The sequence below is a fragment of the Stenotrophomonas sp. Ps181 genome, assembly GCF_025697425.1.
Classification (GTDB): domain Bacteria; phylum Pseudomonadota; class Gammaproteobacteria; order Xanthomonadales; family Xanthomonadaceae; genus Stenotrophomonas; species Stenotrophomonas sepilia.
In genome coordinates, this window is sequence record NZ_JAHWBI010000006.1 from 1 (window position 1) to 115343 (window position 115343).

Annotated in this window: 89 protein-coding genes and 1 tRNA gene (1 of these 90 running past the window's edge); 56 read left to right on the forward strand and 34 right to left on the reverse strand. The window is 66.7% G+C overall.

The features are described from left to right. Positions 1 to 448: 448 nt before the first annotated feature. From pepQ to rph, 7 genes are all read right to left on the reverse strand, one after another. Complete coding sequence (pepQ, locus tag KXV01_RS14475) at positions 449 to 1780, reverse strand: Xaa-Pro dipeptidase (RefSeq protein ID WP_263467883.1); 1332 nt, start codon at positions 1778 to 1780, stop codon at positions 449 to 451. Positions 1781 to 1855: 75 nt separating this feature from the next. Then, entirely contained in the window at positions 1856 to 2230 is a 375-nt protein-coding gene (locus tag KXV01_RS14480) for a PilZ domain-containing protein (RefSeq protein ID WP_005418979.1), read from the reverse strand. Continuing rightward, on the reverse strand, positions 2227 to 4506 hold the full coding sequence (locus KXV01_RS14485; RefSeq protein ID WP_263467884.1) for a DUF1631 domain-containing protein: 2280 nt from the start codon (positions 4504 to 4506) through the stop codon (positions 2227 to 2229). The genes KXV01_RS14480 and KXV01_RS14485 overlap by 4 nt, the downstream gene beginning before the upstream one ends. A 201-nt stretch (positions 4507 to 4707) precedes the next feature. Continuing rightward, positions 4708 to 5934: a radical SAM family heme chaperone HemW gene (gene hemW / locus KXV01_RS14490; protein ID WP_241896268.1), complete on the reverse strand. Its 1227-nt coding sequence runs from the start codon at positions 5932 to 5934 to the stop codon at positions 4708 to 4710. 56 nt (positions 5935 to 5990) lie between these two features. Further along, positions 5991 to 6587, reverse strand: coding sequence for an RdgB/HAM1 family non-canonical purine NTP pyrophosphatase (gene rdgB / locus KXV01_RS14495; protein WP_005410891.1), 597 nt, complete (start codon positions 6585 to 6587; stop codon positions 5991 to 5993). Continuing rightward, positions 6584 to 6973 (reverse strand): VOC family protein, encoded by a 390-nt coding sequence (locus KXV01_RS14500; RefSeq protein WP_032956062.1) that lies wholly within the window; start codon positions 6971 to 6973, stop codon positions 6584 to 6586. The genes rdgB and KXV01_RS14500 overlap by 4 nt, the downstream gene beginning before the upstream one ends. Beyond that, a complete protein-coding gene (rph, locus tag KXV01_RS14505; protein ID WP_263467885.1) occupies positions 6970 to 7695 on the reverse strand; it encodes a ribonuclease PH in 726 nt (241 codons plus the stop codon). Before rph ends, KXV01_RS14500 begins: the two co-directional genes overlap by 4 nt. 124 nt (positions 7696 to 7819) lie before the next feature. On the opposite strand from rph, the gene KXV01_RS14510 reads away from it, so the two are divergent. Further along, positions 7820 to 8680 carry a YicC/YloC family endoribonuclease gene (locus KXV01_RS14510; RefSeq protein WP_019661992.1) on the forward strand — a complete coding sequence of 287 codons (861 nt, stop codon included), beginning with the start codon at positions 7820 to 7822 and terminating at the stop codon, positions 8678 to 8680. Positions 8681 to 8737: 57 nt separating this feature from the next. Here KXV01_RS14510 and selD read toward each other — a convergent pair whose 3' ends face one another. The 8 genes from selD to fdnG form a co-directional block, all read right to left on the reverse strand. Next, positions 8738 to 9817: a selenide, water dikinase SelD gene (selD, locus tag KXV01_RS14515; protein WP_164284160.1), complete on the reverse strand. Its 1080-nt coding sequence runs from the start codon at positions 9815 to 9817 to the stop codon at positions 8738 to 8740. 26 nt (positions 9818 to 9843) lie between these two features. Beyond that, positions 9844 to 9939, reverse strand: a tRNA-Sec gene (locus tag KXV01_RS14520). A gap of 24 nt (positions 9940 to 9963) precedes the next feature. Then, positions 9964 to 11895, reverse strand: a complete 1932-nt coding sequence (gene selB / locus KXV01_RS14525; protein ID WP_263467886.1) for a selenocysteine-specific translation elongation factor — start codon at positions 11893 to 11895, stop codon at positions 9964 to 9966. Continuing rightward, on the reverse strand, positions 11892 to 13316 hold the full coding sequence (selA, locus tag KXV01_RS14530; protein ID WP_164284148.1) for an L-seryl-tRNA(Sec) selenium transferase: 1425 nt from the start codon (positions 13314 to 13316) through the stop codon (positions 11892 to 11894). The genes selB and selA overlap by 4 nt, the downstream gene beginning before the upstream one ends. A gap of 3 nt (positions 13317 to 13319) precedes the next feature. Further along, the gene (gene fdhE, locus KXV01_RS14535; RefSeq protein ID WP_111191245.1) at positions 13320 to 14303 is read right to left on the reverse strand and encodes a formate dehydrogenase accessory protein FdhE; all 984 of its coding nucleotides are present in this window, start codon (positions 14301 to 14303) and stop codon (positions 13320 to 13322) included. Positions 14304 to 14689: 386 nt separating this feature from the next. Next, complete coding sequence (locus KXV01_RS14540) at positions 14690 to 15337, reverse strand: formate dehydrogenase subunit gamma (RefSeq protein ID WP_164284146.1); 648 nt, start codon at positions 15335 to 15337, stop codon at positions 14690 to 14692. Continuing rightward, positions 15334 to 16251, reverse strand: a complete 918-nt coding sequence (gene fdxH, locus KXV01_RS14545; protein ID WP_049412770.1) for a formate dehydrogenase subunit beta — start codon at positions 16249 to 16251, stop codon at positions 15334 to 15336. Before fdxH ends, KXV01_RS14540 begins: the two co-directional genes overlap by 4 nt. A gap of 10 nt (positions 16252 to 16261) precedes the next feature. Then, positions 16262 to 19330 (reverse strand): formate dehydrogenase-N subunit alpha, encoded by a 3069-nt coding sequence (gene fdnG, locus KXV01_RS14550; RefSeq protein ID WP_143566350.1) that lies wholly within the window; start codon positions 19328 to 19330, stop codon positions 16262 to 16264. A 291-nt stretch (positions 19331 to 19621) separates the two neighbouring features. On the opposite strand from fdnG, the gene gmk reads away from it, so the two are divergent. From gmk to recG, 5 genes are all read left to right on the forward strand, one after another. Then, positions 19622 to 20287, forward strand: a complete 666-nt coding sequence (gmk, locus tag KXV01_RS14555) for a guanylate kinase (RefSeq protein ID WP_049412766.1) — start codon at positions 19622 to 19624, stop codon at positions 20285 to 20287. 110 nt (positions 20288 to 20397) lie between these two features. Further along, a complete protein-coding gene (rpoZ, locus tag KXV01_RS14560; RefSeq protein WP_005410877.1) occupies positions 20398 to 20697 on the forward strand; it encodes a DNA-directed RNA polymerase subunit omega in 300 nt (99 codons plus the stop codon). A 105-nt stretch (positions 20698 to 20802) separates the two neighbouring features. Beyond that, positions 20803 to 22965, forward strand: a complete 2163-nt coding sequence (locus tag KXV01_RS14565) for a bifunctional (p)ppGpp synthetase/guanosine-3',5'-bis(diphosphate) 3'-pyrophosphohydrolase (protein WP_049412764.1) — start codon at positions 20803 to 20805, stop codon at positions 22963 to 22965. Between the two features lie 184 nt (positions 22966 to 23149). Then, the gene (locus tag KXV01_RS14570) at positions 23150 to 23536 is read left to right on the forward strand and encodes a RidA family protein (protein ID WP_005410875.1); all 387 of its coding nucleotides are present in this window, start codon (positions 23150 to 23152) and stop codon (positions 23534 to 23536) included. Between the two features lie 7 nt (positions 23537 to 23543). After that, a complete protein-coding gene (gene recG / locus KXV01_RS14575; RefSeq protein WP_263467887.1) occupies positions 23544 to 25655 on the forward strand; it encodes an ATP-dependent DNA helicase RecG in 2112 nt (703 codons plus the stop codon). A gap of 191 nt (positions 25656 to 25846) precedes the next feature. Here recG and KXV01_RS14580 read toward each other — a convergent pair whose 3' ends face one another. Together KXV01_RS14580 and KXV01_RS14585 are read right to left on the reverse strand one after the other, a co-directional pair. Continuing rightward, the gene (locus KXV01_RS14580; RefSeq protein WP_146257777.1) at positions 25847 to 26026 is read right to left on the reverse strand and encodes a hypothetical protein; all 180 of its coding nucleotides are present in this window, start codon (positions 26024 to 26026) and stop codon (positions 25847 to 25849) included. A 163-nt stretch (positions 26027 to 26189) separates the two neighbouring features. Next, positions 26190 to 29255, reverse strand: a complete 3066-nt coding sequence (locus tag KXV01_RS14585) for an autotransporter outer membrane beta-barrel domain-containing protein (protein ID WP_258393606.1) — start codon at positions 29253 to 29255, stop codon at positions 26190 to 26192. Between the two features lie 775 nt (positions 29256 to 30030). Between KXV01_RS14585 and KXV01_RS14590 the strand changes: the two genes are divergently transcribed. Next, positions 30031 to 33357, forward strand: coding sequence for an autotransporter outer membrane beta-barrel domain-containing protein (locus KXV01_RS14590; protein ID WP_258393605.1), 3327 nt, complete (start codon positions 30031 to 30033; stop codon positions 33355 to 33357). Between the two features lie 334 nt (positions 33358 to 33691). Here KXV01_RS14590 and KXV01_RS14595 read toward each other — a convergent pair whose 3' ends face one another. Then, positions 33692 to 34102, reverse strand: coding sequence for a hypothetical protein (locus tag KXV01_RS14595; RefSeq protein ID WP_111097365.1), 411 nt, complete (start codon positions 34100 to 34102; stop codon positions 33692 to 33694). 636 nt (positions 34103 to 34738) lie between these two features. Between KXV01_RS14595 and KXV01_RS14600 the strand changes: the two genes are divergently transcribed. The 3 genes from KXV01_RS14600 to KXV01_RS14610 all read left to right on the forward strand — a co-directional run bounded on the left by KXV01_RS14600 (position 34739) and on the right by KXV01_RS14610 (position 37582). Continuing rightward, on the forward strand, positions 34739 to 35677 hold the full coding sequence (locus tag KXV01_RS14600) for a nucleoside hydrolase (RefSeq protein ID WP_021203710.1): 939 nt from the start codon (positions 34739 to 34741) through the stop codon (positions 35675 to 35677). Positions 35678 to 35765: 88 nt separating this feature from the next. Then, a complete protein-coding gene (locus KXV01_RS14605; protein ID WP_005410871.1) occupies positions 35766 to 36008 on the forward strand; it encodes a type B 50S ribosomal protein L31 in 243 nt (80 codons plus the stop codon). 296 nt (positions 36009 to 36304) lie between these two features. Beyond that, positions 36305 to 37582 carry a citrate synthase gene (locus KXV01_RS14610; protein ID WP_111097364.1) on the forward strand — a complete coding sequence of 426 codons (1278 nt, stop codon included), beginning with the start codon at positions 36305 to 36307 and terminating at the stop codon, positions 37580 to 37582. A 123-nt stretch (positions 37583 to 37705) separates the two neighbouring features. Here KXV01_RS14610 and KXV01_RS14615 read toward each other — a convergent pair whose 3' ends face one another. Further along, a complete protein-coding gene (locus tag KXV01_RS14615) occupies positions 37706 to 39547 on the reverse strand; it encodes an autotransporter outer membrane beta-barrel domain-containing protein (protein WP_240459008.1) in 1842 nt (613 codons plus the stop codon). A gap of 178 nt (positions 39548 to 39725) precedes the next feature. Between KXV01_RS14615 and KXV01_RS14620 the strand changes: the two genes are divergently transcribed. From KXV01_RS14620 to KXV01_RS14670, 10 genes are all read left to right on the forward strand, one after another. Next, positions 39726 to 40052: a hypothetical protein gene (locus tag KXV01_RS14620; protein ID WP_240459007.1), complete on the forward strand. Its 327-nt coding sequence runs from the start codon at positions 39726 to 39728 to the stop codon at positions 40050 to 40052. 368 nt (positions 40053 to 40420) lie between these two features. Continuing rightward, positions 40421 to 40783, forward strand: a complete 363-nt coding sequence (locus KXV01_RS14625) for a NirD/YgiW/YdeI family stress tolerance protein (protein WP_111097362.1) — start codon at positions 40421 to 40423, stop codon at positions 40781 to 40783. A gap of 389 nt (positions 40784 to 41172) precedes the next feature. Beyond that, positions 41173 to 42279 carry a hypothetical protein gene (locus tag KXV01_RS14630; protein WP_111097361.1) on the forward strand — a complete coding sequence of 369 codons (1107 nt, stop codon included), beginning with the start codon at positions 41173 to 41175 and terminating at the stop codon, positions 42277 to 42279. Positions 42280 to 43023: 744 nt separating this feature from the next. Further along, positions 43024 to 43533 carry a CS1 type fimbrial major subunit gene (locus KXV01_RS14635; protein WP_111097360.1) on the forward strand — a complete coding sequence of 170 codons (510 nt, stop codon included), beginning with the start codon at positions 43024 to 43026 and terminating at the stop codon, positions 43531 to 43533. Positions 43534 to 43594: 61 nt separating this feature from the next. Continuing rightward, a complete protein-coding gene (locus KXV01_RS14640; RefSeq protein WP_111097359.1) occupies positions 43595 to 46315 on the forward strand; it encodes a TcfC E-set like domain-containing protein in 2721 nt (906 codons plus the stop codon). Positions 46316 to 46368: 53 nt separating this feature from the next. Continuing rightward, positions 46369 to 47460 carry a CfaE/CblD family pilus tip adhesin gene (locus KXV01_RS20040; protein WP_317987338.1) on the forward strand — a complete coding sequence of 364 codons (1092 nt, stop codon included), beginning with the start codon at positions 46369 to 46371 and terminating at the stop codon, positions 47458 to 47460. An 18-nt stretch (positions 47461 to 47478) separates the two neighbouring features. Continuing rightward, positions 47479 to 48174, forward strand: coding sequence for a pilus assembly protein (locus tag KXV01_RS14650; protein WP_111097357.1), 696 nt, complete (start codon positions 47479 to 47481; stop codon positions 48172 to 48174). Positions 48175 to 48242: 68 nt separating this feature from the next. Continuing rightward, complete coding sequence (locus KXV01_RS14655) at positions 48243 to 52298, forward strand: ESPR-type extended signal peptide-containing protein (protein WP_263467889.1); 4056 nt, start codon at positions 48243 to 48245, stop codon at positions 52296 to 52298. A gap of 260 nt (positions 52299 to 52558) precedes the next feature. Continuing rightward, on the forward strand, positions 52559 to 53671 hold the full coding sequence (locus tag KXV01_RS14665) for a YadA-like family protein (protein ID WP_263467919.1): 1113 nt from the start codon (positions 52559 to 52561) through the stop codon (positions 53669 to 53671). Positions 53672 to 53740: 69 nt separating this feature from the next. Further along, the gene (locus KXV01_RS14670) at positions 53741 to 54484 is read left to right on the forward strand and encodes a hypothetical protein (RefSeq protein WP_263467920.1); all 744 of its coding nucleotides are present in this window, start codon (positions 53741 to 53743) and stop codon (positions 54482 to 54484) included. Positions 54485 to 54661: 177 nt separating this feature from the next. On the opposite strand, the gene KXV01_RS14675 is transcribed toward KXV01_RS14670, so the two are convergent. Both KXV01_RS14675 and KXV01_RS14680 read right to left on the reverse strand, forming a co-directional pair. Beyond that, on the reverse strand, positions 54662 to 55306 hold the full coding sequence (locus KXV01_RS14675) for a hypothetical protein (RefSeq protein ID WP_006466035.1): 645 nt from the start codon (positions 55304 to 55306) through the stop codon (positions 54662 to 54664). 210 nt (positions 55307 to 55516) lie between these two features. Then, a complete protein-coding gene (locus tag KXV01_RS14680) occupies positions 55517 to 57940 on the reverse strand; it encodes a penicillin-binding protein 1A (protein ID WP_111096788.1) in 2424 nt (807 codons plus the stop codon). Between the two features lie 219 nt (positions 57941 to 58159). On the opposite strand from KXV01_RS14680, the gene KXV01_RS14685 reads away from it, so the two are divergent. From KXV01_RS14685 to tkt, 14 genes are all read left to right on the forward strand, one after another. Beyond that, the gene (locus tag KXV01_RS14685; protein WP_014038321.1) at positions 58160 to 59218 is read left to right on the forward strand and encodes a pilus assembly protein PilM; all 1059 of its coding nucleotides are present in this window, start codon (positions 58160 to 58162) and stop codon (positions 59216 to 59218) included. Then, positions 59218 to 60096 (forward strand): PilN domain-containing protein, encoded by an 879-nt coding sequence (locus tag KXV01_RS14690; RefSeq protein WP_164284596.1) that lies wholly within the window; start codon positions 59218 to 59220, stop codon positions 60094 to 60096. Before KXV01_RS14685 ends, KXV01_RS14690 begins: the two co-directional genes overlap by 1 nt. Further along, positions 60093 to 60749: a type 4a pilus biogenesis protein PilO gene (gene pilO / locus KXV01_RS14695; RefSeq protein WP_049411380.1), complete on the forward strand. Its 657-nt coding sequence runs from the start codon at positions 60093 to 60095 to the stop codon at positions 60747 to 60749. Before KXV01_RS14690 ends, pilO begins: the two co-directional genes overlap by 4 nt. Then, positions 60749 to 61282 carry a pilus assembly protein PilP gene (locus tag KXV01_RS14700; protein ID WP_005418914.1) on the forward strand — a complete coding sequence of 178 codons (534 nt, stop codon included), beginning with the start codon at positions 60749 to 60751 and terminating at the stop codon, positions 61280 to 61282. The genes pilO and KXV01_RS14700 overlap by 1 nt, the downstream gene beginning before the upstream one ends. 21 nt (positions 61283 to 61303) lie before the next feature. Further along, entirely contained in the window at positions 61304 to 63274 is a 1971-nt protein-coding gene (locus KXV01_RS14705; protein WP_049438328.1) for a type IV pilus secretin PilQ family protein, read from the forward strand. Between the two features lie 173 nt (positions 63275 to 63447). Continuing rightward, a complete protein-coding gene (locus tag KXV01_RS14710) occupies positions 63448 to 64473 on the forward strand; it encodes a MoxR family ATPase (RefSeq protein ID WP_100478695.1) in 1026 nt (341 codons plus the stop codon). 8 nt (positions 64474 to 64481) lie between these two features. Continuing rightward, a complete protein-coding gene (locus KXV01_RS14715) occupies positions 64482 to 65411 on the forward strand; it encodes a DUF58 domain-containing protein (protein WP_263467890.1) in 930 nt (309 codons plus the stop codon). Beyond that, positions 65408 to 65857 carry a DUF4381 family protein gene (locus tag KXV01_RS14720; protein WP_049411369.1) on the forward strand — a complete coding sequence of 150 codons (450 nt, stop codon included), beginning with the start codon at positions 65408 to 65410 and terminating at the stop codon, positions 65855 to 65857. Before KXV01_RS14715 ends, KXV01_RS14720 begins: the two co-directional genes overlap by 4 nt. Continuing rightward, positions 65854 to 66858, forward strand: coding sequence for a VWA domain-containing protein (locus tag KXV01_RS14725; RefSeq protein ID WP_049438325.1), 1005 nt, complete (start codon positions 65854 to 65856; stop codon positions 66856 to 66858). Before KXV01_RS14720 ends, KXV01_RS14725 begins: the two co-directional genes overlap by 4 nt. Continuing rightward, a complete protein-coding gene (locus tag KXV01_RS14730) occupies positions 66855 to 68693 on the forward strand; it encodes a VWA domain-containing protein (RefSeq protein ID WP_263467891.1) in 1839 nt (612 codons plus the stop codon). The genes KXV01_RS14725 and KXV01_RS14730 overlap by 4 nt, the downstream gene beginning before the upstream one ends. Beyond that, a complete protein-coding gene (locus tag KXV01_RS14735; RefSeq protein WP_111096785.1) occupies positions 68690 to 70405 on the forward strand; it encodes a BatD family protein in 1716 nt (571 codons plus the stop codon). Before KXV01_RS14730 ends, KXV01_RS14735 begins: the two co-directional genes overlap by 4 nt. A 57-nt stretch (positions 70406 to 70462) precedes the next feature. Then, positions 70463 to 71782: a dicarboxylate/amino acid:cation symporter gene (locus tag KXV01_RS14740; protein WP_005418900.1), complete on the forward strand. Its 1320-nt coding sequence runs from the start codon at positions 70463 to 70465 to the stop codon at positions 71780 to 71782. A 77-nt stretch (positions 71783 to 71859) separates the two neighbouring features. Next, a complete protein-coding gene (locus KXV01_RS14745; protein WP_238378513.1) occupies positions 71860 to 72282 on the forward strand; it encodes a hypothetical protein in 423 nt (140 codons plus the stop codon). A 126-nt stretch (positions 72283 to 72408) separates the two neighbouring features. Beyond that, positions 72409 to 74406, forward strand: a complete 1998-nt coding sequence (tkt, locus tag KXV01_RS14750; protein WP_263467892.1) for a transketolase — start codon at positions 72409 to 72411, stop codon at positions 74404 to 74406. Between the two features lie 115 nt (positions 74407 to 74521). On the opposite strand, the gene KXV01_RS14755 is transcribed toward tkt, so the two are convergent. From KXV01_RS14755 to KXV01_RS14765, 3 genes are all read right to left on the reverse strand, one after another. After that, entirely contained in the window at positions 74522 to 75070 is a 549-nt protein-coding gene (locus tag KXV01_RS14755) for an NADAR family protein (protein ID WP_099494634.1), read from the reverse strand. An 86-nt stretch (positions 75071 to 75156) separates the two neighbouring features. Then, positions 75157 to 77109: an acetyl-CoA hydrolase/transferase C-terminal domain-containing protein gene (locus KXV01_RS14760; protein WP_099486095.1), complete on the reverse strand. Its 1953-nt coding sequence runs from the start codon at positions 77107 to 77109 to the stop codon at positions 75157 to 75159. A 34-nt stretch (positions 77110 to 77143) separates the two neighbouring features. Next, positions 77144 to 77701: a flavin reductase family protein gene (locus KXV01_RS14765; RefSeq protein WP_049410618.1), complete on the reverse strand. Its 558-nt coding sequence runs from the start codon at positions 77699 to 77701 to the stop codon at positions 77144 to 77146. 118 nt (positions 77702 to 77819) lie between these two features. Here KXV01_RS14765 and KXV01_RS14770 point away from each other — a divergent pair, with 118 nt between their 5' ends. From KXV01_RS14770 to KXV01_RS14780, 3 genes are read left to right on the forward strand one after another with little or no spacing between them, the layout of a single operon-like run. After that, entirely contained in the window at positions 77820 to 78185 is a 366-nt protein-coding gene (locus tag KXV01_RS14770; protein ID WP_049410615.1) for a BlaI/MecI/CopY family transcriptional regulator, read from the forward strand. Beyond that, the gene (locus KXV01_RS14775) at positions 78178 to 79419 is read left to right on the forward strand and encodes a TonB family protein (protein WP_263467893.1); all 1242 of its coding nucleotides are present in this window, start codon (positions 78178 to 78180) and stop codon (positions 79417 to 79419) included. The genes KXV01_RS14770 and KXV01_RS14775 overlap by 8 nt, the downstream gene beginning before the upstream one ends. Next, positions 79416 to 79979 (forward strand): hypothetical protein, encoded by a 564-nt coding sequence (locus tag KXV01_RS14780; protein WP_099486091.1) that lies wholly within the window; start codon positions 79416 to 79418, stop codon positions 79977 to 79979. The genes KXV01_RS14775 and KXV01_RS14780 overlap by 4 nt, the downstream gene beginning before the upstream one ends. A 66-nt stretch (positions 79980 to 80045) precedes the next feature. Here the strand turns inward: KXV01_RS14780 and KXV01_RS14785 are convergent, their stop codons facing one another. The 3 genes from KXV01_RS14785 to KXV01_RS14795 all read right to left on the reverse strand — a co-directional run bounded on the left by KXV01_RS14785 (position 80046) and on the right by KXV01_RS14795 (position 82776). Continuing rightward, positions 80046 to 80846, reverse strand: a complete 801-nt coding sequence (locus KXV01_RS14785) for an MBL fold metallo-hydrolase (protein WP_099486089.1) — start codon at positions 80844 to 80846, stop codon at positions 80046 to 80048. Between the two features lie 11 nt (positions 80847 to 80857). Beyond that, positions 80858 to 81676, reverse strand: coding sequence for a S1/P1 nuclease (locus KXV01_RS14790; RefSeq protein ID WP_111096781.1), 819 nt, complete (start codon positions 81674 to 81676; stop codon positions 80858 to 80860). A 470-nt stretch (positions 81677 to 82146) separates the two neighbouring features. Beyond that, positions 82147 to 82776, reverse strand: coding sequence for an OmpW family outer membrane protein (locus KXV01_RS14795; protein ID WP_111096780.1), 630 nt, complete (start codon positions 82774 to 82776; stop codon positions 82147 to 82149). Positions 82777 to 82969: 193 nt separating this feature from the next. Here KXV01_RS14795 and gap point away from each other — a divergent pair, with 193 nt between their 5' ends. The 8 genes from gap (at position 82970) to KXV01_RS14835 (ending at position 94416) form a co-directional block, all read left to right on the forward strand. Continuing rightward, positions 82970 to 83974, forward strand: coding sequence for a type I glyceraldehyde-3-phosphate dehydrogenase (gap, locus tag KXV01_RS14800; RefSeq protein WP_049410592.1), 1005 nt, complete (start codon positions 82970 to 82972; stop codon positions 83972 to 83974). Positions 83975 to 84099: 125 nt separating this feature from the next. Then, a complete protein-coding gene (locus KXV01_RS14805) occupies positions 84100 to 86769 on the forward strand; it encodes a DUF2339 domain-containing protein (protein ID WP_111096779.1) in 2670 nt (889 codons plus the stop codon). Continuing rightward, positions 86766 to 88142 carry a DUF3999 domain-containing protein gene (locus KXV01_RS14810; protein WP_049410587.1) on the forward strand — a complete coding sequence of 459 codons (1377 nt, stop codon included), beginning with the start codon at positions 86766 to 86768 and terminating at the stop codon, positions 88140 to 88142. The genes KXV01_RS14805 and KXV01_RS14810 overlap by 4 nt, the downstream gene beginning before the upstream one ends. 326 nt (positions 88143 to 88468) lie before the next feature. Further along, complete coding sequence (locus KXV01_RS14815) at positions 88469 to 89644, forward strand: phosphoglycerate kinase (RefSeq protein ID WP_049413170.1); 1176 nt, start codon at positions 88469 to 88471, stop codon at positions 89642 to 89644. Next, positions 89641 to 90294 (forward strand): HAD hydrolase-like protein, encoded by a 654-nt coding sequence (locus tag KXV01_RS14820; protein WP_049440206.1) that lies wholly within the window; start codon positions 89641 to 89643, stop codon positions 90292 to 90294. The genes KXV01_RS14815 and KXV01_RS14820 overlap by 4 nt, the downstream gene beginning before the upstream one ends. Before the next feature lie 178 nt (positions 90295 to 90472). Beyond that, complete coding sequence (gene pyk, locus KXV01_RS14825) at positions 90473 to 91939, forward strand: pyruvate kinase (protein WP_005418863.1); 1467 nt, start codon at positions 90473 to 90475, stop codon at positions 91937 to 91939. A gap of 197 nt (positions 91940 to 92136) precedes the next feature. Continuing rightward, a complete protein-coding gene (locus KXV01_RS14830) occupies positions 92137 to 93141 on the forward strand; it encodes a class I fructose-bisphosphate aldolase (protein ID WP_005418861.1) in 1005 nt (334 codons plus the stop codon). 129 nt (positions 93142 to 93270) lie between these two features. Continuing rightward, entirely contained in the window at positions 93271 to 94416 is a 1146-nt protein-coding gene (locus KXV01_RS14835) for a hypothetical protein (protein ID WP_049413166.1), read from the forward strand. Positions 94417 to 94507: 91 nt separating this feature from the next. Here KXV01_RS14835 and KXV01_RS14840 read toward each other — a convergent pair whose 3' ends face one another. Both KXV01_RS14840 and cysK read right to left on the reverse strand, forming a co-directional pair. Further along, positions 94508 to 95107 carry an O-acetyl-ADP-ribose deacetylase gene (locus tag KXV01_RS14840; RefSeq protein WP_049413164.1) on the reverse strand — a complete coding sequence of 200 codons (600 nt, stop codon included), beginning with the start codon at positions 95105 to 95107 and terminating at the stop codon, positions 94508 to 94510. A gap of 210 nt (positions 95108 to 95317) precedes the next feature. Next, entirely contained in the window at positions 95318 to 96277 is a 960-nt protein-coding gene (cysK, locus tag KXV01_RS14845) for a cysteine synthase A (RefSeq protein WP_049413161.1), read from the reverse strand. A gap of 210 nt (positions 96278 to 96487) precedes the next feature. On the opposite strand from cysK, the gene KXV01_RS14850 reads away from it, so the two are divergent. The 10 genes from KXV01_RS14850 (at position 96488) to KXV01_RS14895 (ending at position 110923) form a co-directional block, all read left to right on the forward strand. Beyond that, on the forward strand, positions 96488 to 97471 hold the full coding sequence (locus KXV01_RS14850; RefSeq protein WP_111096993.1) for a LysR family transcriptional regulator: 984 nt from the start codon (positions 96488 to 96490) through the stop codon (positions 97469 to 97471). A 648-nt stretch (positions 97472 to 98119) separates the two neighbouring features. Continuing rightward, a complete protein-coding gene (locus KXV01_RS14855) occupies positions 98120 to 98551 on the forward strand; it encodes a DUF2946 domain-containing protein (protein ID WP_111096919.1) in 432 nt (143 codons plus the stop codon). Positions 98552 to 98623: 72 nt separating this feature from the next. Then, entirely contained in the window at positions 98624 to 100687 is a 2064-nt protein-coding gene (locus KXV01_RS14860; RefSeq protein ID WP_111096918.1) for a TonB-dependent copper receptor, read from the forward strand. 274 nt (positions 100688 to 100961) lie between these two features. Continuing rightward, positions 100962 to 102068, forward strand: coding sequence for an efflux RND transporter periplasmic adaptor subunit (locus KXV01_RS14865; RefSeq protein WP_049412714.1), 1107 nt, complete (start codon positions 100962 to 100964; stop codon positions 102066 to 102068). Next, entirely contained in the window at positions 102065 to 105190 is a 3126-nt protein-coding gene (locus tag KXV01_RS14870; RefSeq protein ID WP_049412712.1) for an efflux RND transporter permease subunit, read from the forward strand. Before KXV01_RS14865 ends, KXV01_RS14870 begins: the two co-directional genes overlap by 4 nt. Further along, entirely contained in the window at positions 105183 to 105785 is a 603-nt protein-coding gene (locus KXV01_RS14875) for a GNAT family N-acetyltransferase (RefSeq protein WP_111096917.1), read from the forward strand. Before KXV01_RS14870 ends, KXV01_RS14875 begins: the two co-directional genes overlap by 8 nt. Positions 105786 to 105965: 180 nt before the next feature. Beyond that, complete coding sequence (locus KXV01_RS14880) at positions 105966 to 107474, forward strand: alanine/glycine:cation symporter family protein (RefSeq protein ID WP_049438457.1); 1509 nt, start codon at positions 105966 to 105968, stop codon at positions 107472 to 107474. Beyond that, complete coding sequence (locus KXV01_RS14885) at positions 107475 to 108308, forward strand: TrmH family RNA methyltransferase (protein WP_164284497.1); 834 nt, start codon at positions 107475 to 107477, stop codon at positions 108306 to 108308. A 166-nt stretch (positions 108309 to 108474) separates the two neighbouring features. Further along, positions 108475 to 109461, forward strand: a complete 987-nt coding sequence (locus tag KXV01_RS14890) for a hypothetical protein (RefSeq protein ID WP_100478673.1) — start codon at positions 108475 to 108477, stop codon at positions 109459 to 109461. Between the two features lie 10 nt (positions 109462 to 109471). After that, positions 109472 to 110923 carry an alanine/glycine:cation symporter family protein gene (locus KXV01_RS14895; protein ID WP_049412703.1) on the forward strand — a complete coding sequence of 484 codons (1452 nt, stop codon included), beginning with the start codon at positions 109472 to 109474 and terminating at the stop codon, positions 110921 to 110923. Positions 110924 to 110984: 61 nt separating this feature from the next. Here KXV01_RS14895 and KXV01_RS14900 read toward each other — a convergent pair whose 3' ends face one another. From KXV01_RS14900 to KXV01_RS14915, 4 genes are all read right to left on the reverse strand, one after another. Further along, complete coding sequence (locus tag KXV01_RS14900) at positions 110985 to 112406, reverse strand: M28 family peptidase (protein WP_019660192.1); 1422 nt, start codon at positions 112404 to 112406, stop codon at positions 110985 to 110987. A 225-nt stretch (positions 112407 to 112631) separates the two neighbouring features. Further along, positions 112632 to 113036 (reverse strand): large-conductance mechanosensitive channel protein MscL, encoded by a 405-nt coding sequence (gene mscL, locus KXV01_RS14905; protein WP_005418809.1) that lies wholly within the window; start codon positions 113034 to 113036, stop codon positions 112632 to 112634. A gap of 54 nt (positions 113037 to 113090) precedes the next feature. Then, a complete protein-coding gene (locus KXV01_RS14910) occupies positions 113091 to 113807 on the reverse strand; it encodes a fumarylacetoacetate hydrolase family protein (protein ID WP_049412698.1) in 717 nt (238 codons plus the stop codon). 75 nt (positions 113808 to 113882) lie between these two features. After that, positions 113883 to 114164, reverse strand: a complete 282-nt coding sequence (locus KXV01_RS14915; protein WP_005410817.1) for a hypothetical protein — start codon at positions 114162 to 114164, stop codon at positions 113883 to 113885. Between the two features lie 178 nt (positions 114165 to 114342). Between KXV01_RS14915 and KXV01_RS14920 the strand changes: the two genes are divergently transcribed. Continuing rightward, entirely contained in the window at positions 114343 to 114678 is a 336-nt protein-coding gene (locus tag KXV01_RS14920; protein ID WP_049412696.1) for a Rieske (2Fe-2S) protein, read from the forward strand. A 201-nt stretch (positions 114679 to 114879) separates the two neighbouring features. Here KXV01_RS14920 and KXV01_RS14925 read toward each other — a convergent pair whose 3' ends face one another. After that, positions 114880 to 115343, reverse strand: the 3' end of a protein-coding gene (locus tag KXV01_RS14925; protein ID WP_111096915.1) for an SLC13 family permease. Its footprint extends 1384 nt past the window's final position; only the last 464 of its 1848 coding nucleotides appear in the window; its start codon lies off the right edge, out of view; its stop codon occupies positions 114880 to 114882.

Sequence of the window (115343 nt, forward strand, 5' to 3'; positions counted from 1 at the left end):
GCCAAGCTACATGGCGATCGTCGAGATCCAGGCTTACACGGCGGCCCACGCCGGCTCTCGACACCTACGCTGCCAGATTCCGATCAGATAAGGCTTGGTCGCCGCATCCATGCGGCTCACACCCCGCAAACCCACAGTGCCCCGCCTTCGACAGGTTCACGCGGCTGTTGGTAACGGCGGTTGTTGGTTCGCGCGGCTGTTGGTAGGTGTCGACCTTGGTCGACACAGAGCGAGCGCAGCAAGCGACCCGCTTTTGCTTTTCTTTTTTCTTTTCCGTGGTTGGACGCGCGCAGGAAACTGTCAAAGGTGGGGCGGGTGGGCCATGCAGGGGCGTTGGCGCCATGGATGGCGCCATCGAGCTTACAGGGACGTACTTGCAGCGTCTCCTGCATGGCCCACCCGCCCCGCCAAGCGCGGCTATTGCTCCAAGCAGCCAACCACGAGGGGCTCAGCCGTTCGCTGCCGCAAACTCCGGCCGCGTCAGGTTGTCCGCCTCGCCCTCGGTGCACAGCACTTCGTCTTCGATGCGGATGCCGCCATACGGACGGAAGAAGTCCACGCGGTCCCAGTTGATCGCATCACCGTGGCCAGCGTCCTTCACTTCATTCAACAGCATGTCGATGAAGTACAGGCCCGGTTCGATGGTCACCACCATGCCCGGCTCCAGCACGCGGGTCAGGCGCAGGTACGGGTGGCCGGCCGGGCGCTCGATGCGGCCGCCTTCGTCGCTGGCCGCGAAACCGGCCACGTCGTGCACCTGCAGGCCGATCAGGTGGCCGATACCATGCGGGAAGAACGCGGCGCTGACGCCGGTCTCCAGCGCGGTCTGCGGCGACACCTTGATCACGCCGAACTCCTTCAGCACGCCCATCAGCGAAAGGTGCGCATCCACGTGCAGCTGCTTGTAGTCAAAGCCCGGGCGCACCGCTGCGCACATCCGCTGCTGGGCAGCGTCGACGGCGGCGATCATCGCCGCAAACTCGTCGTGGCCCTGCGCGGCGTAGGTACGGGTGATGTCGCTGGCGTAGCCGTGGGCACTGGCGCCGGCATCGATCAGGAAGCTGCGCAGCGGCTGCGGTGCCTTGCGGCCCAGCTCGGTGTAATGCAGCACGGCGGCATGTTCATTCAGCGCCACGATGTTGCCGTACGGCAGCTCGTTGGCATCCTGGCCGACCGCCTGGCAGTACGCCATGTGGATGCTGAACTCGTCGGCGCCATTGCGGAATGCGGCCTCGGCAGCGCGGTGGCCGCGCACGCCCAGCACCTGGGCCTGGCGCATCAGGGCGATCTCATACGGTGTCTTGCTGCCGCGGTGCCATTCCAGGTAGTTCACCACCGGGGCCGGGTTGTTCGGCACGTAGCTGCCCAGCGCGCTCTGCGGCTCGCCGAGGATCGCGCAGCGCGATGGATCGGCCGGCAGCAGCGCCAGCGCGTCTTCCGGCTTGCGGATGATGTGGATGTCGAAGTGATCCACCCACCAGCCGCTGGGGGCATCCGGCACCACGTGCCAGTAGTCGAAGGGCTGGTGGAAGATCACCGCCGGGCGCTTGCCGGGGGTGAACACCATCCAGCTGTTGGGCACGCGGGTCAGCGGCAACCAGGCCTTGAACTGCGGATTGACCGCGTACGGGTAGTCGCGATCATCGAACACCTGGTAGTGCAGGGTGCCACTGGGCACCACCAGGTGATCGAAGCCGCCGCGGGCCAGCGCCTGTTCGGCACGTCGGCACAGCACGGCCAGGTGGTCGGAATACAGGGCGCCGGGGTCTTGCTGGATCATTGCGGTGGCTCGACACGGAAAACGGCCCTAGATTCTGCCGCATACCGGGAAAAACCGCTGTGCTGGAACCGGCACTCAGGCCGTCGAAACCGGCCCCTCGTCGCTGTCTTCGCCCACCCACTGGCGCAGCAGCTGCCGATGCTCGCGCGACAGGGTCAGGAAGCGGAAGCCGGTCCAGCTCTGTCCGGGGGCGTGTGCGGGTTCGCTCCACAGCAGGTGCACGCCCACGTCGATGTCCTGGTGGCGGCCGTCGCCCAGCGGCAGGGGGAAGCGCAACTGGTACAGCGCATCCTCGCGCAACGGTGCGCTGGCCAGCATCAGCATGCCGGTTTCGGAGATATTGCCGAGCCGGCCCACCACGCTTTCGCGCATCTGGTCGGTGACCGGTACCAGGTCCGAGACCTGGCGGCGCGGCGCGCGGCGGGTGTCCTGCGGCGGTTGGGTGATCATGCGGAAGTCTCCTGCGTATGGCCGGCCGCCAGTGCACGCAATGCGCCAAGGCTGGCCTCCCAGGCACGGTCAACCAGCCGGGCCTTGTCCTCAGTGACCAGCTGCGCCTGGCCGGCACTGATCTGCCGGGCCAGCGTATCCAGGTCGGTATCGGCGATCTTCTGCCCGCGCGGATTGACCAGCAGGGCGTGGCCGGTCAGCAGGCTGTACCAGGACAGGCGCTGGCGGCGCAGTGTGCCATCGCCGGTATCGATGTCGAACCAGCTGCCGAAGGGCAGGGAGGACAGCTGCTGGTAAGCGGCTTCCTCGGCACTGCTGCGCGGTGTGGCGGGCGTCGTGCCGGCGGCCGTACCGGCGTGCTCGCCCAGGCGCGCGCGTGCCTTCAGGCGGGCACTGAGTTCGGTACGCGAGGTGCTCTCGTCCTCGCCGCCAGGCGTGGCCAGCCTGCGTGCGACGGCGGCGGCTTCCTCGGCGTGGTAGCCGACCTGCAGCAGGGCGGCCTCGACTTCGGCAGCAAGCGTTGCATCGGTGCCGCCGGGCGCATCAACGGGTTGCGCGGTGATGGTGGCAATGCGTTGGGTCTGCTGCAGGCGTTCCTGCCACTGCGGTGAATCGTCGCCGTGGCGCAGGCGGGTCAGGGTGAGGGCATCGGCCCAGGCCTGGCGCAGCAGGGTCTGCACGAAGCGGGGCGGCTCCTGCGCGTCGCAGCACTGGTCGATCTGTGCGCTGGCCTGGCGCCGGGCCAGTTCCAGCCGCTCCTTGCCGCGGGCGGCTTCCACATGGCGGCGCTCGGCCAGCTCGGCGCGATGCGCTGCGGCGCGCTGATGCTGCTGCACGTCCTCGTTCGCGCTGGCGAAGGCCTCCGGCGCCCGCGCATCCTGGCCCAGCAGGCCCTGCACGCTCTGTGCCATGCGCTGCAGCAACTGCGGGTCGACATCATCGTCGCCCAGCCAGTTGGCGCCGACTTCGGCAATCTGGTTGAGCAGTTCGCGCGCGGGGTGCTCGTCGCGCACGAAGAAGCCGGGGTCGGCCATCGCCGCACGTGCCAGTGGTACCTGCAGGCGCGCCAGCAGGGCGGCCGGCACCGGGTCCGGACGCTGCACCTGCTGCACCTGCTGCATCAGCATGCGCAGCAGGTCGAGGCTGTCACGGTCGTGGCTGCCCAGCTGGGCCTGCGTGCCATGCTCACTGCGCAGTTGCGCCACCACTGCCGCCTGCAGGTCGGCTACGCCGGTGGCGGCGCTGGACTGCGCCTGCAGGCGTGCGAGGACCGCATCCACGGCCGCGCTCGGCACAGCATCGCGATCCGCAGGTGCTGCGCTGGCATGGCGTGCCTGCTGCAGCAGCGCATGCAGCGCGCTGCCCGTGGAGGTGGTCAGGCCCGGCAAGGCCGCGCCGGCCGTGCTGTCATCCTGGAAAGCGTCCTGCACCAGGCTCGACCAGGAGCCGGCCGGTGCCGATCCGTTCCAGCCGGTCAGTGGCGCGGCGGCACGCTTTGCCGGCTGCGTGGTGCGACCACCGCCCACCGACTGGGTGATGATCCGCCGGGTGCTCGATGAACGCGCCAGATAGGGGGTGTAGACCAGGCCGGGCAGCACGCCGTGCTGGGCCAACAGGGCATTGGCACGGTCGAGGATGTCGCCCAGGCGTTCCAGCACCTGGCGTTCGAAGCTGCGGTACAGCGCCAGCTGAACGTCGACAGCGAGCGAATCCTGTTCGGCAATCCGGCGCAGCATGGCGCACAGTGCCTGCGGTGCCAGCGGCAGGGTGTCGGCCTCGAAGGCCGGTGCTGCCGCCAGTACGCCCAGGCGCTGGCCCAGCAGGTTCAGCGTGTTGGTCGAACGCAGCGTCTCCCGCCGCACCATCTCGGTCAGCAGCAGGTCGCGGTCCACTTCATGTTCATCGACCAGCGACAGCCCGAGCATTCCGGGAAGCGGCGGCGGCGTGGAACCGGTGCTGAAGTGGGCCGTGGGTTCGCGCAGCCGTATCAGCGCATCGGCCACGGCATCAAGCATGCGGTCAGCGAAATGACCGGAAAAGGCATGCAACTGGCCGCGCTGGGCCATCAACTCCGCCTGCAGCTGCGGATTGCGCGCGCGATCCGCGTCGTGCAGCAGCGTCTGCTCCAACGCTTCGACGGTCAGGATCAGCGGCGCGGCCAGCGTTTGCCGGCACAGGCCGATCAACGCGCCCAGCAGCTCACGCACCCGCGGTGGCAGGTCGCTGGCGGCCAGGCGGGTTTTGTCGGCAGAGGTAATGGAAAAGACAGCTGACATCGGCGAGCGGTACCCGGATTCCCGCGGATCGATCTTGTGAATCTACCGTGTCGGCCGCAGTCGGCGCTACTTTAGGGTGAACGTGTCTCACGTCCGCTGGGGAGGGACGACGGATGAGCGGTGGTGCCGGTCGCTGGCCGGCAGCGCTGTCTCCACCGGAGTACCGGCCAGCGGCCGGCGCTACCCGCTACGGCGGAAGGTTCAGTCCTCCAGGAACAGGCTCACCACGTCGTTGGTGAACCGGCGGCCCAGCTCGGTCGGCTGCACGTGGCCCTCCGCCACGTCCAGCCAGCCGCGCTGCACGGCCTCGGCCAGCGGCGCGTCCAGCACGCTGCGCGGCAGCCCGGTGCGCGACTCGAAATCGCGCAGGCCGAAACCTTCGTGCAGGCGCAGCAGGTTGAGCATGTACTCGAACGGCAGGCGCTCGGCTGCGATCACATCGTCACCACCGAACGAGGCCGGCGTGCCGGCGCTGTCCAGGTAGGCCTGCGGGTGCTTCAGTTTCCAGCGGCGCAGCACGTGTTCTTCGGCGCCCGAGCTGATCTTGCCGTGCGCACCGGCACCGATGCCCAGGTAATCGCCGAAGCGCCAGTAGTTCAGGTTGTGCGCACTCTGCCGGCCGGGGCGCGCGTAGGCGCTGACCTCGTACTGGCCGAAACCGGCCTGCGCCAGCAGCACCTGGCAGTGCTCCTGCATGTCCCAAGCGTTGTCTTCATCGGGAATGCCCTGCGGCGGACGCGCGAAGAACACCGTATTCGGTTCCAGGGTCAGCTGGTAGTGCGAGATATGGGCCGGTTGCAGTGCAAATGCACGTTCCAGATCGGCCTCGGCACCGGCCAGGGTCTGTTCCGGAAGCGCGTACATCAGGTCGATGTTGACGTTGTCGTAGCCCGCGTCCTGCGCCATCTTCACCGCGCGCTCGGCTTCGCCACTGTCGTGGATGCGGCCCAGGCGCTTGAGCATTGCATCGTCGAAACTCTGGATGCCGAAGCTGAGGCGGTTCACGCCGGCTGCGCGGTAGCGGTCGAAGCGGCCATGCTCGGCGGTGCCCGGGTTGGTCTCCAGGGTGATCTCGGCATTGGGTGCGAAGCGCAGGCGCGCGCTGGCCTGCTGCAGGAAACGATCGATCGCTTCCGGCGGGAACAGGCTGGGCGTACCGCCGCCGAAGAACACGCTGTGCACCACCCGGCCCCAGACCAGCGGCAGATCCTGGTCGAGATCGCGCAGCAGCGCATCGATGTAGGCATCGAACGGCAGCTCACCCTTGGCTTGGTGCGAGTTGAAATCGCAGTACGGGCACTTGCGCACGCACCACGGCAGGTGCACGTACAACGACAGCGGTGGTGGCACCAGTCGCGGCGGACTGGCGTGGCCAGCGGAGCAGGCTTCGCCCGGCAGGTGGTTGCAGTGGTCGTGGTCGTGCGGCATGGGCTTCTTCGGTAGTGCCGGCCGCTGGCCGGCTTCCCTGGTTCGATCGGGTGGCGTCAGTACAGCGTCGCCAGCTGCTGCTTGAGCTGCTGCAGGGCAATGGCACGGTGACTGATGGCATTCTTCAGTGCCGGCTCCATTTCCGCAGCGGTCAGGCCGTGGGTGGTATCCAGAAATACCGGGTTGTAGCCAAAACCGTTCGTGCCACGCAGTTCGCGGATGATCTGTCCTTCCCAGCGGCCTTCGCAGATCAGCGGCTGCGGATCGGTGGCGTGGCGCAGCAGCACGATCACCGCGTAGAAGCGGGCGCTGCGCTGGCCGTCGGGAATGTCGGCCATCGCGTCCAGCAGCTTGGCGTTGTTGGCCGCCGCATTGGTCGGGTGGCCGGCATAGCGCGCGCTGTACAGGCCGGGCGCGCCGCCGAGTGCGTCGACGATCAGGCCCGAATCATCGGCCAGTGCCGGCAGGCCGGTCGCTTCGCAGGCCGCGCGTGCCTTCAGCAGCGCATTCTCGACGAAGGTCAGGCCGGTCTCTTCCACGTCGCCCAGGCCCAGTTCGGCGGCCGAGGTGATCTGCAGCGGCAGGTCGGCGAGGATCTCCTGCATCTCCACCAGCTTGCCGGCGTTGTGGCTGGCCAGTACCAGTTTCTTCATTGACGGGGCTCCAGCAGGTCCCAGGTGTTGCCATAAAGATCGCGGAATACCGCGACCGTTGCATAGGGTTCTTCGCGCGGTGCTTCCAGGAACTCGACGCCGGCGGCCAGCATCGCTGCGTGGTCGCGGTGGAAGTCGTCGGTGTTGAGGAAGAAGGCAACGCGGCCACCGGTCTGGTTGCCGATGCGGCTGCGCTGTTCCTCGTCGCTGGCGCGTGCCAGCAGCAGGGCGGCGGCGCTGCCGTCGGTCGGGCCGACCACTACCCAGCGCTTGTGCCCCTGGTCGATGTCTTCGAGCAATGCGAAGCCGAGCTTGCCGGTGTACCAGGCAATGGCTTCGTCATAGTCGGCAACCACCAGGGTGGTCAGGGCGATGCGCCGGTTCATGCCGACAGCGCCGCCTGCTGTGCGGCCAGCAGCTCGGCCACGCCCTTCTCGGCCAGGCCCAGCAGCGCGTCCAGTTCATCGCGACGGAAGGCGTGGCCTTCGGCGGTGCCCTGCAGCTCGATGAAGCCGCCACCGTCGTTCATCACCACGTTCATGTCGGTGTCGCAGTCGCTGTCTTCGGCGTAGTCCAGGTCCAGCACCGGGGTGCCGCGGTACACGCCTACCGACACTGCTGCAACTGCGCCCAGGACCGGGTTGCGCTTGATGTCGCCACGCTTCATCAGCACGTTCACCGCATCGATCAGGGCCACATAGGCGCCGGTGATGGCGGCGGTGCGGGTGCCACCGTCGGCCTGCAGCACGTCGCAGTCCAGGGTGATGGTGCGTTCGCCCAGCGCATTGCGGTCCACGCAGGCACGCAGGCTGCGGCCGATCAGGCGCTGGATCTCCAGCGTGCGACCGCCCTGCTTGCCACGGGCCGCTTCGCGGTCGCTGCGGGTGTGGGTGGCGCGCGGCAGCATGCCGTACTCGGCCGTCACCCAGCCTTCGCCCTTGCCGCGCAGGAACCCCGGCACGCGGTTCTCGACGCTGGCGGTGCACAGCACGCGGGTTTCACCGAAGCACACCAGCACCGAACCTTCGGCGTGGCGGGTGAAGCCGCGTTGGATGACGACCGGGCGGAGCTGGTCGGGCTGGCGGCCGCTGGGGCGGGAATCGGACATGGTGCGGGTTCCGTAATGGCAAGGGAGTACGCCGCCACGCCCGCGGCCTTCACGGGGCGGGCAAGGGGGCTCTGGTGAGGGCGCTAGGGTACCATTCCCCCTTTGCACGCACCGGACACATTCCATGATTCGAAGCATGACCGCCTATGCCGGCGGCGAGCGGGTCACCCCGTGGGGCACGCTGGGCTGCGAGCTGCGCTCGGTCAACCACCGCTTCCTGGAGGTCGGCACCCGCCTGCCCGAGGAACTGCGGGCGCTGGAACCGCAGCTGCGCGAGCGCATCGCCGCGCGCCTGAGCCGTGGCAAGCTGGATCTGGTGATGCGCCTGCGTGCGCCGGAAGCCGCCGCCAACCTGCAGGTGGACGAGGCCCTGCTGGGCCAGTTGGGCCGCCTGGCGCACCGCCTGACCTCCGATTTTCCCAACCTGCAGGTCAGCTTCACCGACCTGCTGCAGCTGCCCGGCGTGACCCGCGGCGAGGCCACCGATGCGGCCGCCCTGCAGGTCGAGGCGCTGGCCCTGCTCGACCAGGTACTGGACGGCTTCGTCGAGGCGCGTGAACGCGAAGGCGGCAAGTTGTCGGCGGCCATCAGTGAGCGCGTGGACGGCATCGAACGCATTGCCACCGAAGTGCGCACCTTGATTCCGGCCATTCGCGACGGCCAGCGCGCCAAGCTGGCCGCCCGCCTGGCTGACCTGCCGCACCCGGTCGACCCTGGTCGTGCCGAACAGGAGCTGGTGCTGTGGCTGCAGAAGCTGGACGTGGATGAGGAGCTGGACCGCCTCGGCAGCCACATCGTCGAGATCCGCCGCGTGCTCAAGCAGCGCGAGCCGGTCGGCCGCCGCCTGGACTTCCTGCTGCAGGAGTTCAACCGCGAAGCCAATACGCTGGGCTCGAAGTCGGTGGACAGCCGTACGTCCAATGCGGCGGTCGAGCTTAAGGTGCTGATCGACCAGATCCGCGAACAGGTGCAGAACATCGAGTGATGTTGCATCCGGCAACAGCGCAGGGGCGCCTCCGGGCGCCCTTGTCGTTTCAACGCATCAGCGCACGCTGACGCCCGGCGCGCCTTCGGCCAACCGTCCCACCACGGTCGCCTGGCCGAACCCGGCGTCGTGGAAGCAGGCCAGCACCGCATCCACTGCCTCCGGGGCACAGGACACCAAGAGCCCGCCACTGGTCTGCGGATCGGTCAGCAGTGGCTGCCAGTGGGCGGCCAAGCCCTCGGCGAAGTGAACTTCGGCGCCATACGAGGCCCAGTTGCGATTGGAGGCGCCGGTTACGCAGCCGCGTTGCAGCAGGTCCAGGGACTGCGGCAGCAGCGGGATCTGCGCGCTGTCCACTTCGGCGGCAACGCCACTGGCGCGACACACTTCCAGCAGGTGGCCGAGCAGGCCGAAACCGGTGACGTCGGTCATCGCGTGCACACCGTCCAGCGCGGCCAGCGGCACGCCCACGGTATTCAGGCGGGTGGCCGACGCGATCATCTGCTGGTAGCCCTCGGCATCCAGCACTTCTTTCTTCAGCGCCGACGAATACACGCCCACGCCCAGGGGCTTGCCCAGCACCAGCACATCACCGGCGCGGGCATCGGCATTGCGCCTGAGCCGCTGCGGGTCGAGCACGCCGATCGCGGCCAGGCCATAGATGGGTTCCACCGAATCGATGCTGTGGCCTCCAGCGACCACGATGCCGGCATCGGCGCAGGCACGCTCGCCGCCCTGCAGGATGCCGCGGATGGTCTCCTGCGGCAGCGTGTTGATCGGCATGCCGACGATGGCCAGCGCGAACAATGGGCGTGCGCCCATCGCGTACAGGTCCGACAGCGCGTTGGTGGCGGCGATGCGGCCGAAGTCGAACGGGTCGTCCACAATCGGCATGAAGAAATCGGTGGTGGCGACGATTGCCTGGCGATCATCGAGGCGGTACACCGCGGCGTCGTCGCTGGTCTCGCGGCCGACCAGCAGTTCGGCCGGCGCAGCCAGCGCGGGAACGCCGCGCAGCAGTTCGCTCAGCACGCCCGGCGCGATCTTGCAGCCGCAGCCGCCGCCATGTGCCAGCGAGGTCAGTCGTTGCGGGGTATCGGCCGTTGAAGGGGCGGGGGACTGCACGTGCGTGGCCATGCCGACATCTCCTGCGGAAACACCAATGGCGGAAGGCAGCAGGAGTCGAACCTACCAGGGAACGATCGACGCCCCCTACTGGGTTTGAAGCCCAGCCGCATGCCCGGATGCGCATGCCTTCCGAAAGTACGGCGGCACCGGTGGGCTCAGTCGCGGGCTGCGTTCCACTGCAGGTCGCCGCGCGGCCGATGCTGGTCACCGACGCGTCGAGTGTAGCCAACGCGGTTGAAGAACTCCAAGATCTGGATGCTGCGCTTGCGGCCCAGGCCGATGGCATCGCGGAAGGTGGCCGCATCCACCGTGCCGGTGGCCTGCGACAGCTGCGCGACGATCGCGGCCAGCTCGGCAATGCGGGCCGGTGCATAGAACAGGTCCGGCACCACCTGGAACAGTTCGCCACGCGCGGTGGCGCGGCGCAGGACGGCGCGGACCTCGTCTTCGGCCAGGCCGAAGTCGGTGGCCAGGGTACGCACCCACGGCGGATCGAAACCACCGGCGTGCAGGTGCGGGAGCGCGCGTTCCAGCAGCAGGCGTTCACGCTCCGGCGGCGCATGGTCGTGACCGGGCAGGCGCCACCACGCGCCCACGCGCTGCAGCGTGCCGTCGGCCAGCAGGTCCTGCAGCAGCGCATTCCAGAGCCCCGTCGCAAGCGTGGGCAGGGTGCTGCGTTGCAGGCGCCCGCTGTCGACACCAGGTTCGTCCGGCCGTCGCTCGTGCCAGCTGCGCAGTGAGGCAGTTACCTGCTCGCGCAGCGCCTGCCAGTGCGAGGCGAGGATGACCACCGTGTCTTCCCGGGTGACGATGCGTCGTGTGTCTGCAGGAAGATCGATCCGGTCGGCCGCGCGCCGGCAGTAGCGTTGCAGGGCGGCCATGGCTATGCCGAAGGAAGCCTGCTGCAACAGCGGGCCGGTTCCCGCCCCTGCCGCCAGCTGCTCCAGTGCGCCCAGCCAGGCGAGCCGTGCCGGGCTGCGCCGGCGCCGCTGTGGCGGGTCCGGATCGAGCACGATGCCACCGCCCAGCGTGCGGATCGCCGCTGAATCACGGGCGATGAAGCGATCACCACACATCGCGCAGACCGGGGCATCGAACACCAGCTGCACCAACTGCCCATCGCCGTGATCGTCGTCCTCCAGCAGCACCACATGGGCCTGCCGGTGCATCGTGCCCCAGTGGATGTGCAGCGGCGCCCAGTCGCGCAACGGTGCGGCCAGTGGGGAAAGCCGCAGGCGTACGTCGACGCGACGGGTCGCCCGTAGCGCACGTGGATCGGCGATCCAGTCGCCGCGGTGGATGTCGTCGCGGGCGATGGCGGCCAGGTTCAACGCGCAGCGCTGCCCGGCCATGGCGAGTTCGCTGGGCTGGTTCTGCGCGTGGATGCTGCGTACGCGCACGTCCGTGGCGGCCGGCATCAGCTGCAGATGCTCACCCGCGGCAGCGGTGCCGCCGTGTACTGCGCCGGTCACCAGCGTACCGTGGCCGGCCAGCGAGAACACGCGGTCCACCGGCATGCGGAACAGCTCGCTGCGCAGTTCGGCCTGGCGCATGCTGGCGTCGTCCGACGCCCACGCGTGCAGCTGGGTACGCAACGCGTTGATGCCGGCATCATCGGGCGCCGTACTGTTGCAGGCGAATACGGGGGAATCCTGCAGCGGCGTGCCGGCCAGCAGCGCGGCGATCTCGATCTCGACCCGGGCGATGCGTGCAGCTTCCACGCGGTCGATCTTGGTCAAGGCCACTACGCCGCGGTCCACGCCCAGCAGCTGCAGGATCGCCAGGTGCTCGAGGGTCTGCGGCATTACACCGTCGTCGGCGGCGATCACCAGCAGGGCGACATCGATGCCGGTGGCGCCAGCCACCATCGTATGCACGAAGCGTTCATGGCCCGGCACGTCGACGAAGCCCAGCGTCGACTCGGCATTCCCGCCGCCTGTGTTCTCCACCTGGACATAGGCATAGCCCAGCTCGATGGAGATGCCGCGCGTGCGTTCTTCCTGCAGGCGATCGGTTTCGATGCCGGTCAGTGCGCGCACCAGGCTGGTCTTGCCATGGTCGATATGCCCGGCGGTGCCGACGATCATGCCTGCAGCGTGCTCCATTGCGCGAGGAAGGCGGCTTCGTCGGTGGGTTCCAGGCAGCGCAGGTCCAGCCAAAGCGCGTCATCGGCAATGCGGCCCAGCACCGGCCGCGGCAGCTGGCGCAAGCGCTTGGCCAGGCGATCCAGCCCGCCGCGACGCGCTGAGGTGATGCGCAGGCCGGCACTGCCCAGCTGCGCCTGCGGCTGGGCACCGCTGCCGATCTGGCTGTACATCGAGGCCGGTTCAAGCGCGTAGTCGGACGCCAGCGACGCGCGCATCGGCTGCAGCAGGCGTTGTGCCTGCTCGTCGATGTCATCCCGCAGGCGCGAAAGGCTGCGCAGGGTCGGCAGCCGCAATGCCAGCAGTTCCGGTTCGCGGTACAGGGCCAGCACGGCTTCCAGTGCGGCCAGGCCCATCTTGTCCATGCGCAGCGCACGCTTGAGCGGGTTGCGGTTGATCCGCGCGATCAGGTCGGCGCGGCCGGCGATGATCCCGGCCTGGGGGCCGCCCAGCAGTTTGTCGCCACTGAACGAGACCAGATCGGCGCCGGCCGCCAGTGCTTCCTGCACGGTGGGCTCGTGCGGCAGGCCGAAGGCCGCCAGATCGCACAGGCTGCCACTGCCCAGGTCCACCACCAGCGGCAGGCCGTGCTCGTGCGCGATCGCAGCCATTGCCGCAGTGTCGACCTTGGCAGTGAAGCCGGTAATCGCGTAGTTGCTGGCATGCACTTCCATCAGCAACGCGGTACGTGCGCCGATGGCATGGGCGAAGTCGGCCGGGTGGGTGCGGTTGGTGGTGCCCACTTCCAGCAGCCGCGTGCCGGCGCTGCGCATCACATCGGGAATGCGGAAGGCGCCGCCGATCTCCACCAGTTCGCCGCGCGAGACGACCACCTCGCGGCGGTTGGCCAGGCTGTTGAGCAGCAGCAGGACCGCCGCCGCATTGTTGTTGACCACGGTGGCGGCTTCGGCGCCCGTCAGTTCGCAGACCAGCGTCTGCACCCGTGCATCGCGGTCGCCGCGGCGGCCGCGGGTGATGTCGAATTCCAGATCGACCGGCGCTGTCATTGCGCGGGTGACCGCCTGCACGGCGACATCGGGCAACAGGGCGCGGCCCAGGTTGGTGTGCAGCACGGTGCCGGTCAGGTTGAACACCGGCTGCAGGTCCAGCCGTGCATCGGCAGCCAGTGCGGCGTCGAGCGCCGCGACCAGCGACGGGCCGTTGATGGCCTGTTCGAGGCGTTCGGCCGAGAGCTGCGCGGCGCTGATGCGGTCGCGTAGTTCCTGCACGTGCGAGCGCAGCAGTTGGGTGATGCGGCTGCGGCCGTGGCGTTCGATCATGGCTGACAACGCAGGCAGGCGCAGCAGCCGGTCCAGCGAAGGCAGGGCGGCGGCCGATACCGGCGTGGCGTGCGTGCGTGGCATCGGTCAGTCGCCGTCGGATTGCCACAGCAGAGGATTCTGGCTGGCACGCGCATAGCCTTCCTCGGCCAGCAGCAGATCCAGCGCCAGCGTGCCGAGGTCATCGGCCACCGGCTCCAGTGACGGATCCTTCTCCAGGTACAGGATCTTGCGATAGCTGCGGCAGTGGTCGCAGGTCTCGGCGCGCACCGCGCTTTCGCGCACCGCCTCGCCGCTGTCGCCGTCCACCTCGGCCAGGGCGCGATAGGCAATGTCCTTGCCGGCGGCGCCGCACTGGCTGCACTGCACGCGCACGTAATGCCACTGGCAGGCACACAGCGAGCACGACAGGTAGCGATAGGCGGCGTAGGGCGGGCGCGCCTGCACCACGCTGGCCACTGGCAGCGTGCCACAGAGCGGGCACAGGCCTGGCGCATCGGCCAGCGGCTTCAGGTCGGTCGGATGGAAGCTGGCGGCGAGCACCGCCCAGTACACCTGCAGCGCGTTCATCACCAGCAGCGCGGCGACGGCGTCGACCGAGGGCGCGTCATCGCGTTCCAGCACCGCATGCGCCTGTGCATCCAACCACGCATCATCAGCAGCCGCGACGCGTTGCAGCTCCTGCCGGGTTTCCGCCGGTAGGCCCGTTTCGTCGGCACAGTGCTGGCACAGCGTGCGCAGCCAGTCGCGCCAGCGTCCATCCAGCTGCAGTGTGTTGGCCGGCCGCAACGGCATGCCGGCACCGGCCGCCGCACTCGACTGCTGCGCACGCGCCTGTGCCTGCAGTTGCTCACGTTGCTGCGCTGTCAACATCTCCAGCAGCGCCTGCTGGGCATCAGCGAGCGCCGCCAGCAGCTGCAGGTAACCGCCGATGGCACTATGCGCGGCCAGGCTGCGCAGGCGCTTGGCGCGCTCGGCGAACAGCGACGTGATATCGGGCAGGATGATGCGCGGTACATCGCGCGAGGCCAGCGTTTCGATCTCACCGGGTTCAAGGATGCGTTGCGCCATGCAGGGCCAGCCAGAAGAACCAGGCTCCATCCTCGCTGTTGTCGGCGTCGGCGTCCAGCGTGTTCAAGCAACGCAGTCGAGCAAAACAGTCGAGTATGGCTTGACTCTACAAAATCCGGTTTCTGTCGTTGCCATGTTCATCGTGTCGACCAAGGTCGACACCCACCAAGAGCAGCTCATGCCATTCCGACAGCAGCGGGAAACTGTCGAAGGCGGAGTGGGTCCGGTTGCGGGGGTGTCCGCGGCATGGATGCCGCGGACAAGCCCCCAAGGACGGGTTTACGGCGTCCCCCGCAACCGGACCCACCCCGCCACCCCTCAGGAAGCCCGCTCTTGACGTTGACGTTGACGTTGCCTCTGCGGGTGCAGGGCCGCAGGCCCTGCCGCTAACCCTGTTCCCGGCGCCCGCGCAGGATGTCGCGGAACCACTGCCGGTGGTGCTTGTACGCCCAGCCATAGGTCACCTTGCCCTGGGTCATCGCCCGCACCGAGCCCTTGATCCAGAGCGCCGCATAGATGTGCACCACGATCGCACACACCAGTACCCAGCCGAACAGCGCATGGGCGAGGACCGAGAAGCGGATCACTCCGATCGGGAAGAAGTGGCTGAAATACTGCCGCCAGATCACGAAGCCGGTCAGAAGCAGCGCCGACAGGCAGCCGATGATGGCCCAGAACAGCAGTTTCTGGCCGGCATTGAAGCGGCCCACCGGCGGCAGCTTCTCATCTTCGTTGCGCAGTACATCGCGCATGCCACGCATCCACGCGCGGTCATCGGCGGTCGGCAGGTTGTCACGCCACATGCGGATCGCCAGCAATGTGAAACCCACCACCATGGCCAGGCCGATGAACGGATGCAGGATGCGCGTCCACGGGCCGCCACCAAACAGCTGGGTCAACGGGAACAGGGCAGGGTGGAACAGCGCCAGCCCGGACAGCGCGGTCAGCACGAAGCAGATCGCCACGATCCAGTGATTGATGCGGGTCGGCGCGCGGTAACGGATGATCTGCCGCGGGTGCGGGGCGTACTTCATGGCCGCTGCTCCTCTTCGATCTTCTTCGCTTCGTGTTCGGCGGCCTCTTCTTCCTCGTCATTGACCGTGTTGCGGCCGATGCCGATGTAATGCAGGAACCCAGCAAAGGCCGTGGCGGCGATCGCCAGCACGCCCAGCGGCTTGGCGACGCCCTTCCAGACTTCCACCATCGGGCTGATGCGCGGGTCCTTGGGCAGGTCGGCGTAGAGCTCGGGCTTGTCCACATGCTGCAGCACGTACATCACATGGGTACCGCCGACGCCCTGCGGGTCGTACAGGCCGGCGTTCTCGTAGCCTCGCGACTTCAGGTCTTCGACGCGGCCGGCGGCATGCTCGGTCATCGCCTGCTTGCTGCCGAAGGTGATCGCCCCGGTCGGGCAGGTCTTCACGCAGGCCGGCTCCTGGCCGACCGCCACCCGGTCCGAACACAACGTGCACTTGTACGCCTTGTGGTCCTTCTTGGAGATGCGCGGTACATCGAACGGGCAGCCGGTCACGCAGTAGCCGCAGCCGATGCAGTTCTCTTCCTGGAAGTCGACGATGCCGTTTGCATACTGGATGATTGCGCCCGGCGACGGGCAGGCCTTCAGGCAGCCCGGGTCGCTGCAGTGCATGCAGCCCTCCTTGCGGATCAGCCACTCCAGCTTGCCCTTCTCGTCCTCGTACTCGCGGAATTTCATCACCGTCCACGACTGGTCACTCAGGTCGGGCGGGTTGTCATAGCTGCCGACGCAGCTGCCGACCTCGTCGCGCAGGTCGTTCCACTCCATGCAGGCGACTTGGCAGGCCTTGCAGCCGATGCACTTGCTCACATCGATCAATTTGGCGACCTGGCCGGTGTGCGCACCGCGCGCCTCCGGCGAGGGCGTGGTGGTGGCCGAGCGGCGGATGATGTCCAGCGATTGCAGTGACATGGCGTGTCTCCTACACCTTCTCGACCTTGACCAGGATGCACTTCGACTCGGGCGTCTGCGAGTTGCCGTCACCGATGGCATTGGTCAGCGTATTGGCGATGTAGCCGGGCTTGGCCGCACCGAGGAAGCCCCAGTGGATCGGTACGCCCACCTGGTGCACGGTCTTTCCATCGATCTGCAGGGCCTTGATCCGCTTGGTCACCATCGCAACGGCTTCGATATGCCCGCGCTTGGAACTCACGCGCACGCGGCTGCCGTTGTTGATGCCCAGCTCGTCGGCCAATGCCGCGCCGATCTCGACGAACTGCTCGGGCTGGATGATGGCGTTGAGCTTGCCGTGCTTGGTCCAGAAGTGGAAATGCTCGGTCAGGCGGTAGGTGGTGGCCACATGCGGGAACTCGTCCGGCGAACCGATCTGGGCACGGTCGCTGGCGAACACGCGTGCCGCCGGGTTGTTCAGCGTCAGGGCCTGGCCGGGGCTGAGCGGGTTGCTGCGCAGCGGGGTATCGAACGGTTCGTAGTGCTCCGGGAACGGTCCCTCGGCCATGCCGGCCTTGGCGAAGAAGCGGGCGATGCCCTCCGGGTTCATGATGAACGGACCCATGCCACCGGCGGGATCTTCGTCGGCCTTGAAGTCCGGCACATCCACATTGCCCCAGTTCTTCCCGTTCCAGGCCAGCAGCGTGCGGCGCGGATCGAACGGCTGGCCGGCCACGTCGCACGAGGCGCGGTTGTACATCACGCGGCGGTTGGCCGGCCACGCCCAGGCCCAGCCCAGGGTGTTGCCGATGCCGGTCGGGTCACTGTTGTCACGCCGCGCCATCATGTTGCCGGTCGGGCCCCAGGCGCCGATGTAGATCCAGCAGCCGGAGGCGGTGCTGCCGTCGTCGCGCAGGTCGCCGAACGTCGCCAGCTGCTCGCCGGCCTTGCGCACCAGCCTGGTCGGATCCTTCGGATCGAACACGTCCGTCAGCGCCTTGCCGTTGTACTCCATCGCCAGCTCTTCAGGCGTCGGCACTTCAGGGTTGGCATAGTTCCAGGCCAGGTCGCGCACCGGCTCCCACCACGCACCGCCGTCCTTCTCGTACATCGCCTTGATGCGATGGAACAGCTCGGACATGATCTCGATGTCGCTGCGCGCTTCGCCTGGCGGATTGGCCCCCTTCCAGTGCCACTGCAGCCAGCGCGAGGAATTCACCACCGCACCGTTCTCCTCGGCGAAGGACGTGGTCGGCAGGCGGAACACCTCGGTCTGGATCGTGCTCGGGTCGACGTCGTTCAGTGCGCCGTGGTTCTGCCAGAAGGCGATGGTCTCGGTTTCCAGCGGATCCATGCTGACCATGAACTTCAGCTTGGAGAACGCGCTGATCAGCTTGCCCTTGTTCGGCGCCGAGGCCAGGGGGTTGAAGCCCTGGCAGATGTAGCCATGGATCTTGCCCTCGTTCATCAGCTCGTACGCCTGCAGCATGTCGTACGGCTTGTCGAGCTTGGGCAGGTAATCGAAGCACCAGTTGTTGTCGGCGGTGGCAGCATCGCCCCACCACGATTTCATCAGGCTGACGTGGAACTTCGGGTAGTTCTGCCAGAACGACATCTGGTTGGCGCGCAGGGGCTTCTGCGTGCGCTTGGCGATGTACGCGTTGTAGTCCTGCTCATCCTGTTTCGGCAGCGTCAGGTAGCCGGGCAGCAGGTCGGACATCAGGCCGATGTCGGTCAGGCCCTGGATGTTGGAGTGCCCGCGCAGCGCGTTCATGCCACCACCGGCCACGCCGATGTTGCCCAGCAGCAGCTGCACCATGGTGCCGGCACGCACGTTCTGCGCGCCGATCGAGTGCTGCGTCCAGCCCAGCGCGTACAGGATGGTCATCGCCTTGTCCTTGCCGGCGGTGGACGCGATCATGTCCCACACCTGGCGGATGCTGTCGGCCGGCGTGCCGCAGATGCGCTCGACCATCTCCACGGTGTAGCGCGCGTAGTGTTGTTTCAGCAGGTTGTAGACGCAGCGCGGGTCCTTCAGCGTCGGGTCGCTGCGCACGAAGCCATCGTCACCGTAGGCGTAGTCCCAGCTGGAGCGGTCGTAGCTGCGCTTCTCCTCGTTGTAGCCCGAATACAGGCCGTCCTTGAAGGCGAATTCGTCCTTCACCAGGAACGACATGTCGGTGTAGTTCAGCACGTACTCGTGCTGGATGCGGTCCTCGGTCAGCAGGTAGTTGATCAGGCCGCCCAGGAATACGATATCGGTACCGGTGCGGATCGGCGCGTACACGTCGGCCACCGCAGCCGAGCGGTTGAAGCGCGGGTCGACAACGATCAGCCGGGCCTTGTTGTGGGCCTTGGCCTCGGTCACCCATTTGAACCCGCACGGATGCGCCTCGGCGGCATTGCCACCCATGATCAGGATCAGGTCGGCATTCTTGATGTCGACCCAGTGGTTCGTCATCGCACCACGGCCTAGCGTCGGGGCAAGACCTGCCACCGTCGGGCCGTGTCAGACACGTGCCTGGTTGTCGAATGCCAGCATGCCCAGGGAGCGGACGACCTTGTGGGTCAGCACCGCGGTCTCGTTGCTGGTGGCCGAGGCCGCCAGCATGCCGGTGGTCAGCCAGCGGTTGACCGTCTGCCCGGCCTCGTTCTTCTGCACGAAGTTGGCGTCGCGGTCTTCCTTCATCAGCCGCGCGATGCGATCCAGCGCATCGTCCCAGCTCAGCCGCTTCCACTCGTTGGAGCCCGGCGCGCGGTACTCGGGGTAGAGCAGGCGCGACTTGCTGTGGATGATGTCGGCCAGGCCGGCACCCTTCGGGCACAGCGTGCCGCGGTTGACCGGATGGTCCGGGTCGCCCTCGATGTGGAAAATGCTCGGCTCGGCGTTCTTGGCGCCATCGCCGAGGCTGTACATCAGGATGCCGCAGGCCACCGAACAGTAGGTACAGGTGTTGCGGGTCTCGGTCGCGCGGGTCAGCTTGTATTGCCTGACCTCCGCGAGCGCGATGCCGGGCGCGAAGCCCATCAGTGCCAGGCTGGAGCCGACCAGGGTTGTCCCGGTCACTTTCAGGAACTGGCGGCGGCTCATCGATGGCATGCCGTTCTCCTGGGATGGCGGGGAGGCACGGGCCTCCGGGCTGTCGTTGGGTACGGCCCGGTTATAGCACAGGCCCCCGGATGCCCATGTGGCACAAGGCCCGGCGCCTGCCGGGCGGGCGCGCAAACGGGCGCCTCTGGTAAAGTTGCGTGCCCGCACCCCGGGGAAGCGTCTGCCGGGCCTGGTTCCAGGATGTTCCGCGCAGCCCCCGCCGTCCTGGCGCGATCCGCCGCGCCGGACCTGGAACACCGAGGAAAAAAGTTTGCGAAATCAACCCGTTGGATCCCCCGCATGAGCGCCCCGTCGAAACCGTCGGACACCGTTGCGCGCGGCACGCTGTACATCGTGGCCGCCCCGTCCGGCGCCGGCAAGAGCAGCATCGTCAACGCCACCCTGGCGCGTGACCCGCAGATCGCCCTGTCGATTTCCTTCACCTCGCGCGCGATGCGCCCGGGTGAGGTGAACGGCCAGCACTACCACTTCGTCAGTGCCGAGAAGTTCGAGCAGATGATCGCCGCCGGCGACTTCTTCGAACACGCCTGGGTGCACGGCGACTGGAAGGGCACGGCCCGGCAGTCGGTGGAGCCGCAGCTGGCCGCTGGCCAGGACGTGCTGCTGGAGATCGATTGGCAGGGCGCGCAGCAGGTGCGGCAGCTGGTGCCGGGCACGGTCACCGTGTTCATCCTGCCGCCGTCCAAGCAGGCGTTGCAGGACCGCATGCGCAAGCGCGGCCAGGACAGCGAGGCGGTCATCGCCCAGCGGCTGGGCGCAGCCCGCGATGAAATGCTGCACTTCAACGAGTTCGACTACGTCATCGTCAACGAGGTGTTCGACACTGCCGTGGACGAGCTGTGCGCCATCTTCACTGCCAGCCGCCTGCGCCGGGAGGCCCAGAAGGTGCGCCACGCCGCCCTGATCCAGGCCCTGCTGACCCCCGATGCGGGTGCAACTGACTGATTCCAAAAGAATCGGGTTGGGGTTGGCTTGATTTTGTCCAGCCCCTGCCAGTACACTCCGTCCCCTTTCCCTCATTCGACTGAGCGGCCGATCGGTCGCCGGGAGCCCGTATGGCCCGCATCACCGTAGAAGATTGCCTGGAAGTCGTTAACAACCGTTTCGAACTGGTCATGATGGCGTCCAAGCGTGCCCGTCAGCTCGCCAACGGCGTGCAGGCCACGCTGGACAACAGCGAGACCGAGGACAAGCCGACCGTGCTGGCGCTGCGCGAAATCGCCGCCCGCAAGATCGACAACGCGCTGATCGACGAAGTCGAGAAGGCCGAGCGTGAGCGCGCCGAGCGCGAAGCGCTGGAGTGGGCTGCCGCCGAAGTGGTCGCCGACGAAGACATGTCCAAGAACGACGATTGATCGCATCGATCAACGTCATTGCTGGATCGCCGAACAGCCCGCCCCGTGCGGGCTGTTTCGCATTCAGGATTTGCCGTAAACGTCGCGCTGGAATAGGCTTCGGGCATGAACCCAGGCCCCACTGCCAAGGTCGCCGCAGCCCCCGCTGCCGCCGTACCCGACTACGTCCTCCAGCTTGAACGCGCCGCCCACTACCTGCCGCCGGAACAGCTGCCGCTGTTGCGCCGTGCCTGGGAAGTCGGAGCCTCCGCGCACGCTGGGCAGACGCGCAAGTCGGGCGAGCCCTACATCACCCATCCGGTGGCCGTGGCCCAGGTGCTGGCCGAGCTCGGCCTGGACGTGGAAGCGCTGATCGCCGCGATCCTGCACGACACCATCGAAGACACCCCGCTGACCCGCGAGGCGCTGGCCGCCGAGTTCGGCGAAGCCGTGGCCGAACTGGTCGACGGCGTCACCAAGCTGGACAAGCTGAAGTTCCGCGACCGCCAGGAAGCGGCCGCCGAGAGCTTCCGCAAGATGCTGCTGGCGATGTCGCGCGACCTGCGCGTGATCATGATCAAGCTGGCCGACCGCCTGCACAACATGCGCACGCTGGGCGCGCAGAGCCGCGAAGCGCGTGGCCGCATCGCCCGCGAGACGCTGGAGATCTACGCGCCCATCGCCCAGCGCCTGGGCATGAGCCTGGTCAAGAGCGAGCTGCAGAACCTGGGGTTCAAGGCGCTCTACCCGTGGCGCCACGCCATCATCGAAAAACACATCCGCAGCCAGCCGGTGGTGCGTCGCGAAGCGATGGCGCAGGTGGAAGTGCAGCTGTCGCAGCGCCTGGCCAAGGAGGGGATCGAGCATCGGCTGATCAGCCGCATCAAGACCCCGTGGAGCATCTACAACAAGATGCGCGACGAGAACAAATCCTTCGACCAGGTGATGGATGTGTTCGGCTTCCGCCTGGTCGTGCGCAGCGTGCCCAGCTGCTACCACGCGCTGGGCTCGGTGCACGCCACCTTCAAGCCGCTCGATGGCCGCTTCCGCGATTTCATCGCCATTCCCAAGGCCAACGGTTACCAGTCGCTGCACACCGTGCTGTTCGGGCCGTATGGCTCGCCGATCGAAGTGCAGATCCGTACCGAGGAAATGGACCTGATCGCCGAACGCGGCGTGGCCGCGCACTGGACCTACAAGTTCGGTGGTGACTCGCCCAACAGCGCGCAGAGCCGTGCCCACGCCTGGATCGTCGAGCTGATCGACTCGCAGCGCGCCGCCGGGTCCTCGCTGGAGTTCCTCGACAACGTCAAGGTCGACCTGTTCCCGGACGAGGTCTACCTGTTCACCCCGAAGGGCAAGATCCTGGCCCTGCCGCGCAATTCCACCGCGCTCGATTTCGCCTACGCCGTGCACACCGACGTGGGCAACATGGCCGTGGCCTCGCGCGTGGACAAGAAACTGGTGCCACTGCGCACCAAGCTGGTGTCGGGCCAGTCGGTGGAGATCATCACCGCACGCTCGGCCACGCCGAAACCGCAGTGGCTGGAATTCGTGGTCACCAGCAAGGCACGCACCGCCATCCGCCACCAGCTCAAGCAGCTGGAGCACGAAGATGCCGTGCAGCTCGGCCATCGCATGCTCGACCGTGCGCTGGAAGCGATGGATTCGTCGCTGGAACGGCTGCCGAAGGGGCGCCTGGACGCGTTCCTGGCCGAGCACCGTTTCCCGCGCCTGGAGGCGCTGCTGGCCGAGGTCGCACTGGGCAACTGGATGCCGACCCAGGCCGCGCAGGCGCTGATGGCCTACGCCGAACTGCGTGGCGGCCCGCATTCGCGCCACCACTCGCAGGAGAAGATCCTGATCAACGGCAGCGAGCGCGGCGTGGTCACCTTCGCCGGCTGCTGCCAGCCGATTCCCGGCGACGAGATCATGGGCTACCACACCGCCGGCAAGGGCATCGTGGTGCACCGCATGGACTGCCCGAACCTGGCCGAGCTGCGCAAGTCGCCCGAGCGCTGGGTGCCGATCGGCTGGGACACCACCGTCTCCGGCGACTACGACACCTCGCTGGTGGTGGAAGTGGAGAACGGCACCGGCGTGCTGGCGCAGCTGGCCGCCGCCATCGCGCAGAGCCACTCCAACATCGAGCGCGTGGACTACCTGGACCGCGACTTCAACGCTGCGGTGCTGGCGTTCAACATCCAGGTGCGCGACCGCAACCACCTGGCCGAGGTGATGCGACGCCTGCGCCGCCTGTCGGTCGTGCAAGCGGTACGCCGCCAATAACCCTGCTTCGGATCCGGGGTCGGATCCCTCTCCAACGGAGAGGGCTCTGACCCCATCGCGTGACCCGATCTCATGCACGGGGTCAGAGCCGTTTCCCGGCGGGAAACGGATCCGACCCCAGCCGACGCGCGCCCCAGCCGGTACAATCACCGCTCTGTTTTCCCCCAAAGCACCGGAGCGACCCATGTCCCGCCAGATCATCAACACCGAAAAGGCCCCTGCCGCCATCGGCCCGTACTCGCAGGCCGTGCGCGCCGGCAACACCGTGTATTTCTCCGGCCAGATCCCGCTCGACCCGGCCACCGGCGACATCGTCGGCGCCGGTGACGTCGAAGCGCAGGCCCGTCGCGCCTTCGACAACCTCAAGGCCGTGGCCGAAGCCGCGGGCGGCTCGCTCGACAAGGTCGTGCGCCTGGGCCTGTACCTGACCGACCTGGGCGAGTTCGCCAAGGTCAACGCGGTCATGCAGGACTACTTCCAGGCCCCGTACCCGGCCCGTTCCACCATCGAAGTCTCCGGCCTGCCGAAGGGCGCCAACTTCGAGGTCGACGCGGTGATGGTCATCGACTGACCGCCACGTGGCACGCAAGGCGGCGGTCACCCCGGTCCTGTCACCGTCCGGCGAAGCATCCCTGGCGATGCTCGCGGGCGTCGGTCCGGCCGTGGCCGCCAAACTGCAGGCGCGTGGCCTGGCCACCCTGCAGGATCTCTGGCTTCACCTGCCGCTGCGCTATGAAGACCGGACCCGGCTGACCCGCATCGAAGACCTGCGCCCGGGCGTGCCCGCGCAGGTGGAAGTGCGGGTCACCGCGGTCGAACGCGGCATGCGCTACCGGCCCATGCTGAAGGTGGCGGTGGAAGATGAAGGGCGGGGCACCCTGGTGCTGCGCTTCTTCCACTTCCGCCAGCAGCAGGTCGGCCAGTTCGCAGTGGGCAACCGGCTGCGCTGCTTCGGCACCCCCAAGCCGGGCCACCTCGGCCTGGAAATCGTCCACCCCAGCTACCAGGTGCTGGGCCGCAGCGATGATCCCGAACTCGGCGACCGCCTCGACCCGGTGTACCCCATCGTGGAAGGCGTCGGCCCGATGACCATGCGCAAGCTGATCGGCCAGGCGCTGGACCGCCTGCCCGAGGAAAGCACGCTGGAACTGCTGCCCAGCGGCTGGCTCGATGGCCTCGGCCTGCCGTCGCTGCGCAGCGCGCTGCTGACCGTGCACCGGCCGCCGCCCGATGCCGACCTGGCCGCGCTGGCGGCCGGCACTCATCCAGCGCAGCGTCGCCTGGCAATGGAAGAGCTGCTGGCCCACCACCTCAGCCTGCGTCGCCAGCGTATCGCGCTGCAGGCGCACCATGCACCGCCGCTGGCCGGCCCCGGCAAGCTGGCCAAGGCGCTGCTGAAGCAGCTGCCGTTCGCGCTGACCGGCGCGCAGGCGCGCGTGTTCAAGCAGATCCGCGAGGACCTGGCGCGCCCCAGCCCGATGCTGCGGCTGGTGCAGGGCGATGTCGGCTCCGGCAAGACCGTGGTCGCCGCGCTGGCGGCGATGCTGGCGGTGGAGCAGGGCAAGCAGGTTGCATTGGCTGCGCCCACCGAGCTGCTGGCCGAACAGCATCTCAACAACCTGCGCGGCTGGCTGGAACCGCTCGGTGTGCGCATCGCCTGGCTGGCCGGCAAGGTCACCGGCAAGGCGCGCGCCAAGGTGATGGAGCAGGTCGCCAGCGGCGAAGCGCAGGTGGTGGTCGGCACCCACGCACTGATGCAGGAGGCCGTGGTGTTCCAGGATCTGGCACTGGCCATCGTCGACGAGCAGCAACGCTTCGGCGTGCATCAGCGACTGGCGCTGCGTGACAAGGGCGCGGGAGGCAACAGCGTGCCGCACCAGCTGGTGATGACCGCAACACCGATTCCGCGCACGCTGGCGATGTCCGAATACGCGGACCTGGATGTCTCGGCCATCGACGAACTGCCACCGGGCCGCACGCCGGTGCAGACCGTCGCACTGAACAATGACCGTCGCCCGGAGCTGATCGAGCGCATTGCGCTGGCCTGCCAGGAAGGGCGGCAGGTGTATTGGGTGTGCACGCTCATCGAGGAAAGCGAAGAGCTGGATGCAACCCCCGCGCAGGCCACTTACGAATCACTGCAGGCACTGCTGCCCGGCGTACGCGTCGGGCTGGTGCATGGCCGCCTGAAAGCCGCCGAAAAGCTGGCGACGATGGTGGCGTTCAAGGCCGGCGAGATCGACCTGCTGGTGGCGACCACCGTGATCGAAGTGGGCGTGGACGTACCCAATGCTTCGCTGATGGTGATCGAGAACGCCGAGCGCCTGGGCCTGGCCCAGCTGCACCAGCTGCGCGGCCGTGTTGGCCGTGGTTCGGCTGTGTCGCGCTGCGTGCTGCTGTACCAGGCGCCGCTTTCGCAGATGGCGCGCGAGCGCCTGCAGACGATGCGCGACACCAACGATGGCTTCGTCATTGCCGAAAAGGATCTGGAACTGCGCGGTCCCGGCGAACTACTCGGTACCCGGCAGACCGGCCTGGCCGGTTTCCGCATTGCCGACTTGGCCCGCGATGCCGGCCTGCTGCCCGGCGTGCACGACCTGGCCGAACGCCTGCTGGCCCAGCAACCGGCGCTGGCCGACCGCGTGGTCAACCGCTGGATCGGCACCGCCGTGCGCTACGCCTCGGCGTAACAGCCGAAGGGGTCAGCCGAAGGGGTCAGACCCCTTGCTGCGCAAAGGGCTCTGACCCCATCCACGACGGGAGTGCGCGTCCCCCGGTAGCGCCGGGCCATGCCCGGCGGCCGTGCGCGCCAGGGTCGCATCCCTTTGCTGCGCAAAGGGCTCTGACCCACTTCCAGTCATCATCCACGCATGGCGTGGATCTACTTCGCGCTTTGCGCGTGAGTCGAGCGTGGGCTCGACTCTACAGATGTTGCAGCGCCCACCTTGCCTTCCGCATCGCGCGGGATGCCGTAATCGTCCAGACAATGGAACGCGACCGTTGCGGGCGTGCCCGCACCGGCCGGCAGCGGCAGCACGGCCTGTCCGTCCGGCGCGATCACGTCCACCTCCAGCGGCCGGCCCTTTCCGTGTTCATCGTGGTGTGCATGCAGGATGACGCAACATGTCAGATGATGATGTGGCTTCGGTTGGTTGTGCCCAGCATCCGACCAGAGATATCGCCGAGGGACATATCGACGCGGTGCAGCCAAACGAAGTAGCGTCTTACCAGCGGTAGTTCACCCCGAGCTGCGCACTGGTCTGGTAGTAGCCACTCGCTTGCTGGCGGGCCAACCCAGCCCACACGCTCACGCCGTTGGCAAACTTCAGCGACGCTCCGGCACTTACTTCGGCACGCTTGCCTGGAACGCGTGCGTCTACCAGTTCTCCATCCATGTACACCTGCGATTCGGCGCGGTTAAGCAGCCAGTTGGCAGCCAGGTACGGCTGCACCTGCGCCGCACAGTCTTCCCATCGCGTCACGCCTGACAGGCGCAGGCCTAAGCGACCGAACAGGCCATCGGCACCACCGGTGGTCACCACCGTGCCGTTGGCTTCGGTGTGGCGTGTGACGCTCCAGCGGTCGTAACCGACCTGCAATTGCGGTTCCAGGAACACGTTGCTGTTCCTGTTGCTGCCGCCCAGGCGGAACGCATAGCCGATTTCAAGCGCGCTCTGCCACACGCGGCTGTCATAGCGCTCCGTTGCCAGGCCCACGCCTTCCACACGGTTGCGGAACTGCGACCGCTGCACGGTGCCATCCACGTAGAAGCCGCTGTAGGGATCTGCCCCACCACCCGCATGCCAAGTGCCATATACGCCCAGCGCTTCACCCTTGACCTTGCCGCGGGCGTAGTAGCCGCTGAAAGCGTTGGTGGATGTGCTGGCGGCATTGCCGCTCGATAGCATGATGCCCACGCCACCGTCATTGTGGGTGCGCCACAGGTCAGCACCGACGCTCAGCGTCTGGCTGTTACCGCGGATGCGCAGCTGGTGGCTGGCCGCATCGAAGCCCCGGCGGGCTCTGTCTACGCGCGCCCAGGCGCGCCCAGCGTTCTGGCCTGCGCTGCGCTCGTGGTAGCCGATCCGCATCATCTCCTGCGAAGCACGCAGGTTAGCGAGATACGCGCCGCCCTCGGGACGGATCACAGGGTCGGGATGCGGAGGAGGGACCGGGTTGCCATCTCCGGGATCGATGGGATCCACCGGATCCGCCGGTTCGATCGGATCTACCGGATCCACCGGATCTACCGGGTCCACCGGATCTACCGGATCCACCGGATTCACCGGATTCACCGGATCTACCGGATGTACCGGATCGACAGGCGGTGTGCAGCTGGAAGGATCGGCGTCGCACGGGTCCGGCGGCGTCGGCAATACCGAGCGCAGGTACCAGTTGCCATCGACGCCAGTGCCCTTGTGCAGGAAATATTCGTACTGGCCGCCCACGGCGCGACCTGCCAGGATGAACTGGCCATTGGATGTCCCGCCTACCGAAATAAGTTTGATGCCGTCCTGGGTCGCTGCTCCGGCGCCACCCACATTGGTCACCCGGATGTTGGCGGTGCCCCGCGTGTCGCCGCCAATGATAAGCCGGTCGGTGGGCGCATCGTCGCCGTCAAGCACGGTGCTGAAGAGGAGGGTGCCGCCATCACCAATGAAGTCGCCGCTGATCGCCAGCGTTTGGAAGACATCGCCCCCGCCCAACGCAAGCACGGCATCAGGGCCGAGTAGCAGTCGGTCGATGAGGCTGGCGCCAGTCATCTGCCACAGCGCATTGTGCAGGGCAATGGCCCGCCCACCTTCGATCCTCCCGGCCAGCGTAGCGCCGTCGCCCAGCGTTACGTCCAGGCCGGAGTCAGTGCTCTGGCCGATCAGATCGCCGGTCAGATGCGAGGCGTGAACCTGCAGATCCACTTGGGCGCTGCCCTGCGCGCGCAGCAGGACGCCCGAACCGGTGGCCAATGAAGCACCGTTGCGCAGCGTGATGGTGTTCGTGCCAGCCGTGTTCCCAGTAACCTGCACGGCGTCGCCGTTGACGGAGGTAATCCGCGCGCCATCGAGCACGGCGCTGGTAACGCCGCCATAGTTTTCCACGCGCAGCCCCGCCCGATTCCCCTCGATACTCCCGCCCAGCGCAACAAGGGTGCTGCCGCTCTGCATCAGCACGCCCATGCCACTGGCCGAGCCGCCCTGCAGAAGGCTGTCGCGTAATGCCAGCGTGCTGCCACCCGAGAGCACGACCGCTGTGCCCGACGCTGCAGTGACGGCGGTGCGGTCCAATCGCGCCTGGTTTCGGGAGCCTTCCACGCGCAGCCCTGCGCGATTCCCCTCGATGCTTCCGCCCTGCGCAACGAGGGTGCCGCCGCCCTGCATCAGCACGCCCATGCCGTTGGCCCCGCCGCCCTGTAGAACACTATCGCGTAGTAACAGCGTACTCGCACCGGACAGCTCGACCGCTGTGCCCGACGCTGCAGTGACGGTAGTGCCTTCCAGTCGCGCCTGCGCAGGTGCCGCCGCACTGGCGGTCGTGCTGATCACCACGCCGCCTGTGGGCCCGGCAAGGGTGCTGCCGGTGATGTCCGCTACGCTGTTGATCATGGACACGGCGATTCCGCCTGCACTGATCCGGCTGTCAGCCAAGCTGGCACGGCTGTCGGCCATTCTTAGGCCAACGCTGGTCAGCACATTGGACGTACTCAGATCGACATCGTCCAGACGAACGGTCGCCCTGTCCTCGACATCCACGCCAATCAGGCTGGCTGAGAGCACAGAGCGGGAGAGGCTTATATCAGTACCGGCGCGAATCGCCCAGATGCCTGTCCCGTCGGATTCAATATCCACCTGATCGAGATAGGCAACGCTGTTGTTGATCAGCGCGGCATACCCACCGCGGACGACATACCCAAGCATGCCGCCTCGCATATCGAGCTTGCCCCGCAGTACATTCACAAAATCAAGTCGGGCATTCTCTGCTTCCAGGCGCGAATCGGTCACGAAGGCGTTAAGCACGCGCGATTGCGGTCGCAATTGCAGCACTGCCCCGTCAAGGACGAACCAGTCTTCCACGCGGTCGCCGGGTTGAACGGCATGCGTTGCGTCGGGTCCTGAGACAGTCGCGGCCAGAGCCTGCGAGGTCGATATGGCAAGGGCGGCCATAAGAGCGAGCGTCAGGGGGCGCGAGCGCGGTGCATAGCGGTTTGACATCGTGTCGCACTCCTCGAAAGGCTGGGATGCGCCAGAAGATGTCGCAATTGCATCGATTGACGCGGGGCCATTGTCGTCGAGCACCTACGCTGAAACCATGCAACAAGTTGCAGATTCGCAGCCAGGCCCACCTGGAGCAGATCACGACAGGCAGGGCGCCTACCGTCCCGATGGCTTGGCCGGCAACGGTGACGTCAGCCAGATGTCGGTGTGATATGTGTAAATCGCGCTGGGCTATTCTCCGGTGGCATTGGTGTAGGTTGCTGGTTCCTTCCGAAGACCCCGATGCGTCTGCCAAACAGCAAGACCTCCGCCGTGTGGCTAACGGCTTCCACCACGATCACACCCAGGAGGGCGATGTGACATTGACCGGGAAGGCGCGGCAGCGGACTCTACTCGCTACGAGGGAATCCTGGCCAGCGGCGGGTGGCGATTCACCACGCCGGCCGCTTGGCCCCCACTAACCGACAGCGAAGAGCCATTAATTAGATTCCATGCCTCCAGCGGATCTCCGGCCACCACCTCGACCGACTGGTTATCGAGATTGCCTGCCAAAGCGACAGGCGCAACGGCCGTTGCGACCAGTGCGGCGACGAGACCCAGGGCCAGTGGGTGAGGGACTGGCGCACGGGCGCGTGCAGGGACCAGAGTGCGTTTTATCGGCTTTTTCTAGGTGAGAGTGGAGACGCCGGACGAAACGCGGTGCTGCGACGCGCCCGCTCGTACCTTGCGAGATATAGCTCAGGCGGATGAAGCGTCTGTGAGCGCATGGGTGTCCAGTAGCAATCGTCAGCATGCCGTAGATGACGCTTCTGACCTATGCAATTTGTTGCAGATCGCAATGCCACAGCCTGTGGAAATGTTGACGGTTCAGCTACATTCTTTGAATCGAATTCGATGGCCGACAAGGGTCGCAGTGCGGATGCTTGCCACCCCGCCGGTTTCACGGCGCGCCTTCAGAGCTGAATCCATGTGCAGTTTCCCTCCCGTCCGTCACATGTTGGCGGCGTCTATAGCGCTTTCCCTTTCCGTGCCGGTGGCCCATGCTCAGCAGGTCGTTGCCGATGGCACGACGGAAACCCCGGCTCCAGGCGAATACGCCACCATTGGCGACGCCGAGCACGCATTCCATGCTTTAAACGGCGGCAGCATTGCTGCAACGGGTGAAGTGACCCTGCAGACCGGAGGTGAGCGCGCCGCCGCGGCACGTGCCGAGGGCGCCAGCAGCCGGATCGATCTGAGCGGCGGCAGCGTGCTGACCACCGGCTACGGCGCGGTCGGGTTGTCGGCCGATAGCGGTGGTCACATTCAAGTCCAGGGCACGCGCATCGGCACCAGTGGCACGGCGGCAAGCGGCATCAGCGTGACCGGCGGTAGCCTGACAGCCGACGGAGTAACCGTCACCACGCGGGGAGGGGGGGCACATGGAATTACCCTTAACGCAGGCGTTGTTGCCGTGCATGACAGCGCCATTAACGTCTTGGGAAGCAGTTCGCACGGGCTTTTTGTGGAAGGCGGCAGCCTACTGGCGGAGAACGTAACCATCAACCATGCTGGAGGCGGCGCCGGCGTGTGGGCGCAGGCACTGGGTACGGGGGACATCACCCTGCGCAACGTCACCATCAACGGCACTGGGGGCGGGGCGATGGGTGTAATGATCGGTGCTGGCAATACGGCGATGTTGCACAACGTGGACATCAGTCTGACCCATGCGCGCTCCGGAGATGGACTGTTGGTGGGTGGGGAGGTGCAGATGTACGGCGGTCGCATCCACGCTGGAGGCGATAACGCAGCGGCGATCAGCTTCGGATCCCGAGACGGCAAGGTGCTACTGGACGGTACGGATGTGTACGGCAAGTTCGGCGTCCTGATGATGACGGACGCGCAGCTGACGTTGCGCAATAGTGCGGTGACGAGTGAATCGACCGGTATCAACGTCAACCAGCGTGGCGGCCTGGTGGACATCGCCAGCTCCAACATTACCTCCCGCAACGGCGTCGGCGTTCTGGTGCTGAACGACTCGGCCGTGTCCATCACTGGCTCCAGTATCACTGCGGGTGGTGAATTCTGGCAGGCCATATCAGTCATGGGCGGCCACACCGCCGTCTCGGACAGTGTGCTGCGCACGTTGGGTGACAATGGCCATGGCATTTATGCAGAAGGCGGCAGCGGCCGCCCGCTCATTGACGCGACGCAGGTGGACGTTCTGACTCAAGGCGACCGCGCCATCGGCGCGATCGCACGTCTCGGCGGCAGCGTGAATCTGCTGGACAGTCAGGTGGTCACTCTGGGCAATGCAGCGCATGGCGTGCTGGCGGGTGGGCGGGGAGAACTGACGCTGTACAACACCCACGTCCGCGCGGAGGGCGAAGACGCTTACGCGGCCGTAATAAACGACAACGGCCGGATGACCATCAACGGCGGGTCGCTCGTCAGTACCCGACACGGTGGCCTATGGGTACGCAGTACCCGTGACGCGGGTGTGACCCTCGGCGGCGGGACGGTGGTTTCTGGCGGCAACGGCATCGGCATGGCGCTGGATGCGGCTGTCGCAGGACGCTTCGACGTGGCGCTGCAGGAAGGCTCGCAGTTGCTAGGTGACATAGTCACTACTCCCGACGACGTAGCCGCTGGCCTCTTGCCACAGTCGCAGGTGCATGTGCAGCTGGCCGACGGCGCGCTGTGGTTGGGCACTTCAGATCTGGTGCAGACGCTCTCACTGGATGCCGGCAGCCAGTGGACGCTGACCAGCGACGCGCGTATCGGCGAGCTGGAGGTACGCGACAGCACGGTAGCGATATCTGATGGCAGCGGCCGCTTCAACATGCTCACTGTGGACGGCGATCTGCACACCGAACGTGCGACGTTGCTGTTCAGCGGGGCGCTGGGCGGTGATGGCTCGGCTATTGACCGCCTGCATGTGCGCGGCGGCGCCACGGGCGATGCGCAGGTGGCCGTGCGCAACATCGGCGGAGTAGGCGGGCAGACCGTGGACGGCATCGCACTGATCCAGGTGGAGGGCGCCGCATTGGCGACCTACACCTTGGCAGGGCGCGCGGTGGGCGGTACCTACGAATACTTCCTGCACAAGGGCGGCCTGACCGATCCGAGCGATGGCATCTGGTACCTTCGCTCGCAACTCGGTGACCGCTGCGAGCTTGATCCGGCGGCGCCGGGATGCGAGGTTGCACCCGGTCCGGGACCTGATCCCGGTGAGGGGGGCGAAGGCGGAGAGGAGGGCGGTGGCGATCCAATCACCCCGCCGGTTGTGTTGCGCCCGGAAGGTGGGGCGTACCTGGCCAACCTCACCGCCGCGCAGAACATGTTCGCGCTGGGCTACCACCACCGGCACGCCGGCCAGAACAGCGGCCGGGGCTGGGTGCGTGTGGATGGTTCGCGGAATGGTTTCGATGCGGTCAGCCGCCAGCTCGATATCCGTGGTAACAACCAGTCCCTGGCCGTGGGTGCCGATCTGGTGCGCAACGATGCAGGCAGCGCATTCGGTGTGATGCTGGGCGGCGGCAATGCCAGCAGCACGTCGGTGAACAGCCTCACCGGCTATTACGCCCGCGGCAAGGTGAAGGGTGAAGCCTTGGGTGTGTACGGTACCTGGCGCGCCGCGCATGGCGACCCGTATGCCGGTTTCTACGTGGATGCCTCAGTGCAGCGTGCGCAGTTCCGCAATCGCGTGGAGGGCGTGGCCCTGACCCCGGAACGTTATGACAGCAAGGCGTGGCAGGGTGCGGTGGAAGCGGGTTACGCGCTGCGTCTGGGCGGCGATGCCCGTGGCGGCCTGTTCCTGGAGCCGCAGCTGCAGGTCGGCTACAACCGCTGGGACAGCCTGCGCCATACCGAAGCCAACGGCACGGTGGTGACCACGCGTGATGCCGATGGCATGTTCGGCCGTGCCGGAGTACGCCTGTCCGGGGTCACCCGCTGGGGCAATGGTGCGGCCCAGGTACAGCCGTTCATTGCCGCGCATTGGCTGCACCAGCGCGCTGCCTCCAGCGTGCTGATGGATGACGAGCGGGTGGATGCACGCATCCCGCGCAGCCGTGGCGAGTTCAGTGGCGGTGCGTCGGTGAAGTTTGCCGGCGGGGTAGGGGTGTGGGGCGGCCTGGCGCTGCAGCGCGCCTCGGGCTACCACCAGATCAGCGCACAGATGGGCGTCAGCTACAGCTGGTAAGCCGATGCGTTAAGTGGGGTCAGAGCCCTTTGCTGCGCAAAGGGATCCGACCCCATCCCCCCAGCGCGATTTCGCGGCCCCCCCCTGTAGAGCCGAGCCCACGCTCGGCTGCGCTTCGCGTCGGGGTCAGATCCCTTTGACACGCAAAGGGCTCTGACCCCATCCACGCCGGCGCGTAGGTAGCGCCGGGCCACGCCCGGCGGCGTTTCGCGGCCCCCCCCCTGTAGAGCCGAGCCCACGCTCGGCTTCTCTTCGCGCTGCGCGCATGAGTCGAGCATGGCTCGACTCTACAGAAGCGTCGTCCACGCATGGCGTAGATCTACTGGGCAACGACCTAGGCCGCCGGCAACTGCATCCCTACATATTCGGACAACCCGCGGCAGGCCAGCAGCAGGCCCTCGCGCACGTCATCGCCGACGTTCTGAACCTCTTCGCCATCCACACGCAGGCGCTCACTGGCGTGCAGCATTTCCAGCAGCACGGTCAGGCCCGCCGCCGCTCGGTCGATGCGGGCCAGGGCCATGCATTGCCCGGGCGAATGCCGCGCGCTCGGCCAGGGCTGGCCATCGGCACCTTCGCCATGGCGGATGCGGCGCAGGCACTCCAGCAGGCTGGGGCCTTCGCTGCTGTTTGCCGCCTGGGTGGCAGACAGCGTGGTTTCCAGCGTGCGCGCCAGCGCATCGGGGATGCTGGCGGCGGCGTCGCCGAGGGTGGCGAACAGCAGGGGATAGTGGGAAGCAGTCATGTCGGCAATCCTCATGCACAAGGCAGGAAGCCACCAACGCGTAGGCGAGGGTGGCGGGCGGTGAGTGGTTGCAATACCGGTGACCAATGCTGATAAGCCGGCGGGCACGGGGCCCCCACGCACCGCCCGCCATGGAAAGCACGGACGGATTGCCTGCCGGACGCCGCGCACGAGCACGCGCGCAACGCCGGCAGGCAAGCGTAAACAACATGGTCAAACGGGATTGCAAGCCCGTGCCATCCGTTGTCGATGGCCCTGCAACATTTCCATGTGAAGCGTTGGCGCCTCTATGAGGATTGTTTGAAATCTCGAAATACGTGCAATTGGGACGTGGGCGGGCGTTTGTGGTTGATTGCGTCAGTTCTGATTCGCGAGAATGGGGTCAGAGCCCTTGCCCGGTGGGCACGGCATCCCCCCGGGTAGCGCCGGTCCAGGCCCGGCGGCCGTTCGCGCACCGCCTGTAGAGCCGAGCCCATGCTCGGCTGCCCTTCGCGCTGCGCGCGTGAGTCGAGCATGGGCTCCACTCTACAAAGGCCGCAGCCGACCAATTTCATCTTCATTCCCCCCGGCGCAGGGTGGTCTTGCAACGGTCATCAACCCGGTCCACACTTCGTTGCCGATCTGAAGACGGCAACGATGACCCACAAGATCCCGCTGTTGATCGACACCGACCCCGGTGTGGACGACGCCCTGGCCCTGCTGATGGCCTTCGCCGATGAACGGCACGACGTGGTCGCCCTGACCATCGCCGCCGGCAATGTCGGCCTCGAGTACACCGTTCGCAACGCCCTCAAGCTCTGCGACATCGTCGGCCGCGCCGACGTGCCGGTGTTTGCCGGCAGCCCGGATCCGCTGCTGCATCCCTCCGTCGACGCTGCCCACGTGCATGGCCGTGACGGCTACGGCGACGTGGACCTGCCGCCGCCCAGCCGCCAGGCCGAAGCCGAGCACGCCGCACTGGCCATCCTGCGCCTGTCGCACGAGCACGCCGGCGAACTGATGCTGGTGATGCTGGGCCCGCTGACCAACCTTGCCCTGGCACTGAAGCTGGACCCGACCCTGCCCGAGCGCATCAAGCGCATCGTGGTGATGGGCGGCGCGGTCACCTGCCACGGCAACATCACCCCGGCGGCCGAATTCAACATTGCGTTCGACCCGGAAGCGGCGCACGTGGTGTTCACCTCGTTCAAGCACCTGCTGGTGTCGGACTGGGAGGCCACCGTCGCCCATGGCCTGCCGCTGCAGGACGCCGAGAAGTGGCTGCAGGCCGATTCCGATCGCGCCCGCTTCTACGAACTGATCTCGCGCAAGACCCGTGGCCTGTCCGAAGACAGCAAGGGCGGGCGCTGGTACACCGCCGATGCGGTGGCCATGGCCTGGGCGCTGAACCCCGAAGGCCAGCTGCGGGTCGAGTCGCGCCCGCTGAACGTGGAGCTGAACGGCACGTTCAGCCGCGGCGCCACCATCGTCGACTGGAACCGCCAGACCGGCCAGCCGGACAACTGCGATCTGCTGATGGCCTACGACCAGCAGCGTTTCGAGGCCCTGGTGCGCCAGGCCCTGGGCGCGGACTGACGTCCGTGGCCCGGCACCGGTTGCCCCGGGCGGCAACCGGTGCTTATAATGCCGCTCTTGACCACCAGCCCATTTACGGTGTGAGCCCATGAAGGCCGATATCCATCCGAACTACCGCGACGTCGTCTTCCATGACGTCACCTCCGATTTCAAGATCCTGACCCGCTCCACCATGGCGACGAAGGAAACCATCCAGTGGGAAGACGGCAACGAATACCCGCTGGTCAAGGTTGAAATTTCCTCGGCTTCGCACCCGTTCTACACGGGCAAGCACAAGGTCATCGACACCTCGGGCCGTATCGACAAGTTCCAGAAGCGCTACGCGCGCTGATCTGTCGATCCAGCTTCGAACCAACGGCCGCGCTCTGCGCGGCCGTTTGTTTTTCCCCAACGCCAACCCAACGGGCGTTTGGATGGACGGAACACTGCGTTCGTGTGACAACGCTTTTGCCGATCCGGGCCGCTCAACGGCCGGCGTCTGGCTGCCTGTCGTATACGACTTCTGTCTAGCGCCGGGCAAATGCTGCTGTGCGATAATGACCTGATCCCCGGCACAGGCCGAGGACGTCATTCACGTGCCTGACCAACGCGCTTGGGCAGGCGCCTTCCCATGAAGGAGCGCACACAGTGTCCGATCTTGATCAGGTCACGCTCAACGCCGGCGACAAGTCGGTCGTTCTGCCCGTCATCAAACCCACTCTCGGCAACGACTGCGTCGACATCGCGAAGCTGACCAAGGAAACGGGGTTCTTCACCTACGATTCCGGCTTTACCGCGACGGCCAGCTGCAAGTCTGCCATCACCTACATCGACGGCGACAAGGGCGTGCTGCTGTACCGCGGCTACCCCATCGAACAGCTGTCGGAGAAGTCCAGCTACGTCGAAGTGGCCTACCTGCTGATCAACGGCGAGCGCCCGAGCGCCCAACAGCTGAAGGCCTTCACCGATGAGCTGGCTGCCGAAGCCAACGTCGATGCGTCGATCAACGCCCTGATCAGCAGCTTCGCCAAGGATGCCCACCCGATGGCCATCCTGACCGCGGCCATCGCGCAGCTGTCGGCCATCTATCACGACTCGCTGGACCTGTCCGACGCCGAACAGCGCCGCCAGGCTGCCGTGCGCCTGATCGCCAAGGTGCCGACCCTGTCGGCCCTGATCTACCGCCACGGCAAGGGCCTGCCGGCCAACAAGCCGGACACCTCGCTGGATTACGTCAGTCGCTTCCTGAAGCAGACCTTCGAGTCGGCTGATGGCCAGTACGAGCTGAACCAGGACGTGGTCAAGGCGCTGGACCTGCTGTTCATCCTGCACGCCGACCACGAGCAGAACGCCTCGACCTCGACCGTGCGCCTGGTGGGTTCGACCGGTGCCAACCCGTACGCATCGGTCGCCGCTGGCGTCACCGCGCTGTGGGGTCCGGCCCACGGCGGTGCCAACGAAGCCGTCCTGAAGATGCTGGAAGAGATCGGCAGCGCCGACAATGTCGAGTCCGCCGTGGCCAAGGCCAAGGACAAGACCTCCGGCTTCCGCCTGATGGGCTTCGGCCACCGCGTGTACAAGAACTTCGACCCGCGCGCCAAGGTCATCGGTGAGATGACCAGCAAGGTGCTGGACCAGCTGGGCGTGCAGGACCCGCTGCTGGACGTGGCCGTGAAGCTGGAACAGGCCGCGCTGCAGGACGAGTACTTCGTCGCCCGCAAGCTGTACCCGAACGTCGATTTCTACAGCGGCATCATCTACAAGGCGCTGCAGATCCCGACCGAAATGTTCACCGTCATGTTCGCCCTGGGCCGTACCTCCGGCTGGGTGTCGCATTGGCTGGAACAGCAGGTCGACCCGGAAATGAAGATCGGCCGTCCGCGCCAGGTCTACACCGGCAGTGACGTGCGCGACTACCAGGGCTGATAAGCCCGCTGGTGTAATCGCATGAAAAAAACGCCCCGCAGATGATGCGGGGCGTTTTTTGTTGGGCTGCGTTTTGGGGGCAGCGCACGACCTTTGGTCGTGCGGCACTTTACTCTTCGCGCATCACCATGCGTAACTCAATCCCACCTGTGCGCTGGTCTGGTGGTAGCCGGACGCCCGCTGCAACGACAGCCCGCCCCACGCACTCACCCCATTGCCAAATTTCACCGACGCACCGCCGCTGAACTCGCCACGGCTGCGCGGAATACGGGCGTCTACTCCTTCATCATCCATGCGCACCTGGGCGTCGTTACGGGTATGCAGCCAGTGCGCGGCAATGTACGGCTGCACCTGCGCCACGCCATTCCCCCAGCGCGTAACCCCGGAAAGTCGCATACCCGCACGCCCATAGAGTCCATCAGCATCCTGCGTGGTCACCACCGTGCCGTTGGCTTCGGTATGCCGCAGATCATCCCAGCGGTTGTAACCCACCTGCAGTTGCGGCTCCACATAGATGCCAGCGTTTGAAGCGCCGCCTGCCCGGAACGCATACCCGGTTTCCACTGCACCCTGCCAGACCTTGCTGTCATAGCGCTCCGGGGTCAGGCCCACGCCTTCCACGCGGTTGCGGAACTGCGCACGCTGCACCGAGCCGTCAATGTAGAAACCCGCATACCCATCCTCACTGGGGCCACGCCACGTGCCATAGACACCCAGCGCTTCACCCTTCACCTTGCCGCGCGCGTAGTAACCTGTCAGCGCGTTGGTGGAGGTGCTGCTGGCATTGCCGCTGGACAGCATCAGGCCGACGCCGCTGCCGTTGACACCTCGAAGCATATCCACGCCCACGCTCAGCGCCTGGCTGTTGCCACGCACGTCCAGCTGGCGGCTCACCGCATCAAAGCCGTTACGCGAACCGTCCACGCGCGCCCAGCCGCGGCCACCGTTCTGGCCGGCCTGGCGGTCGTGGTAGCCCAGGCGGAACAGGTTGCCGGCGGCGGTCAGGTTGGCCAGGTAGGCGCCGCCCTCGGGGCGCAGTACCGGATCCGGATCCGGGATGGGATCAACAGGCGGATCAACAGGCGGATCAACAGGCGGATCAACAGGCGGATCAACAGGCGCGCACCCAGGCAACGTCGGGTCGGCATCGCAGGGGTCCGGCGGCACCGGCAGCTGCGAGCGCAGGTACCAGTTGCCTGCACCACTCGCGCCGCCCTTGAACAGGAAGTACTCGTACTGCCCGCCCACCGCGCGGCCGGCCAGCGCAAACTGACCATTTGACGCGCCGTCCACGCGGATCAGTTCAATGCCATCCACGGTCTGTGCGCCTGCGCCGCCCACATTGTTGACCGCCACATTCGCCGAACCACGGGTATCGCCCAGCACATGCAAACGGTCCGTACTGGCATCGTCCGCGCCAAGCACCGTGTTGAACAGCAGCGTGCCGCCGTTGCCGGTGAAGGTGTCCACATCGAGCGTGTTGAAGGTACTGCCGTCGCCCAGTGCCACCACACCGCCAGTGTTGAGGGTCAACGCCCCGACGTCGCTGTTGCCGCGCAGCTGCCAGCGGCCGCCATCGTCCAGCGAGGCACTGGTGACATTGGTGAAAGCACCGGTAAGGCTGCCCCCGTTGGACAAAACAACGTGCGCCTGGCTGCCGCCCTCGGCCACAAGAATATCGCCGACCAGCGAACTGCCCTGTACATCCAGGTAGACCTCTGGGGCAGCGGAGGTGGGGCGCGGTGCCACCTCCAGGAGGTTGCCGTTGCCGCCTACCAGCTGGCTGCCGTTGCGCACGCGGATATACGCCTCGGTGAAAGGGCCGGTGGGATTGACGGACGTCACGACGATGGCTGCGCCGGTTGTACTCTCCACCGTGGAGCCATCGATAAGGGTCTGCGACGGCTGCGTCATCGGCGTATCGGCCACGTACAGCTCGAGCCCCTGGGTGCCGCCACGTACCATGCTTCCGTCCTGGATCGCGAGTGGGCCTCCGAAAGACCGGATGCCGGTAGTTCCGCCGGTCACTGTCGTGGCAGAGAGCGATACATCCGTCTGCGCGCCCATTGCCACCGCCGCCGAGTCACTTTGAATGGTGCTGTCGCTGACACGAACCACTGTGACAGGACCACCGAACGTGTAAATGGCGAACAGGCCCTGTCCGGTCGTGGCCGTCAAGGTTGAGCCGGAAATTGTCGCCGCCCCGTTGATCTGCACCGCGTTTCTCGAAGCGGGCGAGGCCACCGATGTCGCCCCGTCCATGAACAGGGTTCCCTTGCCGGAAATCCCGCTGGCCTGCGCTCCCGGCAGCAACGTCAGCGTACCGCCGTCGGAGATCCGCCAAGATTCGGCCGGTGTGCCAGGGCGCACCGTTGCGCTGCCGCCTGGCGGCACGACCCCGGCGAAAGCGCCGAAGCTCGCGCCTGCGGCCAGCACGAAAGTTGATATCGCCCGGGCAAGGCGATGGTGAGGGATAGGATTCATGCGGAGGTCCCTATTGGTTGAGTGCTACCGTAGCGTCGGCGTATGCGCCATGGCGGAAGGTCGCCACTGTGAGGTCCTGCGAGGGGGGAGAGAATTCAATTAGTTGCAAGAAAGTGTCTGATCACGACATTTCTAAGCCTCGATTCAGATTCCCACGCCGCTTCGTGATGCCAACGTGAGACTCGGATCACAGGACGATGATGGCTGCGTGGCACGCGCGGCCAGAAGATCGGCCCGCCGTGAGGGGCTTTATTTGCCCGGCGGAGTGCGCGTTCACGCATTTTCGGACGAATTCGATAGGCGCCTGCGGGCGCGGGAGGCACCCTGTCGCCTTTTTCTCCGAATGGAATATCGATGAACCGTCTTTTTGCGCTGGCCCTGCTGGCCACACCCGCTCTGGCACCCTCCATGGCCTACGGCCAGTACGTCGGTACCGATGATTACCCCTTTACGTCCACCGTGACCGAAGCACGCGTGCAGCGCGATGAACAGCCCGTCGTACTGCAGGGCACGCTGGTCGCCAAGGTCGGCCACGAGCGTTATCGGTTCCGCGATGCCACTGGCGAAATCGAGGTCGAGATCGATGACGATGAAATGCCACAGCACCGGACCATCGATGCCAGCACGCAGGTGGAGTTGCACGGTGAGGTGGACAAGCACCGGTTCAAGCCGACCGACATCGATGTTGACCATGTGCATGTGATGTCCGCGCGGTAGCGGGCAGAGTCCAAGCTTGGTTGGCACGCCATCGGCGTCGGCACCGTACCTTGGTAGCGCCGGGCCATGCCCGGCGGCTTTTGCTCTGATATGCGCGTGCGCGCAAGACCATCCACGCATGGCGTGGATCTACTGACGCTCGGCGCCGGGCCCGTGCCCGGCCGCTCCTGCCCTGGTAGGTGTGGACCGTTGGTCCGCACGATTTCGGCGCACGCGCAACGCCATCCACGCATGGTGTGGATCTACTGATGTGCTTATCAATGCACGCGTGGCGTCGATCTACCCCCGGCAAGACCGCGTGATTTACAGGTCTCACCAGCTTCACAAGCGCTCGCGCAGCCTCCTAATGGCCAGCTGCAGCCGCAGCACTGTTACGGAGCCTTCATTCCATGAGTACCCGATTCGACCCACCCGAGCGTGGCCCACTCGGCCCTGACGTCGCCACCGTCGTCACCGCCCCCATCGTGGCGCCGCCCAGCGAAAGCGCTGTCTCCTGGGGCGCCATCTTCGCCGGTGCTGCCGCGGCCGCCGCGCTCTCCCTCATCCTGCTGATCCTCGGCGTGGGCCTCGGCCTGTCCTCGGTCTCGCCGTGGTCGTTTGAAGGCGTCAGCAAAGAAACCTTCGGCTGGTCCAGCGTCGCTTGGCTGACCTTTACCGCACTGGCCGCCTCCGGCCTGGGCGGTTACATCGCGGGCCGCCTGCGTACCAAGTGGACCCAGCTGCACGGTGACGAGACCTACTTCCGCGATACCGCACACGGCTTCGTGTCGTGGGCCGTCGCCACGCTGCTCACCGCCGGTCTGCTGACCTCGGCCATCGGTGGCGTGCTGGGTGCAGGTGCCAAGGTTGCAGGCGCCACGGCAGGTGCTGCAGCGTCCACTGCAGGCGTTGCCGCAGCCGGTGCCGGTGCGGCGGCTTCGGGTACGCCGGAAGGCGACCTCAACTACTGGGTGGATTCACTGTTCCGTAACGCAACCACTCCGGGCCCGGAAGCCGCCGCTGCGCCGCCGGCCCCGCCTGCACCGGGTGCCGCCGCGGGCAGCAATGCCCCGATGGATCCCGCTGCACCGCCGCCGCCGCCGCCGCCGGTGGCCGCAACTGCCGGCCCGCGCGACGCCCGTATGGCGCCGCCGCCGCGCCCGATGCCGGGCCATGGCCCGATGGGCGACCGGCGTGAGGTGCGTGCCGAAGTGAACCGCATCATCGTCAACAGCCTGCAGGGTGATGGCCTCGACCCGGCTGACACCCAGTACCTGGCCAGCCTGATCGCCCGCGAGACCGGCATGAGCCAGGCCGAAGCCCAGGCCCGCGTGACCGACGTGCAGACCCGCATGCGTGCTGCGTTGGAAAAGGCGAAGAACACGGCCAAGCAGGCGGCCGACGACGCCCGCAAGGCCACCGCCTATGCCGCGCTGTGGCTGTTCATCACCCTGCTGATCGGTGCGTTCTTCGCCAGCCTCAGCGCCACTTGGGGCGGCCGCCGCCGCGACCTGTAACCCGCATTCCATGCAAGGAGACCTGCCATGAAAATGATTCTGCTCTGGCTGTTGGGCGTGCCAATCCCGCTGTTGATTCTGTACGCGATCTTCTTCTGATCGTGCGATCTTGAATGAGCATCAGGCCGCCGAAAGGCGGCCTGATTGTTTTGGGCTCTACTGCGATCCTGTAGGCATTCCGGTAGCGCCGGGCCGTGCCCGGCGGCTCTTCGCGGTTGGCGTGTGCGAAGAGCATCCACGCATGGCGTGGCTCTACTGCGGTTGAGGTAGCGCCGGGCCATGCCCGGCGGCTTTGACGCGTGCGGTGGGTGTCTGCGAAATGCATCCACGCATGGCGTGGCTCTACTACGGGTGAGGTAGCGCCGGGCCGTGCCCGGCGGCTCTGTTGCGTGCGGTGGCTTTCTGCCAAGAGCATCCACGCACGGCGTGGCTCTACTGCGGTGCGCGCGGTGCACTTTGGAACGTCGCAATTGACCAGCGTCGGTGCGTCGCCCTGCGCTCTGCAATACACTTAATTGCATTGTCGATTGGGAGAAGTTGCATCTCTCTTAATCTCTGATGGCCTTCAAGAAACACAATTTGCAGACGCATATTTAGGAATCGTTGAATAGATTCTGCAGCCAGACAATTCCTACCATTCTCTCCGTCATCTCACCCCCCACCCTCCGGTGTGGTGACGCTCTCCTCCCAACTCCCCCCGGGAGGAGAGCACCTTCTTTTCATTGTCCGAGAGAGACAACACCGATGAACACTTTCCTGAAAAAGGCCGCGCTTGCTGCAGCGCTGGCCACCGCTTCGCTGTCCGCACACGCCGCCGAAGCCGAAATTGCTGTCTGGGCTGACGTGGATCCTACCTTGGCCCTCCTGAAAGAGAATGGCACTGCCTTGGACGACTCGGTCAAGCTGGTCTTCAACCCCGTTCTCGGCCGGCTTGCGGACTGGACCGATCGCGTCCGCATCTACAGCAACTCTCCCAGCAAGGATATCGAAGTGCGCCTGGGTGCTGATCCGGTGCTGCTGCGGCAAGGTGGCGGCGGTACTCCAGTGCCGCTGGCGGTTAGCCTGAACGGTGCTCCGCTGTCCACCGCCCCGCATACCTTTGAAGCCAGCAAGATCTTCGACGGCGCTTTGAACGGTGCGTCCATTCCAATGGAGCTGCGCATTGGCCACGGCGGCACCGACAAGATCGACGTCGAAGGCAAGTACGAGGGCATCGTCACCATCGCCATGGTCCAGGCCGCCGGCACCCCGTAACACCCAGCGTTGACCCCGCGCCGGCCCGACCACCGGGCCGGCCGCACCAGGCACCACACCCATGAAAGCTCCCGCACCCGCCGTCACCCGGCTGGCGGTCGCGCTCGCCTTGTCGCTGGCCACGCCGCTGGTCGCGGCACGCGGCGTTCCCGTCGGTTTCGAGGATCTGGTCGAAGGCCAGACCGAACAACTCGACATCCGCCTGTTCGGCCGCAGCGCCGGCCTGTCGCCGGTGCGCGTCACCCTGGAACACGTGCAGCTGGAAGATCCCGCGCGCGTGCTGCAGGCGCTCGACCTTTCAGCCGAGGCCCAGGCCGCGCTGCTGCCCGCGCTGTCGGAACCGCTGGCGCGCAACAGCCATCTCGCCTGCCGTTTTGGCGGCGCCGAAGCCGGCTGCGGCTATCTCGATCCGCCAGAGGACCCCAACGCCGTGCGCGCGCTGTACGACGAAGGCGAGGGCGCGGTGCGCCTGTTCGTGGCCAAGCAGTGGATCACCGCCGAGCCTGCCGCCAGCCGCTTCCACCAGATCAGCAGCAACGCCGAAAACGCCTTCCTGCACCAGCAGACCATCAACCTCAGCGGCGGCCGTGGCTACCAGGCCATCACCGCCCAGGGCGCGGGCGCGCTGGGAATGTTCGAGCGCGGCCACATCGCCGTGGACTGGAACCTCAACAGCCAGCAGTACCGCGGTGGCCGGCGCCGCCACGATTTCCAGTTCGACAACGCCTACTACCGCCATGACCTGGGCCAGCAGTACTACCTGCAGGCCGGCCGCATGGATCGCCGTAATCTGTCCAGCCCGCAGGGCGGCACCTTCAGTTTCAGCATGCTGCCGATGGACCGCTTCGCCGGGCTGCGCATCGGCACCACCCAGGCCTATGTGGATACCGAAGCAGCCGTGCAGTCCACGCCGCTGACCGTGCTGCTGGCCCGCGATGCACGCGTGGATGCCTTCGATGGCGAGCGCCTGCTGCAGAGCTTTTATCTGCAGGCCGGCATCAACGACCTGGACACGCGGCGCTTCCCGTTCGGCAACTACACCGTCACCCTGCGCATCTACGAAGACGGCGTGCTCGTTCGCAGCGAAGAGGCGCCGTTCGACAAGGGCGGCGACTGGGCCAACAGCAGCGTGCAGTGGTTCATGCAGGGCGGCCGCCGCAACGAGCGCCGCAGTGACCGCTTCGATGGCGAGGTGGCGGCCATGGCCGGCCTGCGCGTGCCGATGGGCCGCGACATGGCGCTTACCGCAGGCGTCGCCGATCTCGGCGGCTTCAGCTACGGCGAGCTGCGCGTGGACCTGCGCCACATGTTCACCACCCAGGACGTGCGCGCCAGTTTCAGCGGCATGCGCGGCAGCGATGGCAGCAGCGGCCAGCAGCACCAGCTGTCCTACCGCCGCAAAACGTCCTGGAACGTCTACCAGCAGCGCATGCGTGGCCGTGCCTGCCAGTTCGAATTCGATACCCGCGACCGCCTGGCCTGCGCCGATTCGCTCAGCGCCTCGATGTCACTGCCCATCGGCGGTGGCAACGCCTACGTCGCCTACACCCGCCGCCAGACCTGGAGCCGAGGCACCGTGCTCACCCCCGACCCCGATGACCCGATGGCCGCGCTCGACCCGCTGCTGCCGTGGGAGCCGCGCTACAGCCGCGACCCCAACCTCACCCGCACCTGGCAGGCCAGCTACAGCCGCGTGCAGCGCTGGCAGGAGTTCAGCGTCTCCACCCGCGTGGGCGTCTGGCAGCAGGCCACGCAGCGCAGCGCGGGCGACAGCCGCGACCGCGGCATCTTCATCAACCTCAGCCTGACCCGCCTGCAGCGCCGTGACATCGGCAGCTCGCAGCGCCGCTACGCCGTGGATGTGCGCCAGCCGCAGCACGCGCGCCCGGATGTGAACTACGGCGCCAGCCAGACCCTGCGCCAGGAAGTGGATGCCCTGTACCGCGAGGCCACCGTGGACCTGCGCGGCAACAACAACGACCGCTACAGCGCATCGCTGAGTGCCCAGACCCAGAACAAGTACGGCCACACCGGCGCCAGCGTGTCGCATTACCAGCAGCGCGGCGGCGACGAACTGAGCTATACCGCCACCCACAGCTCCGGCCTGGCGCTGGGGCGTCGCGGCTTCTACTGGGGCGGCGGCCTGGGTGCCGAGGCCGGCCTGGCGGTGCAGGTGGATGGCACCGACGATCTGGAACTGACCGGCGTGGCCGCCGAGCTGCAGGTGGGTGGCCAGCGCAAGCAGCGGCTGGCGCTGGGCGAACGCCGGCTGATGCCGCTGTCGGCCTATCAATCGCACCGCGCCGAAGTGCAGGACGCCAGCGCACTGAACAGCGATGCCGCCATCCGCGTGACCGGCGTGGGTGGCGCGCGTCCGCTGTTCCTCGCGCCCGGCCGCCTGGTGCGCATGCCGGTGCCGATTGAAGTGACCTACACCTTCATCGGCAACGCCCGCGACGTGGCCGGCGTGCCGCTGGGCGGCGCCCGCATCCTCAACGCCCCCGTGCCCGGCACCGGCAGCAACGGCGGCTTCGTGGCCGACTTCCCGCGCCGCGAACGCACCCTGTACCTGCTGCAGGACGACCGCCTGCTGCAGTGCCCGCTGCAGGTGCGCGAGCGCCGCAGCGTGGTGATGCTGGTGGGTGCGGTGAACTGCGAGCCGCTTTCGGTGGCGCAGCTGCCGCCGGATATCCGCCAGCAGGCGCGGGTAACCCGGCTGCTGCAGGAACAGGCGCTGATTGCAGGCACGCAGCAGACCGCTGCGGCAGGAGGTACGCCATGAAGAGGGCGATTCGCGGATTGATGTGGGTGATGTTGAGTACAGCGCTGGTGGTGATGGCGCCGCGGGCGTTTGCGCAGCGGCCGCCGCAGACAGAGCCGCCGCGTGCGCGAGTCGTTCAGAAAACTACATTGTCATGGGACCGCTCAACGATACCGGGTGAGTTAGAGCTAATAGCTCCAAAAACGCTTCTGGCCTACGACCGCCTCGACTATACGAAGGCCTATGGGCACATCTTTCTAACTTGCAGTCCGTCGTCCTACCCGCTGCTAGGTCGCTGTCCCACCGAGGACACGGCAGACGTTGCATCTGGTCACTCGACGATAGGTCTGCAACTTAGGGAGCGGCGAACCGGCTTACTTACTGAGATTGATGTCCATGGCGAATTGCTTAGGGCTGATGGCCGTCTTGCGTGCAGTGGTGACTACTGGAAGGCTTTGTCACGGCCGCTTCATACATCATATGCAGCGATCTGCTCCATTGACCCGCCAGCGGGAACGTCCATGCACATCTGGATTCCAGCTCGAGAGTTGCACCGACTGGTCGCAGGCAGCTGGACAGGCGCGTTTGAATTGAACCTTAGGTCGCCGATAGACGATGGCTTGGGAAGCTACCGGTTCGACTTCGACTTCACCATCACCGACCGCGACGCAGTAGCCATCTACTTCCCGCACTTCGACGAAATCTCGCCACACGTCGGCATGAACCTCCGCTACGACCCCATCACCCAGACCGTGGGTGGCGGAACGACCGTGGATATGTGCCTGTACGACGGCCTCGGCTCGCAAGCGCCCTATCTGGGCGTCACTGTCCGCGATTCCGGTAGCCGAACACCCGGCCCCACTGGCTTCTCCGCATGGCATCGCGACAGCGGTGGCACCGGCGACAACGAGCGCCTCGATTACAACGTCACCCTCGACTACAACGGCGCGCCACTGCCCATGCGCAACGGGGTGGAAGAACAGCTCACCGGCATCGACACCGCCAAGTTGAAGCTGGTGGTGCTGCCCGGCATGAGCCAGCCCGTGTTCTGCGTGGATACACCGCTGCGGCTGGAGATGCCGCGCGTGCCCATTGCCGAGAAACAGGCGGGCTATTACCGCGGCGATCTCAAGGTCGAACTGCGCGTTCCCACCGGTGTGCCCTGATCCCCACCAGGAGTGTCCATGAAACGTCTTTCTTTCTGTCTGCTGCCCCTCTGCCTGCTGCTGGCGGTGCCAGCCCAGGCCAACCTCACCGTGCATCCCATGCGCACCTCGGTGGATGCCAAACGGGGTACGCAGATCCGCGTCTACTCGCAGTCTGCCCAGCCCCAGTACATCCAGGCCTCACTGCGGCGGATCGTCAACCCGGCCGATGCCGATGAGCGCGAGGTGGAGGTGGAGCCCGGCGATGCGGCCATTGCGGTGACGCCTGCGAAATTCGCGCTGTCAGGCGCCGGCAATCGCCTGATACGGGTCATCCCGCTGCAGCCGGTGGAGCGGGAAGCGGCGTATCGCGTGTACTTCGAAGGCGTCAGCGGGCCTGAAGAAGCAAGCGCAGACGCCAAGGAAGCCGCCGAGGCCAAGGTGGGCGTCAACCTGGTCTGGGGCGCGCTGGTGAACGTGCTGCCGGCCGAAGGTACAGTGCTGCCACGCCTGCAGGGCGACACCCTGCGCAACGACGGCACCCTGCGCCTGGGCATTACCAGCATTTCCGATTGCGTCGGCAACCGCTGCACCGCGCACGACGTCTCCCGCAGCCTGTACCCCGGCAGTGCGCTGCAGCTGCCGTTTGCTGTTGAAGCCGGGCACACCGTGCAGCTGCGCTACCGGCTGACCCGTGATGGCTACCGCGAGCACGTGCAGACCCTTACGCCCTGATCCCCACACCCCGCCACGCGCAGGGCGCGGGCGGGTTTTTTCTGCATTCCCTGTTAAGAAGACACCTGATGAACAAGATCTATCGCCGCCTATGGTCCACCGCCCGGCAGTGCTGGGTGGTGGCGAGCGAACTGACATCGCCGCGTGGAAAGGCCGCATCGACCGCGGCCGCGACGTCGGCTGTACTGCTTTCAGCCTTGTTGCCAGGTGTTGGTCTGGATGCTGCACACGCTACCATCTACGACAGTTGTCAGAGCCCGACGCAGATCATCGTCAACTGTGTGCCCTATCGCGGTCATGATGATCGTGGAAAAAGCAGCATCGGCAGCAATAGTGGGCGGTTCCTGATGCAGGGCGCGGGGTCGCACATTCAGGGCTACCACTCAGCACTATACGGCAGCGGTGCAGTTTCTGCGGGTGACTACAATGCGGTGTTTGGCAACGAAACAATTGTCTCCCAAGGCTACAGTGCCGTATTCGGTGCGAAAGCCCAGAGCAACGGTATCGGCACCGTTTCCGTCGGTCACTATGCCCGGTCATACGGTACCAACTCCATAGCAATCGGCAGCGGTGCGCAGACGGTCAGTGGTGCTGGTATTTCGCGTGTTGCTATTGGCGGTAATGCATTTGCAGGAACTGATGGTTGGACGGGCGGCACAGCGATCGGCGGAGAGTCCAGGGCAGAGTTCGACGGGACCGCTATTGGCTATGAAGCCAAAGCAACCAAGGTAGGTGCCGTTGCGATTGGTCGTGGCTCGGTTGCAAACGAAGGCAATACGGTGTCTGTCGGCAGCAGCTCCACCAAGCGCCGCGTCGTCAACGTGGCAGACGGTAATGTAAACGCCAGTAGCTACGACGCTGTCAACGGTCGCCAGCTACAGGGCGTGAAGGACACGGTATCGTCTGTCCAGCGCGTGGCCAACTCCGCGCAGAGCATCGCTACAGCGGCAAAGTCCACTGCGGATCAGGCGCTGGTCAACACGAGGCTGGTAACACAGACCTCGGCAGGCAGCATCATCCGTGTGGGTGGCGATAACACGGGTAACGTGCTGACCGTCAGCAACAAGAACGGCGAGGCGCGTTATCTCAACGGCGTGCGCAATGCCACGCTGAGCGCCACCAGCACCGATGCGGTGACCGGGCAGCAGCTGTTTGCTACCAACCAGCGGGCAGATGCAGCCGCTCGCGTCACTGCTACCGGTAACACGATCGCCGAGGAGAACAAAGCCAGCGCGACTGGGAGCCTCTCACTGGCGATGGGCCAGGTGGCCAAGGCGAATGGTGTAGCCGCGATGGCATTCGGCCACGGCGCCATTGCCGAGGCAGGCAATGCCATTGCCATCGGCAGCGCATCCGGTGCTAGTGGCACGTTTGCGGTTGCGGTAGGCGGAAACGCCAAAGCAACGCACGAAAACTCGGTTGCGCTGGGCGAGAAGTCAGTCACCACAGGGGCCAAGCAGGTTTCTGTTGGCAACGCGACGATGAAGCGCAAGATCGTCAATATGGATGACGGCGCCATCAACGCCACCAGCAGTGAGGCAGTGACCGGCAAGCAGATGTACCAGGAGAGCCAGCGCGTCAATGGTCTTGTAAAACAAGCCAGTGCGGGTGGGATCATGTACCTGGGCGCCGAGAATACCGGCAACGTACTTACCGTCAGCAACAAGGACGGTGGCAAGCGCTATGTCAACGGTGTGCAGAATGCCACGTTGAGCGCATCCAGCAGTGATGCCGTTACGGGCCAGCAGCTGTTTGCCACCAATAACAACGTGACGACTGCGCAGAACACGGCAAACAACGCGCTGGGCAAGGCCAACGCTCTTGGCGGTCTGGTCAGCCAAGCCGCTGCCGATGGCAATGTTCGTCTGGGTGGTGAGAACACCGGTGCCGTGCTGGATGTCCGTAACAAGGCAAACGCCAACCGTACCCTGAGCGGCCTGAAGGAAGGTGCGGTCAATGGCACCAGCACCGAGGCCGTGACCGGCAAGCAGCTCAACACCACCAACACTGAAGTGGCCTCTGTGCGCACGGTGGCCACGGCGGCGCAGACGACTGCCAACACTGCCAAGACCACGGCGGACAGTGCACTGGGCAAGGCCAACACGCTCGGCGGGCTGGTCAGCCAGGTTGCAGCCGACGGCAACGTCCGCCTGGGCGGCGAAAACACCGGTAGCGTGTTGGATGTGCGCAACAAGGCAAACTCCAACCGGACCCTGAGTGGCCTGAATGACGGCGCAGTCAACGCAACCAGCACCGAGGCCGTGACCGGCAAGCAGCTCAACAGCACCAATACCGAAGTGGCCGCTATCCGCACGGTAGCAACGAGCGCGCAGACGACTGCCAACACTGCCAAGACCACGGCGGACAGTGCACTGGGCAAGGCTAACACGCTCGGCGGACTGGTCAGCCAAGTTGCAGCCGACGGCAACGTCCGCCTGGGCGGCGAAAACACCGGTAGCGTGTTGGATGTGCGCAACAAGGCAAACTCCAACCGCACCCTGAGTGGCCTGAAGGACGGTGCAATCAACGGAACCAGCACCGAGGCAGTGACCGGCAAGCAGCTCAACACCACCAACACCGAAGTGGCTTCTGTGCGCACGGTGGCGACGGCGGCTCAGACGACCGCTAACACTGCCAAGACCACGGCAGACAATGCGCTAGGCAAGGCCAATACGCTCGGTGGGTTGGTCAGCCAGATCGCAGCAGACGGCAATGTCCGCCTTGGCGGTGAGAACACGGGGACCGCGCTGGATGTTCGCAACAAGTCGAACGCCAACCGCACCCTGAGCGGCCTGAGGGACGGCGCGGTCAATGGATCCAGCACCGAAGCCGTGACCGGCAAGCAGTTGTTCGCAACCAATGAGAAGGTCCAGGCGAATGAGGGCGTGCTTGCAGGCCACACCAGCGATCTGACGGCGCAGTCTGGCCGCATTGCCGACAATCGACGCGATCTGGATGCGCTACGTTCGGACTTTGAGGGCTTTGATCCAGACCTGGATGGCGTGGTGAAGTTTGCTGCCGATGGGAGCGTGGATATCGCAGGTGGGAAGCTGCGTGGCGTGGCTGCGGGTGATATCAGCTCGGCGGCGAGTACGGATGCTGTGAATGGTGGGCAGTTGTACGAGACCAATCGCAGGCTTGACGAGCTGGCAGACGCCAGTGCTTTTCTTGCATTTGGTGAGTTGATTGATAGGGACCCTGCGCGCGCGGGAAGGTTTGGCATTGCTATCGGCGACTCCGCGGAGGCATCGATACGTTCAGAGGGCGCGGTTGCGATTGGTGCATATGCAGCTGCGCGGGGGGCGAACTCAGTTGCGCTTGGGCGAGGAGCACATGTCCATGAAGGCGCTGAGCGGGGGTTTGCTCTGGGGCCTGAGTCACAGGTGGCTGCGGCGGGTGGCTTGGCAATCGGTGCGACAAGTGTAGTGAGAGCATCAGCGTCCAATGCAGTTGCACTAGGCGCAGAGTCAATCGCAGATGAGGCAAACACGGTGTCAGTCGGAAATGGCGGGCTTCAGCGCAGAATGGTTAACCTCGCACGTGGAATTAACTCCGCGGATGCCGCCACGGTAGCTCAGCTTGGCGACGCTCTTGGGACTCTGGGGGCGGGCGCAGGCATGGATGCAAGCGGCAATATCATCGCCCCCACCTACAACGTCCAAGGTGGAACCCAGAACAACGTCGGCGATGCCCTGGCCGCACTCGACAGCGCCGTGGTCACGGCAGACAGCCGCGTAGATACCCTTGAAGGCAAGCTGCGCTCTGCATTCCAAGATGGCCCGTCGGTGCGTGCCGATGGCCTGAATCAGCTGGTGCTGGCAGGCGCCAATGGCTCGGTGCTGACCAATCTGGCTGACGGCCGCATTGCCGCAGGCAGCCGTGACGCTGTGACCGGTAGCCAGCTGTTTGAGGCGAAGCAGGAAATTGCCCGCAACCGCAATGATCTGAATGACCTGCGCGGTGAGCGTGATGGGCTGCTGTCGCGTGGGCTGATGGCAGCGGGGCAGGGCAACGTGATTGATTACGGCGGCGCGCGGTTGACGGGTGTTGCTGATGGGTGGTATCTGCAGATAGCCGCGATGTGGTCACCGGACGGCAGCTGTTTGAATTCGACGGTCGGCTGATGGAGATGGAGGACCAGCGTCGCTTCTTCAAGATTGGAACCGACGAGTACAGCGAGGACGCTTATGCGGGTTTGATCGGCGTTGCCATAGGTGAATCTGCAGAGGCATCCCCTTTTGGAGAGGGCGGGGTCGCGGTCGGTGGCTTTGCTAGAGCGCTTGGCACCAACTCTGTGGCCTTGGGGCGTGGCTCCCGGGTTATCCAGACAGCAACCAACGGCTTTGCACTTGGCGCAAGCTCTCGTGTTGATGCTGAAGGGGGATTGGCTTTGGGTGGAAACTCGCGGGTTCAGGCTGAAGCGAAAGGCAGTATTGCGCTCGGAGAAGGTTCCATCGCAGACGTCAGCGGCACGGTCTCGGTCGGTGGTGGTGGCGTCCAGCGCCGCATCGTAAACGTAGCCAACGGCCGTAACGCCACCGACGCCGCCACCGTCGGCCAGCTCCGCGGCGCGCTCGCCACCCTCGGCGGCGATGTCGACGCCAACGGCAACATCGTCAACCCGACCTTCAATGTGCAGGGCGGCCAGCAGTCCACCCTCAACGAAGCCCTGTCCACCCTCGACTCCGCCGTCGTCACCAACACCACCCGCACCGAGCGCGTGGAATCCCAGCTGCGTGCGGTCTTCCAGGACAGCCCCAGCGTCCGCAGCGACGGCCCGAACCAGCTCACCTTCGCCGGTGCCAACGGCATGGTGCTGTCCAACGTCGCCAACGGTGCCATCGCCGCTGGCAGCCGCGATGCGGTCAACGGTGGCCAGCTGCATTCCATGCAGCAGCAGCTCAACGGCCGCATGGACGGGCTGGAGCAGCGTATCGACGGCCAGCCGCAGGCACCGCAGTCGCGCTCCCTCACCGTGGCCGCTGCTGGGGGCAGCACGGCATCGTCCACCCCGGCAGCCACACCGGCCGACGACGAGCCGACCGCACCGCCGCCGTCCACTGGTGACAACAAGGTCGTAGCCGATGCCGGCAACGCACCGAAGTCCTCACCACAGCCGCAGGCCGATGCGCCAAAGCCGGAATCGCCCACGCCGCAGGTGGACACCGCCGAGCTGGAGAAGATGCTGGCCCGTGCCAACGAGTACAGCGATGGCATCTCCCGCGAGGTGGACCGCCGCCTGGACAAGATGGACAAGCGCTTCAACCGCATGGCGGCAATGACCAGCGCGCAGAGTGCGATGGCCATGAACACCGCCGGCCTTAACACCTACAACCGCCTCGGTGCGGGCGTGGGTTACAGCGAGGGCGAATCGGCCATGGCCGTGGGCTACCAGCGCGTGTTGAACGACAAGGGCTCGGCCACCTTCAGCCTCAATGGTGCCTTCACCAACAGTGGTGAACGCAGCATGGGCGTGGGTGTGGGCATCGGCTGGTAAGCCGTGCAGCCCCGGCGTGGCGCGCGTAATGAACCCCGCCGCGCCGGGGTCCTTGCCGAGGAGAAGGCAATGTACAGATGGGTAAGTGGAATCGTCAGCTATCGCACGTTCTATATCTGGCGGGCGCGCTTTCGCTACTACACCCGGAACCTGGATCTGTGGACGCTGATGAGCGGGCTATGCATTGCCGGTCTGCTGCTGGTGCTGTGGTACCTGTGGCAGATGCTGGGTGTACCGCCGCCGCGCGTGCAACCGAAAGCCGCGGCGCTGCGCATCGAAGGCGTCACCCGCGAGGCGATCCATCGCATCGTGCTGGTGCGTCACGCTGGCAGCACGCGGGGGGCCGAGTTCACCACGCCGGAAGAGGTGCGGGCGAGTACGCTGCGCACGATGCGGGTACGGCAGGTGATGGACAGCGAGGTGGTGTGGCGTCTGAAGGCCGACATGCTGGCGGACATCGCCGACTACATCACCGCCACGGGTGGGTGCGTCCCGTACGACTGCCGACGGATTCGCGCTCGATTGGAGGATGTGCGCAGGGCGGGTGTTGAGAATGCGCAGATCAACACAGCACTGTTGACGATCCTGGAGGTGTCGCTGGACCAGATGCCCTCGTTGGAGGCGGTCGAGCATGAGCGGGTGAAGAGTGGGTGGTCGGATGGGTTCAACGACATCTATGACCAGATCTGGTTGCTGCGGGGCCTGCAGGTCATGCATGCACAGATGATGCGGGAGTATCCGCAGCGAGCCCCAGTACCGTGGCTGCCGCGGCTGCTCAGCGATCCGCTACGCGATACCCGTTTTGTCTGGTAACGGGAGCATGATGGGCATCATCTGCCAGCGCAGGTAGCGCAGCTTTTGTAGAGTCGAGCCGTGCTCGACTGCTCTCCGGCCAGCAATCGAAATGCCTGAAGCACGGTGCGGACCAACGGTCCGCACCCATCACTGGCAGGTACCGCTGCGCTCGCCGGCCATGGGCCGGCGCTACCGTCATCCGCCGATGTACGCGGTGATCTCGGCCTCGGCCAGCACCTGCCGCAACTGCGCGACAGACGCGCGCCGCATCGGCTTCTCATCGACCGGCGACAACGGTGCCTGACGCAGGGCATCGTACGGCAGCACGGCCAGGTCAAAGGTCAGTTCCTCGGCACTGAACACCCACACCGGCACATCCAGGCTGCGCTCGCGATCCATGCGCAGGCGACGCGTCCGCGATTCGGCGGGAATGCCGTGCTCGTCCAGGAAGCGGTGCACGGCTTCCGGGTCGTCGCTGTGCAGGTGAAGCTGCACCGGGCTGTTGGCATCGGCGGTGCCTTCCAGCACCGGGCCGGCCAGCCGCGGGGCGAAGCCGTGCAGGAACTCCAGCGCACGCATGGCAGCCTCGCGGCGGCGCTGCAGTTCGTTGCCGTGCTGGGGGCCGGAGAACAGCCGCTGGTACTCGCGCAGGGCGTCTTCGATCTCGGTGTTGCGCGGCAGGGAGGCATCGTCGTGGATGCCAAGCCGGCTGGCAGCCTTCAACTTGGCCTGGTGGTAGTCGCGGATGCCGCCTTCAGCCATCAGGCGGGCGGCTTCGTGGGCGAGGCGGTGGCGCCGCTCGCGGGTCTGGCTGGCAGCATGCTGACGGGCGCGGTGCATGCGATAACTCCTGTTGCGACCTGGCTACAGACTAGCGCACGGATGTGACATCCGCGTGGGTATTTCACCGAGACGAGCACGCGGATGCCGTTGATGGTGTAGAGCCGAGCCCATGCTCGGCTGCTCTACCGCACGCCCTGAGCCGAGCACGGGCTCGGCTCTACAGGCGCGTCGGTGCCAACCCACGGTTGGCACCCACCTGACCCTTCCTCAGAAGATATCGAACGCGGCGGCGTCGGCCTGCGGCGTATTGAGGTTCAGGTCGTAGTCGGTCAGGCGGTCCATGTCTTCCACCTTCACCCATTCGGTCGCGCCGTTGAGGGTGGCCTGGACCATGCCGCTGGGCGGCTCGTTCTGCGCGATCGGGGTGTCCTTCAGCGCGGTGCGCATGTAGTCGATCCAGATCGGCAGCGCCGCCTTGCCACCGTATTCGCGGTAACCCAGCGAGCGGAAGTCGTCGCGGCCCACCCACACGGTGGTCACGTACGGGCCGCCGAAGCCGGAGAACCAGGCGTCACGATGGTCGTTGGTGGAGCCGGTCTTGCCGCCCACGTCCTCGCGGCCGAGCACCTTGGCCTGCACACCGGTACCGCGCTGGACCACGTCGCGCATCATCGACACCAGCTGGTAGGCGGTGCGGGCGTCGATCGCGCGCGGGGCAGTGCGGGCGTCCGGGTTGGCCGGAGCGGCGGCAGTTTCGGTCTTGGCTTCGGCCTTGGCCGCAGCGGCCGGGTCCACCTTCGGGGCCGGGGCGCCGAAGTTGAAGCCATCCACCACCTGGTTGACCGGCTGATCGCTGCTGCCCGCACAGTCACGGCAGGCCATCGCCGGGTTTTCCTTGAACACCAGGTTGCCGTCGCGGTCGTTCACCTGGTCGATCAGCCAGGTGTCCACGCGCGAGCCGCCGTTGGCGAACACGGCGTAGCCACGGGCCACCGACAGCGGGGTGAGCGAGGCGGTACCCAGCGACATCGACAGGTTCGGCGGCAGTTCCGATTCGGCGAAACCAAATTCGCTGATGTACTTGCGCGCGTAGTCCACGCCCATGCCATCGAGCAGACGCACCGAGACCAGGTTGCGCGACTGCACCAGCGCTTCGCGCAGGCGCATCGGGCCGCGGAAACCGCCGCCGTCGTTCTGCGGGGCCCAGGTCTTGCCGCGGCGGTCGCGGAACACGACCGGAGCGTCGAGCACGATCGAGGCCGGGTTGTAGCCCTTGTCGAACGCTGCGGCGTAGATGAACGGCTTGAAGCTGGAACCCGGCTGGCGGCGGGCCTGGGTGGCGCGGTTGAACTTGTTGCCGGAGAAGCTGAAGCCACCGACCAGCGCCTTCAGCGCACCGCTGTGGGCATCCAGCGAGACCAGCGCGGACTGGCCGCGCGGGATCTGGTCCAGCAGCCACTCGCCCTCCTTGGCCCCGGCGCGCACGCGCACGATGTCACCGCGCTGCACCAGCTTGCCCGGGGTCTTGTTGGTCCACTTGGCGGCACCGGCCGGCAGCACGATCTCGGTGCGGTTGGCCAGCACCACCGTGGCGCTGCCATCGGCAGCGGTGCTGGCGACGATTGCCGGCAGCAGGCCGGCCTGGCCGTACATGCCGCGCAGGTGCTCGGCCAGGGCGGCGGCATCGTCGCCGGCGCCCAGCTGCACCTGCTTCTCCACGCCGTGCCAACCGTGGCGGTGGTCGTACAGCAGCAGGCCATCACGCACGGCCAGGTTGGCCGCGGTCTGCAGGGTGGAATCGATCGTGGTGGTGACGTGGTAACCCTTGTTGACCACGTCGCCGCCGAAGCGGGCGATCATTTCCTGGCGCACCAGCTCGGCCACGTAGGGCGCATCGACCTGTACCGGCGGCTCATGCGCGGTGGCGTGCATCGGCACGGCCTTGGCCGCGTCGGCTTCGGCCTGGCTGACGAACTTCAGGTCGGCCATGCGCTGCAGCACGTAGTTGTCGCGGCGCTGGCGGGCACGTTCCGGGTTGGAGATCGGGTTGCCCGAGGACGGGAACTTGGGGATACCGGCCAGCGAGGCCATCTCGTCCAGGTCCAGCTCGTTCAGCTTCTTGCCGTAGTAGAACTCGGCGGCGGCGGCCACGCCGTAGGCGCGGTTGCCGAAGAAACTCTTGTTCAGGTACAGCTCGAAGATCTCGTCCTTGCTCAGCTCGGACTCGATCTTCCGCGCCAGCAGGATCTCGGCCAGCTTGCGGGTGTAGCTGTACTCGGAGCTGAGGAAGAACTGGCGGGCGACCTGCTGGGTGATGGTGGAGCCACCCGGCACGCGCTTGTCGTTGGTGGTGGCCAGCAGCCAGACCGCACGGCCGATGCCCATGTAGTCCACGCCGCCGTGCTCGTAGAAGCGGGCGTCCTCGGTGGCCAGGAAGGCCTGCTTCAGCCGCTCGGGCACGTCCTTCATGGTGACCGGGGTGCGCCGGGTCTCGCCGAACACCGCCATCAGCTTGCCATCGGCAGCGTAGACGTACATCGGCTCCTGCATTTCCACGTCGCGCAGGGTCTGCACGTCGGGAAGCTTGGAGGAAACGGCATAGTACAGACCGCCCACGGCGGCCGCGCCGATCAGCGCCAGGACCAGGACAATCAGGAAGATCCAGCGCAGCCAGCGGCGGAGTCGAGTCATCGGGTTCAGATTCCGATTGCGAATTTCGTGGTCGCAGAGTATAGATTACGCAAGGTGGCGGCTGGGGTCGGCACCGGGGAGCGCAAGGGGAACAGTCAGGGGCTGCATGGTGAATCCGTGAGGGATTTCACAGCAGGGCCGTTGCCATTTGCTAAGAATACGTTATTAATGCTCGGACGCAGGTCTTGCGTCCAAGTGCCCGTCGGCAGGGGAGAAACCGTGGGGCTCATCCCAAAAAGTCAGTCGCCGCTTGTAGGCGTCGACATCAGTTCGACTGCGGTAAAGCTTTTGCAGCTGTCCCGCAGCGGCAATCGTTTCCGCGTGGAACATTACGCTGTGGAACCTCTTCCGCCGAATGCGGTGGTGGAGAAGAACATCGTTGAAGTGGAGGCCGTCGGTGAGGCCATCCGCCGGGCGATGAACCGTTCAGGCAGCAAGGCCAAGTTGGCCGCTGCCGCCGTCGCGGGGTCGGCGGTGATCACCAAGGTGATCCCGATGCCGGCCGATCTCGACGAAAACGACATGGAAGCCCAGATCGAGCTGGAAGCGGTCAACTACATTCCGTATCCGATCGAGGAAGTGAACCTGGACTTCGAGGTGATCGGGTCGATCCCGAACAACCCGGAGATGGTCCAGGTCCTGCTGGCCGCGTCGCGTTCGGAGAATGTCGAGCTGCGCCAGTCCGCACTGGAGCTCGGTGGCCTGCAGGCCAAGGTGATGGACGTGGAGGCCTTTGCGGTCGAGAACGCCTACGCCCTGGTCGCCAGCGAGCTGCCGGTGTCCATCGACGGCGTGGTTGCGCTGGTCGACATCGGCGCCACCATGACCACCCTCAATGTCCTGCGCGGCGGCCGTAGCCTTTACAGCCGCGAGCAGGTGTTCGGTGGCAAGCAGCTGACCGACGAGATCATGCGCCGCTATGGCCTGAGCTACGAGGAAGCCGGGCTGGCCAAGCGCCAGGGTGGCCTGCCGGAAAGCTACGAAATGGAAGTGCTGGAGCCGTTCAAGGAAGCCACGGTCCAGCAGATCAGCCGCCTGCTGCAGTTCTTCTATGCGGGCAGCGAATTCAACCGCGTCGATCACATCGTGCTGGCCGGTGGCTGCGCCGTGCTCGGTGGCCTGCCGGAGATGGTCGAGGAGCAGCTGGGCGTGCCGACCGTGGTCGCCAACCCGCTGGCGCAGATGACCCTGGGGCCGAAGGTGAACGCGCATGCGTTGGCCCAGGATGCCCCCGCGCTGATGATCGCGACCGGTCTGGCGCTGAGGAGCTTCGACTGATGGCACGCATCAATCTATTGCCCTGGCGCGCCGAGCGGCGCAAGCAACGCCAGCGCGAGTTCTACGCAATGCTGGGCATGGCCGCTGTCGGTGGCCTGCTGTTGTCGCTGATGATCTGGTTCTATTACGACCGCCAGGTGAGCGGCCAGATGGACCGCAACGCCTATCTGGAAGCCGAGATCGAGAAGGTCAAGGAACAGAACAAGGAGATCGATCGCCTCGACGCGCAGAAGGAACGGCTGCTGGCCCGCAAGAAGGTGATCGAGGAACTGCAGGCCAAGCGCTCGCAGATGGTCCACCTGTTCGACGCACTGGTGCGCACCATCCCCGACGGCGTGGTGCTGACCGCACTGAAGCAGGAAGGGGATGTGCTGACGCTGGAAGGACGCACCCAGTCCAATGCCCGCGTTTCGGCCTACATGCGCAACCTGGAGACCTCCGGCTGGATGACCAATCCGGAGCTTTCGATCATCGAAGCGCGTGACCCGGAGAAGGACAAGGATGGCAAGGTCGGTCCGCTGGCCGACATCAAGGCGCTGCCCTATGTGTTCGTGGTCAAGGTGAAACTGCCGGCACAGAGCGAAGAGGTCTCGGCGACGCCGGGCCTGAACCCCGATGGCTCGGTGGCGACGTCGGCGCCGGCACCGGTGGCTCCGTTGGCCGCAGGTCCGGATGCCGCGACGCCTGCGGCTCCGGCAGCTGGGCAGCCGCCGGCACCTGCCACACCTGCTGCTGCACCGTCGGCCGCTCCGGCTGCTCCGGCCAAGCCGAACCAACCGGCCGCGCCGGCCCCGGCACCTGCCCCGAAGCCTGAGGGCAGCCGCCTGGCGCAGCCGCCGCAGGCCTTCAATGCGCTGCTGCAGGGGGATCGCGCATGAGCCAGAAGATCGACATCAAGAACCTGGATTTCAACGACATCGGCAACTGGCCGCAGAAGGCCAAGATCGTCTTCTGCTCGTTGCTGGCACTGGTCATCATGTTCGTGGCGTGGATGCTGCTGATCAGCGGCAAGCGCGAGGAGCTGGCCGGCCTGGAATCGAAGGAAGTCGAGCTGCGCACCGAGTTCACCAAGCAGCAGGAACGCGCGGTGAACCTGGAGCCGCTGAAGCAGCAACTGGCGCAGATGGAGCAGGTGCTGCAGCAGATGCTGCGGCAGCTGCCGAGCAAGACCGAAATGCCCGACCTGATCATCGACATCTCGCAGACCGCGCTGTCCAGCGGCCTGACCAACGAGCTGTTCGAGCCGGAGCAGGAGCAGATCAAGGAGTTCTACGCCGAGAAGCCGATCAAACTGCGCATGGTCGGCAGTTACCACCAGTTCGGCGCATTCGTCAGTGGCGTGGCCTCGTTGCCGCGGGTAGTGATCCTGACCATGCATGACATCAACCTCAAGCCCAAGGAAAAGACCGGCGGCAACGTCCGCAGCGGTGCACTGGAACTGTCCGGTACGGTCAAGACCTACCGTTACCTGGACGAGACCGAAGTGCAGGCGCAGCAGGCGGCTGACGCTGGCAAGGAGGGCAAGAAGTGATGCGCGCGCAGACCGTACGTGGTGCGATGGTGCTGGCTGTACTGCTGCTGGCCGGTTGCGGCCGTGGCGTGACCAGCACGCCCGGCGACGCACCGAACCTTGAAAAGTGGGTGGAAGGCGAGCGGGCGCGACCGGCGCAACCGCTGGAGCCGCTGCCGGTGATGCAGCAGTTCGAGACCTTTGAATATTCCGCGCAAGGCATGCGCGATCCGTTCACCGATGCCTGGACCAATCCGCAGCAGGGGAACGGCGGATTGCGACCGGACCCGAACCGGCGCAAGGAGCCGCTGGAAGGCTTCCCGCTGGATGCGCTGGACATGGTCGGCACCATCGGTACTGGTGCAGGCACCGTGGCGCTGGTGATGGGGCCGGACAAGGTCACCTACCGGGTTCGCCCGGGCGGTTACCTGGGGCAGAGCGACGGGCGGGTCACGGCGGTCTTCGAAGACCGCGTGGAGCTGATCGAACTGGTGCCGGATGGCGCGGGTGGCTGGCTGGAACGGCCGGCAACGCTCTCGCTTGAAGATCAATGATCGTTTACTGGGGATAGCACGATGACCTTTCACCAAGCCAAGGGGCTGCGTCCCATCCGGCGCTCTACCTTGAACCGTGTCAGCGCGCTGGGAGTCGCGCTGATGCTGGCCTGCGCTCCGGCGCTGGCTGCCGCACCGGCGGAAAAGCCGGTGGGCGCCACCGTGGCACCGGCCGCTGCGCCGGCAGGCCTGTCGGTGGCCAAGATCGATTTCAAGCGTGGCGATGACGGCGCCGGGCGCCTGATCGTGCAGTTCGACGGGCAGGGCGCGATCCCTGACCTGCGCACGCAGGGCAACAGCGTCGTGGTCGACGTCGGCAATGCCCGACTGCCGGCCAACCTGCAGAAGCCGATGAACGTCACCGACTTCGCCACGCCGGTACAGCGCATCGACGCCAAGCCGTCCGGTGCCGGTACCCAGCTGGTGCTGAGCACCGGGGGTGCCGTGGAGTCGCTGGCCTACCAGAGCGGCAATGAGTACGTGGTCGAGATCAGCCCGCGACAGGCCCCGGCCGCCGTCGGCGCGGTCACCGCCGGCAGCGTCACCCAGGCGGCCAAGGCCGTCGGCCAGCGTGGTTTCACCGGCAAGCCGGTGACCTTCAACTTCCAGGACGTGCCGGTGCGCACCGTGCTGCAGTTGATCGCCGAGGAGTCCAACCTGAACGTGGTTGCGTCCGACTCGGTGCAGGGCAATGTGACCCTGCGCCTGGTCAATGTGCCGTGGGACCAGGCGCTGGACATCGTCCTGCGCGCGAAGGGCCTGGACAAGCGTCGCGATGGCAGCGTGATCTGGGTGGCGCCGCAGGCTGAACTGGCCAAGTTCGAGCAGGAGAAGGAAGACGCGCGCATCGCCATCGAGAACCGCGAAGACCTGCAGACCGACTACATCCAGATCAACTACCACAGCGCCACGCAGATCTTCAAAGCGCTGACCGAGGCCAAGGGCATCGGCGGCAGCGGTGGCGGTGGCAGCGGCGGTGGTTCGGGCAGCTCTTCGCAGGAAGACAGTGGCTTCCTGTCCTCGCGCGGCCGCATCGTGGCCGACGAGCGCACCAACACGCTGATGATCAGCGACATCCCGAAGAAGATCGCGCGCATGCGCGAGCTGATCAACGTGATCGACCGCCCGGTCGACCAGGTGCTGATCGAAAGCCGCATCGTCATCGCCACCGATACCTTCGCCCGCGAACTGGGCGCGAAGTTCGGTGTCAGCGGCAGCCGGGACAATGTGTACTTCAGTGGCAATCTCGAAGCCAACCGCTTGACCCGGGAATCGCAGGTCAAGTCCGCGCAGGACAACGCCAAGGCCGAACGTGACTGGATCGCAGGTGGCCGCGTCGGCCCGCCGCCCGTACCGGTGGGCTCGACCATCACGCGTGGTTTGAACTGGAGCCTGCCGGTTGCCGCGGCCAGCAACCCGGGTTCGCTGGCGCTGTCCATCCTCAATGCCGGCTACCTGCTGGACGTGGAACTGTCGGCCATGCAGGAAGAGTCCCGGGGCGAAGTGATCTCCAACCCGCGCGTGGTCACCACCAACCAGCGCGAGGCGCTGATCAAGCAGGGCAAGGAAATCGGCTACGTCACCATCAGCGGTGGTGGCGCTGGTGGCGTGGCGACCCCGAACGTCCAGTTCAAGGAAGTGGTGCTGGAACTGAAGGTCACTCCGACCATCACCAACGACAACCGCGTGTTCCTCAACATGCAGGTGAAGAAGGACGAAGTCGACCAGCTGATCCAGCTGGAAGGCTACGGCACCGTGCCGTCGATCAACCGCCGCGAAGTCAACACCGCGGTGCTGGTCGAGGATGGGCAGACCGTGGTCATCGGCGGCGTCTACGAATTCACCGATCGCAGCAGCATCAGCAAGGTTCCGTTCCTGGGCGACGTGCCGTTCCTGGGCAACCTGTTCAAGAAGCGCGGCCGCAGCAAGGACAAGGCCGAGCTGCTGGTGTTCGTCACCCCGAAGGTGCTGCGCGTGGCCAAGCAGAACTGAGCCATCGCTCCGAAGTCTTCGAAGAAGGGCCGCCCTGTGCGGCCCTTCCTCGTTTTCGCCAGTAGATCCACGCCGTGCGCGGATGCGCCGTTCAGCCGTTCTTGATGCCAATCGCAAGGCACCCTGCGATGATGTCGGGAACCCGTGCCGTCCTGCGCCGGTCAAAGGCCCCCATGAACCTGCCACCGCCGATGCCCGAAACCATCTCGCCGCCGCCCGCGCCGGCCATCTCTCGCCTGCATGCGGCATTCACCGGACTGCGCGACGCGCTGTCGGCCGAGATCGTCGGCCAGGCGGCACTGGTCGAACGCCTGCTGATCGCGCTGCTGGCCGACGGCCATCTGCTGGTGGAGGGGGCACCGGGCCTGGCCAAGACCACGGCGATCCGTGCGCTGGCTTCGCGCCTGGAAGCGGACTTTGCCCGCGTGCAGTTCACCCCCGACCTGCTGCCGGCCGACCTCACCGGCACCGAGATCTGGCGCCCGCAGGAAGGCCGGTTCGAGTTCGTGCCTGGCCCGATCTTCCACCCGATCCTGCTCGCCGACGAGATCAACCGCGCGCCGGCCAAGGTGCAGTCGGCACTGCTGGAAGCCATGGGCGAGCGCCAGGTCACGGTTGGCCGCCATACCTATGCGCTGCCGCCGCTGTTCCTGGTGATGGCCACGCAGAATCCGATCGAACAGGAAGGCACGTTCCCGCTGCCGGAAGCGCAGCTGGACCGCTTCCTGATGCATGTGCGCATCGGCTACCCGGACCAGGCCGCCGAATCGGAGATCCTGCGGCTGGCCCGTGAGCGTGCCCGTGGTGCATTGGGCGAGGCCGCGCCGGCGCCGGACAAGATGCCGATGCAGGACGTGTTCGATGCCCGCCGTGAAGTGCTGGACCTGCACATGGCACCGGCCTTGGAGCGCTACCTGATCGAGCTGGTGCTGGCGTCGCGTGACCCCTCGCGCTACGACGCCGGCCTGGGCCGCCGCATCGCCTGGGGGGCAAGCCCGCGCGGCTCCATCGCACTGGAGCGCTGTGCCCGTGCGCGCGCCTGGCTGGCCGGTCGTGATTTCGTCACGCCCGACGACGTGCGTGTGGTCGCCGCCGACGTGCTGCGCCATCGCGTGCTGCCCAGCTATGAAGCCACCGCCGAGGGCTGGGATGGCGAGCGGCTGGTGCAGGAGCTGCTGGCCCGGGTGCCGGCACCCTGAGCCTGCGCATGACCGATCCATCCCTGGAACAGGCACCGTCTGCGCTCGGAGGTGACGGCCTGCGCCCGCAGCTGGCCGAACTGGTCGCGCTGCGCCGGCTGGCACAGCGTCCGCCGCCGCCGCGCCGTGGCCGCACCGGCAACGCCGGCCAGGCGCCATCCCCGCTGCGCGGCCGCGGCATGGAGTACGCCGAGTCGCGCGACTATGTGGCCGGCGACGACGCGCGCCACATCGATTGGCGCGTGACCGCGCGCACTGGTCGCGCCCATACCAAGTTGTTCCAGGCCGAGCGCGAGCGGATCAGCCTGATCGTGGCCGATACGTCGCCGGCGCTGTACTTCGGTACCCGCGTGCGCTTCAAATCGGTGCAGGCTGCGCGCGCCGGTGCTGTTGCCGCGTGGTCGGCGCAGCGCCGTGGCGACCGCGTGGGCGCGCTGCGTGGCAGCGACCGCGAAGCGCCGATCGCCCCCGCGGGTGGGCCACGCGGCGTGCTGCGCGTGCTCGACGCGCTGACCCGCTGGTACGCACAGCCGCCGGCCGATGATCTGGGCCTGGAGCGCGCGCTGGATCATGCCGGCCGCGTGCTGCGCCCAGGCGCGCGCATGCTGGTGCTGGCCGATCCGCAGCAGGCCATCCGCATTCCGCCCGCGCGCTGGAGCGCGCTGGCCCAGCATCACGACCTCAGCCTGGTGCTGCTGGTCGATCCGCTGGAACTGCAGCCCCCCTCGGCGGCGCTGCAGTTCCAGACCGCACAGCAGCGCATCGGCCTCGACCTGCGCCGCAGCGACGTGCAGGCGCACTGGCAGGCACACTTCGTCGAGCCGCTGCAGGAGCTGCGGCGCCAGCTCGGCGCACGCCGTGTCGACGTACAGGTGCTTTCCACCGATGCGCCCAGCGACGCCTGGCTGGCGCCGTCACCGAACGAGGTACCGGCGTGAGCGCCGCGCTGCCGCTGCGCGATGTGCAGTTGCCACCGGCACCTTCCTGGTGGCCGCCGGCCCCCGGTTACCTGATGATCGGCGCGGCGGTCGTGCTGGTGCTGCTGGTGATCGCCGTACTGATGTGGCGGCGTCGCCGCCGTCGCCAGCGCTGGTTGCAGCTGTTCGATCAGGAACTGGCAACCGCTCCCGACGCTGCGGCTGAGCTGGCGGCCATCGCCGGACTGCTGCGCCGTGCCGCACGCCATGCACGGCCGGGCAGCGAATCGCTGCGTGATGACGCCTGGTGGCAACGCCTCGACCCGCAGCGCACGTTGGCCGATGACCACCGCAGCCTGTTGGCCGAAGGCGCCTATCGCCCGCGCGTCGACAACCGCGACGTGGCGGCCGTACGCAGCTGGGCCCGCGAACGCTACCTGGCGATGCTGCTGGAGCGCCGCCGATGAACCTGCTGGCAAGTTACTGGCCATGGCCGGACCTGCAACTGGCGTGGCCGCTGGCCCTGCTGGTCCTCCCGATGCCGCTGCTGATGCGCTGGTGGAAGCGCCGTGCAGCGCCGGGTGCTGCACTACGCGTCCCCTACGCTGCCGCCGAGCTGGAAGCGCTGTCCGGTGGTGGCCGCGTCGACGTGTCGTGGCTGCGCACGCTGTTGCTTTGGCTGGGGTGGTGTGCACTGTGCATCGCGCTGGCGCGACCGCAGCAGCTGGGCGAAGCCATCACGCCTCCGCAGCAGGGGCGGCAGATGATGCTGGCGATGGACGTGTCCGGCAGCATGGGCGAGGGCGACATGGTGCTGGGCGGCCAGGCGGTCGATCGCCTGACCGCAGCCAAGGCCGTGCTTGCCGACTTCCTTGATCGTCGTGCGGGTGACCGCGTCGGCCTGCTGATCTTCGGCGACCGCGCCTACACACTCACGCCGCTGACTGCGGATCTGGCCAGCGTGCGCGACCAGCTGCGCGACAGTGTGGTCGGCCTGGCCGGGCGCGAGACCGCCATCGGTGATGCCATCGGCCTGGCGGTGAAGCGCCTGCGCAGCCAGCCGGAGGGGCAGCGCGTGCTGATCCTGCTGACCGATGGTGTCAGCAATGCCGGTGTGCTGGAGCCGCTGCGTGCGGCGGAAGTCGCGCGCGCCGAGGGCGTGCGCATCCACACGGTCGCATTTGGCGGCGATGGCAGCATGCGCTTGTTTGGTATCCCAATTTCCACCGACCAGGATCCGGTCGATGAGGCCACCCTGAAGAAGATCGCCAGCATGACCGGTGGCCAGTTCTTCCGCGCGCGTGACACCGCGCAGCTGGCCGGGATCTACGCCGAGCTCGATCGCCTGGAGCCGGTCGCCGCGAAGGGGCCGAGCCTGCGTCCGCGCGAAGAACGCTATGCCTGGCCGTTGGGGCTGGCGTTGCTGCTGGGCGTGCTGGCCTGGCTGTGGCCGGAGCGTCGCCGATGATCGCGTTTGCTTCGAATCTCCCCGATTGGAGCGCATTGCACTTCCTGCGACCGGAGTGGTTGTGGGCGCTGCTGGCGCTTCCCCTCATCCTCTCGCTGTCGCTGTACCGGCAGCGACGCAGTGATGCGTGGCGGCAGGCGGTGGACGCACACCTGTTGCCACATCTGCTGGCCGCGGGTGCGGAGCGTCGCGTGCGCCTGCCATGGGCGCTGCTGCTGGGCTGGACACTGGCATCGCTGGCGATGGCCGGGCCGAGCTGGCGGCAGCAGGCGCAGCCGATGTTCCAGGCCAGCGCACCGCTGCTGGTGGTACTGGACCTGTCCAGCCGGATCAGTGCAACCGATCTGCCACCGTCGCGCCTGCTGCAGGCGCGCGCGAAAGTGGGCGAGCTGCTGCGCGCCCGCCAGGGCGGGCAGGTGGGCCTGGTGGTGTATGCCGATGATGCCTACACGGTGGCGCCGCTGACTGATGACGGCAGCAATGTTGCGCTGTATCTGGATGCGCTGTCGCCGGACGTGATGCCACGCGATGGCCAGCGTGCCGACCGCGGCATCGACTGGGCAACACGGCTGATGCGGCAGATCGGTGCGCTGCAGGGGCAGATCCTGCTGGTCAGCGACCAGGCGGATGGTGAAGCTGCACTGGCGGCAGCGCAGGCGCACAGCCTGGGCCTGCAGGTGTCGGTGCTGGGCCTGGGCACGCCTGCCGGTGCGGCCTACCGCGATGGCAGCGGACAGATCCGCCAGGCCGCCCTGGACGAGAGCAGCCTGCGCGCAGTCGCCACTGCCGGTGGCGGCCGCTATGCACGCATCTCCGCCGATGACAGCGATCTGCGTGCGCTCGGTGTACTCGACGCGCGCAAAGGCACGGCGGCGCAGCGGCCGGGCGAAGGCAAGCAGTGGCGTGACGAAGGCTTCTGGTTGCTGCCGCCGGTGATGCTGCTGGCATTGCTGGCCTTCCGTCGTCGTGCGGTGCTGGCAGCGGTGCTTGCGGTCGGCATGATGCCGTGGATGAATGACGCACAGGCGCAGGTGCCTGCGACGCACGCTTCGCCGGCCGCGCAGGGCACGCTGTGGAAGCGTGGCGACCAGGTGCAGCATCAGCGCCTGGCCGAGGGGGTTCAGGCGTACCGCAACGGCGACTTCGCCACTGCACGCAAACAGTTCGAAGGCATCGACAACGATGCCGGTTGGTACAACCTGGGCAACACGCTGGCACGCGAAGGCAACTATGACGAAGCGATCGCCGCCTACGACCGCGCGCTGGCGTTGCATCCCGGCATGGCCGATGCGGTCGCCAACCGTGCCGTGGTCGATGCCGCACGCAAGCGCAGGCAGTCGGGTGGCAAAGGCCAGGATCAGCAGAAGCCACCGCAGAATGGGCAGCAGAAGCAGCAGAACGATTCCCCGGGGCAGCAGAACCCGCAGGGCCAGAAGCCGCAGCAGGGCCAGCAGAATCCCGGCCAGGGCCAGCCGCAGTCGGGCCAGCAGGGGCAGCCCAGGGCGGGTGACGACAATAACCCGTCGAGCCCGCAGCCCGGCGAGCGCGGCCGCGATGGCCAGCAGGCACCACCGCAGGTAGAGGATGCCAAGGCGCAGGCGCAGGCCGACGAACAGCAACGCCAGCGCATGCAGCAGGCGATGCAGCAGGCACGCGAGGGCGAGGCCGGCAAGGACGGCAGACCCGTACCGGGTGGTGAGGGCCGCACGCCGCGCGAGCGCGAGGAGCAACAGGCGGTGGAGGCGTGGATGCGGCGTGTGCCGGATGATCCGGGCGCGTTGCTGCGGGCCAAGTTCCAGCTGGAAAACGAACGCAGGAAGAGGGAAGGGCGATGACGCGGGCGATCAACATGCACGGGCGCTGGTCACTGCCGGTACTGGCGGCACTGTTGCTGTGGCTGCCGCTGCTGGCCTGGGCGCAGCCGCGCGCCTGGCTGGATCGCGACCGCATCGCGATGGGTGATACGGTCACCCTCAATGTCGAGAGCGATCAGGGCGCTCCCGACTTCACGCCATTGCGCACCGACTTCGACCTGAGCGGCCAGACCAGCAGCCGCCAGGTGGAATGGAGCAATGGCAGCATGCAGCAGCGCAACCTGTATGGGGTGGCGCTGACGCCGCGACGTAGTGGTGCGCTGGTGGTACCGGGCCTGCAGGTGGGCAGTGTGCGAACCGCGCCGCTGACGCTGCAGGTCGATGCGGCCGCCGTGGCCGGGCCGGACAGCAATGCGATGGCCTTCATCGAAACCGTCGTCGATGACGATACGCCGTATGTGCAGCAGAGCGTGGGCGTGGTGGTGCGCTTGTATTTCGCCTCGCAGCTGGCCTCTGGCGAACTGGTGCTGGACACCCCGGCGGGCGCGTCGTTGCAGCGCGTGGGCGACGATCGCACCGATGTGCGCCAGGTCAACGGGCGCCGCTACAACGTGGTCGAACGGCGTTTCCTGCTGATCCCCGAGCGCAGCGGCGCGTTGCGGCTGTCCGGCGCGCGTTTCAGCGGGCGCAGCGCCGGAGGTTTCTTCGATGACTTCTTCGGCGGCGGCGACGGCCGCATGAATGCCACCGGCGCAGACCGCACGTTGCAGGTGCAGGCACAGCCGGCACTGGCGCCGCAGCCGTGGTTGCCCCTGCAGAGCCTGCAGCTGCGCTACACCAGCGCGCCCACCCGTGCCCATACCGGCGAGGCAGCCAACGTGGTGGTCGAAGCGGTTGCCGAAGGCGCAACCCGAGCACAGTTCACCGACCTGCCGGTCCCCGATGTCGGTAACGCCGCGCAGGTGTTCGCCGAACCGGCACAGTACGAAGAGACCTTCAACGGCAGCACGCCACGCCTGAAGATCACCCGCCGCTATTCGATCGTGCCGCGCCAGCCGGGTTCGCTGGTGGTGCCGGGACCACGCCTGCCCTGGTGGGATGTGCGCAACGGCAAGGCGCAGGAGGCGAAGCTGCCGGACCTGACGCTGGCCGTTGCGGCCGGTACCGGCGCCGCCACTGCCTCGCCGGCAGCGCTGCCACCGATCGACACCGCTGCCGCGCTGCCCGGCAGTGATGGACAGGATGCGCGTATCGCCGCGACCGATCCACGCGCCAGCGGCCTGTCCGAGCGACCGTGGCCATGGATGGCGGCAGCCATCGGCCTGGCACTGCTGTGGCTGTTGACCCTGTTGTGGGGCTGGCAGCGAGGCCGACGCCCGCGTGCGGCGGCGCCTGCAGCCGGCAAGCCCTCTGTGACGACCGTGGTGAGCGGGCGTGCCGGCCTGGCCGAACTGCGCCGCGCGCTGGATGGTGAGGGTTTCGATCAGGTGGAGGCGCGTCTGTGTGCGATGGCGGGCGTGGAGCGCATCGAGCAGGTGATCGCCCGGCTGGATGACCCGGCCCAACGCCAGGTGTTGCTGGACCTGCAGCAGGCGCGCTGGGGCGGGCAGGGCGAACTGGCCCCGTTGCGCACGCGCCTGCGTGAGGTCTTCCGTGACGGACCGCACTGGTCGGCGGCTACGGGTGCCGCAGAAACTGGCCTGGCGCCGCTTTATCCGCCACGGCGAACCTGAACCGGCGCCGCTTGCGCGCTTTGTTAGAGTGCATTCATTTTTCGAGGAAACCCGCGTATGACAGCAGCTGCTGCCGACAAGAAGAAGTTGCCCCTGCATTGGAAGATGGGCATCGGCTTTGCGATCGGCCTGGTCCTGGGACTGATCGTGCACGCCCTGGGCGGCAGCGTCGATGGTCTGCAGGCCGGTGCAAAGTGGGTCATGGACTACGTCACCACCCCGGCGTCGGGCCTGTTCCTCAACCTGATCTTCATGCTGATCGTGCCGCTGATCTTCTCGGCGCTGATCATGGGCGTGTCGGAGATGGGCGACATCCGCGCCCTGGGCCGCATCGGCTGGAAGACCCTGGCCTATACCGTGCTGCTGTCCGGCATTGCCGTGGGCATCGGCCTGGTGCTGGTCAACCTGCTCAAGCCGGGCGCCGGCGTGGATCCGCAGGTCGCCGCGATGATGCTGTCGGAGAACGCCGAGCGCAGCAAGGAAATCGTCGCTGGCATCCATGGCACGCCGAAGGGCATGGACATGCTGCTGTCGATCGTGCCGAGCAATGTGCTGCAGGCCGCGTCGGACAACGGCGCGATCCTGTCGCTGATGTTCTTCGCGCTGATGTTCGGCATCGGCATGGTGCTGACCGACAATGAGAAGGTCGCCCCGTTGCGCCGCGCCATCGAAGGCGTGTTCGAAATCTCGATGACCCTGATCAACCTGGTCATCCGGCTGGCCCCGTACGCAGTGGCCTGCTTCATGTTCAACCTGGCCGCGCTGTTCGGCTTCGAGCTGATCATCCGCCTTGGCGCGTACGTGGGCGTGGTGGTGCTGGCACTCGGCCTGCACATGGTGGTGACCTACGGTACTGCCGTATGGCTGTCCGGCCGCTCGCCGCTGTCGTTCTTCCGCGATACCCAGGAAGCGACGGTGATGGCGTTCTCCACCGCCTCCAGCAACGCGACCCTGCCGACCGCGCTGCGCGTGGCGGACCAGATGGGCCTGCCGCAGCGCGTGTCGCGCTTCGTGCTGACCGTGGGCGCCACCGCCAACCAGAACGGCACCGCGCTGTTCGAGGGCGTGACGGTGATCTTCCTGGCCCAGTTCTTTGGCGTGGACCTAAGCATTGGCCAGCAGATCATGGTGATGGCGGTCTGCATCCTCGGCGGCATCGGCACGGCGGGCGTGCCGTCGGGCTCGCTGCCGGTGGTGGCGATGATCTGCGCGATGGTCGGTGTGAACCCGCTGGGCATCGGCCTGATCCTGGGCGTGAACCACTTCCTGGACATGTGCCGCACCGCACTGAATGTGACCGGCGACCTGGCCCTGACCACGTTGGTGGCCAAGGGCGAGTCCCATGACGGACCGGCGCTGGGCACGCCCCTCGATTGAACGCGCCCTGAATGCCATGGATACTATCCCGACGCATGGAAGGCGTCGGGATTGGCGCCGTGCGAAAGGGAGCAGAAATGAGGATTTCGTACGTGATGGTCGCCGCCCTGGGCCTGCTGGCTTTCGACGCCAGTGCCCAGAAGGCCTGTGAAACCAACTACACCAAGACCGGCAGCTTCTTCTCCGGGCGCACCTTCACCACCTGGGACGTGGTACCCACCGTTACCCCGGCCGACGCTCTCAAGCGTATCCAGATCGAGGGCGTGAAGTCGGGCCTGAAGGTAGCCAGCGTGGACAAGGACCTGGGCATGCTGACCCTGGAACAGAACGTCCAGTTCAATGGTGGCCAGACCACCCTGCCGTGGAACGTGCTGGTTGAAGCCGAGGGCAAGGGTTCCAAGATCACCGTGACCAAGACCACCCCGGCCACCTACGCCACTGGCGAGGACTTCCAGAAGAAGTCGATGTGTGGCGTGATCGAGGCCGCCGCGCCCAAGTAAGGGGTTGGCGGGACCAGATCCCTTTCACTGGCAAGGGATCTGGTCCTACGCCTGAACCCGGCCCCGGGTCTGTGGGACAATAGGCCGCCCGCACGTCCGCGGCCGCCTCCCGATTCCGACAGAACCATGACGCAGCCTACCCGTCGCCAGTTGGCCAACGCCATCCGCTTCCTCGCCGCCGATGCGGTTGAAACCGCAAAGTCCGGCCACCCCGGCATGCCCATGGGCATGGCCGACATCGCCGAAGTCCTCTGGAACGACTACCTCCGCCATAACCCGAGCAACCCGCACTGGTTCAACCGCGACCGTTTCGTGCTGTCCAACGGCCACGGTTCGATGCTGCAGTACGCGCTGCTGCACCTGAGCGGTTACGACCTGCCGATCGAGCAGCTCAAGCTGTTCCGCCAGCTGGGCAGCCACACCGCAGGCCATCCGGAGCGTCATGAGACCCCGGGCGTGGAAACCACCACCGGTCCGCTGGGCCAGGGTTTCGCCAATGCCGTGGGCTTCGCCCTGGCCGAGAAGCTGCTGGCACAGCGCTTCAACCGCCCGGAGCTGGAAGTGGTCGACCACCGCACCTGGGTGTTCATGGGTGATGGCTGCCTGATGGAAGGCGTGTCGCACGAAGCCGCCTCGCTGGCCGGCACCTGGGGCCTGCACAAGCTGGTCTGCTTCTGGGACAACAACCACATCTCCATCGACGGCAACGTCGAGGGCTGGTTCACCGACAACACCCCGGAACGTTTCGAGGCCTATGGCTGGAACGTGATCCGCGATGTTGACGGCCACGACCCGGACAGCATCAAGGCCGGCATCGAGGCCGCGCTGTCGCAGAGCGACAAGCCGACCCTGATCTGCTGCCGCACCACCATTGGTTTTGGTTCGCCGAACAAGGCGGGCAAGGAATCCAGCCACGGCGCACCGCTGGGCAAGGACGAGCTGGAAGCCACCCGCAAGCAGCTGGGCTGGGAATACGGCCCGTTCGAGATCCCGCAGGCGATCTACGACGGCTGGCGCGCCAATGGCGCCGGCACCCTGCGCCAGGCCGAGTGGGAACAGCTGTTCGACAAGTACGCCAGCCAGTATCCGGCGGAGGCGGCTGAGCTGACCCGCCGCTCGCACGGCGAGCTGCCGGCCGACTTCGTTGCCAAGGCCGATGCCTACATCGCCCAGGTGGCCGCTGAGGGCCCGACGATCGCCTCGCGCAAGGCCTCGCAGCTGGCCATCGAAGCCTACGCCCCGCTGCTGCCGGAAATCGTCGGCGGCTCGGCCGACCTGGCGCACTCCAACCTGACCCTGTGGAAGGGCAGCACGTCGGTTGCCAGCGACGACGCCAACGCCAACTACGTGTATTACGGCGTGCGCGAGTTCGGCATGACCGCCATCGCCAACGGCCTGGCCCTGCACGGTGGCTTCATTCCGTTCGACGCCACCTTCCTGGTGTTCAGTGATTACGCCCGCAACGGCGTGCGCATGAGCGCGCTGATTCCGGCCCACGCCATCCACGTCTACACCCACGACTCGATCGGCCTGGGCGAAGACGGCCCGACCCACCAGCCGGTGGAGCACCTGGCCTCGCTGCGCTATATCCCGAACAACGACGTGTGGCGCCCGTGCGATGCGGTCGAGTCGGCCGTGAGCTGGAAGGCGGCGATCACCCGTCAGGACGGCCCGAGCTGCCTGGTGTTCAGCCGCCAGAACCTGCCGCACCAGCCGCGCAGCGCCGAGCAGATCGCCCAGATCGAGCGCGGCGGTTACGTGCTGGCCGATGCCGCCGGTACCCCGGACGTGATCCTGATCGCCACGGGCTCGGAAGTCTCGCTGGCCACCGAAGCCAAGGCCCAGCTGGACGCGGCCGGTATCAAGACCCGCGTGGTCTCGATGCCGTCCACCGACGTGTTCCTGCGCCAGGATGCGGCCTACCGTGAATCGGTGCTGCCGAATGCGGTGCGCAAGCGCGTGGCCGTGGAAGCTGGCGTCACCGGTTTCTGGCGCCAGTTTGTGGGCCTGGACGGCGCCGTGATCGGTATCGACACCTTTGGTGCCTCGGCCCCGGCCGACCAGCTGTACAAGCACTTCGGCATCACCACGGCGCACGTGGTGGAAGCTGCCAAGGCGCTGTAAGCAGCGACATGGAGTGATGAAGGAAAGGCCGGCGCAAGCCGGCCTTTCCCTTTTTCTGTGGGGCGAAACGAATCGGCCGCCGTGCCAGTGGATCCACGCCATGCGTGGATGAGCGTTACATCGCGTCGCGCACGTCCATCAGCGCAAACCCCAGCAGGTTCAATCCGCGCCATTGCGCCGGGTTGTGCGCGTCGGCGTGATCCTTGGCCAGGCCGATGCCCCAGATGAAATCCACCGGGCTGGCTTCGACCAGCACCCAGCCTGCGGTCGCGCGCAGGAACGCTCCCAGTTCCGGGTTCTGCGCGAACTTGGCCTTGTTGCCTTCCACCACCAGGTCGTAGCGGGACTGCGTCCAGCGCGCTTCATCGAAGCCCTCGATCTGGCGGCCGAAAGCCTTGGCCTTGTCCGGCGTAGTGCTGGCGATGATCATCTCAAGCAGTTCGGTGGCGCCGAACAGACGTGCCTTTCCGGCCATCATGTAGTGCTCGGCAGTGCGGTAGTGCACGCCATCGATCTCGAAGCCGGCGTCATACCACTGGCTGAAACAGGACGCGGAAACCCCGCTACGCGGCGGTTGGTGGCCCCAGAAGCAGAGGTAACGCAGGTCTTCGCCTGCAGCCTGGCGCTGCTGCAGGTCACGCAGGAAACGGGAGTCGTCTTTCATCGCTACAGGATACCGCGTCAAAAAAGGGGACGGAGGGGATTAAGTCGTTTGTGCACAAACGACTTAATCCCCTCCGTCCCCTTTTTTCAGGCGGTGCGTGCCAACGCCAGGCGCAGCAGTCGCGCGTCCAGGCGTTCGGCGACATCTTTCGGTGCCTGCAGGCCCATGCGCTGCAGGTAGACGGCATCGCCGTCGCCGGCCGGTTGCCGCAGCGCTGCCCAGACGGTGCGCAGCTTGTCGCTGCGGGTCTGCGTGTTGGCCTTCAGCCAGGCCAGCGCTTTGACCAGCACCTGTTCGATCTCGTTGAAATCGCTGCCCAGCGGGTAGTCCGGCAGGCTGCCATCGGCGCGGAATGGTGCCAGTGCCGCCGCCAGCGCCTGTGGCGTGTTGCGCTGCTGGCGCTCCGGATCCGGTTGCGTGGCCGCCAGCAGCTTGCGCGAGGCCTGTGCCTGCTGCAGCAGATCGCCCTGGAACGGCGCTTCGGTAATTGCGGTCATCGCATGCACGCAGTCTTCGTCGGTCAAGCCGCGCAGATCGGCGATGCCGTACTCGTTGAGGTAGATGTCACGCAGGTGGCGAGGGATGGTGGTGTGGCCGTAGTTCCAGCGCACGTTCGATTCCCGACGGCCCTTGTCATCGCGTGCGGCACGGAACATCAGCACGCTGCGCGCTTCCGGCAGGGCATGTGCCATCGCCACGAAGTTGTACTGGCCGCCCACGCCGGACACCACGCGTCCATCGTCCAGCGCATCCGATACCGCCGCGCCGAGCGCGGTAGCCATCATGCAGGAATTGAAGAAGCGCGCATGGCGGCGCTGCAGGCGCTCCAGTGCCTCGTTACCGCCATACAACTGGTTGATCTCGCTGATGCGGCGCATGCCGATCGCACGGCATTCGTCTTCCGGCAGCGTGCGCAGCCACTCGTAGAACTCCGGCGAGCCCAGGTAGAACGCGCCGTGCAGGTACTCGCCTTCTGCGGCGAGGGTGGCGTGGTCGATCGACAGCGTGCTGCCGTTCTCGATGCGCTGCATCAGCGCCAGGTCGTCGTGCACCTTGCGCCTGATCACCCCGGTCTGTACCAGGCGGCGGAAGCCCTCATTGAGCATCTCGCTGCAGCCGTACAGGCCCACCTCGAACGGATCCACACCGCCGATTTCCTGCACGAGCGGGTGGCTGGCCAGCTGCGGATCAAGTGCATGCAGCACGCGGCGGTAGCGTGCGTTGTCGGTGTGGCGCAGCACCAGCGCATGGCTGAGGGCATCGGCCAGCGTGCCGATGCCGATCTGCAGGGTCCCGCCGTCGCGTACCAGGGTGCTGGCATACAGGCCGATGGCGTAGTCGGCATCGCCGACCGGCTGCCGCGGCAGCCCGAACAGCGCCGGGTACGGTGGCGGTGGGGTGATCACCAGATCGAAGAACGACACATCGACCGTAGCCGAGCCGGCCAGGTAGGGCAGCTGCGGATCGATCTCGGCGATCAGCAACGGACGCGGCAGGCCGCGCGCGGTCATCGCATCGAGCGTGTCCTGGGTGATGTCGTTGTTGCACGACAGCGAAAGCCGACGGTCATTCGGCCGCATCGCCACCTTCTGCACGATCACCTGCGGTGCGCGCTGAGCGACCGCATCGGCGGCGTGGGTGTAGTTCAGGCTGGTATAGCTGGATTGCGCCTGCCGCGAACCGAGCAGGGCGCCGGACTGCATGTAGAACTCTTCCACCTGCACGTGCGCTGGCAACGCGTCGCGCGCGATCGCATCGGCATAGGCCAGGCGCGGGAAATCGTCGCCGAAGTGGCGCTGCGCGAACGGCGCCAGGAAGCGTGCCTCCAGGCCGTTGCCACGCGCCTTCGGCGGGTTCAACGACAGCGCGGTATACAGCTGCAGCGGCCGTGAGGGATCGTGCTCGACGCGCGCATACAGGGCGTTGAGCAGTCGATGCGGCTTGCCCAGTGCCAGCGGTGCCCCGATCCGCAGCGGCCCGTCCACGCGCGCAAACAGCCAGTCGACGGCGGCGTCCAGGTCGGTGAGGTGTTCGGTCATGCGCGGCGGTCCTGCGTGTGGGGGAGTGCGGGCATTACAGCATGTCGGGCTTGAACCGCCGTCGACGCGAGACTTCTGCGCCGGACACCATGAACTGCCCATCGCCGCGGTAATGCACCGTGCGCGGCAGTTTCGGCCGGGGCGCAACATGGGCGCGCACGATCTCCCAGATGAACAGATTGCTCGACGCCACCTGGCTGTCGTCGTACAAGCGGCATTCGAAGCACGAATGGCATTGCCCCACCAGCGGCGCGCCGACCTCGCGCGCGGGCAGGGCATCGAGCCGGAAACGGGCGAACTTGTCGACCTCACGGCCGCTGCAGTTGCCGATGTCCACCACGGTATCGAGCAGTTCCACGCCGGGCACGTTGATCACGCACTCGCCACTGCCGACGGCCAGTGCATGGCTGTGGTTTTCATTCCACAGGTAGGTGGCGACCAGCGACGGCGAGAAGCCCATCACCATGTGCCAGCCCATCGTCATCAGGTTGCGCCGGCCACCCCAGGCGGTGCTGACCAGCACGATCGGGCCGGGTTCGAGGAAGCGGCGAGCCTGCTCGACCGGGAATTCCTTCTTGGGAAGCGCTTTCATCCGAAGCCTCGACCGGGAGGGCTCGATGCTGGCGCACAGCCGATGAATCCGGAGTCGAGGGGCTTGACAGGAGATTCGATTACGCGCGTAATCAGACCATCGATTACGGATGTAAATCATGAGCCCGATCAGCGAAGCCGAAGCCGTTGTGATGGAGGTGCTGTGGCAGCAGGCACCGCGTAGCGCCGATGACGTGGTGGCCGCGCTGGCCCACCGCGACTGGGCCGAGCCGACCATCAAGACCCTGCTCAACCGCCTGCTGACCAAGGGCGCGATCGCCGCCGAGCGCGATGGCCGGCGCTATCTGTACCGGCCGCTGCTGCAGCGCCAGGCGTGGGTGGAGGCGCAGAGCCAGGACTTCATCGGCCGTGTCTTCGAAGGGCGCGTGGCGCCGCTGGTGGCGCACTTCAGCGAACGCGGCCAGCTGAGCGCACAGGACATCGCCGAACTGAAGAAGCTGATCCAGGAGCTGGATCATGACTGAGCTGCTCGGTGGACTGTGGCAGGCAAGCGTGTGGCTGGCCATGGGGGTGATCCTGCTGGCCGTGCTGCGTCCGCTGCTGATGTGGATGGGGGGCGCTGGGCTGGCCTATCGCAGCTGGTGGTTGTTGCCGATGCTGCTGGTGACCTTGCTGCTGCCATTGCCGCAGGCTGCGCTGTTGCAGCACGTGCCGACAGTGCCGCTGAAAGTCGAGCCAGGGGTGGTGAACGAACTGGCAGGGCCGTCGCTGCCATGGGCACCGCTGTTGCTGCTGGCCTGGGCGCTGGGCATGGGCATCTGCCTGCTGCGCGACCTGCGCGCACAGCGTCGTTTCGAACGGCGCATGGGCCCGCTGAAGCCGCGCGCCGATGGCAGCTGGCAGGCCAGTGGTGACCCAGGCCTGCCAGCACTGGTTGGCCTGTGGCGGCCGCGAATCGTGGTTGGCCCGGACTTCGATCAACAGTTCAGCGCACAGGAACAGGGGCTGATCCTGCAGCACGAGCGCAGCCATCACCGTCATGGCGATCACTGGGCCAACGGTGCGCTGCTGCTGGTGCGCGCGGTGTTCTGGTTCCACCCGCTTCAGCCGTGGGCCGCGGGCCGCTTCCTGCGCGACCAGGAACTGGCCTGCGACGCCCGCACCATGGCCCCGCAGCCGGCGCTGCGCGGCCTCTACGCCAGCACGCTGCTGAAGGCGCAGCTGGTCCACCCGGTTGCGCCCGCGGTCTGCCATTGGCGCAGCCAACCCGTGTTGAAGGAGCGTATCGCCATGTTGAAGCAGTCCAAGCGGAAGGCATTGCCGTGGGTGTCCGGGCAGGTGCTGGTGGTCGGGTTGTGTGTGGGCATGGGGGCGGTGGCATGGGCCAGCCAGGGCGGCGCGGCCGGGAGCCCGGGGATCGGTGTCGAGCCGTTCGAGCACGCTGAGGAAGATGCGGCCAAGGCTGGGCTGGACCGTCCGATCCAGGTCGACAGGATGCCACCGCCGTCCTATCCAAAATCCGCGTTCGAGCAGCGCCAGGTAGGCGTGGTGAACCTGCGCGTGGAGGTGGATGCGCAGGGGCGTCCCAGCGATGTCCGCGTGCTCAGTGCCACCAATCCGGGCGTGTTCGACGCGGTGTCGATCGCTGCGGCACGCAGTTGGACCTATCGGCCGGCGATGAAGAACGGTAAGCCGGTTGCAGCGGCGGTGAAGATTCCGATCACGTTCGCCATGGACAACACCGAGGACACCCAATGAAGTCCATGCCGCTGATCATGGCGGCAGCGCTGCTGGTGGGGTGTGCGAGCCAGGACCGCCTGACCACGGCGGATACCCGCAGCGAAAATGTCGGCCATCAGCGCCTGCAGCCGCAGGCGGGCAGCGGCGGTGGACAGTCGCAGGCGTATTCGCTGGGTGCGACCGAAGGCTACCGGATGCCGCAGTTGTACGCGGCACCGGACCCGGAGGTCGGTGATCGCGACCCGCGCGCGGAACTGGCGCCGACCACGATCTGCCTGCAGGTGGTGGTTGATGCCAATGGCGCCGTGGAGCGAAGCCTGCCATTGACCGATCGTCCGGAGTGCGCGGCAGGTGCTGCGGGCGAGAATGCGCCCCTGATCGAGGCTGCGCAGGAGGCCGTGGCGATGTGGAAGTACGCGTCCGCAGCGGTCTGCCACTTCGCCGCTGGCGAGGTACCCGCTGACCGCGGTGACTGCCGGGGCGCCGAGCGCGTCGAGCCGGTGGCGGTCACCCTGCAGTACGCCTTCACCTTCGAGATCGTGAAGGGCCAGCACGTGGTGCGTACGCAGGGAAAATGAACGTTCGTGGCCCGTGATGTAAACCGGGAACGCCGGGTTCTGCCCCGGCGCGCGCAGACACGAGCGTCAGGCTCCGCCCTGGATGTTGGCCTTCACCGCCGGCTGCATCAGCTTCGGTTCTTCCAGCGTGGCATCGCGGGCCTGGCGCACGCTGACGAACTCCGCCTCGGCCACGCCGTCGTGCACGTGGATGTTGTGCGCGCGCTGTTCGCCGATGGTGGTTTCGTTGGCGAAGTCACGGCCGCCCGGGCCGTAGTCGTGGCAGACGAACACGCGGGTGGCATCGGGCAGGGCCAGCAGGCGCTGGATTGAGCGGTACAGCTGTGCAGCGTCACCGCCCGGGAAGTCGCAGCGGGCGGTGCCGCCGTCGGGCATGAACAGCGAGTCGCCGGTGAACAGCGCATCGCCGATCAGGTAGGCGATGCTGTCGCTGGTGTGGCCGGGCACGGCGATCACCTGTCCTTGCAGCTCGCCAATGGCAAAGGTTTCGCCGTCGCTGAACAGGTGATCGAAGATCTCATCGGCGGCCGGAAGCTGCAGGCCATAGCGCGGCGCGAACGTGGCCTGCACTGCGCGGATGCCTTCACCGATGGCCAGCGTGGCCTGCGGGAAGCGCTGCTTGAGCCGGCGCCCGGCCGACACATGGTCCGCATGGGCATGGGTTTCCAGCAGCCAGCGCAGCTGCAGGCCCTCCCGTTCGATGGCCTGCAATGCCGCACGCAGCGGTGATTCGCTGCTGGCGTCGGTGTCCGGGTCGTAGTCCAGGACCGGGTCGATCAGCGCCGCCTCACCGCTGGCCGGGTCGCTGACCAGGTAGCTGAAGGTATTGCTGTCACGGTGGAAGAACGACTGCACCTGGACCGGCATCGGAACTCTCCTCAGCGCGTGCCGAGCACGCGGTTCAGCAACTGCGCCAGGTACTCACCGGCCAGTCGCAGCTGCGCTTCGGCCAGCGGCCGGTAGCGCTCGGTGTATTCGTCACCGATTTTATGCGACGCCGGATAAACGCCAGCTTGTATGGAGATGCGGCAGCTGGCTTCGGCCCAGGCCTGCGGGTCGCGCTGCGGGTTGGACTGGCGCGCCAGCTTTGGCGCGCGCTGGCCCTGCAGCACCGGCAGGTAGCCGGCATCGTCCAGCTTGCGGGTGTTGAGCATGCCGCTGTCCCACAGCGAGTGCAGGTTGGTACCGCGGTTGCCGAACTGCAGCTGGAAATCGTTGCCGCCCTTGTCGTGAGCGTAACCGGCATGCATCGGCTGGTGGATGTCGCCGACCAGATGCACGACGAACTTCAGTGCCTGCAGGCGCTCGCCATCGGTCAGGCTGCGGTCGCCCAGGATGGCGCTCTGTGCCTTCAGGGCCTCGACAATGCAGTTGCCGTTCCTGCAGTGCTTCGGTGCTTCGTAGTGGCAGCCGTCTTCGGCGATGTTGACGTAGTGCCAGCCGGCCGAACGGCGGCCCAGGCCGGGGTCCTTGGCGCGCAGCTGGTCGGCCCACGGCGCGATGCTTGCCAGGGTGGCGTCCGCTTCGGTGGCCAGCAGGCGGTCCACTTCGGCGCGGGCGGCGGGGTTGAGGCGGGCGTCGGCGACTTCGGCAACCAGGCGGTGGCCTTGCGCGCCCCAGGCATGGGCGGGGGCGGAGACGGACAGCAGGGCCGGCGCCAGGGCGGCGGCGAGGAACAGGGAGTGCAGGGCTTTCATGCACACATTCTAGCGGGGGGAGATGGATTGGAGAGCGGCGCGTTCCTGTCTGCTTAGGGCTGCCTGCCCCTGCAGCCCCCATCCAACATGGCCGCGAAGGCGGATGCAAACGTCAAAGGCAACATCAAAAACAAATGCAGGATCAAAATCGGCCTCCTGCAATTACAGGCAATCATTGCGCCTCGGATGCACGGGTTCTGCTCTTGCCTTTGCTTGAGCTGGCACGCGCGCGCAGATAGGAAGGGTGGAGCGGGTGGGCTGATCGGGACCGTTCGCCGCATGGATGCGGCGATCGAGCCTACAGGGACGTATTTACGGCGTGTCCCGATCAGCCCACCCGCTCCACCCAATTGCAGAAGCCGGTGCTTTTCGCGCAACAAAAAAGCCCCGGCAATCACCGGGGCAACATGCTGCGAGGGTTTTGCGTGCGCGGGGGAGCGGGGGCGACGCCCCCGCGTGCAACACACCGCTTAGAACTTGAAGACGTACGAAGCGCCGTAGACCAGCGGATCGATGTTGACGGTGCCGATCTTCTCGCCGTTCAACTTCACCTTGCTGTCGATGTCGATCCAGCGCATGTCCACGCGCAGCGCGCCCTTCTCGCCGATCGCGAAGTCGATGCCCGCATGCGCGGCCAGGCCCCACGAATCCTGCAGCTTCAGCTTGCTGCCGGCCAATGCACCGGTGGTGTCTTCGCTGAAGAAGGTGGTGTAGTTCACGCCCGCACCGACGAACGGCGACACCTTGCCCTTGCTGTTGAAGTGGTACTGCAGGGTCACCACCGGCGGCAGCTGCTTGGTGCTGCCGACGCGGCCCAGGCCGTTGATGTTGATGTCGTGCTTGAACGGCAGCGCGGCCAGCACTTCGATGCCCAGGTTGTCAGCGATGAAGTACTCGCCGGTGATGGTCGGCTTGATGTCGTTGTCGACGTCGACCTTCAGGGTGCCGCCGGCCAGCCAGCCGTTGTTCGACTTCGGTGCCACCTGGTGCACGCCGGCCGAAACGGTCCAGTCGCCCTTGGACTGGGCCATGGCCGGGGCGGCGGCGAGGGACAGGGCGGCGGCCAGGCTGGCCACGATCAGGGGGGAGGTCTTGCGCATGGGGGGTGTTCTCGTTGCTGGGTGGATGGCGACAGTCTCGGCCTCACGCCGCGCTAACGCTTTGATCCGGATCAAATCCTGTCCGTGGGCCGGCCGGGGGGCCCGGCTGGCCCACGGTGGCCAGCGGCGGTTTGCTAGACTTGTGGGCCCTATCCATCCCGCCGCACCTGTCGCGGCCGCAGGAGCTTGAGAAATGGCAATCAAGGTTGGTATCAACGGTTTCGGTCGCATCGGGCGTAACGTCCTGCGCTCGGCGGTGCTGAACTTCGGCGACGACATCGAAATCGTGGCCATCAACGATCTGCTGGAGCCGGATTACCTGGCCTACATGCTCAAGTACGACTCCGTGCACGGCCGCTTCAAGGCCGATGTGGCGGTGCAGGGCAACGACCTGCTGGTCAACGGCAAGAAGATCCGCCTGACCCAGGAACGCGACCCGGCCAACCTGAAGTGGGACGAAGTCGGCGCCGACGTGGTGCTGGAAGCCACCGGCCTGTTCCTGACCAAGGAAACCGCACAGAAGCACATCGATGCCGGCGCCAGGAAGGTCATCATGTCGGCCCCGTCGAAGGACGACACGCCGATGTTCGTGTACGGCGTGAACGACAAGACCTACGCCGGCGAGGCGATCATCTCCAACGCGTCGTGCACCACCAACTGTCTGGCTCCGCTGGCCAAGGTCATCAACGACAAGTGGGGCATCAAGCGCGGCCTGATGACCACCGTGCATGCGGCCACCGCCACCCAGAAGACCGTCGATGGCCCGTCCAACAAGGACTGGCGCGGCGGCCGTGGCATCCTGGAGAACATCATTCCGTCGTCCACCGGTGCGGCCAAGGCCGTCGGCGTGGTCATCCCGGAACTGAACAAGAAGCTGACCGGCATGAGCTTCCGCGTCCCGACCTCGGATGTGTCGGTGGTCGACCTGACCGTCGAGCTGGAGAAGGAAGCCACCTACGCCGAGATCTGCGCTGAAGTGAAGGCACAGAGCGAAGGCGCGCTGAAGGGCATCCTCGGCTACACCGAAGACAAGGTGGTGGCCACCGATTTCCGCGGCGAAACCTGCACCTCGGTGTTCGACGCCGATGCCGGTATCGCCCTGGACGGCACCTTCGTCAAGCTGGTGACCTGGTACGACAACGAGTGGGGCTACTCCAACAAGTGCCTGGAAATGGCCAAGGTCATCGCCGCCAAGTAAGGCCGGCGTAGATCGAAGACGGACCCCGGCCTGGCCGGGGTTCGTCGTTTATGGGACCCACCCTGTCGTAGCATGGGGCGGTCGACCGCCGCCGCTGGGGCGCGGGATCGCATTGGAAGCACGCAATGGAAGCACTGATAGCCCTGGTCGTACTGGTTCTTCTGGCCATCCCGCTGTTGCTGGTGGTCGCGCTGGTGATGATTGCCGGCCTGCGTCGCCGCGTCGCTGCGCTGGAAAGCGCGATGGCCGCCGCGCCGGCCGCCGTCAGGCCGGCCGCCACCGCACCCGCGCCTGAACGGCCTGTGGCCGCACCTGCTGCCAGCGCCGATCCACCGTTCCTGCGGCCGGCCGCGGCTGCTGCGCCTCAGCCCACGCAGCCACCGGTGCGCGAAGCCACGCCCACCGGGGTGCCTCTCCCCCGTCCTGCTGCGCCACCGCCGGTGCCGCCGGTGCCGGTGCAGCCGCCGTTGCCTTCCGAACCGACACTGCCCAACGTGATCGAGCGTGGCATCGGTGCGGTCAAACGCTGGTTCACCGAAGGCAACGTGCCGGTCAAGATCGGCATGCTGGTGCTGCTGGCCGGTGTCGCTGCGCTGCTGAAGTACGTCAGCGACCAGGGCTGGCTGGTGCTGCCGATCGAACTGCGCCTGGCCGGCATCACCGTGGCTGCGCTGGGCCTGCTGGCCTTCGGTTGGCACCAGCGCGAACGCCGGCGGCTGTTTGCGCTGGCGCTGCAGGGCGGTGCCATCGGCGTACTGCTGCTGACCATCTTCGCGGCGTTCAAGCGCTTCGACCTGATTCCGCCGGCCTTTGCCTTTGCCAGTTCGATCGCACTGGTGGCCGGGCTGTGCGTGCTGGCGGTGGTGCAGAACTCGCGCACGCTGGCCGTGCTGGGCATCCTGGCCGGCTTCATGGCACCGCTGTGGCTGTCCACCGGCAGTGGCAACCACGTGGGGCTGTTCAGCTATTACGCCGTGCTCAACGCGGGCATCTTCGCCATCGCCTGGTTCCGGCCTTGGCGCGCGCTGAACCTGTTGGGTTTCGCCTTCACCTTCGGCATTGGCACCTTCTGGGGCGTGCTGCAGTACGCGCCGGACAAGTTCAGCAGCACCGAGCCGTTCCTGGCGCTGTTCTTCGTGTTCTACCTGCTGATACCGCTGCTGTACGCGCGTCGCCAGCCGGCCGGCCGCCGTGACCTGATCGATGGCAGCCTGGTGTTCGGCACGCCGCTGGTCGCGTTCTCGCTGCAGGCAGGCATGCTGCACGCGCAACCGATGACGCTGGCACTGTGCGCGCTGGGCCTGGCGGCGATCTACGCGGTATTGGCCCGGGCGCTGATCGCACGTGCGTCGTACACCGTGCTGGCGCAGTCGCATGCCGTGCTGGCGGTGGGGTTTGCCACGCTGGCGGTGCCGCTGGCATTGTCGGCGCGCGCCACCGGCGCCGTGTTTGCACTGGAAGGTGCTGGCCTGGCGTGGTTGGGGCTGCGCCAGAAGCGCTGGCTGCCGCAGGTCTCCGGCGCGTTGCTGCAGATCGGCGCCGCATTCGCCTTCGTTGCTGGCGGCGACCACTGGCACGAAGACCTGCGCTTCCTGATCAACCCGACCGCCATTGGCGCGCTGCTGCTGGCCCTGGCCGGCTTCGCGTCGGCGTGGAGCTACCAGCGCAGGCCGCGTCATGAGGTCGCACTGGTGTATTACCTGTGGGGCCTGCTGTGGTGGCTGGGCGGCCTGGTCCATGAGATCACCCGCTTCTTCCCGTACCGCACCGAAGTGGACGCGTTGCTGGTGCTGGCCGCAGTCACTGCCTGGCTGGCGGCCGAAGCGCAGCGTCGCCAGCCGGCGCGTGCGCTGGGCGTTACTGCGCTGGCCATGCTCGCGCTGGGCTTCCCGCTGGCCCTGATGCAGAGCGATGCACACCACCAGCCGTTCGCCGGCCATGGCGCGCTGGCCTGGGCGGTGTTCGCGGTGCTGGGCGTGCGGACCCTGCTGTGCCTGCGCCAGGGCGGCGATACCATGGCCCGCATCGCGCAGTTCCTGTGGTGGCTGCTGTGGCCGTCGCTGCTTTCGCTGCTGGCCTTGTGGGGTGGTGGCGAGGCCGGCCTGGCGCAGGGCTGGACGACCCTGCTGGTGACCTTGCCGTGGCTGCTGATGGCGGGGCTGTCGCTGTGGCGCTGGAACGCATTGCGCTGGCCGCTGGGCACGGCCTTCGACAGCGTGCGCGTCCCGCTGCAGTGCGTGCTGTTCGGCCTGCTGGCGATCGGCTGGCTGTTGGGTCAGCTGCTGCCGGGCGACGCCGCACCGCTGCTGTGGCTGCCGGTGCTGAATCCGGCCGAGATCGGCCAGTGGCTGAGCCTGCTGCTGCTGGCGCGCTGGCTGTACGGCAGTGAGGCACCGCAGGCATTGCTGAACATCCGCATGCCGCTGCTGGCACTGGCGGCCTTCCTCGCGTTGACCAGCCTGGTGCTGCATGGCGTACACCAATGGGGTGGACTGGCGTGGAATGCGTCGATGATGCGCTTCAGCCTGGCGCAGACCAGCCTGACCGTGTTGTGGAGCGTGCTGGGTGTGATTGCCTGGGTGTGGGGTTCGCGTCGCGGCCAGCGTGTGTTGTGGATGGTCGGTGCCGTGCTGATGGGCGTGGTGCTGGCCAAGCTGGTTATTGTCGATCGCCAGCATCTGGGCAACCTGCTGGGCATCGCATCGTTCATCGCCTACGGCCTGCTGTGCACGGTCGTGGGTTATCTGGCACCGGCACCGCCAAGCGCGGCGCCGACCGTGGAGGAAAAGCAATGAGGAAGTGGAGCAGGGCGCTGCTGCCGGCGATGTTCGGCATGCTGGCCGCCGTCGCGGTACAGGCGGCTGATTACCGCACGCAGTATGCCGAGCAATGGCCGCTTACATTGTCCAGTGCGCAGTCCGGTGCCTACCGTATCGTGCTGGAGCCGGCGATCTATCGCCGTGCCGTAACCGCCGATCTCAGCGATCTGCAGGTGTTCAACGCGGCCAGCCAGTTGTTGCCGTCGGCACTGCTGGCGCCGGACCAGCCGCTGGCGCAGTCGCCGGTGCAGCGTGAACTGCCGTGGTTCGTGCTGCCGCCGCTGGCCGATGCACAGCGCAACGACCTGCAGCTGCTGACCGAGCGCGATACCGATGGGCGCGTGCGCCGGGTCGAAGCGCGGGTGGGTGGCGGGGCAGCGGCGAGCGGGCAGGGCGGCTGGCTGATCGACGCCAGCATGCTCGATCAGCAGCCGCTGGCGGCACTGGTGCTGGACTGGACCGACAGCGGCCAGCCGCTGCAGGTGCAGGTGCAGCTGGATGCCAGTGACGACCTGCAGCACTGGCGATCGATTGGCCGCGACGTGCCGCTGGTGGATCTGCAGCGCGCCGGCAAGCGCCTGCTGCAGCGCCGCCTGCAGGTGGACGGCGCTGCACGCTACCTGCGCATCCTGGCGCAGGGCGATTCGCGCCTGCCGACCCTGCGCGGCGTACTGGCGGAACTGCCGCCAGCACCGGCCACGCTGCCCTGGGAGTGGCTGTCGCTGGAGCCGACGTCGACGGGCAAGGGCGAGTACACCTTCGAGATGGATGGCCGGTTCCCGGTGGCGCGTGCCGATGTCGCCAGCACCGATAACAGCCTGGTGCAATGGACGCTGTTCAGCCGCGATGACGAGAGTGCGGAATGGCAACGTCGCAGCGCGCCGTGGATCGCCTACCAGGTGCAACAGGGCACGCAGGGCCAGCGCCAGCAGTCGGCGGCACAGCCGCTGGGCAGCGTGCACCGCGACCGCTACTGGAAGCTGGTGGCGAATCCGGCGGAATCTGCCACCGCGCCGACGCTGCGCCTGGGCTACCAGCCGGAAGTGCTGGTGTTCCTGAGCCAGGGTGCGGCGCCCTACGCACTGGCGGTGGGCAGCGCGACCGCGCGCCGCACGGACGCGCCGATCGGGGTGCTGATCGAGGAACTTCGGCAGCGCAACGATCCATCGTGGCAGCCGACACTGGCGCGACTGGAAGGCAGCCCGGAGCCGCTGGCCGGCGATGCAGCACTGAAGCCGCAGCGCGATTGGAAATCGTGGTTGCTGTGGGCGTTGCTGGGCCTGGGTGTGTTGGTCGTTGGCGGCCTGGCGGTCAGCCTGCTGCGGCAGAAGCCGGCGCCTTCGGCGTAGGTTCCGGCGAACGGCGCAGCCCCTCGTGGGTGGGGTTGGTCGTGCAAAGCAAAAGCAAAAGCCGCGCTTGGCCGGGCGGGGTGGGTTCGTGGGGGACGCCGTGAATCCGTCCATGGAGGCTTGGCAGCCGCATCCATGCGGCTGACTGATCTGGCCCCCTGCCACCCCACAGCACCCCGGCTCACCCTCAGCACCAAGAAGCGCCAGCGCTTTGGCTGTTGCAGTTCGCTGTTGCCGTACGCCTCTGCCTGCCGCAGGCATCGCCACCCGATACAATGGCCGTCTGCCGCAGACCGGCATCCCGTCCCCGAGCCAAAGAGTTGCCCATGTCCATTGTCCGCATGACCGACCTCGACCTCTCCGGCAAGCGCGTGCTGATCCGCCAGGATCTGAACGTGCCGATCGAGAATGGCCGCATCACCTCCGAACAGCGCATCACCGCTTCGCTGCCGACGCTCAAGCGCGCGCTGGAGCAGGGCGCGGCGGTGATGGTCACCTCGCACCTGGGGCGCCCGAAGGAAGGCGTGTGGAGCGAGGCCGATTCGCTGGCACCGGTCGCCCAGCGCCTGTCCGAGCTGCTGGGCCGCGAAGTTCCGCTGGTGCGCGACTGGGTCGACGGCGTCGACGTGCAGCCGGGCCAGCTGGTGCTGCTGGAAAATTGCCGCATGAACGTCGGCGAGGGCAAGGACGACGAGGCCCTGTCGAAGAAGTACGCGGCCCTGTGCGACGTGTTCGTGATGGATGCCTTCGGTACTGCGCACCGTGCGCAGGCTTCCACCCATGGTGTCATCCGCTTCGCACCGGTCGCGGCCGGTGGCCCGCTGCTGATGGCCGAGCTGGACGCGCTGGCGCAGGCGCTGGATGCACCGGCCAAGCCGCTGCTGGCCATCGTCGCCGGCAGCAAGGTCAGCACCAAGCTGGAGTTGCTGGCCAATCTGGTTGGCAAGGTCGACCAGCTGATCGTCGGTGGCGGCATCGCCAACACCTTCATCGCCGCCGCTGGCTACAACGTCGGCAAGTCCCTGTACGAGCCGGACCTGCTGGACACCGCGAAGAAGATCGTGGCCGATGCCAAGGCACGCGGCGCCGACATTCCGCTGCCGGTTGACGTGGTCACCGCCAAGCAGTTCCTGCCCGACGCCGTTGCCGAAGTGAAGGCGGTCGATGCCGTTGCCGAAGACGACCTGATCCTGGACATCGGCCCGCAGACCGCCGCGCAGTACGCGCAGCTGATCGAGAAGGCCGGCACCGTGGTCTGGAACGGCCCGGTCGGCGTGTTCGAGTTCGAGGCCTTCAGCAAGGGCACCGAAGCGCTGGCCCGCGCGATCGCCAGCTCGAAGGCGTTCTCCATCGCCGGCGGTGGCGACACCCTGGCCGCGGTCGACAAGTTCGATATCGCCGGCGACGTCAGCTACATCTCCACTGGTGGTGGTGCGTTCCTGGAATTCCTGGAAGGCAAGACCCTGCCGGCTGTCGCCGCACTCGACGCGCGCGGCGCATGAGTGCCGAGCGCGGCAAGGATGTGCTGTTCTTCGATCTCGACGGCACGCTGATCGATTCGCAGGTGGGCATCACCGCCTGCATCGCCTATGCCCTGCAGAAGATGGACCATCCGGTGCCGCCGCAGGAAACCCTGCTGGGCTGGATCGGTCCGTCGCTGCGCACCACCTTCGCGCCGTTGTTCGTCGAACCGGCGCGGGTGGAACAGGCGGTGGGCTACTACCGGGAGCGCTTCGACGTCGAAGGCTGGCGCGAGCACACGGTCTACCCGCAGGTGGAAGGCACGCTGCGCACGCTGCATGGCCGTGGACACCGGCTCGCGGTGGTCACCGCCAAGAACGAGCCGCACGCGCGCCGCATCCTCGCCCACCTGCCGTTTGGTGGGCTGTTCGAGGAGATCGTCGGTTCAACCCTGGATGGCTCGCGCAGCCACAAGCCGGAACTGGTCGGCGAGGCCCTGCGCCGGCTGCAGGTGCAGCCTGCACAGTGCTGGATGATCGGCGACCGGCGCATGGACATCGAAGGCGCGCGCCACCACGGCCTGCGTAGTGTCGGCGTGCTGTGGGGCTTCGGCGGAGAGGCGGAATTGACGGAAGCCGGTGCCAGCCAGCTGGCACGTGAGCCGACGCAGCTGGAAACGCTGCTGGCCTAGCCTCCTGTGGAGCCGAGCCCATGCTCGGCTCCACAGAACCGCCCCCCTGCGCCAGCGTATGTCCGGGCGATGTCCGCTCCATGACCCGCGAAGTCAGGCGGCACAAGGCTGTAACCGTATACATGCGGCGTGAAGGATGTGCTAATTTCCGTTCTTTATCGGGAGAGGCCCATCCACCATGTTCGAGCGTCAGCGTCGCACCAAGATCCTTGCCACCCTCGGTCCGGCCACTGACCCGCCGGGCGTGCTGGAGGATCTGTTCCGCGCCGGCGTCAACGTGGTGCGCCTGAACTTCAGCCATGGCGATCCGTCCGGCCAGGCCAAGCGTGCCGCCGAAGTGCGTGCCGCTGCGGCGCGCGTGGGCGTGGAAGTGGGCATCCTGGCCGACCTGCCGGGCCCGAAGATCCGCATCGAGCGCTTCGCCGAAGGCAAGGTGCAGTTGAAGGCGGGCGACCGCTTCGACCTGATCGCCAGCGAGAACGCCGGCCCGGGCACTGCCAGCGAGGTGGGCGTGAGCTACCTTGGCCTGCCGCAGGACGTCGGCCCGGGTGATGTGCTGCTGCTCGACGACGGCCTGATGCAGTTGCAGGTGGTGGAAGTGCAGGGCGACCGTATCGTCAACACCGTGCTCAACGATGGTGTGTTGTCCGACCGCAAGGGCCTGAACAAGCAGGGGGGCGGCCTCTCGCTGGGTGCGCTGACCGAGCGCGACAAGGAACTGATCGGCATCGTTGCCAAGATCGGCGTGGACTTCATCGCCGTGTCGTTCTGCCGCAATGCGCAGGACATGAACGATGCGCGCGACATCGCCCGTTCGCACGGCTGTGATGCCGCGCTGGTGTCGAAGATCGAGCGCACCGAGGCAATCGAGAACCTGGAAGAAATCGTCGAGGCCAGCGACGTGGTGATGGTCGCCCGTGGCGACCTGGGCGTGGAAATCGGCGATGCCGAGCTGCCGGGCCTGCAGAAGAAGATCATCAAGGCCTCGCTGGCGCAGAACAAGGTGGTGATCACCGCCACGCAGATGCTGCAGTCGATGGTGGAAAGCCCGATCCCGACCCGCGCCGAAGTGCTGGACGTGGCCAACTCGGTCATCGACGGCACCGACGCAGTGATGCTGTCGGCGGAAACCGCCGCTGGCGCCTATCCGGTCAAGGCCGTGGAGGCGATGGCACGCATCTGCCTGGGTGCCGAGCGCCAGTTCCAGACCGAGACCGACTTCAACGCGTCGCCGCGCAACCTGGAACGTGCCGACCAGGCGATTGCCATGGCCACCATGTTCCTGTCGCAGCACGTGGGCGTGCGCGCGATCGTGGCGATGACCGAATCCGGTGGCACCGCACGTTACCTGTCGCGTTTCCGCGCCAAGGCGCCGGTGTTCGCGGTGACCCGCCATGACGGCGCGCGTCGCCAGATGGCGCTGATGCGCGATGTGTTCCCGATCAACTTCGACAGCCGCGGCCTGACCCCGCGCGAAGCCGCGCGCGGCAGCATCCGCCTGCTGGTGGAATCGGAACTGCTGCAGGCCGGTGATCGCGTCGTGTTCACCAGTGGCGAGCACATGGAAACCCACGGTGCCACCAATACCCTGCGCCTGCTGGAAGTGGGTGAGGACGGCCGCGCCATCGGCCTGGGCGACCTGTAAGTGATGCTGCCCTGGGGCCGGCGCCGCGTTGCGGATCCGACCCCGGGGTCAGATCCCCGCGGGGGCCCTGACCCCCGACGGCAGGACACGGCGTGTCCGCTGCGGACATTGGAAGCGTTTCCATCCTGTCCTCCACGGCGAGGCGACGGGCCGCAGGGCTATACTTGTGTTTTTCCCGCACCCGCCACAGGAAATACATGAGCATCGAACAGCTGGCTGAAACCGCCCAGGCCATGGTCGCCCCGGGCAAGGGCATCATCGCGATCGACGAATCCACCGCTACCATCGCCAAGCGTTTCGCCGGCGTCGGTATCGAGAATACCGAGGAGAACCGTCGCGCCTACCGCGAGCTGCTGCTGACCACGCCGAAGCTCAACGAGCACATTTCCGGCGCCATCCTGTTTGACGAAACCATTCGCCAGTCGACCAAGGACGGCGTGCCGTTCGCCAAGTACATGGCCGACCACGGCATGATTCCGGGCATCAAGGTGGACAAGGGTGCGCACCCGCTGGCCGGCTGCCCGGGCGAGCTGGTGACCGAAGGCCTCGATGGCCTGCGTGAGCGCCTGCAGGAGTACTACAAGCTGGGCGCGCGCTTCGCCAAGTGGCGTGCGGTCATCAACATCGGCGAGAGCATCCCGTCGGGCACCTGCATCGAATCCAACGCCCATGCGCTGGCCCGCTATGCAGCGCTGTGCCAGGAATGCGGCCTGGTGCCGATGGTCGAGCCGGAAGTGATCATGGACGGCGATCACGACATCGAGACCTGCTACGAAGTCACCGAAGCCACCCTGCGTTCGCTGTTCGACGCCCTGTACCAGCAGAACGTGCTGCTGGAAGGCACCATCCTGAAGGCGTCGATGGTCATCTCCGGCAAGGGCTGCGATGAGCAGGCCGACGTCGAGGAAGTGGCCGAGTCGACCGTGATGTGCCTGAAGAGCACCGTGCCGGCGATCCTGCCGGGCGTGGTGTTCCTGTCCGGTGGCCAGAGCGACGAGCAGTCCACCGAGCACCTGAACGCGATGAACCAGCTGGGCAACCTGCCGTGGCCGCTGAGCTTCTCCTACGGCCGCGCCATGCAGCAGGCCGCGCTGAAGCTGTGGGCCAAGGACATGAAGGGCAACTACGCTGCTGCCCAGAAGACCGTGTACGAGCGCGCCAGGGACAATGGCCTGGCAGCGCTGGGCAAGTGGAACGGTTGATCCGTCCCATTGCTGGATGAACAAGGCAGCGCCGGCATCACGCCGGCGTTTGCTTTTGCGGGTATCTTTTCCGCCCCCATGCGCCCGGCCGGTGCGTGGGAACCACATGGAAGGCCAAGGAGAAACAACATGCGTTTGGCAGCAATCACACTGGCCGTCGCCACGGTCCTGGTCGCCGGCGGTTGCAACCGCATCGGCGGCGGCGCGGATGCGGGCAAGGCCGCGTCGCTTGATTTCGACAAGCCGGTATCCGGCGAGATCACCTCGCGCAGCGGCATCAACTACAACGACGGCAGCCACCACCAGCTCTACCAGATCAAGCTGGAAGACAAGCAACTGGTCGGACTGAAGCTGACCGGTTCGCTGAGCGGCTCGATTGCCGTGTTCAACGACGGCAGCCTGGTGGCCAGCAGCAACACCGGCTACGAGCGCGAAGGCGACGTCTCGCTGGCCTTCCGTGCCAACGGTGGCGGCACCTACCAGGTGGCGGTCAACGCCAACGGCTCGACCGACTACGGCCCGTACCGCCTGCGTGCCGAGAAGCTGGTGCCGTACGACGGCAAGCCGCTGGCGGGCAGCGGCGAGATCGTCGACATGCTGGCCGGTGGTCCCCAGGACTACACCCTGCAGGTGGACAAGGCCGGCCTGTACGAGATCCGCCTGGTGTCGGATGTCTTCGATCCTGTGCTGAAGCTGTCGGGCCAGGGCGTGGATGCCGAGAACGATGATGGCGGGGACAGCACCAACTCGCGCCTGACCCTGTCACTGAAGCCGGGCAAGTACACGCTGACCGCGCGCGGCCTGGGCGACGGCGTCAGTGGCATGTTCACCTTGTCGGCCAAGCGCATCGAGGTGCCGGGCAACCTGGTCGACCGCGACGGCACCGCATTGCCGAAGTCCGGCAGCGTGTACACGATGCTCGACAACGATGGCGTCCGCCGCTTCCTGCTGACGTTGGACCGTCCGACCAATGTGCGGTTGGATGCGATCTCCGGCCAGCTCGATACCGTGCTGCGCGTGGTTGGCGGCGATGTCGAACTGACCGACGATGACGGTGGCAACGATACCAACGCACGCCTGGAAGAAGCGTTGCCGGCTGGTCATTACACCGTCGAGGTGTCCAGCCTGAGCAACGGCGCGGGCATGGTGGAAGTGCGCGTGCAGGTGGACGGCGCCAGCGCCGACGAGGCTGCGGCCTCGGCGGCAAGTGCCGCTGCCGACGCCGCCGCTGCTGTGGCCGATGATGCCGCCGCGGTGGAAGCTGCCAGCCGTTGAACGTGTTCCACACTCCGTGGGAGTGTGGACAACGGTGCTACAGGAAAGGCCGGGCAATGCCCGGCCTTTTGCTTGACGCTGGCCGCCGGATTCAGTGCGCGGCGGCGAAGCCCGCATCGCCCAGCGGCGGCAGCAGCGAGCCGCGCGGTTCGCTGTCCGCGCTTTGCCCGGCAGCGCTCAGCGCCTGCTGGTAGGCCTTGGCCGTCGCGGTATTGAACGCCACCAGCACGATGCGCATCGGCTGCGCATGGCTGCGCTGCCACGCCAGTGTTTCGGTCACCGCGATCTGCGCGGCCTGGTACAGCGGGTAGCCGTACACACCGCAACTGATGGCCGGAAACGCGATCGACTGCACGCCCAGTGATTCGGCCAGCTGCAGTGACTTCCAGTAGCAGTTGGCCAGCAACGCCGGTTCATCGCGCTGGCCGTCGTGCCAGACCGGGCCCACCGTGTGCAGTACATGGCGCGCCGGCAACGCATGGGCACCGGTGGCGCGCACTTCACCCGTCGGGCAACGCACGCCCGGGCGCAGCTCCGGCAAGCGCTCGCACTCGGCCCGCAAGGCGGGGCCGGCCGCACGATGGATGGCGCCATCGACACCGCCGCCACCGAGCAGCGTTTCATTGGCCGCGTTGACGATCGCATCCACCGCCAGGGTCGTGATGTCGCCCTGCCAAACCTCGATCTTCATGCGTCCGTCTCCTGCCTGTGAGGTGATCCGCGCAGCATCTGCGCCGGCTGTTCCCACGTTAGGGGACAGGGCATCGATACTGCGTCATGACCGTCTCACGCGCTGCGATCCAACGGCCTTCGCGCACGATGGCGGGCAACGCCTTCACGCAGGCTGAAGCGGGAAGGGGTCGGATCCTTTTCCGAACGGAAAAGGCTCTGACCCCGGCTGTTACGGCAGGCCGGCCAGCCAGTCGTCGTCGGATCCTTCGTTCACATCGGCGAACAGCGGCGTGGAGAAGTAACGTTCACCGGTGTCCGGCAGCATCGCAAGGATCACCGAGCCCGGTTCAGCGCGGGCAGCGATGTCCAGCGCGCTGGCCACGGTGGCGCCGGCGGAGATGCCGACGAAGATGCCTTCCTCGGCGGCCAGGCGACGCGCGGTGGCGATCGCGCGATCATCTTCGACCGAGACCAGTTCATCCACCACGTCGCGGTTGAGCACGTCCGGCACGAAATCCGGGGTCCAGCCCTGGATCTTGTGCGGCTTCCAGTCATCCCCCTTGAGCAGGGCGGCGCCGGCCGGTTCGGTAGCGATGATACGGGTCTGCGGACGTGCCACCTTCAGCACTTCGCCCACGCCGGTGAGCGTGCCGCCGGTGCCCCAGCCGCTGACGAAGTAGTCCAGTCGCCTGCCGGCGAAGTCGCGCAGGATCTCGGCAGCGGTGGTGTTGCGGTGATACGCCGGATTGGCCGGGTTGGCGAACTGGCTGGCCAGGAACCAGCCGTGCTGTTCGGCCAGCTCGGCCGCCCTGCGCACCATGCCGCTGCCACGCTCGGCAGCCGGGGTCAGGATCACCTTGGCGCCATAGGCACGCATCAGCTTGCGACGCTCGACCGAGAAGGTTTCGACCATGGTGGCCACGAACTTGTAGCCGCGCGCGGCGGCGACCATCGCCAGTGCCACGCCGGTGTTGCCCGAGGTGGCCTCCACGATCGTGTCGCCCGGCTTGAGCAGGCCGCGTGCTTCGGCATCGAGGATGATCGCCAGCGCCAGGCGGTCCTTCACCGAGCCGCCCGGGTTGAACGACTCGACCTTGGCGTAGACGCTGACCTGTGGCGGCGCCAGGCGCTGCAGCCTGACGATGGGGGTGTTGCCGACGGTATCGAGGATGGAGTCGTACAGGGCCATGGGAGCGCTCCGGAAACGGGGCCGCACCGGGTTACGGCGGGCAAAGGAGGGGAGGGCTGGCCGTTCAGGCCAGCGGCTGCCGGCTGACCGTAGCGCCGGCATATGACGCCTGGAAATGACCAGATGCCTTTCTTAAACAACCTTTGGTTATAAGCTGGTGACGGCAATTGACCCTAGAGTGGACTTCCGCCCCATGCCGCCTGCCTGCCCATGACGCTGACCCAGCTGCGCTACCTGGTAGCCATCGCCGACGCCGAGCTGAACATCACGCTGGCCGCCTCGCGCGTGCACGCGACCCAGCCCGGACTGTCCAAGCAGCTCAAGCAGCTGGAGGACGAGCTCGGCTTCCTGTTGTTCGTGCGCAAGGGGCGCAGCCTGGAGTCGGTTACCCCGGCCGGAACCGAAGTCATCGCGCGTGCCCGCGCGGTGCTGGCCGAAGCCAACAACATCCGTACGTACGCGGCGAACCAGCGGCGCGAAAGCCAGGGCCAGCTGATCCTGACCACCACGCACACCCAGGCGCGCTTCGTGTTGCCGCCGGCAGTGGCAGCGATCAAGCAGGCCTACCCGCAGGTCAGCGTGCACCTGCAGCAGGCCGGTGAAACCGACGCGCTGGACCGCTTGAACCAGGGCGACGCCGATATCGCCATCATCAGCACCGCAGGCGGCGAGCCCACCGATGGCATCGCGGTGCCGCTGTTCCGCTGGCGACGCCTGGTGGTGGTACCCAAGGGCCATCCGCTGGACCGCGCCGGCCGCGCACCGGACCTGGCCGCGCTGGCCCGGCAGCCGTTGATCAGCTACGAATCCTCGACCCGCCCTAACTCGTCCCTGCAACGCGCCTTCGTCGCCAATGGGCTGGTGCCCGACCTGGCGCTGACCGCGCTCGATGCCGACCTGATCAAGACCTATGTGCGCACGGGTCTGGGCGTAGGCCTGCTGGCCGAGATGGCGGTCAGTTCCAATGACGAAGACCTGAGGTCGTGGCCGGCGCCGGATCCGATCAGCGAGTGCATCGCCTGGGCGGTGCTGCCGCGCGACCGCGTGCTGCGTGATTACGCGCTGGAACTGGTGCACGTGCTGGCCCCACAGATTGATCCGCGCGACCTGCGGCGGGTGCTGGATGGCAACCAGGCCGCAGCGTGGCCGCTGCCACCGACCTGGGAGTCGCTGACCCAGACCATCACGGTGTGAGGTTGGGGCGGGCAGGGCTGCGCCCTGCACCTGCCGAATCAATGGCAAAAGCCGAAGCAACAGCAACAGCCGAAGCAGCAGCAACAGCCGAAGCAACAGCAACAGCTGGCTTCCGTGGGGGGCGGGGCGGTGTGGGCAGGCAGGACACGCCGTAAACCCATCCCTGGGGGCTCGATGGCGCCATCCATGGCGCCAACGGTCCTGCCTGCCCACACCGCCCCACCTCTGACAGATTCCGACGGCCGTTGGTAGGTGTCGACCTTGGTCGACACGGTAGATCCACGCCATGCGTGGATGAAAGCTGTCAGATATCGAAGTACATCTGGGGTCAGATCCGTTTTCCGTCGGAAAACGGATCTGACCCCAAAGCCGTTCCAACAGACCGCAGGAAACTGTCGAAGGCGGGGTGGGGCCGGTTGCGGGGGCGTGAGCCGCATGGATGCGGCGACCGAGCCTACATGGACGTATTTACGACGTCCCCCGCAACCGGCCCCACCCCGCCTACCCACAGGAACCCGCTTTTGCTGTTGCTTCGGCTCTTGCCGTGGACGTGGTCTCTGCAGGTGCAGGGCGCAGCCCTGCCGATAAACCCCCTCCTGCGACGGTTCGTCGCACAGGCAACCTTGGACCCACCTCTACACTAGCGGGGTGACCCGCCTGTCCCGCCCGCAGCGCCTCCTGCTCCAGCTCGCCGTCCTGGCGACGCTGCTGATGGTGCTTGCGCCACTGGTCAGCCGCGCGCTGCAGGCGCCGCCGATGGACCACACCGCGATGGCGGGCATGGACCACGCTGCCATGGGACATGACATGCACGACATGACCCTGGCCGGGCACGACCTGCATGGCGCTTCGCCGGCAGCACCCAGCCGCCCGGCCGATCCCCACGCCATGCACGGCGAAGCCTGCGAATACTGCGTGCTGGCGATGCGCCTGCTGCCGTGGCTGGCGGTACTGGTGCTGCTGTTGCCACTGCTGTGGCGGCCGCGGTTGGTATTCCCGTGGTCGCAGCAGGTACTGCCCGCGCTGCGCTGGCCGGCACACGCCGCGCGTGGGCCACCGCGGTCCTCCATCGCCCGCTGATTTTCCTATTGAATCCGCCGCACGACGCCTGACCGGGCGCCGTGTGCGCGTGCGTACCTTGGAGCTGTTCCGATGAAAATGACTTCCCGCCCCGCGGGTGCCTGCGTGCGCCTGCCGGTTGCCCTTGGCCTTGCCGTGGCTGCAACGCTGGTCCACGCCGCGCCTGCCGAAGAGGCGCGTACTCTCGACACGCTGGTGGTCACCGCCGCCGCGCCTTCGTCGCCATTGCACTGGGTGACCGATCCACGCCTGCCGCGGCAGCCGGTCCCTGCCAGTGACGGCGCCGATTACCTGAAGACCGTTCCTGGCTTCTCCGCCATCCGCAACGGCGGCACCAACGGTGATCCGGTGCTGCGCGGCATGTTTGGTTCACGCCTGAACATCCTCAGCAATGACGGCAACCTGATCGGCGCCTGCCCCTCGCGCATGGACAACCCGCTGTCCTACATCGCACCGGAGAGCTTCGACCGGCTGACCATCATCAAGGGCCCGCAGAGCGTGCGCTGGGGGGCAGGTGCCTCGGCCGGCACCGTGCGCTTCGAACGCGATACGCCGCGCTTCGAGGAACCGGGCCTGCGTACCGATGCCAGTGCGCTGGTCGGTTCGCGCAACCGCAACGACCAGGTGCTGGACCTGACCCTGGGCAACCCGACCGGCTACGTGCGCGCCAGTGGCAACCGTTCCGAAGCCGATGACTACAAGGACGGCCACGGCGATGTGGTGCCATCGAAGTGGCGCAAATGGAACGGTGACGTGGCGATCGGCTGGACGCCGGAGGCCGATACGCTGCTGGAAATTTCCGCCGGTGCCGGCGATGCGATCGCACGCTACGCGGGGCGCGGCATGGACGGTGCCGCGTTCGAACGCACCAGCTACGCCGCGCGCTTCGAGAAGCGCAACCTGCCGGGTGCGTGGGACACGGTGCAGGCCAACGTGTACTACAACGAGGCCGACCACGTGATGGACAACTACACGCTGCGAACGCCGAACCCGCACAGCATGATGCCGATGCCGATGGCATCGAACGTGGACCGACGCACCCAGGGCGGCCGGGGCAGTGCCGAGTGGCGCTGGCAGGACGTGCAGCTGGTGGCGGGCCTGGATGGCGAAGACAGCCGCCATCGTGGGCGAATGGGCATGGGCCGCGGCACCTACCGCCAAGCGGCGTGGCAGACCGATGCCAGCTTCCGCCGCTATGGCGTGTTCACCGAATTGACCCTCGGCGCCGGCACCGATCAGCGTTGGATCAGCGGCCTGCGTATCGATCGCGCCAGCGCTCGCGACGAGCGGCAGTCGATCCGCGGGATGATGGGGAACATGCCCAATCCCACCGCCGGCGAGCGTCGCAAGGAATGGCTCGGCAGTGGCTTCCTGCGCTACGAGCAGGACCTGGCCGACGGCCTGACCTGGTACGCCGGCCTCGGCCACAGCGAGCGCATGCCCGACTACTGGGAGCTGTTCTCGCCCAACCACGGCCCGGCCGGCGCAGTGAACGCGTTCACTGGCGTGCAGCCGGAACGCACCACCCAGCTCGACGTGGGCCTGCAGTACAAGGGACCGCGCGTGCAGGCCTGGGTCTCGGCCTATGCCGGGCAGATCCAGGACTACATCCTGTTCACCTATCACGGCAGCGGCATGACGGGCATGAGCCAGGCCAGCAACGTCGAGGCGCGCATTGCCGGTGCCGAGGCCGGGTTGGAAGTGAGCCTGGCCGAGCAGTGGAAGCTGGGCGGCACGCTGGCCTATGCCTGGGGAGAGAACCGCGACCAGCAGCGTCCGCTGCCGCAGATGCCGCCACTGGAAGCGCGCCTGAGTGCGAACTGGGAGGGCCAGCGCTGGAGCGCCGGTGCGCTGCTGCGTGCGGTGAACCACCAGCATCGTGTCGCAGATGGACAGGGCAACGTGGTCGCGCAGGACCTCGGGCCGAGCGCTGGATTTGCCACCTTCGCGCTCAACGCGGCGTACCGTTTCAGTTCGCAGCTGCAGCTCAGCGCCGGCGTCGACAACCTGTTCGACCGCGCCTACAGCGAGCACCTGAACCTGGCCGGCAGCGCCGACTTCGGCTTCCCGGCCGACCCGGTGCGGATCAACGAGCCGGGGCGCAGCGTGTGGATGAAGTTGAACTACCGGTACTGATCCGCCGGGCAAAAAAAAAACGGGGCCGGATCCCCGCCAGGATCCGTCCCCGCCCGACGCCCTCGGTCGGGCAGGTTCGACTCTACGATGACGGCCGCGGTGGTGCACCACTGGATACACCCCGACACACGCCGACACCGCCCATGGCAGGCTTGCACGGAACGGGTTCAAGGCGCTATCGCAGCCTTGGTTCCACGCCGGTAAACGCTTGGCACATACCGCTTTTATGGGCACTTGCCTACACTCGGCGGCCGTGGATCAATCAGGACCGTTCATGTTGGCTCGTATCGCTTCGACCCTGGCCCTCGGCCTCAGCCTGGCCGTGCTGGCCGGGTGCGCAGGCAAACAGGAGGCCGCCGCACGTCGGCAGGGCGAAGCGGTGCCGGTCACCGCGCAGGTCGTGCAGCCCACGCAGTGGAACGACACCCTGCAGGCACTGGGCACGGCCAAGGCGCGCGAGTCGATCAGCGTCACTGCCAAAGTGAGCGAGATCGTCGAAAAAGTGCACTTCGAGAGCGGCCAGCACATTGCCGCCGGTGCGCCGATCGTGACGCTGCGCGGGCAGGCCCAGGAAGCCGCACTGGTGCAGGCGCAGGCCACCTTCCATGAAGCCGATCAGCTGTACAAGCGCCAGCGCGAACTGGCCGCCCAGCGGCTGGTGTCCAGCGCCACGCTGGATACGCAGAAGTCGATCCGCGACGCCGCCGAGGCACGCGTGATGCAGATGCAGGCAGACATTGGTGACCGACGCGTGCGTGCGCCCTTTGCCGGTGTGCTCGGCATCCGCCAGGTCAGTCCGGGATCGCTGCTGACCCCGACCACGGTCATCGCCACGCTCGACGACATCGAGCACATGCATGTCGACTTCCAGGTGCCGGAAGTGGAACTGGCTGCGCTGGGCGTTGGTGACAAGGTCAGTGCCACCAGTGTGGCCTGGCCGGGCCGCACCTTCGAGGGCGTGGTCAGCACCATCGATGCGCGCATCGATCCGGCCACCCGTGCGGTGACCGTGCGCGCCGATTTCGCCAATGGCGACCACGCATTGCGCCCGGGCATGCTGCTGGACGTGCGCCTGTTCCGCCCCGAGCGCCCGGCGCTGGTGGTCCCGGAAATCGCCGTGGTGCAGGTCGGCCGCGATACCTTCGTGTACCGCATCAAGGCTGACGACAGCGTCGAGCGGGTGGACGTGGTCACCGGCGCGCGTCGTGCCGGCGTGGTCGAGATCCGGCAAGGCCTGGAAGCGGGCCAGCGCATCGTGGTCGATGGCACCGGCAAGCTGCGTCCGGGCCTGAAGGTCGCTGCGAAGGACGCCGCACCGGCCTCTGGCGCCAAACCGGCTGACGCGCCGGCGCCGGTCGCGGCCGAGGGCCACGGCGGATGAAGCTGTCCGACGTTTCCATCCAGCGGCCGGTGTTCGCCGTGGTGATGAGCCTGTTGTTGCTGGTGCTGGGCGTGATGTCCTTCACCCGCCTGACCCTGCGCGAGCTGCCCGCCATCGACCCTCCGATCGTCTCGGTGTCGGTGGACTACACCGGCGCGTCGGCGGCGGTCATCGAAAGCCGCATCACCCAGGTGCTGGAAGACGCGCTGGCCGGCATCGAAGGCATCGATACGATCAACGCGCGCAGCACCAACGGCCGCTCGCAGGTCAGCATCGAGTTCACCTCCAACCGTGATATCGAAGCAGCGGCCAACGACGTGCGCGATGCGGTCAGCCGTGTCGCCGACCGCATGCCGGAAGAAGCACGTCCGCCGGAAATCGCCAAGGTCGAAAGCGATGCCGACCCGATCATCTGGTTCAACATGGTGTCCTCGACCATGGACACGCTGGAGCTGAGCGACTACGCCGACCGCTACGTGGTCGATCGTTTCTCCAGCCTCGATGGCGTGGCCCAGGTCCGCATCGGCGGCCGCCAGCGCTATGCGATGCGGATCTGGCTGGACCGCGACCAGCTGGCCGCGCGCGGGCTGACCACCGGCGACGTGGAAACCGCACTGCGCAACGAGAACGTGGAGCTGCCGGCCGGCCGCATCGAGTCGACCGACCGTGATTTCACCCTGCGCGTGGAGCGCAACTACATCAAGCCCGAAGACTTCGCGACCATCCCGCTGGGCAAGGGCCGCGACGGTTACGTGGTGCGCATGGGCGACGTGGCGAAGATCGAGCTGGCCTCGGCCGAACGCCGCGCGTACTACCGCAGCAACGGCGAGCCCGGCATCGGCCTGGGCATCGTCAAGACCTCCACCGCCAACTCGCTGGACGTGGCACGCACCGCGCGCGCCGAGGCCGAGCGGGTGGCGCTGACCCTGCCCAAGGGCACGCAGATCTTCGTCGCCTTCGACAACACCACCTTCATCGAAGCGGCAGTGGACCGCGTCTACGCCACGCTGGTGGAAGCAATGATCCTGGTGCTGGCGGTGATCTGGCTGTTCCTGGGCAGCTTCCGTGCCGCGCTGATCCCGGCGGTGACGGTACCGGTCTGCCTGGTGGCGGCGTTCATCGCGCTGTATGCGTTCGACTTCTCGATCAACCTGCTGACCCTGCTGGCGCTGGTGCTGTGCATCGGCCTGGTGGTGGACGATGCGATCGTGGTGGTGGAAAACGTGCAGCGCCGCATCGACCTGGGCGAGCCACCGCTGGTGGCCTCCAAGCGCGGTACCGCGCAGGTCGCCTTTGCGGTGATCGCCACCACCGCTGTACTGGTGGCGGTGTTCCTGCCGGTCGGCTTCCTGGAAGGCAACACCGGGCGCCTGTTCCGCGAACTGGCCGTGGCGCTGGCCGCTGCCGTGGCATTGTCCGCGTTCGTTGCGCTCACACTGACGCCGATGATGGCCTCCAAGCTGCTCAAGCCGCACACCGGGCAGGCCCCGCGAGGCTTGCACGGCTTCATCAACCGCAACCTGGAACGCCTTGCGGGTGCCTACGGGCGGGTGCTCGATCACCATGTCGATCGCACCTGGATCTACCTGCTGGTGATGGTGGCTGCGCTGGCCGCCAGCTGGGGCCTGCTCAAGCTGCTGCCGTCGGAACTGGCACCAGCCGAAGACCGCGGTTCGTTCCAGATCATGATCGACGGCCCGGAAGGCGCCGGCTACGACTACACCGTGCAGCAGGTGCAGCAGGTGGAAGCGCTGCTGGCACCGCATGTCGGCCCGGACAAGCCGATCGTGCGTGCCAACCCCCGCGTGCCGGGCGGCTGGGGCGCCAGCGAGGAAATGCATACCGGCCGCGTCAGCATCTTCCTGCAGCCGTGGCGCCAGCGCAGCGAGGGTACGCCCGAAGTCGCCAACGAACTGCAGAAGGAACTGGATACCATCCGCGGCGTGCGCGTACGCACGCAGGTGGGTGGTGGCCTGGTGCGCAGCGGCGGCCAACCGTTCCAGATCGTGCTGGGCGGCCCGGAATATGCCGAGATCGCGCAGTGGCGCGACCGCATCCTGCTGCGCATGGCCGACAATCCCGGCCTGGTCGGCCCGGACTCGGACTACAAGGAAACCCGGCCGCAGATGCGGGTCAACATCGATCGCCAGCGTGCGGCCGATCTCGGCGTGCCGGTCACCGCGATCGGTTCGGCGCTGGAAACCATGATGGGTTCGCGTCGGGTCACCACCTTCGTCGACAACGGCGAGGAGTACGACGTGCTGGTGCAGGCCGGTCGCGATGGTCGCGCCAGCCCGGCCGACCTGGCCGCGATCCGCGTGCGCGCCAACTCCGGCGAGCTGGTGCCGCTGTCCAACCTGGTCACGCTCAGTGAAGTGGCCGAGGCCGGCACCCTGAACCGCTTCAACCGACTGCGCTCGATCACCATCAGTGCCGGGCTGGCGCCGGGCTATCCGCTGGGCGAGGCCATCGCCTGGGCACAGAACGTAGCCCAGGAAGAGCTGCCGCAGTACGCGCAGGTGAACTGGAAGGGCGAATCGCGCGAGTACCAGAGCGCCGGCGGCGCGGTGCTGCTGACCTTCGCGATGGCGCTGCTGGTGGTGTACCTGGTGCTGGCGGCGCAGTTCGAGAGCTTCATCCATCCGCTCACCATCATGCTGACCGTGCCGCTGGGCGTACTCGGCGCGCTGGTCGGGTTGTGGGTGAGTGGCGGTACCGTGAACCTGTTCAGCCAGATCGGCATCGTGATGCTGGTCGGCCTGGCCGCGAAGAACGGCATCCTCATCGTCGAATTCGCCAACCAGCTGCGCGACGACGGGCGCAGCGTGCGCGAGGCGATCATCGAGTCGGCGATGGTGCGTCTGCGCCCGATCCTGATGACCTCGATCGCCACCGTGGTTGGCGCGATCCCGCTGGTGGTCGCCGGTGGTCCTGGTTCGGCCAGCCGTGGCACGATCGGCATCGTGATCATCTTCGGTGTGACCCTCTCGACCTTCCTGTCGCTGTTCGTGGTGCCGGCGTTCTACGCGCGGCTGGCGCCGTACACCCGTTCGCCGGAAGCGGTGAAGCGCGAGCTGGAGAAGCAGGAAGCGGAATCGCCGTCGGTGGGCGGTCATGCCTGACCGGCACGCCGGCGGGGGCGGGTCGCTCGCTGACGGGGTCGGACCCCTTTCCCAAAGGGAAAGGGCTCTGACCCCACTTCGAGGTGACGGCTTCCAGCTGCGCCCCTGGCGCCCGGATGATCTGGAGTCGCTGCTGCGCCATGCCAACGACCCCGAGGTGTCGCGCGGCCTGCGCGACCGTTTCCCGTACCCGTACACGCGCGGGGATGGCGAGGCCTTCCTCGCCGGCCGCGTGCTGGCCGCCGGCACCCTGAACCTGGCCATCGAGATCGACGGCCAGGCCTGCGGCAGTATCAGCGCCCAGCAGGGCGTGGCCGAGCGTGGGCATACCGCCGAACTGGGCTACTGGCTTGGCCAGGCTTACTGGGGGCAGGGCCTGATGACCCGGGTGGTCGGCCTGTTCGCACCGTGGGTGATGGATGAGCTGCGCCTGTTCAGGCTGCAGGCCACCGTGGTCGACTTCAACCTCGGCTCGGCCCGGGTGCTGGAGAAGAACGGCTTCCGGGAAGAGGGCGTGGAGCGTTGCGCGGTCTACAAGCGCGGCGTGTTGCACGACCTGCGCCGTTTCGCCCGGGTGCGCACGCAGCTGCCCTGAACACGCGGGCTGGCCGCTGTAGAGCCGAGCCCATGCTCGGCTGCCCTCGGGGGCCCAAGCCGAGCATGGGCTCGGCTCTGCAAAACAGCGCTACCGCAGCGGCCTTCGATCAGGGAGAATCGACCGGTCCCCTCCAGCCGACGGGACGTCCTTACAACCCGCCGACTGGAGAGAGCGCGCGTGGAAGCAACCGTACACTTCATCAACAGCATCATCTGGAGCAAGGCACTGATCTTCGTGTGCCTGGGCGCCGGCCTGTTCTTCAGCCTGCGCACCCGCTTCATGCAGATCCGTGGCTTCTTCGAGATGTGCCGCCTCACCGTCAGGGGTGAGAAATCCGACGCCGGTGTGTCCTCGTTCCAGGCGTTGGCCATGTCGATGGCCGGCCGCATGGGCATCGGCAACATCGCCGGCGTGGCCACCGCCATCGCCTTCGGCGGCCCCGGTGCGATCTTCTGGATGTGGGTGATGGGCTTCCTTGGCGCATCCACTTCGTACGTCGAATGCACCCTGGCGCAGATCTACAAGACCAAGGACGCCGAAGGCCGCTACCGCGGTGGCCCGGCGTACTACATCGAAAAGGCCATGGGCCTGAAGTGGTATGCGCTGGCCTTCGCCATCGCCACGATCATCGCCGCAGGCTTCCTGATGCCGGGCGTGCAGGCCAACGCCATCGCCGACAGCATCATCAACGCCTGCCGTGGCACCGCGCTGTGCGGCCCGCTCGATGGCCAGGCCTTCGGCATGGAATCGGTGCAGGCGCTGAAGCTGGGGATCGGCATCGTGGTGGCGCTGCTGCTGGGCGTGGTGATCTTCGGTGGCGTCAAGCGCATCGCCAACTTCGCCGAAGTGGTGGTGCCGTTCATGGCCGCCGGTTTCATCCTGATGGCCATCATCATCATGATCATCAACTACGACCGCGTGCCGGAAATGTTCGGCATCATCTTCAAGAGTGCCTTCGGCACGCATGCCGCATTCGGCGCCATGATGGGCCTGGCCGTGGAGTGGGGCATCAAGCGCGGCATCTACGCCAACGAAGCCGGCCAGGGCTCTGGCCCGCACGCGGCGGCTGCCTCGGAAGTCTCGCACCCGGCCAAGCAGGGCTACGTGCAGGCCTTCGCGATCTACTTCGACACCATGATGGTGTGCACCGCCACCGCGTTCCTGATCCTGGCCAGCGGCACCTACAACGTGTACTCGCCGGTGGAGGGTGCCGCGCCGATCTTCCAGGGCCTGGCCGGTATTCCCGAAGGCGCCGGTTACGCCCAGGCCGGCGTGGAAGCGGTGCTGCCGGGCTGGGGTTCGGCGTTCGTATCGGTGGCCATCTTCTTCTTCGCCTTCACCACCATCATGGCGTACTACTACATGGCCGAGACCAACCTCAGCTATGTGAACCACAACAGGAAGCGGCCGCTGACCGTGCTGCTGCTGCGCCTGGGCATCATCGGCATGGTGGTGTTCGGCGCGTTCCACAATGCCACCCTGGCCTGGGCGCTGGGCGACATCGGCGTCGGCCTGATGGCCTGGCTGAACATCATCGCCATCCTCATCATCCAGAAGCCGGCGATGCTGGCCCTGCGTGACTACGAACGACAGAAGAAGCTGGGCCTGGATCCGGTGTTCGACCCTGATGCCCTGGGCATCAAGAACGCCGATTTCTGGCGCCAGCGCAAGCAGGAGAGTGTGTAAGTGAACAACCCTTGGAACAACCGCCGCCCGTCCGCCCGTCCGCCGCGCGCAACGCCGTTGCCGCGCCCGGAGGTGCCGGCCACGGGCGGTGGTGGGCGCGGTGGCAGCGATGAGCTGCGTCTGTACGGCCTGAATGCCGTGCTGGCTGCGTTCGAAGCGCGGCCGCAGGCGCTGCGCAAGTTGTACCTGCTGGAGGCACGCATCCCGCGCCTGCAGCCGCTGTTGAAGTGGTGCGTGGCCAACCGCGTGGGCTACCGCGTGGTCGAGGAAGGCGACCTGAACAAGCTCGCCGGCACCACCCATCACGAAGGCGTGGTGGCCGACATGCTGCGCGCACCGTCGCTGCCGCTGGCGCAGTGGCTGTTGCAGGTCGGTGACGGTCCGGCGCTGGCGTTGTGGCTGGATGGCGTGGGCAACCCGCACAATCTCGGCGCGATCCTGCGCTCGGCCGCACACTTCGGTGCCAAGGCGCTGCTGTTGCCGGCCGGCAGCACGCTCGCCCTGTCCGGCGCCGCCGCGCGCGTGGCCGAAGGCGGTGCCGAAGCGGTGCCGCTGGTGCAGCTGCCGGAGACCGCTCAGGCAATGGCGCAACTGCGCGCAGCCGGTTTCGGCCTGGCCGCGACCCTGGTCGAGGGCGGTGATGACGTGTTCCGCGCGTCCCTGCCGGAGCGGCTGGTGTACGTGATGGGCGCCGAAGGCGAGGGCATGGACCGCAGCCTGGCGGGTGCGTGCGACCTGCAGGTCTCGATTCCCGGCAGCGGCGCGGTGGAGAGCCTGAATGTGGCCTCGGCCACGGCCGTGCTGCTGGCGCAATGGGCGAGCCGTCGCGGCTGATCCGGTATCCCGGGTCGGATCCCTCGCCGCAGGCGAGGGCTCTGACCCCTTCCAGGGGTGGTAAACGCGTCAAGCGCGCATGACGTTTTGAAAGTTTCCTTATTGGTCAGCCGCTTCCGGCAACGCAGGGTGGAACTCCATCCCACGTTGTCCAGAAGAGGCTGCCATGCATCACCCACGCCGTATCCTCATCGCATTGCTGGTACTGACCAGTGTCCTTGCCAGCGGCCGTGCCGCAGCCGGCGAACGCAGCCTGGACGGCGTCAACTTCACCGGGCCGCTGATCACTCCCAATCCGGCCGGCCTGCCGCAGGGCAACTGGTACATCGAACCCTATCTGGTGCGGGTCGACAGTCGCGATCACTACGACGATGGCGGCCATCGCCGCCGCAGTGGGCAGCGTAGCGGTGCATGGGCCACGGTGGTGCCGATCATCTACGGCTTCAGCGACCGGGTGATGGGCCAGGTCAATCTCAGTGCTTCGCGTGCCGAACAGGGCAGCGCACGCAGCAGCGGTATCCGCGCTGGCGATACCACCGCGCGCCTGCAGTACCTGCTGCAGGCACCCAACGCCGATGGCACGCGCCCGGCCATCTCGGTCGCGCTGGTGCAGCGCTTCAGCACCGGCAGCCATGACCGCATCACCAGCAATCCGCTCGATGCGCAGGGCGACGGCGTGCAGCGCACCACCGCGGCGCTGGGCATGCAGCAGGTGGTGTGGCTGGGCAACGATCGCCCGCTGCGCTGGCGTGCCCAGCTCAGCGCCGGGCCGGCGCCGTCGCGCACGGCGATTTCCGGGGCCAGCGTCTACGGTACCGATGACAGCTTCCAGGGGCACATCTCCCGCGGCTCGGTGCTGGGCCTGTCGGTGGGTGCCGAGTACAGCTTCAATCCGCGCTGGGTAGGTGTGATGGAAGTAGCCGCCAGCCGTGAGACCGGACAGCGCCTGAGTGGATTCTCGCGCAACGCCAGCGGTGCCTTCGAGCGTATCGACGAACATCGCCCGGCCAGCCGCAGCGTCACCCTGGCGCCGGCGGTCGAGTACCACTTCAGCCCGACGCTGGGCCTGATCGCCGGCGTGGAGTTCAGCGTGGCGGGCCGCAACACCAGTCGAATCGTCAGCCCCCAGGTTGCCCTGGGCATGTTCTTCTGAGGGGCCGCCGATGAACATCGAATCCATCGTCAACACGATCCTCGGCGTCGTCTGGAGCCCCTACCTGGTGGTGCTGTGCCTGCTCGCCGGCCTGTACTTCAGCGTGCGCACACGCTTCATCCAGTTGCGTGCATTGCCGGACATGCTGCGCCTGATGTTCCGCCATGAGCGTTCCGATGCCGGGGTGTCGCCTTTCCAGGCGTTGTCCCTTTCGCTGTCCAGCCGCGTGGGCGTCGGCAACATCGCCGGCGTCGCCATGGCCATCGCCTTCGGCGGCCCCGGCGCGATCTTCTGGATGTGGATCGTTGCCTTCCTTGGCGCATCCAGTGCCTTCATCGAGTCCACGCTCGCGCAGATCTACAAGGACCGCGACGGCAAGGGACAGTACCGGGGCGGCCCGGCGTACTACATCGAAAAAGGCCTGGGCCAACGCTGGTATGCCGTGCTGTTCGCACTGGTGACGGTGTTGGCGGGCGCGATGCTGGCCGGCACCCAGTCCAATGCGATCACCAGTGCGGTGAACGAGGCCTGGGATGTGCCGGTGGCCACCACCACCACGGTCCTGCTGGTGGTGCTCGGCGCCATCCTTGTCGGCGGTGTGCGGCGCATTGCGCGCGTGGCTGAATGGGTGGTGCCGCTCATGGCCGTGGCCTATCTGCTGGTCGCGGCGCTGGTGATGGTGTTCAACGCGGACAAGGTGCCGGAGGTGATCATGCTGGTGCTGCGCAGTGCATTCGGCGTGGATGCGGCGTTCGGCGCGATGATCGGTACCGCCATCCAGTGGGGCGTGCGACGCGGCGTGCTATCCAACGAAGCCGGCATGGGCAGTGGAGCGCATCCGGCCGCCGCCGCGGAAGTGTCGCATCCGGTCAAGCAAGGCCTGGTGCAGTCATTCTCGGTTTACATCGACACCATGGTGGTGTGCAGCGCAACGGCTTTCCTGATCCTGTCCACCGGGCTGTACAACGTCTACGACCCAGCGGTGAAGGGGGTTCCCGATGAAGCGCGCCTGCTGCTGGGCAATCTGCCGGGGGTCGAGGCCGGTCCACGCTTTGTGCAGCACGCGGTGGAATCGGCGCTCCCGGGCTTCGGCAGGTCGTTCGTTGCGCTCGCTATCCTGCCGTTCGCATTCACTACCATCCTGGCGCTGTACTACATGGCCGAAACCAATGTCAGCTACCTGTGCCGGGATCGTCCCGGACGGGTGACGATCACCGCCTTCCAGCTGCTGTTCCTGGCTGCCACAGGCTACTCGGCAATCAACACCGCGACGGTGGCCTGGGCCCTGGGCGATATCGGCGTGGGCATGATGAGCTGGTTGAACATCATCGCCATCCTTCTGCTGCAGAAACCGGCCTTGGCGGCGCTGCGTGATTACGAGCAGCAGAGGCACAGCAAGCGTGATCCGCTGTTCAACCCGCAGACGATCGGCATGCGCAATACGCGGGTCTGGGAGAGCTGACCCGATCAGGGGTCAGCGCCCTCGCCAAGGGCGAGGGGGCTGACCTCCCTTCGTCACCGCATCATTCGTTCGGCGGCGTGGTCGCCTTGGCCTCGCTGCCGAAACTGCCATCGGCTTCCGCCGCCAGATACGCGAACACGGTGTAGGCGGCCACGTTCTGCGCCAGGGCCTTCGGATCGATCTTGTCCAGCGTGTCGTCGGCGGTGTGGTGCAGGTGGAAGTAATCCGAGCCATCCTGCGCCAGCCACGCCCACGCACCACCCTTGGCGGCCAGTGGGCCGACGTCCGGGCCCGGGCCACCCTTGTCGGCCTGGTACTCGATGCCCAGCGGCTTCATCACTTCGGCAATCTGCTTCGTCGCTTCGCGCGAGCCTTCCGGATTCGGCGAACCGGTATTGAAGGCGTAGATGCGGCCTGCGCCGAAGTCGCTCTCGGCGGCCAGCTGGTGCAGGGCCACGTCCTTCGCGTGCGCTTCGGCGTAGGCCTTGCCGCCGTACAGGCCCTGTTCCTCGTTGGCGAACGCGATCACGCGGATGGTGCGCTTCGGTGCCTGCTTGAGCTGGCCGATCAGGTGGCCGGCGGCCATGGTGATGCCCACGCCCGCGCCGTCATCCACCGCGCCGGTGCCCAGGTCCCACGAATCCAGGTGACCACCGATCACCACCACTTCCTTCGGCAGGCTGCGGCCGGTGATCTCGCCGATCACGTTGTAGGAGGTGGCGGTGCCGTCCCAACCGCAGTCCAGCGCCACCTTCACCGTGGTGCTGCCACGCGCCAGCAGGCGCGCCAGCTGGTCGGCATCGGGCACCGACAGCGCGGCCGACGGCACTGGGGTCAGGCCGTCATCGAAACGGGTGATGCCGGTGTGGGGCACGCGGTGCGAGTCGGTGCCGGCCGAGCGCATCAGGAAACCGACCGCGCCCTTGCGGATCGCTTCGGACGGCCCCTTGCTGCGGATCGCTCCGCCGCGGCCGTAATCGCGGCCATCGCGGAAGGGCAGCATCTGGTAATCGACGAAGGCGATTTTGCCTTTCAGCGAGCCCGCTGGTGCGGCCTGCAGCGCGGCCAGGTCGGCGAAGCGCACCACCTCGGCTTCCACGGTGCCACCCGGGCTGCCGCCCAGTGCGGTGATCTGCAACGGCTGTGGGTTCTTGCCGGTCACCGCAGCGTGTTCACTGCGCCGCTCCCACTTCGGGAATGTCACCGGCTCCTTCCAGACCTTGTCGAAGCCCAGGGCCTTGAACTTGGCTTCGGCCCAGGCCACGGCGCGGGCGTCGGCCTCGCTGCCGGCGATGCGCGGGCCGATCTCGGTGGTGAGCGATTCGACCACCTTCCAGCCGGTGTCATCGGCCAGCGCCTGGTCGCGCAGCTGTGCGGCGGTGGCCAGCGACGCCGGGGGCAGGGTAGTGGTGTGCGGCGCCGCGAAGGCCGGGGCGGCCAGCAGGGCGAGGGAGGATGCGATGGCAAGGACGCGGCGACGCATGGACAACTCCGGGAAGGGACCTAAGCCTTGGAGCTTAACAGTCGTTCAGCCCGGCGCATGGGCGGGAGGTCATGGCTGGCGCGGATGCTGTTTTCCGCCATGACCGGCAAAGCGAAAGCCCCGCCGGGGCGGGGCTTTCGTGCGGTCGCGGTAATGCCGGCCGCTGGCCGGCTCCCGCATGTCCCGATGTTGCCGGCCAGCGGCCGGCACTACCGTTTTGCGGCCTTATTTCTTCAGGCTGTCGCGGATCTCGCGCAGCAGCACCACTTCTTCGGCCGGCGCCGCCGGGGCAGCTTCCTTCTTCCGCGACAGTCGGTTGATCGCCTTGACCACGATGAAGATCGCGAAAGCCACGATCACGAACTGGATGACGGTGTTGATGAAGTCGCCGTAGCCAACCACCACCGCCGGGATCTCCTTGCCATCCGGTCCGAGCCGGGCTGGCGACAACGTCCAGGCCAGGCTGGAGAAATCCACGCGCCCGATCAGGTAGCCCAGCGGCGGCATGATGATCTTCTCGACCAGCGCCGTCACGATCTTGCCGAAGGCTGCGCCGATCACCACGCCGACGGCGAGGTCGATGACGTTGCCGCGCATGGCAAATTCCTTGAACTCGGTGAGCATTCCCATTGTTGTTTTTCTCCGGTGGGGAAGTGGACAGCGCGCAGGGTAGCGCAGGTGATGTCAGCCGGCGATCACGCCGTGGCGCTCTGCCACGTTTTCCAGGCGGGCACTGAAACGGTCGCCGGGCTTCAACGCAGCCACCCCGGACGGGGTGCCCATGAACACCAGGTCGCCGGCACGCAGCTGCCACAGCTTGGACAGCTCATGCAGGATCTCCGGCACGTTCCAGATCATCTGGTCGAGCAGTGCCTGCTGGCGCACTTCGCCATTGACCTCCAGCGACAGGTTCAGCGCGGCCAGGTCGCCGACTTCCTCGGCGTGGACGATTTCGCTGATCGGCGCGGAGGCATCGAAGCCCTTGGCCGCGTCCCACGGGTGGCCCTTGTCCTTGGCCGCGGCCTGCAGGTCGCGGCGGGTCAGGTCCAGGCCGACGGCGTAGCCATAGACCAGCGCATCGGCGTCGGCCACGGCCAGCTCGCCTGCGGGCGCATCGCGTCCGATCGCCACCACCAGTTCCACTTCGTGATGCAGGTTGGCGGTTGCTGGCGGATAGGGGATGGCATCGTCGTGGCCGACCACGATGGCGTCGGCCGGCTTGCTGAAGAACATCGGGCGGCCACGGTCATCGGCCGCCGGCACCGCGGCACCCATTTCGCGGGCGTGGTCGGCGAAATTGCGGCCGACGCAGTAGATGCGGTGCACGGGGAAACTGCCACCACCGGCTACCGGCACACGCGGCTGGGCTACGGCAGGGATCACATCGGAGACATCGGACATGCGGGCATCCAGGAAGGGCGTGCCCGCAGTCTAGAACGCATGGCGCCCGCCGTCAGCGGGCGCGGAAGGCCTGGATCAGCGCGAGGCCGGCAACACCGGCTTGCGCACCACGCGGTACTCGCCTTCAACCACGGTCGGGTCAACCGGACGCGCAACGCCCGGCTTGCGCGAAGCCAGCAGCTTCCACGCCAGGCCGACCAGGATCATCGCCGCACCAACAAAGACGCCGATGAACACCATCGCGGCCAGGATCGCCAGGCCGAGCAGGCCCACGGCAACGCGCACCAGCGGGTGACGCGGCTTGCGCGGCGCGAACAGGGTGCGGAACTGGTTGAAGGCGGATGCGCGATTGAACATGGCGGCTCGATAGGCTGGGATCAGCGAAACCAGAGTATCGGGACGCGCCACTGTCATTGAGTGAAAAACTCGTTAAATATAGCCTGTGCTTATTACGGATCAATGACTTGTGTTCATGTCGCAGCCAGTCACCTGAGCAGGCATGCGACAATTCCGGTTTACCGTCCGAGCCTCCGCCATGACTATCGCTGCTGCCCTGATCGCCCTTGATGCCATTGCCGATGGTGCGTTTGCCGAGGTCGAAGCGGTGGTCGATGGCGATGCCGAATCGCTGGTGCTGTACCGCGACGGCGCGCAGGTGCGTGCGTTCCTGAACATCTGCCCGCACGCCGGCCGCCGCCTGGACTGGGCGCCGGGGCAGTTCCTCAAGAGCCGCGAGGGCCACCTGGTATGCGCCGCGCACGGCGCCTCGTTCACGCTGGACGGCGGCGATTGCATCGCCGGCCCGTGCAAGGGCGACCGCCTGCGTGCGGTGCCGGTGGACGTACGCGACGGGCAGGTCTATCTGGCTTGAAGCCAGAAGCAGTCGAGCACGGCTCGACTCTACAAAAGCCGTGTCGACCAAGGTCGACACCTACCAAAGCGATGCACGACGCCGTTCTGGAGGATCTCAGAAATCCATCCCGCGCAATGCAGGCTTTTGCTGTTGAGGTTGCCGGCCAGCGGCCGGCACTACCGGGGTGCAGGGCGCAGCCCTGCCAACAAACCCCAACCCTCAGAACATCAGGTTGATCATCAGTACCACCACGCAGGTGTAGATCAGCGACAGTGGGCCGCCGACCCGCCACATCTCGCGCGGGGTGTAGTTGGCCGGGCCAGTGATCATCGAGATCACCGGGTTGGAGGCCGTCATCAGGTTGTTGGACGCCGACAGCGCCACGATCAGCGCGAACGCGGTCGGGTTGCCCCCCGCCGCCAGCGCCAGGTTCACCGCGATCGGCACCATCACGATGGTCGCACCCACATGGCTGATCACCAGCGAGAACGCCGTGGTCAGCAGCGCCAGCGCCACCTCCAGTACCCACACCGGAATGCCGGTCGGCAGCTTGTCGATGGTATGGCCGGCCACCCACGCAGCCGCGCCGCTGGAGTCCATCGCCCAGCCGAGCGGAATCAGCCCGGCCATCATGAACACCGTCTTCCAGTTGATCGAGGCATACGCCTCGTCCATGCGCAGCA

Coding starts and splice junctions, on each gene's coding strand:
- KXV01_RS14810 (WP_049410587.1), top strand. CDS start 86,766: ATGAGGAAGTGGAGCAGGGCGCTGCTGCCGGCGATGTTCGGCATGCTG.
- KXV01_RS14815 (WP_049413170.1), top strand. CDS start 88,469: ATGTCCATTGTCCGCATGACCGACCTCGACCTCTCCGGCAAGCGCGTG.
- tkt (WP_263467892.1), top strand. CDS start 72,409: ATGACGCAGCCTACCCGTCGCCAGTTGGCCAACGCCATCCGCTTCCTC.
- KXV01_RS14590 (WP_258393605.1), top strand. CDS start 30,031: ATGTTGACGGTTCAGCTACATTCTTTGAATCGAATTCGATGGCCGACA.
- KXV01_RS14615 (WP_240459008.1), bottom strand. CDS start 39,547: ATGGTACGTGGCGGCACCCAGGGGCTCGAGCTGTACGTGGCCGATACG.
- KXV01_RS14835 (WP_049413166.1), top strand. CDS start 93,271: ATGCGTTTGGCAGCAATCACACTGGCCGTCGCCACGGTCCTGGTCGCC.
- KXV01_RS14675 (WP_006466035.1), bottom strand. CDS start 55,306: ATGCACCGCGCCCGTCAGCATGCTGCCAGCCAGACCCGCGAGCGGCGC.
- KXV01_RS14785 (WP_099486089.1), bottom strand. CDS start 80,846: ATGCCGGTCCAGGTGCAGTCGTTCTTCCACCGTGACAGCAATACCTTC.
- KXV01_RS14510 (WP_019661992.1), top strand. CDS start 7,820: ATGATTCGAAGCATGACCGCCTATGCCGGCGGCGAGCGGGTCACCCCG.
- rph (WP_263467885.1), bottom strand. CDS start 7,695: ATGTCCGATTCCCGCCCCAGCGGCCGCCAGCCCGACCAGCTCCGCCCG.
- KXV01_RS14780 (WP_099486091.1), top strand. CDS start 79,416: ATGAAGTCCATGCCGCTGATCATGGCGGCAGCGCTGCTGGTGGGGTGT.
- KXV01_RS14745 (WP_238378513.1), top strand. CDS start 71,860: ATGAGGATTTCGTACGTGATGGTCGCCGCCCTGGGCCTGCTGGCTTTC.
- KXV01_RS14655 (WP_263467889.1), top strand. CDS start 48,243: ATGAACAAGATCTATCGCCGCCTATGGTCCACCGCCCGGCAGTGCTGG.
- KXV01_RS14625 (WP_111097362.1), top strand. CDS start 40,421: ATGAACCGTCTTTTTGCGCTGGCCCTGCTGGCCACACCCGCTCTGGCA.
- KXV01_RS14710 (WP_100478695.1), top strand. CDS start 63,448: ATGAACCTGCCACCGCCGATGCCCGAAACCATCTCGCCGCCGCCCGCG.
- rpoZ (WP_005410877.1), top strand. CDS start 20,398: ATGGCCCGCATCACCGTAGAAGATTGCCTGGAAGTCGTTAACAACCGT.
- KXV01_RS14595 (WP_111097365.1), bottom strand. CDS start 34,102: ATGACTGCTTCCCACTATCCCCTGCTGTTCGCCACCCTCGGCGACGCC.
- KXV01_RS14910 (WP_049412698.1), bottom strand. CDS start 113,807: ATGTCCGATGTCTCCGATGTGATCCCTGCCGTAGCCCAGCCGCGTGTG.
- KXV01_RS14705 (WP_049438328.1), top strand. CDS start 61,304: ATGACCTTTCACCAAGCCAAGGGGCTGCGTCCCATCCGGCGCTCTACC.
- cysK (WP_049413161.1), bottom strand. CDS start 96,277: ATGGCCCTGTACGACTCCATCCTCGATACCGTCGGCAACACCCCCATC.
- KXV01_RS14715 (WP_263467890.1), top strand. CDS start 64,482: ATGACCGATCCATCCCTGGAACAGGCACCGTCTGCGCTCGGAGGTGAC.
- KXV01_RS14790 (WP_111096781.1), bottom strand. CDS start 81,676: ATGAAAGCCCTGCACTCCCTGTTCCTCGCCGCCGCCCTGGCGCCGGCC.
- KXV01_RS14740 (WP_005418900.1), top strand. CDS start 70,463: ATGACAGCAGCTGCTGCCGACAAGAAGAAGTTGCCCCTGCATTGGAAG.
- KXV01_RS14775 (WP_263467893.1), top strand. CDS start 78,178: ATGACTGAGCTGCTCGGTGGACTGTGGCAGGCAAGCGTGTGGCTGGCC.
- KXV01_RS20040 (WP_317987338.1), top strand. CDS start 46,369: ATGGCGCCGCGGGCGTTTGCGCAGCGGCCGCCGCAGACAGAGCCGCCG.
- KXV01_RS14895 (WP_049412703.1), top strand. CDS start 109,472: ATGAACATCGAATCCATCGTCAACACGATCCTCGGCGTCGTCTGGAGC.
- KXV01_RS14795 (WP_111096780.1), bottom strand. CDS start 82,776: ATGCGCAAGACCTCCCCCCTGATCGTGGCCAGCCTGGCCGCCGCCCTG.
- KXV01_RS14500 (WP_032956062.1), bottom strand. CDS start 6,973: ATGAACCGGCGCATCGCCCTGACCACCCTGGTGGTTGCCGACTATGAC.
- KXV01_RS14805 (WP_111096779.1), top strand. CDS start 84,100: ATGGAAGCACTGATAGCCCTGGTCGTACTGGTTCTTCTGGCCATCCCG.
- KXV01_RS14485 (WP_263467884.1), bottom strand. CDS start 4,506: ATGTCAGCTGTCTTTTCCATTACCTCTGCCGACAAAACCCGCCTGGCC.
- KXV01_RS14765 (WP_049410618.1), bottom strand. CDS start 77,701: ATGAAAGCGCTTCCCAAGAAGGAATTCCCGGTCGAGCAGGCTCGCCGC.
- mscL (WP_005418809.1), bottom strand. CDS start 113,036: ATGGGAATGCTCACCGAGTTCAAGGAATTTGCCATGCGCGGCAACGTC.
- hemW (WP_241896268.1), bottom strand. CDS start 5,934: ATGCCGCACGACCACGACCACTGCAACCACCTGCCGGGCGAAGCCTGC.
- KXV01_RS14755 (WP_099494634.1), bottom strand. CDS start 75,070: ATGAAAGACGACTCCCGTTTCCTGCGTGACCTGCAGCAGCGCCAGGCT.
- KXV01_RS14865 (WP_049412714.1), top strand. CDS start 100,962: ATGTTGGCTCGTATCGCTTCGACCCTGGCCCTCGGCCTCAGCCTGGCC.
- KXV01_RS14570 (WP_005410875.1), top strand. CDS start 23,150: ATGTCCCGCCAGATCATCAACACCGAAAAGGCCCCTGCCGCCATCGGC.
- KXV01_RS14725 (WP_049438325.1), top strand. CDS start 65,854: ATGAACCTGCTGGCAAGTTACTGGCCATGGCCGGACCTGCAACTGGCG.
- KXV01_RS14760 (WP_099486095.1), bottom strand. CDS start 77,109: ATGACCGAACACCTCACCGACCTGGACGCCGCCGTCGACTGGCTGTTT.
- KXV01_RS14640 (WP_111097359.1), top strand. CDS start 43,595: ATGAAAGCTCCCGCACCCGCCGTCACCCGGCTGGCGGTCGCGCTCGCC.
- selD (WP_164284160.1), bottom strand. CDS start 9,817: ATGGCCACGCACGTGCAGTCCCCCGCCCCTTCAACGGCCGATACCCCG.
- KXV01_RS14860 (WP_111096918.1), top strand. CDS start 98,624: ATGAAAATGACTTCCCGCCCCGCGGGTGCCTGCGTGCGCCTGCCGGTT.
- KXV01_RS14875 (WP_111096917.1), top strand. CDS start 105,183: ATGCCTGACCGGCACGCCGGCGGGGGCGGGTCGCTCGCTGACGGGGTC.
- KXV01_RS14830 (WP_005418861.1), top strand. CDS start 92,137: ATGAGCATCGAACAGCTGGCTGAAACCGCCCAGGCCATGGTCGCCCCG.
- pilO (WP_049411380.1), top strand. CDS start 60,093: ATGAGCCAGAAGATCGACATCAAGAACCTGGATTTCAACGACATCGGC.
- KXV01_RS14915 (WP_005410817.1), bottom strand. CDS start 114,164: ATGTTCAATCGCGCATCCGCCTTCAACCAGTTCCGCACCCTGTTCGCG.
- fdhE (WP_111191245.1), bottom strand. CDS start 14,303: ATGGCGCAACGCATCCTTGAACCCGGTGAGATCGAAACGCTGGCCTCG.
- KXV01_RS14650 (WP_111097357.1), top strand. CDS start 47,479: ATGAAACGTCTTTCTTTCTGTCTGCTGCCCCTCTGCCTGCTGCTGGCG.
- KXV01_RS14635 (WP_111097360.1), top strand. CDS start 43,024: ATGAACACTTTCCTGAAAAAGGCCGCGCTTGCTGCAGCGCTGGCCACC.
- KXV01_RS14700 (WP_005418914.1), top strand. CDS start 60,749: ATGCGCGCGCAGACCGTACGTGGTGCGATGGTGCTGGCTGTACTGCTG.
- KXV01_RS14600 (WP_021203710.1), top strand. CDS start 34,739: ATGACCCACAAGATCCCGCTGTTGATCGACACCGACCCCGGTGTGGAC.
- KXV01_RS14690 (WP_164284596.1), top strand. CDS start 59,218: ATGGCACGCATCAATCTATTGCCCTGGCGCGCCGAGCGGCGCAAGCAA.
- KXV01_RS14620 (WP_240459007.1), top strand. CDS start 39,726: ATGGCGAACAGGCCCTGTCCGGTCGTGGCCGTCAAGGTTGAGCCGGAA.
- KXV01_RS14605 (WP_005410871.1), top strand. CDS start 35,766: ATGAAGGCCGATATCCATCCGAACTACCGCGACGTCGTCTTCCATGAC.
- KXV01_RS14680 (WP_111096788.1), bottom strand. CDS start 57,940: ATGACTCGACTCCGCCGCTGGCTGCGCTGGATCTTCCTGATTGTCCTG.
- KXV01_RS14870 (WP_049412712.1), top strand. CDS start 102,065: ATGAAGCTGTCCGACGTTTCCATCCAGCGGCCGGTGTTCGCCGTGGTG.
- KXV01_RS14735 (WP_111096785.1), top strand. CDS start 68,690: ATGACGCGGGCGATCAACATGCACGGGCGCTGGTCACTGCCGGTACTG.
- pyk (WP_005418863.1), top strand. CDS start 90,473: ATGTTCGAGCGTCAGCGTCGCACCAAGATCCTTGCCACCCTCGGTCCG.
- KXV01_RS14900 (WP_019660192.1), bottom strand. CDS start 112,406: ATGCGTCGCCGCGTCCTTGCCATCGCATCCTCCCTCGCCCTGCTGGCC.
- rdgB (WP_005410891.1), bottom strand. CDS start 6,587: ATGAAGAAACTGGTACTGGCCAGCCACAACGCCGGCAAGCTGGTGGAG.
- gmk (WP_049412766.1), top strand. CDS start 19,622: ATGAGCGCCCCGTCGAAACCGTCGGACACCGTTGCGCGCGGCACGCTG.
- selA (WP_164284148.1), bottom strand. CDS start 13,316: ATGCCACGCACGCACGCCACGCCGGTATCGGCCGCCGCCCTGCCTTCG.
- KXV01_RS14670 (WP_263467920.1), top strand. CDS start 53,741: ATGTACAGATGGGTAAGTGGAATCGTCAGCTATCGCACGTTCTATATC.
- fdxH (WP_049412770.1), bottom strand. CDS start 16,251: ATGTCACTGCAATCGCTGGACATCATCCGCCGCTCGGCCACCACCACG.
- KXV01_RS14540 (WP_164284146.1), bottom strand. CDS start 15,337: ATGAAGTACGCCCCGCACCCGCGGCAGATCATCCGTTACCGCGCGCCG.
- gap (WP_049410592.1), top strand. CDS start 82,970: ATGGCAATCAAGGTTGGTATCAACGGTTTCGGTCGCATCGGGCGTAAC.
- selB (WP_263467886.1), bottom strand. CDS start 11,895: ATGATCGTCGGCACCGCCGGGCATATCGACCATGGCAAGACCAGCCTG.
- KXV01_RS14730 (WP_263467891.1), top strand. CDS start 66,855: ATGATCGCGTTTGCTTCGAATCTCCCCGATTGGAGCGCATTGCACTTC.
- KXV01_RS14840 (WP_049413164.1), bottom strand. CDS start 95,107: ATGAAGATCGAGGTTTGGCAGGGCGACATCACGACCCTGGCGGTGGAT.
- KXV01_RS14920 (WP_049412696.1), top strand. CDS start 114,343: ATGACTATCGCTGCTGCCCTGATCGCCCTTGATGCCATTGCCGATGGT.
- KXV01_RS14820 (WP_049440206.1), top strand. CDS start 89,641: ATGAGTGCCGAGCGCGGCAAGGATGTGCTGTTCTTCGATCTCGACGGC.
- KXV01_RS14630 (WP_111097361.1), top strand. CDS start 41,173: ATGAGTACCCGATTCGACCCACCCGAGCGTGGCCCACTCGGCCCTGAC.
- KXV01_RS14850 (WP_111096993.1), top strand. CDS start 96,488: ATGACGCTGACCCAGCTGCGCTACCTGGTAGCCATCGCCGACGCCGAG.
- KXV01_RS14770 (WP_049410615.1), top strand. CDS start 77,820: ATGAGCCCGATCAGCGAAGCCGAAGCCGTTGTGATGGAGGTGCTGTGG.
- KXV01_RS14565 (WP_049412764.1), top strand. CDS start 20,803: ATGAACCCAGGCCCCACTGCCAAGGTCGCCGCAGCCCCCGCTGCCGCC.
- KXV01_RS14890 (WP_100478673.1), top strand. CDS start 108,475: ATGCATCACCCACGCCGTATCCTCATCGCATTGCTGGTACTGACCAGT.
- pepQ (WP_263467883.1), bottom strand. CDS start 1,780: ATGATCCAGCAAGACCCCGGCGCCCTGTATTCCGACCACCTGGCCGTG.
- KXV01_RS14480 (WP_005418979.1), bottom strand. CDS start 2,230: ATGATCACCCAACCGCCGCAGGACACCCGCCGCGCGCCGCGCCGCCAG.